Below are 115,343 nucleotides of genomic sequence, written 5' to 3'. Positions count from 1 at the left end.
GTGAGCCGGCTCGTTGCTATCACCGCTGCTGCACTCCTTTCGATCGCGGCGTCCCCGCCGCCGATCGGCCCGCTGCCCGACCGTGTCATGTTTCCGAGCGCCGACGGCCAGACCACGCTGGTCGGTTATGTGTTCAAGCCGGAAGGCCCGCATGCGGCACGGAGCCCGGCCGTGGTCATGATGCACGGCCGCGCCGGGCCCTATTCATCTCTTGCGGACGGCAGATACGATGCAACCACGCTTTCGCAGCGGCACCAGAAATGGGGACACCTGTGGGCGCAACAGGGTTATCTCGCCATTCTCGTGGACGGGTTCGGGCCGCGCGGTTTTCCGCAAGGCTTCTCGCATCAGGACTACAAGCAGCGCCCGGAAAGCGTGAACGAAGTGATCGTGCGGCCGTACGACGCCTATGGCGCACTCGCTTATCTGCACACGCGTAACGACGTGGCGGCGGACCGCATCGCGCTACAGGGTTGGTCGAACGGCGCAAGCGCCACGCTTGCCACAATGTCATCGGCCACGCCGGCGCTCAAATCGCCCTCGCCCAGCAGCGGCTTTCGCGGCGCGCTGGCTTTTTATCCTGGTTGTGGCCTGAAGGGACATTTCAAAGCCGGCCTGATCCCGTACGCGCCGCTGCGCGTGTATGTTGGGACGGCCGATGAAGAAATATCACCGCAGGAATGCAGCGAGCTCGTCGACGTGAGTCGGGCCCAGCAAGCCAACATCACACTCAAAATATATCCCGGCGCGACGCACGATTTCGATGATCCGGGTCCAAGCCGCCAGGACATTCCCGCCAACGCCGCAGCGACCCGGGATGCGACCGCGGAGGCGATCGCATTTTTCGCGTCGCTGTTGAAGAAGTAGGTCGGTCTTCATTGTAAAGAGGCAAAGTCGCACAGTGTCCTTGAGTGTGCACAGAATCACTGACCGTACGATCAACTTCAGTCAAAGTGCCCCCACGCCGCATGGTGCGGCCTCAACTCAGGAGCACGACAATGAAAGCCTCTCGTATCATTCTATCTACCTTCGCCGCTGCGATCGCGCTTGCCACGCTGACCGCGTCCTATTCCCCCGCATCCGCCGGCGCATTCGGTCCGGACTACGGTTGGATGGGCAACAAGCAGTATATGGCCTGCCTGAAATATGTGGGCGCCTTTGGCGCCGATTATCCGGGTAGGGACAAGAACATTCAATCCTGCAAGCGTAATTACCTCTAATGAATGCGACACCTGCATCGAAGAGGCGGCGCGGAAATGGGCAGCCTCTTCGATTGTGCTGAACGTCGTCGTTCACGGCTGCTTCAAGTGGCATAGTTTCGACGTCACTTCTATTCGGAGTTAAGAGATGCGATGGCCTCACTGGCACCCAACGCGCGCTGATATTCTGAGCATCCTGTTTGCTGTGGTGTTGGTCAGTCTCTGCGCTTTCATTGCGGTACGGCTTCCGTTTCTCCGTCAGCCGACCGGCTTCGGCCCCGATTGGAATTGCCAACCCATGCCCAAAGGCGATCCGGTGTGCACCAAGCGGCTGGATCGCTGAAGGCATTCCAAGCGCACTGCCTCTTCTTCTCGCATCAAGTTTGGTTGAGCATTTCGACATGGCGCAGGAAATCGTCCGCCTGAGCCAACGGCGTCCAGCCGCACGACAGCATCGGAGTATGAGCAAGCAAAAACGTCGGCTGGTTCTAAGCCGTCTCATTCCTTGGAGTGAGGCAACATCCGGATGAGAGTGCGGTCCTGGAATACCCAATGATGAATGAGCGCGGCGATCGCGTGGAACGCTGCGATAGCCACTAGCGCATGCGCTAGCAGCTCGTGCACTTCTTTCACGTTGTGGGCAAAGGCTGCATCCTTGAGCCACGGCGACGGAATGGCGACGAGACCCAGCAATGGCAATGCATTCCCCCGCGCGAATTGCAGCACAATCCCTGCGACAGGCACAGCGACAAGTAGCGCGTAAAGAGTATAGTGCGCGATCGCAGCAGCAGGATCACCCCACCTTGCGAGCCATGCGCCAAATTTGTTCGCTTCCGATACAGGTGGCGGATTGATCGATCGCCATATCAGGCGAGCCACGAGCAGAATGAGAATTGCGCTTCCGGCAGCAATGTGGATGGTAAGGCCGGTCTGGCGAGATTCGCCCTTCTGCAAGACGTCGCCAAAAATGCCCAGCATCCAAGCAAGAATGACCAGAACGACCGTCAGCCAGTGCAAGGTCTGCGCTATGGCGCCGTAGTCTTTGTCTGAATTGAGCAGCTGCATATCACAATAGACTAAACGCGAATCAATTCGTTGACGTGAATCAATCAGATCGAGCGCAGGCGATGTGCAGCTTCACCAATCGGCACACAAATAGCGCCGCCTGCTCGAATGACCGCAGGCGGCGGCTTCCCAGCCCTTGGGAGGATAATGCAGAATCCAGCAAACCAGATGCTGCACGACCGGGGCGGCAGCCACTTTGCTCTAGATCAAGACTCGTGCAACCATATGGCCGCAGTCTTAAACAATGCTGGTCGCTCCCCTCTGCAGCAGGGTTACGCGACATGGTCATCTTGATCTTGCGGATCAGACAAAGTCTACATGGAGGTCACAGATACCGCTCCGTCCTGCTGATGATCGTGACTTCCGGCTAGACGCTTGTCGCGGGTTGGCGCTGTGGTTTGTTTTCATCGACCACATCCCAGGCAATGTGTTCGACTGGCTGACCCTTCGCAACTACGGATTTAGCGACGCCTCCGAAGTATTCGTCTTCGTATCGGGCTATACGTGCATGGTCTCTTATGGTGGCGCACTGCGTAGCCAAGGCTGGCCAACCGTCATTGCTCGCAGCCTCAGGCGCAGCTTTGAGATCTACGCTGCTTTCCTGCTGCTCGTGATCGTCTATCTTGGGCTGGCCTGGCTAACGAGCTCCTACCTCGACGAGACCAATACGAGGCGGTTTTTCGACAATCCGGGGACGGCTCTCCTCCGTCTCCTGGCTCTTCAGTACGCCCCCGTCAACACGGACATATTGCCCACGTTCGTCTTACTGCATCTCGCATTTCCGATCGTGCTCTGGCTCATTGCCCGCAATGCGGCAATCGCGCTCGCTGCATCATTCATGCTCTATCTAATGGTGCAACTGTATAGCTGGCATTGGCCTGCCTGGCCTACCGGCGAACTCTATTTCAATCCATTTGCATGGCAGATACTTTTCGTCATCGGCGCTTGCTCCGCCGGTCCATGTGCCGAGAAGTTCGCGACTATCCTACAACGGCGCGTCACCATATCGCTTGCCGCAGCCTATGTATTGTTCAGCCTCGTAATTGCCTTGAGTTGGCGTCTAGATGCGTTCAAGTGGCTGATCCCGCAAATGATCGAGGACTGGCTCTATCCGATCTATAAGAGTCACTTGGACCCAGTTCGGATCATCCACTTCTTGGCAATCGTTGCGCTATTGACGCGCATCGTGCCCCCGGACGGCCGTCGCTCGCCGGGGCTTTGGACTACGGCACTGATCCGGTGTGGCGAAAACTCGCTACCGATCTTCTGCTTCAGCGTACTGGCTTCTTTTATGACATTCGTTATCCTGAACCGCGTGTCCGATGGGCTACCGATGCAAGCCGCGGTCACCGCGCTCGGCATCGCTCTCATGGTCGCGGTTGCCAACATTCTGACATGGGAAGCCAAGCTCGACCGGCGCGCGCCAGCGTTGTTCTAGGTGCCGGTAGTCAACCTCGATTGGCTGCAAACAGGCTTACACATACCTGCCTGGGCGGGCTCAATGTCGCTTGTTGGACCCGTTGCGTATTCAAGGGAGATGGCCCGATATCGGCAATTGACGAAACCAAGTCTCGCTCCGCTACCCGTTTGAGCCGTTGCTCCAAAAACGCGAGCGCCCGGTCGGAGGCTTTCTTAGTGCCTGCATATTCCGGATGAAAATCGAGGCCGTGCGGAGCACCGCGGTAGATCAGCTGTTGAGCCGGCCCGCCCAGCTCCGTCACCAGTCAGATGAGGTCGCCGGCGTTTATAGGGACACGGGCTGGTGCTCTGCGAGTAGGACTTTCCGTCATCCAACGTCACCTCGATGTCGATGCCACTCGTCCCCTGTCCCCGGTCACTGTTGTCGAGATTGAGACTAACAAGACCATGCCTTGATATCCGCTAGCGCGATCACACCCCAAACGGGTAGGTGTCCGGAAGCCCGACGATCTCGGCGGTATCAAGCGGAGTTATCGCCCGGGTGTCGTCAAACCAAATGTATTCGTCGAACTGTTGCGGCAGGCTGGCCCGGAAGTAGTGGCTCGCAAGTTCGGTTTCGGGTCTGTAGATCACGCCAATGGCTCGCTCGAGCCGTTCCTTGCCAAGCCCCCTTGCGCCACAGAGATCGCCGCAACCACGCAAGCCCAGCATGAAGCGCGGAAGCCCCACCGCGTGACATAGCCGTTCATAGCTGTTGGACAGCGACGCGCGAACGGTCTTGACCTCCATCGGACCGCCCCAATCGGACGCTGCGGCGACCGTGCCGCTGTGGGTGCCGAAGCCAACCAGATAGGCCTGGTCGCCAAACGCCGTGCGGCAGTGCTGCCCGATATTGTGCTCGCCGCGAGCCGCCATCTCAGTCGCCGCGGCATTACCGACATGCGAGTTGTGCGCCCAGATTACAGCCTTGCTGTCCGGCCCATGGAATGCCAACAGGTTCTTGAGGGTGTCGAACATATGACTGTCGCGCAGGTTCCATGACGCGCGAGAGCCGTAGTACATGATCCGGTAATAGCGTTCGGCGTTGGCTACTAGGCGCGCATTCTGCTCGGCATCGAGAAAGCGCTCGCCATCGTGCTCGGCATAGGCCCGGCGCTTTGCCAGCAGATCAGCGAGTGCGCGTGCTACGTCGGATTCGCAGGTCGGATAGGATCCGGTCAGCGCTGCATGGCCGTACGTGGCGGGATCGCGCTGCCACGGAGTCAGGCAACCATACCGCTCGCGGGCGACGCGCGCCGAGGTGGGATCGACTTCATCGAGGTAGTCGAGAACCGACCGAATTGAATCGTAGAGGCTGTAGAGATCGAGACCGCGAAACGCGACGCGCTCACTCTTCTCCACCGTGCCATTATGCTTGCGCAACCAGATGACGAAATCGCGCACCTCGGTGTTCCGCCACATCCATGTCGGAAACCGCGCGAACGCAGTCCACTCCGAGGGCGGATACTCGAAATGCCGCACGTAGTGATCGACCCTGGCGGCATCCGGCCAATCCGCCTCGATCGCCACGAGGCGAAAACCCTTCTTGACGATCAGATCGCGGGTGATGCGCTCGCGCATCCGGTAGAACTCGGAGGTACCATGGGTTGCCTCGCCGAGCAGCACGATGCGCGCCGACCCGATACGTTCCAGTAGTGGGCTGAGATCGGCCGCTTCGATGGATGGAAACGATTCTGCGGCGTCGGCGAGATTACGGACAAGCGTTTCCTCTTCCGGAGCGACCGGCCGAAGCGCTCGTCGTACGGGAACGCTAGTCTCGCCTTTTGCGGTCGCCCACCCCTCTTCTCCGATCAATGGAACGAAGCGGACATCGGCAATGTCTTCGCTTCGATACTCATCCTTCGAAACGCGGACGATGCATACCAATTCCTGAGCCTGCTGATCGGTGCCAACTGGCATTACCAGCCTGCCACCGACCTTCAACTGCTCCTTGAGCGCTTTTGGAACCTGCGGACCGCCGGCGGCCACCACGATGGCGTCGTAGGGCGCATGTTCGGGCCAGCCTTTGGTGCCGTCTCCATGCAGGACGTGGACGTTATCGTAACCGAATTCGGCAAGTGCGACCGCCGCCTTTTCGGCGAGGGGACCGAGGCGTTCGACCGTGTAGACATGGGCCGCAATCTCCGACAGCACCGCAGCGGCGTAACCTGAGCCGGCGCCGATCTCGAGCACCTTCTCGCCGCCCTTGAGCACGAGCGCTTCCGCCATGAAAGCGACGATGTAGGGCTGAGAAATGGTCTGCCCCCCGGCGATCGGAAGCGGCGAATCCTCATAGGCAAATTCACGAAGCTGCTCTGGCAAGAACAGCTCGCGCGGCACCTTTCCCATTGCCTCGAGAACCAGCTCGTCACGCACACCGCGCGCAGCGATATTGTGCCTGACCATCTCTGCCCGGAGCGCGGGAAACGACTTAAGCTTATCAGAGCGATCCGGATTTGGCGCTAACGATCCCATCACGATGGCTCCTGCATCTCGCTTGCGTTGAGTGCGCCTGCAAACGTCTCGCTATTTTGCAATAGTGCCGTCGACCGTCGCCCATATGTCCCGCTAACCGGTCGAACGAATGAAAACGAGCCAAACGCACGACTGCCACTGAACTCGGACTGGCGCCGCTCAACAAGGCGGCGGCAACGATCACAGTTGGAGTTGCAGCGCGCCTGCTAATCTCCAATGTTCAGTTTGGGACCATTGCTCATCCATCAATTTGATCGACATCAAACCGAGCAATGATGGACCCGTGAGAATTGTATGAATGAACGCCCCGGCCCCCCCCCAAGGTCAGGATGACGACATGTATGCAATGGTCCTATCCAAGCGCGGCGGGCCGCTAACGCTCCAACAACGACCGGACCCCACACCTGGTCCGGGCGAAGTCCGCGTCAAGGTCGGCGCCTGTGGTGTTTGCCGTACTGATCTGCACGTCGTCGACGGTGACCTTCCCGATCTTCGCTATCCAATTATCCCGGGCCACGAGGTCGTCGGCCGCGTCGACGCAATGGGAGAAGGCGTTACGGATCTGGTGCCGGGAATGCGTGTCGGCGTTGCCTGGCTTGGATACACCTGCGGTGATTGCTTCTACTGCCGCGCAGATAAGGAAAACCTCTGCGATCACCCAAGATTCACCGGCTACACGCGCGATGGCGGCTTTGCAAGCCACTTGGTCGCCGATGCCCGATATTGCTTTCCGCTCGACGAACACGGCGATGATGCTGCCATCGCGCCGCTGCTTTGCGCTGGCCTGATCGGCTGGCGGTCTCTGGTGATGGCCGGCGAGGGGAAAACATTGGGCATTTATGGCTTCGGAGCGGCTGGCCATATCGTGGCGCAGGTTGCGCGAGCCCAGGGGCGGTCGATTTACGCCTTCACCCGCAGCGGCGATCGAGACGCGCAGCAGCTCGCGCTTTCGCTTGGCGCGGCTTGGGCGGGCGCGTCCGAGGAAAGACCGCCGATCGAGCTGGATGCCGCCATTATATACGCGCCGGTCGGCAAATTGGTGCCGCTTGCGCTGCGTGCGGTGAGAAAGGGTGGTCGCGTCATTTGCGCCGGCATTCACATGTCCGACATTCCCGCCTTTCCCTACAGTATCCTTTGGGGCGAGCGGCAGGTCATATCGGTAACAAATCTCACGCGACAAGATGGCATCGATTTCCTCGCCGCGGCGGCGAACGCCGAGATTCACACACATACGACAGTGTTCCCGCTCACCAAAGCCAACGAAGCGCTCGCCTGCCTAAGAGACGGCAAGCTTATTGGTGCCGCCGTGTTGCGCCCATAATCGTAGCCGTAGGTTTCGGGCCACATCGCAGGCCGCCCAATCAGCTTGACCGGAATGCGCGGCCAGAAACTCCTTAATACGTCAGAGAGAACGGTCGTTCGCTGTATTCAAAGGTGGTCCTGACGACCTGGAGCGGGCAGCGAACGGAATCCCCGACGCGAACAGTTCGATTCCGGTTCTGCAGCAGACCGAATCCTGCGGCGATGGGGAGAACAGATCATCCGCTTTGTTCGCCCCGATATCCTATTCGGCGACGGGTACGCGATTGGCCTGTACCATCGGATCTACGCGCCGTATCGCAGGGGTGAAGGTACGGAAACGAAAGGAAAGTCGCACGGCAATCTGGCCCCAAACCTCCTCGACGTGAAAACGTCGCCCGAGACCCATTTTGTTCTCGGCAGCTCTTCCCGTTACTTATTGAAGAAGAATGCTTTTGAAATGGTGGGCGCACCAGGGCTCGAACCTGGGACCCGCTGATTAAGAGACAGCTTTGGCCTGAGAAAGCTCAATGACTTACTGATCGCACGACCGGGCTTAGCCGACCGCAAACGGGCATTCGTCGCACGATGGGCAGTCAGCAACCAACTGCGGCGCCGTCGCTGCGCGGGTCAGACCCTCCACTCAATATGCCACTTTGCGGATCGATGTTTATTCCGTGGGCGTGGCCGGCCATCTCGTTCCAAGGCCCCCAGCGGTTGATGATGTGCCCTCGTTGCGCAAGATCACGTACAGCCTCTTCGGAGAAGCGACCCTCCAGGTGCAGGGTATCGCGCGCTTCGCCCAGGCCAAAACGGCCCGACAGGAAGCGCGGCATTTCGATCGCCTCCTGAATATCGAGGCCATGATCGATCATCGCGGAATAGAGCTGCAACTGGATCTGGGGCTGTCCGTCCGCCCCCATGCAGCCGAGCACGCTCCACAGACTGCCATCCCGCTTGGCAATCGACGCGATCAAGGTGTGCAGGGGAATCTTGCCGGGCTCCAGGCGATTGGGATGATCGGGGTCCAGCGAGAAATAGGCGCTGCGGTTCTGAAGCACGATGCCGGTACGGCCCGCGACCAGACAGGAGCCGAACGCGCCATAGAGGCTCTGGATCAGCGAGACCGCGTTGCCCTCACTATCGACCGCGGCGACATAGACGGTGTCACCGGCCAGACTGCCGTAGGACGGAACCTGATCCCATCGCAGCGCCGAGCGGGTGTCGATCAATTCGGTGCGCTTGGCCGCATGGGCTTTGGAGATCAGCGTTTCGACCGGAACTTCCGCGAAGGCGGGATCGGCGAGCACGCGGTCGCGGTCGTGATAGGCGATCTGCTTTGCCTGCACCATCAGATGCATGCGGTCCGGGCCGAGCAGATCCTTCCTGTGTAGCTCATGGGGCTCGAGCAGGTTGAGCATCTCGAGGACGGAAAAGCCCTGGGTCGGCGGCGGCGTGTTGTAAATCTCGACGTCCCGATAACGACCAACCAATGGTGCGCCCCAGATTGCAGTCTGGCGCGCCAGGTCGTTCTCTCGAAAGAAGCCGCCAGCCTCACACGAGAAGCGCGCGAGCTCATCGGCAACCGCACCGCGATAGAAGCCAGCCCACCCCGCGTCCGCGATCGTCTGCAGGGTGCTCGCGAGATCAGGATTGATGAGCTTGGCTCCCGGCGCGGGAGCGACTCCATTGCGTAGAAACAACGCGGCCGCTTCGGCCTGTCCCGCAAGCTCGTTTCGCATGAGATCGATGAAACTCGCGAGGCGCGCGGTCACCGGAAATCCGTCCCGCGCGTAAGCGATCGCATTTTCGAGCACCTTCGCCAGCGGCAGGCGACCATGGTTCCGATGCGCTTCGGTCCAACTTGCGACAGCGCCAGGCACCGTGAGCGTCGCCGGCACGATCCCGCGCAGCGGGATCTCGCTCATGCCCCTCTCACGCAATGCCGACAGCGTCGCAGTACCGGCTGCCTTTCCGCCTCCGTTCAAAAATCTCACTGCGCCAGTCCGTCCCTCGTGGATCAGCCAAAACGCATCGCCGCCGAGCCCGGTCATGTGTGGATACACCACCGCCAGGACGGCGCTAGTGGCGATCGCGGCATCGATGGCGGAGCCACCGGCGCGCAAGACATCGACGCCGGCGCTCGAAGCCAGCGCGTGCGGTGACGTCACCATTCCGCGCGGCGCAAGCGTCACGGGGCGACCGGTGCGAATATCGATTGGCATGGCTTTGGCCGATCAGATGCCGGGCGGCCGGGCGAAACCGCCCAATGCCTGCTCGACCAGTTGGGCAAATCTGAGTGTGGTGCGATCGCCGAGATACGGTCCGACGACCTGCACGCCGGCGGGAAGGCCACCAACTCGGCGGCCCGTTGGAATGGCGGTGGCCGGAAGATTGGCGACTGTGACAAGACCGGGCCAAGCCAGATTGTCCATGTAGGGAATCGAGCCGCCGTTCACCTTGAGGCGCCGGTCAAATTGCGCCGCGAGATCGAGACGTTCGACGTCGTGCGGGAACGCGACCGTGGGCGTGATCGGGCATAACAGCACGTCGTAGTCGGCAAAGAAGCGGCGCCATGCACGATAGAGCTGATGCCGCTGCTCAGCCGCGGCAAAATGCTGGGACAATGACTGGCAGACGGCAGCGGCGATGCGGCGCGGATAGCCGCCGCTCTCCGACGCCTCCCCGGCAGCGACCAGCGCCTCGCGCGCCTGCGGCGGCAGGCCGCTGCCGATGATGCCGAACAGGGTTTGCAGATAGACGTCGTAGCTTGAAGCGGGATCGATGGGAGGTCGTGCTTGCCGATTCACCTTGGCGCCAAGGCGTACGAGATCGTCGACCAGACCCTCGATCGCGGCAGCGTAAGCATCATCCAGCGGATAAGCCTGCCCCTCGTTCCAGACGGCAATGCGGAACGATCGAAGATCCTCGTGGCGGGTGGGCGGCAGCTGCAACTGCGCGCCATCGACATCGGACGTGCCGAGAAGCACATCGAACAGCAGCTCAAGATCGAACGCGCTGCGCGCCAAGGGGCCGGCGACGCCCAACTCCACGGGGGCGACATGGCCGGGTGGCGGCGGAATGTGCCCCTCGGTGCTGACGAGACCATGGCTCGGCTTGTGGCCATAGACGCCGCAGAAATGCGCGGGCACGCGAATCGAGCCACCAATGTCGCTGCCGAGCTCAAGCGACGTCAGCCCCGCAGCCAATGCGGCAGCTGAGCCTCCGGAGGAACCGCCGACGGTGCGCTCACCATCCCACGGGTTGCGCGTCAGGCCGAACAGTGTGTTGCAGGATTGGTGGTCGGCGGCGCCCGCCGGCAGGTTGGTCTTGCCGAAAATCACGGCACCAGCAGCGCGGATTTTTGCGACCGGGACCGCGTCCTCATGCGGGCGATAGTCGCGCAACTCCTCCAACCCACAGGTCGCGGCCATGCCGGTGACAGCGAAGGAATCCTTGATCGTCATCGGCAAGCCATGCAGCGGCCCCGTCATCTCGCCGCGCGCGACCTTCTCATCGGCGGCGCCAGCCTGGCGGCGCGCCCCTTCTTCGTCGAGCGTAACCACGGCATTGCAGGACGGATTGACGCGCTTCACACGATCGAGATGCAGGTCGAGCAGCTCGCGCGCGCTGATGCGCCTCGCCTTCAACAATGACCTCTGCTCGGTAGCGGTGAGGAAACAGATCTCATCAGCAGACATTTTACTAGAGGACATGGCGTTTATCCCAATTGTCCGGCCTTCCCGGCCAGCGAGGCGAGATCTGGTGGCGAGGCCGGTGCCGTCCGGCCAACACCGAAAAGCTTGAGGCCGAAGCGATCGCGCAGCGGTGGCCAGAGGCCTCGCGGCGACCAGAGCATGACGATGACCGCGATGGCACCGAGCGCCACCAAGTACCAGCCGGCCGAAACGCCGAGCTGGTCGGTGATGAGCTCCCGCAAGCCGAAGAATATCACGGTGCCGATGATGGGACCTTCCAGCGTTCCGATGCCGCCGATCATCACGATGAACATCATATAGACGACCCAGTTCACGTCGAACGCCGCCGCGGGAGAGACGTAGAGATTGCCGAGGAAGGAGACCGCGCCGGCAAGCCCGCAGCCGGCCGCCGACAGCACGAAGACGATGAACCGGTTGCGTTGGACGTCGACACCGACGCTCATTGCCGCAAGATCGTTGTCGCGCACGCTCATCAGCCCGAGGCCGAAACCGGACCGCATCAGCAGGAACAGGCCGCCGATCGTCCCCAGCGCCAGCGAACCCGAGATCCAGAATAACACCGGCTCGAACCAGTCGAGGTCGAGCAACCGGCTCGATTTCAACGGCAGACCGGACGTGCCGCCGAGCCAGCTTGCCTTCATGACCAGGGCCACGACGATCTCGGAGAACACCCACATGGCGATCGAGAAATAGGCCTCGCGCAACCGGAACAGCGGGAGCGCAATGACGGAAGCCACTATCGCACCGGCAAGCGGCGCGATGGGCAACACCCAGTAAGGCGACAGTTCGAAGGTATCGGAAATCAGGAACAATCCGTAGGCACCGATCCCGACGAACACCTGGTGGCCGAAGGAGACAAGGCCAGCATAGCCCGCGAGCAGATTCCACATCTGCGCCATGGCCAGGATCAGCAGGCACTCGGTTGCAAAGCGCAAGGCACCCTCGCCGAGCAGCAACGGCCCCGCGACAAGCAGCAGGACGGCGAGGACGCACGAGATCGCAATTCCCTTCGACATGATCAGGCCCTGCTCGCGACGAGACCCGCCGGACGGATAAGGAGCATGACGAAGAACAGCAGGTGTGCGTAGAGCAACCCCGCGTTCGGGTCCCATTTCAGGCCGATAAGCTGCGCCATGCCGAGCACGATGCCACCGAGCAGGGCCCCCCAGAACGATCCGATGCCGCCGAGCACCACGACCTCGAAGGCGATCAGCAATCGCTCCACCCCGGAGAATGGCGTGAAGCTCGATCGCACCGCCAGCAGCACCCCGCCGATCGCGCCAAGCGCCAGCGACAGGCCCATGACGTAGTTGTAAACACGATCTGGCTTGACGCCGAACAAGCGCACGATGTCGCGCCGGTCGGCGGTCGCCCGCACGATACGACCGAAGGCTGTGCGCTTGAGCGCCCACTGCAGGAGCAGGAACAGCAGCACCGCCGCGATGAGCGTCAGCAATGGCATCACCCCGATGTTCAATCCGAACAATCTGACGCTCGCACGCGAGAGCTCGCCGAGCTGAAGGCTCCTGACGTCGGCGCCGAATACCTCGACCATCAGGTTGCGCAGCACAATGGAGACGCCGAAAGTCAGCAGCAGCGGTGCGAACGGATCGGGCGCCCGTGCCACCCGGTTCATGATCACAGCCTGGTAGAGGTAGCCGACTCCGAAGGCCGCCATCACGACCGGGATCAACACGAACAGCGGATGGGCTTGCGGAAACAAGCCAACCAGCATTACGGCGAGATAGGCGGCAAGCACCATGAACTCTCCGTGCGCGATATTGACCAGGCGCATCACGCCGAAGACGAGCGCAAGCCCGATGCCGAGCAAGCCGTAGAGACCGCCAAGCAGAGCTCCGTTCACCAGCGTCTCAATCCAGGCCATGTCCCCTCGCTCACATCCCGAAATAGGCTTGCGTCAGTTCGGCGACGCTGACGTCGCCTGCATTTGCCGTCAGCGACACACGCCCCTTCAGCAGGCAGTAGATGCGATCGCTGGCGCTTGTGGCGCGCTTGACGTCCTGCTCGACCAGCACCAGGGCCGTTCCTTCCCGGCGGATGTCGTTGAACGCGCCGTAGATCTGCTCGACCATGACAGGCGCGAGGCCCAACGATATCTCGTCGCAAAGCAGCAGGCGCGGGTTGCACATCAGCGCGCGTCCGATGGCGACCATCTGCTGCTGGCCGCCCGAAAGCTGCCGCGGCATATGGTTGCGCCGCTCCTCCAGGGCCGGAAACAGGTCGAACACCCGCCGCAACGTCCACGACCCCGGCCGCTTGCTCACCTGCCCCATCTGGAGATTCTCCTCCACGGTCAGGGTGTCGAACAGCATCCGTCCTTCCGGCACCATGCCGAGACCGAGCCGTGCGATGATCTCCGCCGGCGTATCCCGGATATCGCCACCGTCGAACCGGATGCTGCCGTGCTTGCTGTCGATCAGGCCGACCAGCGCGCGCAGGAACGTGGTTTTGCCGGCGCCGTTGGCGCCAACGAGCGCGACCGCTTCGCGCTCGGCGACCGAGAACCCAAGCCCGAAGATCGCCTGCAGATCGCCGTGAAAGACGTCGAGCTCCTGGACTTCAAGCAGCGTCATCGGCCGTCAATCCCATGTAGATTTCCTTGACCGTGCGGCTCTCCATCACCTCTCCCGGCACGCCGTCGAGCACCTTGCGGCCGAAATTCAGCACGAGGATGCGGTCGGCAACCACCCGCAAGGCATGTGGTATGTGTTCGATCCAGATCATGGCGTGATCGGCCTTCACGCCTGCGATGATCTCGATCAGACGCTCGACTTCAGGTTCGGTCAGCCCCGCCGCGATCTCGTCGAGCAGGATCAGGCGCGGCTTCGAGGCCAGCGCCTTGGCGAATTCGAGCCGCTTGCGGTCGATCAGCGGCAGAGCGCCGGCGACGCGGTCGGCCTTGCCGGCGAGCGAGGTCCGGCGCAGCACGTCCATCGCCCAGTCAGTGGCTGCCGAACCGTGCAGGCGGCCGCCATAGGTCGCCGCCACCAGCACGTTTTCATAAGCCGTCAGATGCGGAAACGGCTGCGGGATCTGGAAAGCCCGGCCAATCCCCAGACGAACGCGCCGATGCGCCGGCACATGCGTGATGTCCCGGCCGTCCAGGTTGATCGAACCGCCGTCCGGCTTGATGAGTCCGACGATCAGGTTCAGCACCGAGCTCTTGCCGGCCCCGTTGGGTCCGATCACACCAAGGCATTCGCCGAGCGCGAGCTCGAAATCGAGGTCATCGGCAACCTTAATGACCCCGAAACTCTTGCTCAGACCGGCAACGCGCAGGACTTCGACCATTTGCTTAAATATCCGCGTCGATCCACACGCTTCCGATCAAGCGAGTTTCGATAGGAGTGCGAGATCGGCCTGCTTCGGGATGAACGGCGCGGTGCCGTTGTGCACGATCAGGAGTTCGTAGGGCGACTTGCCGCCCTTGGTCTTGCGCCACTGGCCGCCCGCCAGCGAGGTGACGGCAACGTTCTTGATCGGGCTACCCTTGAACTTGACCGGACCGATGACGGTCTCGATGTCGAGGCCGGCGATGGCATCGCGTAGCGAGTTCTTGTCTTTGGGGTCGCTGTTACGCAGCGCTGCGAAGCCGACCTCCCAAAGCGCGTGGGCGTAGCCAATAGGCTGCGTCCATTGCTTGCCGGTGGTCTTTTCCCATTCGGCCGCAAGCTCTGCGGCGGTTTGCCCGGTGAGCGACGACTTGAAGGGATAGGCAGGCGTCCACCAGACTTCCGTCGTCATGCCGTCGCCGCGATCGCCGAGTGCGTTCAACGCGCTAGGGAACAGGAAGGCCGCGGCGACTGTGCAAATCTGCGGCTTGAATCCGGCCTGCGCCGCCTGATTCCACAGGGTGACCCAGTGGTTGCCGTAGGTGAAGCCGGACACGATATCGACGCCGTTGTTCTTGAACGCAGAGACCTGGTTAGAGAAATCGTCCGTTGCGATCTGGAAGAGGCCAGCCGACAGTTCCTGGAAGCCTGCTTGCTTGATCCCGGCCGGCAGTCCTCGCGCCTGATCAGAGAATGCCGTGCCAGCTGGGTTATCGATGTAGAGAGTTCCAACCTTCTTGTTGGTCTCGACCGACTGCCACATGCCGACAAAGTTCTTCACGACATCATCGGCGCCCCAGAAGAAATGGAACGTGTAAGGAAAGCCCTTGTCCGGCGTCGACTTGCGCGGGAACATCCAGCCCTGCCATGGCACCATGGTCGACAACGTCGGCACACCCCGTGCGTCCGCCAGCTCGCCGACTGGAATGGAGGCATCGCCGTCCTCCACCAGGAGGAGGTCGCATTTTTCCCGAAGCACCAGTTCGCTCGCCACGACCGACGAGCGGTTCGGATCGGACTGATTGTCCTTGATGACGAACTCGACGGCGTAGTTCTTGCCGCCGATCTTCAGCCCGTCCTTCACCAGGGCTTTCATCCGCTCGTGAATCCATGGGTCCGGTTCGGCGAAGGCAGCGCGGACGCCGGAGAGACAACCGGCCCAGCCGATCTTGATGGTGCTTGATGCTGCACCCGCGATGTTGACCAGCGGCACGTTGCTGGCGGCCGCGAGGCCTGCGCTGCCGGCCGCCTTGAGCAGACTGCGCCGGCTGATCTTTTCGCCACCGATCTTGGTCGTGAACTTACTGGTCTTACTCACGTTTATCTCCTGCAAATGATCCGTTGATTGAAAACTGGTCCATGTCACGCGGCCGGCCGCGTGATGTTCTCTCGACTGACCTCACCGAATCGCGACAGCGTGCGTTCGATTGCTTCCGCGGGAATGTCGCGGACGATGAAGACGAGGCGCGAACTGCGGTCGTTCGACGGCCAGGCATCCAGCGCAATCGGCGGATGCAGCACATGCTGCACTGCATGAACCACCAACGGCCCCTGCGGCCGGTCGGAGACGTTGACCAGCGCCTTGAAGCGCAAGAGGTCGTCGCCTTTGAGGGCTGCGACATAATCGAGCCAGCGCGAGAACGCCTCCCAGCGGATCGGCTCGTTCACGACGAGGCTGAAGGAGGAGATGTGCGAGCCGTGCGTGTGATGGTCGTGATGATGAGCGGCGGCGGTTGCAGCTGCGGCCGTCACGAACCAGCTTGCGACCTGCTCCGAACGGGCGTGGGGTGCGAACAGGCCAGCGTCGAAGACCGCGCCGGGCTCAATCGATCCGTGGTTCACATGGATGACGGAGACTGTCGGATTGATCGCGCGGATCCGCCGCTCCACCACTGCAATGGTGTCCGCATCGGCAAGGTCCGCCTTGGTCAGCAAAATGCGGTCGGCGACCGCGATCTGCTTGACGGCTTCGGCGTAGCTGCCGAGCGAGCGGAGCGCGTTAACCGTATCCACGGTCACGACAACGCCATCGATCCGATAGCGGGCAACCACACCAGGAGCCGTCATCAGGGTATGCAACACGGGCACGGGATCGGCGAGGCCAGTGGTCTCGATTAGGATGCGCCGGATCGTCGGCAACTTTCCGCCGGCTTCGCGAGACGACAAATCTTCGAGCAGGGCGACGAGGTCCTCGCGGACCGAGCAGCAGACGCAGCCATTGTCGAGCAGGGCGAAGCGCTCCTCGCTCGTCTCCGCCAGGAGGTGATCGAGCCCGACCTCGCCGAACTCGTTGATGATGGCAACCGTCCCGTCCATGCCTGGGTGGCGCAACAGTTGGTTCAGGACCGTGGTCTTGCCGCTGCCGAGAAAGCCGGTCAGCACGGTCACGGGAATGGGCGACACACGGGTCATTGGCGGCGCTCGTAGACTTTCCGGCCTTCGAAGAAGGTCATCTCGACATTGGTCGCCGCGATCTGATCGGCCGGGATATTGAACAGCGCCTGATCGAGCACGATCAGGTCGGCGGACTTGCCGACCTCGATCGATCCCGTGATGCCGCCGAGGCCCGCCGCGCGCGCAGCATTGATGGTGTAGATCTCAATGACCGTTTCGAGGTCGAGCGCCTGTTCCGGCCAGAGCGACACCCCGGGAAAGTCGCCAGCGGGATTGCGCCGCGTCACCATGCCCTCGATGCCGTGCCAGGGATCGGGGTTCGGGATGACCGGCCAATCGGACCCGCCGGCCATCAGCGCACCGACGATCTTGAGATCGCGGTTCGGCCAGAAACGCTGCGCCCGCTCCGCCCCCATAGCCGCCTTGTGCGCCTCGAGGAACACGGTCGGAAACCAAATGATCGGTGACAGATCGGCCGCGACGCCGAGATCGGCAAAGCGCGGGATGTCGTCGGGCGCAATGTAGCTCGCATGCGCGATGTGATGGATGAGTGCAGTCGGTCCGTTGAACGAGCGCACCACCTCGATGGCGTCGAGCGCCTGCGTGACTGCGGCATCACCTGCGCAATGGATCTTGGCGGCGAGCCCGAGCGTCTCACATTTGCCGAGCCAGCGGATCAACTCGGGTACCGTGAGCATGGTGGTGCCGCGGAAGCAACAACCGCGCACGGGATCCGCGACATAGGGCTCGTGAAACGCGGCCGTCTTGGCGCCGGGTACGCCGTCCAGGAACATCTTGGCGTAGTCGGGCTTCACATGCGCGGATCGATACTGATCGCGAAGCGCGAACAGCTCCTCGCCCGCCGTTCCGAACATGAAGCCGGGCTCGACGATCGGCATGGCGCAAACCGCCCAGGCCGACAGCTCGCCGCGATCGTCGAGACCCTTCAACGCCGCCAGGATCGGCTGCATGCTCGCTGCATCGACGAAACCGGTGACGCCAAACGAATTGAGAACACCGATGGATCGGGCGACCGCAGCGCGGTCCATCTCCGGCGTGTAGTGTCCCGCCTTTGCCAGCGCGCGCTCGATGATGCCGGAGGCCGCCTCCACCATCAGCCCGGTCAGACGGCCGCTGTCGAGGTCCCGGCCAATCTCGCCGTCGGTCGGATTCTGCGACTCCGCGGTGACACCTGCGATTCGCAACGCTTCCGCACTGGCCCAGCGATTGTGATAGCTGTCGTCACGCAGCAGCACGGGATGGCCGAGGCTCGCGGCGTTGAGCTCCGCCGCGACGACGTCGGTGTTGAGCTTTTGCAGGAGGTCGTTGCCGAACTGGCCGCCAACAATCCAGCTTCCGGGAGCAGCCTTTGTGGCGGCTTCCTTCACGGCTCCCGCGATCTGGCTGATCGAATGGCTCGACGGGAAGCGCAACTCGTAGAGGTCGGCCTGACCGCCCATCATGATGTGATTGTGGATGTCGATGATCCCGGGCATGGCGGTGCGGCCGCCGAGATCGATCACGTTGGTATCGCCGCCGACTAACGACCTCACGTCGGCTTCCTCGCCGATGGACACAAAACGCCCGGCCTTGACCGCTGCGCAACTCGCCCAGAGCTGGTTGCGATTGACGGTATAGATCCTGCCGTTCCGGAACAGCGTGTCGGCTTTGGTCTTGATCTCGCTCATTCCCCGATCCCGATTGTGTGAGCAGCTTGTTCCGCACGCGTGTTGGTCACAATCAGCCGTTCGGTTGATGAGACCGCCGCAAGACGCGTCAGCCCCATTGCCGTTCGACGGCAAAGCCGGTTTCGGGAAGCGTAGTCCCGCCGTCGACTACGATGCTTTGCCCCGTCACGTAGCTCGCCTGCTCAGAAGCGAGATAGAGCATCGCGTAGGCGACGTCGTCCGCTGTGCCGATGCGTCCCATCGGAACGTGCTTCGCGATCCGCGACAGGTTTTCCGTGGTGCTCAGCGACCCCCGCCCCGGCTTGGCGATAAAGCCAGGCTCGACCACATTGGCGGTGATCCCATCTCGTGCGAGTTCGAACGCAGCACCGCGAATGAATGCGTTGACGCCGGCCTTAGCCGCGGAATAGTGCGCGCCGCCGCCCATGGTCAGGCGCGAGGAGATCGACGATGTCACCAGAATGCGGCCATAACGCCTGATACGCATATGGGACACCGCAGCCTGGATGAGCCAGATCGCCGCGGTGAGGTTGATCGACAAGGCCTCTTCGAGCTTGTCCTCGTCAAGGTCATCCAGCGCCGCCCAGGGGCAGCCGCCGGCGTTGTGGACGAGGATATCGAGCCGGCCGAACTGGCCGGTCACGCCATCGACGAGCGCGCCCAGAGCGGACCGGTCCAGCCCGTCGAATGGTGCCGTGCTCGCCGCAAGATCACGGCGGCTCAAATCGGCCGCAAGTGCGTCGGCGACGTCCTGGGAGCGATTGGCGATGACGACCCGGGCGCCTGCTTCTGCGAGGCGCGTCACGATTGCGGCTCCAATGCCCCGCCCGCCGCCGGTGACCAGGGCGACACGTTCGGTCAGGTCGAACGGCGGTGCCATGGTCAGGCCACTCCCGCACCGTTCACCAGCGCAACAAAACGCTCGAAGACGTCGCCATGCCTTTCGACGTCGGCCGCCGATGTCGCCGGGCAGGTTAACAGCATGCCGTGGAATGGCGTGATCAAGATGCCTTCGTTCATATAGAAGGCGTGCATCAACGTCTCGAGATCGGGCCGTCGTCCGGCGATCACGTCGGCGCCGTTGCGTGGCGCCTTCGGCATGAACATGATTTCGATGCGAGCGCCGATCTGGGTCACATGCCAGGCCAGCTTGGCCCGTGCGATGACGCCGCCGACATGCGCGGCCAAGTGTTTGGCATGCCCGATCATGCCTGCATAGGCCGGTGCCGTCAGCACCTCCTCTAGCACCGCGCGCATTGCTGCCACAGCCAGGGCACCACCAGCGAGCGTGCCGCCAAAACCGAGATGCGCCGATTGCCGTTGCCGCGGATTGACCGGCGGAACGATCTGCCAGAGCCGCTCGGCGATCGCCTGGTCGAGGCCGAAGATGCCGGCCGGGATGCCGCCGGCGATGGCCTTGCCCGCGACTAGAATGTCGGGCGCGAGACCATGGAGCGCGGTATAGCCACCGGGCCCGCAGGACAGGGTGTGGGTTTCGTCGATGATCAGCACCGTGCGGGTACGCCGTGTCAGCTCCCGCAAGGCGCGATGAAATCCCTCCTCGACCGGGATCATGCCGAAGTTCGTCATCACGGGCTCGGTGAGTACGCAGGCGACGTCCTCGTGGGCCAGCGCCACCTCAAGTGCGGTGACATCGTTGAATTCGACGATCCTGGTCACGGCGTCATGATCCACGGCGTTCGGATGGATCATGTTGCGGAGACCGATCTGCCCGTCGCGGATCTCGACATGGGCTTCGTCGACGCCGCCGTGATAGCAGCCGGAGAAGACCAGGACCTTGGACCGTCCCGTGATCATGCGCGCGATGCGAATGGCCGCGCGATTGGCATCCGTTGCCGATGTTGTCAGTGTCCAGTAACGTGAGCCGAACCGCCGCGACAGCTCGGCGCCGACCCAAAGGCTGTCCTCGGTCGGGAGCATCATCGTGGCGCCACGCGCGATCTGCTGCGTGACGGCGCGTGTCACGGCCTCCGGCGCATGTCCGCACATCGCACCGGTGTCGCCAAGGCAGAAGTCGACGTAGTCAGAGCCGTCGATATCCCTGACATGGGCGCCTGCTGCCGCATCGACATAGACCGGGAAGCCACCCGCCCAGCGACGCATCCAGTGCGATGGCGCACCATAGAGGAAATGACACCGGCCTTCCCGCCATGCAGCCGCGGAACGTGGATGCAGGCGCAGGAAACGCGCCTGCTCGGCGTCGATCAACCGGTCGAGCGCTGCGGCCCGCGGCTCAATTGCTACCGTCACAGCACAATCCAGGCGGTTTTCCGATCGGTGTATTCGTCGAGCGCATGCAACGACTTGTCGCGGCCGAAGCCCGACTGCTTGAAGCCTCCGAGCGGCACCGTCACGTCGGTGCCGCCATACGTGTTGACGTGCACCACGCCGGCATTGATCGCGCGCACCATCCGGTGCGCCGTGCCCAGCGATCCCGTCCACACCGCAGCTGCCAGCCCGTAGGCACTCGCATTAGCGAGTCGCACCGCGTCCTCCTCGTCCTCAAACCGGGTCACCGCGAGCACCGGCCCAAACACCTCTTCACGCCAAAGGCTCATCCTGGAGCTCACACCGGCAAAGATCGCTGGCGCCATAGTAACCGCCGCTCTCCTCATGCAGCCTTACGCCGCCGCACAGCCGCTCACCTCCCTCTTCATCCGCTCGCCGTACGACATCCAGATTCTTGCGCAACTGCGCCTCGCTGTTCACAGCACCGACGTCGAAGGCGAGGTCGAGGGGATCGCCGATTTTCAGCTTGCCCGTGACGGCGAGCAGTTCGCTCATGAACCGGTCGTAGATTCCGGACTGCACAAGGAGCCGCGAGCCCGCGACGCAGACCTGTCCCGAATTGCGAAAGATGCCGTTCGCCGACACCTTCGCGGCCTGCTTAATGTCGGGAACGTCGGAGAATACGACATTGGGCGACTTGCCGCCGAGCTCGAGATAGACCCGCTTCAAGTTCGAGCGCGCTGAATATTCCAGAAGCCGCCGTCCCACTGGTCCGGATCCCGTAAACGCCAGCACGTCGACATCCATATGCAACGCCAGCGCTTCGCCGGCCGTGGCGCCTCGCCCGGTCACAACGTTCAAAACGCCGTCTGGCAATCCGGCCTCGCTCGCAAGGGCAGCCAAACGCAGCAGCGTCAGCGATGCGCTCTCCGGAGGCTTCACCACGACGGAATCGCCGGCGGCGAGCGCGGGCGCGATTTTCCACGCACCGATCATCATTGGGAAGTTCCAGGGGACAATCACCCCGACCACGCCCAGCGGCACGCGGTGAATAAGCCCGAGCACGTCCCGTCCGGTCGGCGCGATCTCACCATAGACCTTGTCGATCGCCTCGGCGTAATAGCGAATCGTAGCCACCGCCGACAGCGGCTCGGCCTTGTAGGCCATGCCGATCTCGGTGCCGTTCTCGCGTACACCAAGCACGGCGAGCTCCATCGCATGACGCTCGACGAGTTCCGCGAAGCGCAACAAGACCTTCTTGCGCTCGGCAGGCGCTGCTCGCGACCATGCTCCGCCGTCATAGACCTGCCGAGCCGCGCTTACCGCGCGATCGATGTCGCCGGCATTTCCGTCGGCGATCGTCGTCAGCCGCCTGCCGTCGATGGGAGATATCACATCGAGCCGTGCGCCGCTCGCACCCTCGACCGCGGCACCTGCGATGAAGTGCTGCTGTGGCGAGACGGCCGCGGTTCGTAACGCGTCGATTTCGGATTGCAACATGAACGAGCCCGGACGCAGAAAAATCGGATCGACGGCTGCGCAGGCCATCGCGATCGATAGGCGTCATTCAGCCCCGATGCGGCATGTTTCACAATCCACCGATAGGTGGATGTCACGCATCGCAGCAAGTTCCTAATTTCGCCGGCAACCAACACCCGCGCGCAGCCTGTGTCGCAGCGCGTCCCGTCACTCCAGCATCGGCATTCCGACGACATGACCAACAGACCTCGCCCGCGCATCCTGCTGATCGGCACCGGAGATACCAAGGCTGATGAGCTGCTCTTCATGCAGCGATGCATCGACGAGGTCGGCGGCGAGACCGTCATGATGGACATCAGCGTGCTCGGCGATCCCTCTTACAAGCCGGCGCACGACAAGCACGCAGTCGCAGCCGCAGCTGATACGACCATCGCGGCGGTGATCGCAAGCGGCGACGAGAACTCGTCGATGACGTTGATGGCGCGCGGCGCTGCGCGGCTAACGAGGCAACTGTGCGACGATGGCAGCATCGACGCCGTGATCGCGATCGGCGGCACCATGGGCACCGACCTTGCGCTCGACGTCGCGCTCGCGCTGCCGCTCGGCTTTCCCAAGCTGATCGTCTCGACGATTGCGTTCTCCCACCTGATTCCGCCCGAGCGCATCGCCGCCGATCTGATGATGATCCTGTGGGCCGGCGGCCTCTACGGCCTCAACGGCACCTGCACGGCCGTATTGTCGCAAGCTTGCGGCTCGATCGTCGGCGCGGCCCGCAGCGTGATCAGGCCGCGGCCCCAGCGACCGATCGTGGCCTTGACCTCGCTCGGCAAGAGCTGTCTCAGCTACATGGTCGAATTGAAGCCGGAGCTTGAGGCGCGCGGCTATGAGGTCGTGGTGTTTCACACCACGGGGATGGGCGGCCGCGCGATGGAATCGATCGCCGCGCAAGGCGGATTTGCCGCAGTACTCGATCTGAGCCTCCAGGAGGTCGCCAACCAGTTGATGGGCTCGGTGGTCAACTCCGGCTCCGACCGCCTGATGAATGCGGGCCGGAACGGCATCCCGCAGATCGTCGCGCCCGGCGCCATCGACATGGTGGATTTCCCCGCTTGGCTCCCGGTGCCGGCTGAACTCGCCGATCGTCCATTCCATGCGCATAATCGCCTGCTTGCGTCCGCGACCTCGGGTCCCGACGATCGCCGCCGGATCGCGCGCGCCATCGCCACGAAGCTTGCAGAGGCGACCGCGCCAATTGCCTTCGTGCTTCCGACCGGCGGCATCCAGCAATGGGACCAGGATGGCGAGCCACTGCACGATCCCGAGGGCCTTGGCGCCTTCGTCACGGAGATGCGCGCCGCGATCCGCCCGCCGGTGGAACTCCACGTGATCAAGGACCATATCAACCACCAGGGCTTCGTCGCGAAGGTGCTGGCGATCTTCGACCGCTGGGTGGCCGATGGCATCGTTGCCCGCGGGAAAGTGCCGGCGGAGCAGACATGATCGCATCGACGGCAAGCGCTCTGGTTCTGGATTTCGGTGGGGTAATTTCAAAAACCCTGTTCGAAACCCACGACGCGACGGAAGCCGCGCTCGGCCTTCCAAAGGGAACGCTGACCTGGCGTGGCCCTTTCGCTGTTCGCACCGATCCGCTTTGGTCAGCGATGCAGTGCGGAGAATTGTCTGAGCGCGACTACTGGCTGACTCGCAGCCGCGAGGTCGGCAGGCTCATCGGCGAGGACTGGAGGGACATGCAGACCTTCGTCCGCCGCGCGCGGGGCGCTGATCCGATGCTGGTCATCCGACCCGAAGCCGAGCGCGCCGTCCGGATCGCACGAGAAGCCGGCCGCAAGCTCGCCATTCTCTCAAACGAGCTCGACTTGTTTTATGGCGAGGAGTTCGGGCGCAGGCTGCCGCTGCTGGAGCACTTCGACGTCATAGTCGATGCCACCTATACTAAGATCCTGAAGCCCGACCCGCGCGCCTATAGCGCCGTGTGCGATGCCCTCGGACTTGCGCCTCAGGCTTGCGTCTTCGTCGACGACCAGGAACGCAACATCAAAGGCGCGATCGCCTGCGGATTGCCTACCGTCTGGTTCGACGTGCGACACCCCCGAGACTCTTACCGGCAAGCCCTGCAAATGCTCGGCCTGGCCTTCGACTGACGACACGGAGCATTCCATGCGCGAAATCAATTTCCTGGTCGAGAACAATGCCCGCCGCATCTGGCATCCGATGGCGCATCCCAAGGACATGCAGGACCATCCGCCGCGGATCATCATGAAGGGCGAAGGCATCCACGTCACAGACATCGAAGGCAACACCGTGCTCGACGCGGTTGGTGGCCTTTGGAATGTGACGCTCGGATATAGCTGCGATCCCATCAAGAAGGCGATCGCCGACCAGCTCAACGAGCTGCCCTATTATTCCGGTTTTCGCGGCGTCTCGACGGGGCCCGCGATCGAGCTCGCCTACGAGCTCACCGAATGGTTCAAGCCGGAGGGCATGGTGCGCACGTTCTTCACCTCGGGCGGATCCGATTCCGTCGAGACCGCACTGCGGCTCGCACGACAATATTGGAAAATCAAGGGCCAACGCGACCGCACCAAATTCCTGTCACTGAAGAAGGGTTATCACGGCACGCATTTCGGCGGCGCATCGGTGAACGGCAATGCAAACTTTCGCCGCAACTACGAGCCGCTGTTGCCGGGCGTCTACCACATCCCCGCGCCGTGGACCTATCGCAATCCCTTCAACGAGGCCGATCCGGCCAAGCTCGCGCAACTCTGTGCCAATGCGCTCGTCGACGAGATCGAGTTCCAGGGCGCCGATACCATCGCAGCCTTCATCATGGAGCCGGTGCTAGGCGCCGGTGGCGTCATCGTCCCGCACGAAAGTTTTATGAGCCTGGTGCGCGAGATCTGCGATCGTTACGGCATTCTCCTGATCTCGGATGAAGTCGTCACCGGCTTCGGCCGCACCGGCGCCTGGTCCGGCGCGCGGCTCTGGAACGTCAAGCCGGACATGATGACGATCGCGAAGGCCATCACATCGGGCTATTTCCCGCTGGGCGCCACCATGATCGGCGAGACGATCGCCGAGGCTTTCGAGAGCGACGAGACGAGTTTCGGCTCGATCGGCCACGGCTACACCTATTCCGGCCATCCTGTCGGCTGCGCGGCCGGTGTTGCTGCGCTCGCCGAAACGAAGCGATTGAAGCTCGACGCGAGGGCCGCTGCCTCCGGCGCGGTACTCAACGAGACACTTGCAGCGTTGAAGAAGAAGCACGACATCGTGGGCGACGTCCGCGGCAAGGGCCTGATGGTCGCGCTCGAGCTCGTCGCCGACCGCGACAGCAAGAAGGCGCTCGACAAGAAGCGCGTCGGAGCGATCGCCGATACGATCTACAATGCCGGTGTAATGGTGCGCGTATCCGGCAGCAACATCATCCTCTCGCCGCCGCTGATCATTACGGCAGATGACGCCAAATCGATCGCAAGCGCGATCGACCATGGACTCGCAACGGGCTGACGCAAGGAGGCGTGGCCGCTAGTTCGGCCGCGCCATCAGGGCCACCACGGCGGAGCGCGTCTCGACGCCGAGCTTCTCGAAAATGTGGATCAGGTGGGTCTTCACGGTAGCGTGCGCGATGTTGAGGCACTCCGCGATCTCGCGGTTCGTACGACCACAGCAAAGAAGCCGCACGACATCCATCTCGCGGCTGGTCAAGCCATAGCGTTGCCCGTCCTCAGGCGCAGCAGGGCGGCCGACCAGATTGAACTGAAGATACTGATGTATCTTCCCGGCGATGCTGACGGCGCCCTCCGGGATCCTCGCATCCCTATCCCATGCGACGCTCATACCGGCGACGATCTGATCGTCGCGCCGAAAGAAGAAGTCGACCATGTCGACGATGCCGCATTGATCGACGAAGGAGCGGTACAGCGCCGTCTCGCGCGCTTGCCGGTGGGCAATCGTGTTGCTCAACCGCGCGACCGCGAGGCCCCCCGCATGACGCGGATGCTGCGGGTCAAACTCGCTCATACCGTCGAGATACTGTCGGTGAAACGGCTCCGGAATGCCGGACAGCAGGAAGCGCCTGAGGTTATAGCCCTCATCGACCTCATAGAAAGCAGTCGCAGACCCCTCCAGTATGGACTGGGCAAAATGCACCGCTTCGCTCGTTGCAGGGTCCGAGCGGCCCATGAGCATCAGCATGGCCTACCCCTCCTCGATTCCGCTCCGTTCGGGACATCTGCCGTGTCCTCACGCAGGCGACGCTGGGACAGGCACTGCCCTTAGTCAAGCAATTTCCGGACCAGCGCCTCAACTTGCTGCCGAACGCAGGCGCCGCGTCACCCGGCCCTCCACCGATAGGTTGATTGACTGGGCAGTCTCACCGCCGGCTGGACGGGACTTCACCACCCGGTTGATTGCCGAACGGCCAAGCGGACCCGATCGTAACGCCCTGACATCAAGACGGGACAAGAATGAATTCCCAACGCATCATGGCCGCCTTCCCCCCGACGGAAGAGCAGGTGACACTTGCCAATTGGCGGCAGCATCCGTTCAGCACATGGTCATTCCGCAACGTCCGCGAATTTTTGCCAACAGCCAACATCGCGCGCTCGCCCGAGCCGGCTCCGCTGTTCTTCGGGCAGAGATATCTTGAGGACGTTAGCTTTGCGGGCCGCAACGGCGAGCCGACACACCTGAGCGAAGCCCTTCGTACGAGCCACACCGACGGAATCGTCGTGATGCGCCGCGGGCAGGTAGTGTCCGAGTGGTACGCCCACGGTCTTGCACCCGACACACCGCACTTGATCTTCTCCGTCGGCAAGTCGATCGCCGGCACGCTGGGCGGCATCCTGGTCGATTGCGGCTAGCTCGATCCGGACGCAAGGATCACGCGTTACATCCCCGAAATGGAGGGTTCGGTCTATGGCGGCGGCTGCACGATCAGGCATCTGCTTGACATGAGCGTCGGCATTCGCTTCGACGAGGACTACATGGCGCACGATGGCGATGTCATGAAATATCGACAGTCGACCGGGTGGGAGCCGCCGGAGGCAGGTATTCAACCGACCCATCTGCGGCAATATTTGCAAACGCTGCGGCCAGACGGCACACCACACGGACACACCTTTCACTATGTCTCGACCAACACCGTCGTGCTCGGCTGGGTCTACGAACGCGCCTGCGGCATGTCCTACGCGAAGATCCTGTCGCATTACCTTTGGCAACCGATGGGCGCACAGCACGACGCCTACATCACCGTCGATTCCCGCGGCCCTGCGCGCGTCGCCGGCGGCATCTGCGCCACATTGCGCGATCTCGCGCGCTTCGGCGAAATGATGCGCAACTACGGAATCAGCGGCGGTCGACAGGTTGTTCCGGCCTGGTGGATCGACGATATCAGGCGCAACGGCATTGCCGAGGCCTGGTCGCGGGGCGACCTCACGAAGGTGTTTCCGAACGGAAATTACCGCAGCAAGCGGTACACCATCGATCGCGGCCAAAGTCCCTTTGCTGCTGTCGGCATCCACGGCCAATGGATCTACGTCGATCGAGCGAACGAGACCCTCATAGCCCGCGTCTCCTCGCAGCCATTGCCGATGGATCTCGGTCTTGACGACATGTGGCCGCGCGGCTATCGCGCGATAGCAACCAAGCTGGATGAAGACGCCTGAGACTCGGAATCGCATCCCGCCCCATGCAGGTTTTGCATGGCGCCCCAAGCGCGACCATCACGGGGCGCCGTCTGCTGATGGTCGGTTAGGCCGCGCTCACACAACCAACTGCTGAGCTGTCGCGCGATGCGCACTTTGTTTGGTGCCGCCGGTCGCTGATTGAAAAAGACCGTTTGAAAAATCAGATGCTCAAACGGTTTTGCCGGATAAGCCATTGATTTGGTGGGCGCACCAGGGCTCGAACCTGGGACCCGCTGATTAAGAGTCTGATGTTTTCTGAATAACGACAAATACTTAGATGTAAAAGATGGCTATAGCAGAGCTATACAAATCAATGGGTTATAGCCGAATCGTAAATCACGAGCCGGCGACTTCATTGACCTGCGACCCGAGCGTCCCGAACGCAATCAGCGACCGACAAATCAACAAAAACAACAAAGCTCGATCCTGACTGACCAGCCTTCTTGCCCTACGCTATTCGGGATTTGCCCGGTCGGCCGGCACGACTACCAACCGTCGGTGACGGCACGCTGCCGTGCTTTCAAAAAAACGCCACGTGGCTTCAATCATCCGAGCAGACTGTCTGCTTTCACTTAGATTTATAGATTGAAAGGAGCTTGCTGGCGAACTCCTGAAGGTCGGGAGGAACGACGTTCGATTGATCGTCGCCGGTCGAGAGTGGCACGCTCAGGCTCCAATTCGTCTCAAACCTGAACGCACCATATGCTTCATCGAGAATACTCGTGACCGGGAACATGCCTGACTCTGTTGGGCAGGGATCAAACGGGGAGGTCATAGCGACTTCTCCCTGCACGCCCTGAAAAGTCGCTGTGTCGAAGCAAAAATCAAGTTGAGAGTAGACAAATACGCCATTCGTCGTTTGGGAGATCAACGGACGCTCGAGCATCTGACGCACCAGCTTTAGGTACGGAAAGCGTGGCGTACTGGCTCTTCCGGGCAGTCCTTTTGCGGCTAGATTGGTGCTGATCTCGCCGAGATCACAATTCAACTCAAAGGCTCCACCCGCCGACGCTATCCGGGCGAGGCGCTTGTTATAGCCATAGAGATTGACGCCAATCAAAACGGGCGCAAGCTCGTCAAGAAAAAGATGGGGCATATAGCTGAATGGACCGCCGCTCGGCCCATCAGCACTATTCCGTGCCACGTAGGGGACGAGTTCGATGATCTCGTGATATCTCAGACCGCCAATCGGGATAAAGCCTGGCCGAACGTTTCTTTGTCGACAGAAAAGCAGCACAACCGGGTGCTGGGGTTTCCCTGTTGGTCCCGTACGGGCAAGGCCGTGTGGACGATCGAGCGAAAGGCTTGGTGGCAACAATTTCTGTACTTCATCAGAATCGCGCCAAATTGTAACGCAGTAGCCTTCCATCGTTCCCAAGCCGCCGGCGGCACGTGTCTTTAACTGCTTGAGCAAATTGACAATTGGCAGCAGCGTGATGGGAACGGGAATCTTACGAAAATTGCCGTAGCCGGGAATGTTCATGCTAGCTCCTGTTATCGCTCGCGCTACTACGCGGCCGGACATCACCGCCGCTTCAACACATCCTGAATCCAATCCGGTGCGGGCCCAATCGCCAGCAAGAAACAGGTTTGAGATACCTGATTGATCCGGCCATAGGCGCCACCGAAGAGTACCCGGTGCTGAAAGCACATAACGCTCCCACGGATTTATGTTCGGACGAACATATTGAGAGTCGAGACGGGCCTCGCCCTGCTGCGGAGCCGACGCCGGAACGACCAGCACATCCCAGTCAAACTTTGGCGAATCGGGATCGCGGGCTTTTGGCCAGATCCCCGGTAAATCCTTGTTCATCCATTTGATGATCATCGACTTCGCCCGAGCGAGTTCGACGTCCGGGTAGTTTGGCCCGTTAGGCGACCCGTCTTGGGGAAAGACACCGACAAAGTAGCTTAACGATCGCGCCGCATCTCCGCCCTGCCCGGTTTCGTTGGCGAGCAACGGCGAGTTGTCCTGCCACGAATTCAGCGGTGCAGAACCCGGTCCTCCGCTGTCTGATTCAAAGCCGACCATGACAGTCCGTGGATCCGGCCAGCCAAGCTGCGCCGTATCTTTCTTCAACCATAGTTGCAGAGCCAATGTCGGGATCGTCTCGAGATTTGCGAGGCACTTGCCCCAGGTGTCCGGATGACCGGTCGAGAGATCGCACGCGATCTTCTTGAGTCCTCCAAAGCCGGTAGCAAGGATCGCAATGTCGAATGTTTCGTTGATCGGGGTGCCGTCAGCCGGACGCCGCCGCAACGTCAACGAGCCTGCATCTTGCCATTCTGTCCAGAACGATTCCAGATCGTGATGCTTTAACGCGCCATCGTCATCGATCTGTTCGTAGAGAGGGTGGCAAGGCCAACTCTCGAGACCAGTCTCCTGATTTTTGATTAACGGTCTGTAGCCGCACTCTGGATTTCGAAGCTTGACCTGGCAACCGAGCCCGATACTTTCTATCGCACTCAAGTCGGTCGATAATACGAGCTTGTCCAGTCTGTGAAAGAACTTGAATTTTACTCCCTTGTCTCGAAGGTAATTGTAGAGCGGCGCGAATAGAAAGTCGCCCATCGGCTCACGCAGTGTGTAGAAAATCGACCCCCGATAAGTAAGCAGCAGCCTGAGTAATCCCACCGTCCCGACACCGGCTCCCACCTTGCGTACGCCTTTGACGCTACCAAACACATAATCGTAGCATCCCCGAACGACGCCGGACTTTAAGCTCTCGTCCGCGCACCCGTTGCCCGCCATCCAGTCCGACCATTCCAAATAATCGATGGCGTCCAGTCCCTCCTGCAGCACCTCGTCTGACAACAGTCCGAGTATAAGCCCCGCCGCCAGGTCGAAGAGTATCTGAAGGCGGCGAACTTCGTCATCATCGGTCTGGCCCGAGGCCGCGTACTTTCTGTCCAGGGCGGCGCGCGCTTTCCCGACCTGCTTCCGGAATGCAGCCACAAGTTTCATCGCATCGAAACTGATGGTGTTGAACGCCGACGTTGGTCTATCGAGCAGCGCCGCTATGGCGGACAGCGGCGTTGGAAACACTTCTCGCGTGTCGAGCACCTTCATGGTTTCATGCTGGATTTGGAGGCGCATTTCAGGTTCTTCGGCGCATCCAAATACTGAACCAAGGAAACCCTGTTCAACCCAAGACAACAGGTTCTTTACGAGGACCGTCGGAGCCAGGTCCAGCAGATCGATCCCCGGATCGGACGTATTAGGACGCGCGTGCAGCAGCCAAGGCTTCCACAGAGGGTCGACGTATTCCATCACCGTGAAATGGTTCAAGCCCTCGAACTTGCTACGCCATTCCTGCGGCGGGAGATTCAGCCGAGCGTAGAGGCGTTGCACCAGGTCGAACGCATTGTCGTAGAATCCGGCCCAGACGTGAAGGCCATGCTCAAGCCCGCGCCAGTTTCGTGTTTCGTCGCGACCGACGCTGGCCTTGCCGCCGAGGCGCCACCCGAGTGTATAGATCGTGATGTCGAGGCGCTCATCCGAATTCTGCTCGGTCAGTTCGAAAGCGGCCGTGAGCGCGCCAATACCGCCGCCGAGAATAGCAATTTGTGTCTTCTCCGTCATCGAAGTCTCGTTCGTCGTTCGCGTGACCGCCCGTTCCACAATTGAAAGTCGACCTCGCCGACGTCGGACGCGGCACCGAGCCCGGCTTCCAGCAACGACGTTGCTCCATCGACGACCAGAGCAGCGAGCGAGGAAAGAACGTCTCCAAATCTCAGGAAATCCTCCCCAACAATTGCAATGCTCGCACCGGAGATAGCGCGCGCTGCCTGCATCCCTGACATCACCGCCGCCTCGATGCACTCGGTATTGAAGCCAGTGTCGATCCATGTGCCTGCGAGGTACAGATTGTCAAAACCGGACGCGTCGGCGGCCAATCGCCACTGCGTCGAGCCAGCCGCCGATACGACGCAACAGCTCGATGGATCAACATTCGCTCGATAGACCTGCTGCTTGATCCGATAATGGCCGCTGGTGGGAGTGCGACAGAAGAGGTAATCCCAATTGAAGCCTCCGTGGAAAATTGCGTCGGGCCAGAGATACAACGATTTGCTGCTCAACCAGCTGATCGCGTGGGTCTCAGCGAGCTTTTTCGCAACAGCAGGCACGTTGGTCCGCCACGCTGGCTCACGGAAGAGCTCGGTCTCAAGCACTCCACACAGGTAATGAAGCGACGTCGGCTGGTCCGCGTCGAGATGCCGGCGCTCATACTTCAGCACTTGAGACATGTCCGCCCAGATGTCGAGCGGATCCGGTCCGGTCGATATCACGGTCTTGGCCGGCGAATGTGAGGGAATTGCCTGCGAAGGCGGATAGCCCAACCCGGACGCGGTGGGCACAGTACACCACAACTGGACCGAAATGGTCGGCACCAAAATCGCAGTCTCCGTCATCGCGCGAAACTTGCTGCTGGCCGCGATGAGCTGATCGCACGGTCCCGGCCCAGCATTTAACTTCTTGAATGCACCAACGGGAATGGCGAGGACCACGGCATGAAAATGATTTCCCCACTCGAGCGTCTCTTGACCGACGTTGTGACAACACCAGTGCGATTCAAGATCAACTCCCTGCTCCTGAAGCGCTCGCCCATCGCAAATCTGGTTCCATAATGGCGTCTCCGGCCAGCATTCCAGATTTCCGTTACAGGGTTGAGGGCGGATGGTCGGACAATATGCTCCGTTTGTAAGATTCACCTGTCGATCAAATACGATTCGAGCAACAGAACCTTCTTGCGGATCCAGCTCCAGACGCTTGAGTTTCCGGAAGAATTCAAATTTCACCCCGCGTTGCTTCAAGACCCGATAAATCGGCACGACTACGACTTCACCCATCCCTGATTGCATTTCGAAGGCGAACGAATCCCGGTAGGTACCGTAAAGCCGAACGACAGCCTGAGCTGCGGTCCCAGCCCCGTAGCTCGGACGCCGCCGGTCTCCATCGCAGTATTGCAGCATGGAATCGTAAAGCGCCTGGACGATGGGTGAGCCATAGGTCGAATCGCGAGCCGCTCCACAGACGGAGAGCCACTCACGAAAATCCATCAGGTCCAGCTCGCGAATGGTTATTCCACCAAGCATCATGTCGATGATGATGCCTTTAATGGTTGCCGTTCCGACGTCTATGAGTTGCGCCATGAACATTCCAGCGCCACCCTTTCCGAAGGTTGGCGACAACACCGCCTTTGCAAAGCTTCTGATGAAATTTACAAAGCCGCGCAGTTGTACGTCACTAGGATCGGCAACCACGCTCGCAAGTGCATGCGACCAATCACGTGCAAGCGCAGCGCACCACTTGACGTCGATGGGGACTTTTGCATCGGGGCCGAACCGGAGTGAGTCCGGCTTTGGTGTTACGTACTTGCCGTAGTCGACGTTCGCCGCATCCAAAAGCGCTCTGGAGTCGTCGTCCAACTCCACCTCAGTCGGTATGGCGGGCGGCAAAAAAATCAGCTGGTCATAGAAGCATTGCACGACGTTAAGCATTTGCGCGAACGCTTTGAATGGCGAAAGGTCGGCCCTCCCGTCGCCAGGATCGCCCGCCGCGCCGGACGGCCAATTGAGACAAATCACGTCCGGAGCATCGCCACGGCCAATCGCCGAGTCGCACTGCGCCTTCAAAGCATCCGCAACCGACCGAATTGCCTGTCCGTTTTGTGAGTTCCACTCCTGGTAAGCCGTCCTCAACATACCGAATGCGTTCTCGTAGCAACCGAACCAGATATGGAGACCGTGCTCGACGACGCGGCTCTCATCGTCGCGGCCGGACGCCCCCTTTCCTCCAAGGCGCCAGCCCATCTGATAGATCGTAATATCGAAGCGATCTCGTATATGCTGACGCTGCGTCAGCTCGAATGCCGTTGCGAGTGCAGCCATTCCTCCACCTAGAATGGCAACCTTCTGTTTTGTCATACAAGAACTCCCCGAGTTGACCTTCTAAATCGACAACGCCTTGCGGACGGCTGCGAGATCCGGTTCAGCTCCTACGCTCAACAGTATATCTTGCGCTCGAATGAGGTTCGATGATCTCTCCGGATCCCCGAGAGGTCTTGTCTGGGCAATCTGGTAGAGCGCGAGCCCAAGCTCGCGAGGCATGTGCATCCGGGCCGCCGCCTGCGCAGCCGCTCCCCAGAGGCGCCGGGCCTTCGCCTGCCGGCCAGATAGAAGCGCGGCCCGGCCTCGCAGCAGCAGGGCCTGCGGCCGGCAAACGGGTGACATTCGAGTAACCCGAGCCGCGTGTTTGCACACGAGCAGCGCCTGTGGCATCGCATTCGAACCGGCGCCCTCTTCTCCCCACTTTGCCAGGAAGACCTCAGCTACCCCTACCACCCCATAAACATAACTACCCCAAACGACATCGACCTCCTGGAGAACGGCAAGAGCGCGTTCGGCGACTTTGAAAGCCGCTTCGGCCTCGCCGCGCTGTTGAAGCGCAGAAGCCAGAATACCAAGACAAAGTAATCGATCCGCGCGGATCAAGCGCTTCTCAGTGAGCTCATCTAGACGCCGCAATTGACTTGGGTCCGTCTTGTTGCGCATCAAACTAGAAAGTACGGTTGCCGCCGCAAGCCATGCGCCTGCCTGATGTGTAGACTCGGACGACACCATCGTCTCCAAATCCGACAACAGTGCTTCAGCGTTTGCTAGATCGCCGCGCAAAATCGCCGAGAACGCCAAAATAGTGACCGGAGCGTGCCAGCGAGAGCGATCGCCGAGTTGGCGGTAAAGTTCGAGCGCGTGCTGTGCGCAGCGTTCCGTCAAATCCCACTCGCCTGTGCCATAACCGAACACCGCGGCAAGAAGATGCGCTCGAGCTGCTGCCGGGAGACTTCCCGCCTCACCCGCAAACCGCAAAGCGCGCGAGCGATAGTAGCGGCCAACCCCGCGCAATCCTGACATTCCCAGTCCCAATCCCAAAGCACTGTAGCCGCTGATCGCTTCGTCGGCAGCGCCGCAGCGTTCCGCTAAGTTAAGCGCCGACAAGGTTTCATCGAGCACCGCCAGCGACTCGTTGAGAAAGAAGTGCCGCTCGGCCAGCCGTTCCCGAATATGCGCGGTCCGCTCGAATTTCCTCCTATCGATCGTCGAGTAATGTTCCGATGATGGCGACCATAGCCGCAATCGAACTTGCCGCAGCACGTTTACTAAGACGCGGGCCAGCCGGCCAACCCTCCCCCTAGGGGACGTCTGCTTCATGAGCACCATCGCCTTGCCGAAGTGAGAGAACGCTTCCTCGTAGTCGGCCAGTTCGTTATTCGCGTCACCAAGGATCCACTCCCATTCGGACCGGAGTACGTCACCGCTGACGACCGGAGCTGAGTCGATCAGTGTGAACGCCCTTTGCACGTAGCGTATGGCGTCGCGATTGGCGTAGCTCCTCAGCGCCTGCTTGGCAGAAAGCTCGAGATATCGTATCGCACGATCGCTTTCGTTTGCGAGCTCCCAATGCTGGGCAAGTCGCGAGTAATAGGGCTCGAGCCATTCAGAATTCTTGCGCTCGATAACGTCTGCGATCGTCTTGTGAAGCGCGACCCTTTGAGCAAACGACAGCAGCCTGTAAGTAACTTCTTGGCTGATGGCATGGCGAAACGAATAGCGCGCAGAAACTCCTGCTCCGCCCTCGACAACGAGGAAGTCTTGCGCGGTCAGCTCATCGAGCATCCCACCAACGTCAATCAACGCCATCTGTGCGGGATAGATCGCTTGAGCAGTTTCGACGGTAAAGTCCTCGTCGATCACGCTGGCAACTTTCAGCAGAAGCTGCGCTTCGACACCAAGCTCATCGATGCGACTGATGATCACACCCTCAAGATTGGCAGGAAGAGTCCGCCTCGCCGGATCACGAAGATCGGCCAACACTTCGCAAACGCCTCGATTGACGTTGATCGCACCGGTATCACGAAGCGCTAGTGCCAGCTCTTCACAATGAAACGGATTACCTTCACCCCGCCGATAGACGAAATCCACCAGGGCTTCGGGAAGTTTATTCGCGCGGAGTCGCCTGCAAACCAGCTGCTCAATTGTTTGCTTACTCATTGCGGCGAGATTGATCTCGGTGGCGAACTCAATTTCCTCCTGGCGTGCCGGCACAATCGTTGGAGGGCGGCAGCTTGCGACCAGGAGAAGATCGGGCAGTTGCCTTGCGACGGCCGTCAAGAGGTGCATTGATGCGCTGTCAAACCAATGAAGATCTTCGAATATTAGGGCACGTGGGCTACGTTCACCATCCGAGAGCAGCGCCACAACGAGGGCTTCGATGCATGCGGCGCGGGCCGAGCCGACTATCTGGCGCGTGAGAGCGGTTTCGGAGCGATTGATGTTGACGATGTCACGGAGCAGCGGCAGCCATGACAGCAGCGTCCGATCATGGCTCAGCTTTTCATGCGCAATGCGACCGATGTGTTCCGGCGAGTCGCCTCCGAGCAGGTCGTAGATGACGTTCCGCCAGGCAAAGTATGGCGTGAACCTCTCGATCGACGTTGCAAAGCCTCGCAAGGTCCAGGCGTCATGTGACCTGGCGAAGATCGCCAGGTCATCTAGAAGAACGGACTTCCCAATGCCGGGCTCGCCTCGAACGACGATTGCGCCCCCTACACGATTGAGAAGCGCATCGTACAACTGGCGACGTTCACTCGCTCGACCGACCATCACGACGTCATGATGGTCGCGATGGGCTCGTGAGACCGCTATCGGGCGATACGCTGTGACCAGGGCGTCGTTGCCCTTGACGTGTTGCGGAGGCAATACCGAGAAGCTGACAGTCTCCCTAACAGCCTCCGCCGTCGTGGCATCGCAGAGAATCTTCCCCGCGGCCAACTCCATCAGCCGCGACGCCATGTTGATTGCGGGTCCCATAAGGCAGTATTCACGGCGCTCGCGGCCGCCATAATCGCCGCAGAACAGCTTTCCCGATGCAATGCCGATCGAAACCCGCACTCCCGTGGATTCGAGCTCCTTGAAAATTTCAAGGGCCGCCTCGATGCCCCGTTGCGGATCGTCCTCATGGGCTAGTCGGGGAAGGCCAAAGGCAAGCGACATGCAGAAGCCTTTGTCGTCCATGATGATCTTGTGAATCTCGCTGTGAAATCTATGAGCGGTGCGTTGAACCTGCTTGACCGCAACCTGAAGCTTTTCCGCGAAAGGCCGATCAAACGAGAGTTCGAACAAGCTGACGTAGACGACGGTAATGTTCCTGAATTCCGCTAACCATCGCTGTTCGCCAAATCGAAGATGATCAACGACGATGTCGGGGACGAGTGCTTGGAGCTGCAGGGAACTCGCATTGATGCGAAACCGACGCGTCGGCGTCGTGCGGTCGCCCGACATTCCGATGAGCGTAAAGAGTTCTGGCGAGAGAGCTCCCTCGCAATAATCTTGTATCGAGTTGTGCAACTCGCGGGACAACACGACATCGCCAATTTGGGCTTTGCGATAGGCATCTCCCAAGCGCCCGAATAGGGATCCAACGATTACGAAATGCCAGCGATCATGAAGGCCACCGAGTTTGCAGCAGTGAACCTGGCCGATGTCGATTGAAATTCGTGGCTGGAGCTGATGTTGACCCGCCTGCACTTGCCTATTCATTTCGGCTTTCAGCGCAAGCCCGCAGCGCGCGGCAAGGAGAGACGCCTGCCCCAGGGCTACTGCGTCATCCCACATGGCGAGGATGCCATCGCCAACGAATGCGATGATGTCTCCTCCGTGCTCCCCGATGATTTCGGTAAGAGGTCCGAAGCATGAGCTCAGCAGATCGGAAACGTCCTCGGCGCCGCTGGGTCCTCTGCGGGCCAGCTGGTTCGTTGTCTCGACAAAGCCGGCTATGTCGAACAAAAGGATAATGGCGAGTCCGGATTCGAGAACCGAGTCGTCTGGGCCGTGGCGACTCTCGGCGAGAGCGGTCCTAACCCATCCCGGAACGTATGCGCTGACGTCCACGCTGAGTCGGTCCATAGACATGACCCCAGGTGATCAATAGCAATACCCTGCCGATGGAAAGGCTCGATTGGACTACCCCTCCACGACGTTTCCGTTCACAGACTTATCGGGATCTATTAAATAGACTTTCGTCCGAGGCTTCAACAGTGGTGGAACAGGGAAACCTTTCCACAGAACGGCATCAAGGCCTTCACTCGGATCAACTTGTTTGTGAAAGCCTCAGGCCAAATGACGTCAAGTGCTTCGATCACGCGGCCAAATGGAGAGTGGAAGAATGCACGATGCGGGTCGACCGAGAAAAGGGGGCGGCTCCTCGGCATGTCGCCTGATGTCGTGAATGATGGCCAGAGCCGCCACTATCCAGACTATTCGCATGGCGCAGCGACTGGCAATAATCGCAATACATTTCGCAGTTAAGGCCGATGGTTGACGCCGATGAGAATAAAAGTCTTCGAAAACTGATCGGAGCGGCAGGATTTGCGCTTGCGGCCCCTGCGTCCCGAACGCAGTGCAAAAGTTCTAAGCTGTTGATTTTTATGGAAATGGCGTTCGCTTCCGCCACGTGCCTATTTCGGGGCGTTTCGTTGGGGCGTTGCTCCTTCGATCGATGGCCCGGCCAGTGACCGCGTGCTGGAATCTCCGAGCAATTTGATCGCTCAGTCCAGCGCCAGTACAGGCTTGATCAGCTCGCCTTTAGCGAAAAGATCTTCCGGGATACTGGGCATCCGCTGTACTCCAAAAAATCGCTGTCTGAAATGTGGAGAGTGTCGTTCGGCAAGGCGGTTGTCGCCATTGGCGAGCACCATCGCAAACAGGAAGTAGTTCCACGAGAAGACGAAGGCGAGGATTGCCGAGACCGCAACGCCCGAAGCAACCAGCAGCATCGCGATACGCCAGAGAATGGATTGCGCGATCCTCAGCCGCGCCGCGAATCGACAACCTCCAGGCCATCCGGTCCCCCTGTACTGCTCGCGCTCAGGGCCGTTCTTTTGACCGGCTCAAAATTTCGGTTGCTGGGTGTGACCAACCAAATACTATTGCCTGGCGCAAATGGGCCCCCCAAGGCTTTGCGTCCAATGCCGCCGGCCCTTCCACCAATCCCTTAAGACCCCAGGGCCGGCGGCTAGGACGATGATCTGGTCGCGGACATTCGACGAGCCGATCCCGCTGCCAGATGGCCGCAACCTTGTGACACTGCGCGACGACCGACGAATAGATCGCTGCGCTGCCGAAACGCGATCACGATCGGCCGGAATGGCAGGCTGCCTAGAAGCCCTGCTTCTGGTCGTCGACTAAAGCGGCCCGACCATGTTCGCGCGTATCGGAATCATGCGCGAGCTGAACCACGGAAACCCTCTCCAGAAATCGAGGCCGGTGGACGAGCCGTCCACAGCATCAAAAGCTGACGGTAGGTCAGCTCAGTAAGGTCAGGGCCAACTCCGGCAGTCGCTCTATTCGATAACTTTGTGGGCGCGCGTCGTGAGGAAGGTCCGGATCGAACTGCTGGGCCGGTTACGCGCATCGGCTAGAAAGTGATGTGGCGAGCTGCCTTGACCGACGTCGGCTTGGAACCCGAAATGCTTCATCACGGCCAGTTGATCGCGTGATTGACGCGGATGATCAAACGCGATGGAGTTCCCCGAAATTGCGCCAAGAGCTGCCGGCCTGGGCCTTCGTCCAGGTTGCCTCGTCCAAAAAGGCGGCCTGCGAGTGGTTCTTATGGCGCGCCGTATTATGCGCGTCGCCACTCACAACGGCCTTCGCCCCTACAAAGATCGCAGAAGAAGGAGTCCAGCATTCAATTTGGCGCCCTCGATAGCCAGCGCGACTCAAATCCGCATGATCTTTTCGTTCCCGGGCATGCGCCTCGACATCGTCGCGGTCCCGACGCGAGTTACAACAACCACTTTCCACGAACGTCTGGCTAGACAGCCTTTGTGAGCGCCCCATCGATGATGAGGTTCGTGCCCGAGATGCGGCTCGCGACCGGGCTCGCGAGGAAGACGACGCCGGCAGCAACTTCCTGCGCCGTACCCATGCGTCCTGTCGGGTTGAGCGACATCGCCGTCTTATAGAGATCAGGCATGCCGCGCTCGATATTCTGCCAGATGCCGCCTTCGAAATAGGTGTTGCCCGGCGACACGGCGTTGACGCGGATGCCCTTGGCGATCAGCTGATTGCTGAGACCCTTGGCATAGTGGATCAGGGCCGCCTTGAAGGCGCCGTACGAGCCGGCGGCGAAATCGACCTCGAAACCCGATACGCTCGAGACGATGATGATCGAAGCCGATTTCGACTTTTCCAGATAAGGCACCGCGGCCGCGACCGAATTAACGGTATGCATCATGTCGGTGCGGAATGACTTCTCCCAGGTCTCTGGCGTGTCGCCGACCGCCAGCGCGCTGACGTTGCAGACCATGGTATCAATGCCGCCGAGCTCGGCCGCGGCTCCGTCAATCCAGCCCTTCAACGCGACCGGATCGGCGACATCGATCGCCTTGCCCCACGATTTGACGCCTCCCGCCGAGAGGCTCTTCACGACGTTGCCAACCTCGTCGGCATTGCGCGCGCAGATCGCGACGTTGGCACCCTCGGCCGCAAACAGCTCGGCGATCGCAAGCCCGATGCCCTTGCTGCCGCCGGTGACGAGCGCGCTCTTCCCCTTCAATCCCAGATCCATTTTTACCTCCGTTGCTGGTGCAGCGGCCTGCTCGCATACCGGCAGGCCGCCTCGGTTCGCTTACATTGTCTTCCAGTCTCCGGCGCCTTCGAACGCGGCGGCGGCGCGATAAATCGTCGGCTCGTCAAAATACTTGCCGATCAGCATCAGCCCGATCGGCAGACCGTTGCTCATGCCGCAGGGAAGGCTCATCGCCGGATGTCCGCTGGCGTTGAACGGCGCAGTATTGGGAACCATCTCGAACGCGCGCTGGATGTAGAGCTCGCGCGGCGCGTCCGCCGGGGGTATTGGCGTTGCCGTCATCGGCAGGGTCGGCATCAGCAACAGGTCGTATTTGGCCAAAGCCTCGTCATAGGCTGCGCGCAGCTTGCGGTTCAAATTCTGAGCCTTCGCATAGAAGTGCCCGCGATAGTGCTTGGTGAAATATTGACCGAGCAGCATCGTGATCTTGAGGCTATCGGACAATTCGTCCGCGCGATGCTTCCAGGCGGAGTGGGCGTCGAGCAGCGTGGTGTTGTAGAGACCACGCCAGTTCGTTCCCATGCCGTTGCCCTTCATCATGAACTCGGTGGCGCCTTCGGCGGCGATCGGCAGCCAGATCGCCGGCGCGGCGAGGTGCATCGGAACCGAGACGTCCTCGACAGTGGCGCCGAGCTTGCGGAACAGGTCGGCAGCAGCCTTGACCTTCGCGTCGACGTCCGGCTCCGAGCTCGGATGCCCAAACCCCTCCCTCACGATGCCGATGCGCAATCCCCTGACGCCGCCGTCGATCTCGTCGCTGTACTTTCCGACCTTGAGCGCGCCCTGCCTCGGATCGAGTCCGTCGGGCCCTGCCAACACCTCCAGCAGCAGCGCATTGTCGCGCACATTGGCTGTCATCGGGCCGGTGTGGTCGATCGTGAGCTCGATCGGCATCACGCCGGTATAGGGCACGAGGCCATAGGTCGCCTTCATGCCGTAGATGCCGCTGAAAGCGGCCGGAATACGGATCGAGCCGCCCTGATCGCCACCGATCGCCATATCGGCCTCACCGGTCGCCACCACCACGGCGCTGCCTGAGGACGAGCCGCCAGCGGAGTATCCCATCCTGTGCGGATTGTGGACGGGCCCCGCCGCGCAGGTATGGCTGCCGCCGGAGAAGCAGAAATATTCGCAATGCACCTTGCCGACGATGGTGCCGCCGGCGTCGAGCATGCGGGTGACGATGGTGGCATCCGTATCGGGGATATAACCCTCCAGTGTCGATGCGCCGTTCATCATCGGAACGCCGGCGAGGGAGATGTTGTCCTTGAGCGCGATCTTCTTGCCGGCAAGCTTGCCGTTCGGGGCGCCCTTGATCTCGGTCTTGACGTACCAGGCGTTGAACTTGTTTTCCTCGCCCTCGGGACGATAGCCGGGTGTGCGCGGATACTTCACTGCCGGCACATAGTCCGGCATGGCATCGACCGCATCGTAGGCGGCGTAGTTCGCCTGCATCAGCGCGTCGTAGGATTTGAGCTCTGCATCGCCCATGTGCATGCCGAGGTCTTCGGCCACGCTGCGCAGCTGATCGAGTGTGGGTCTCCTGACGGCCATGGCTTGGGTCTCCCTCTGATCATGCCCGCGTGCGGCGGGCCTACGTTGCGATACCGACGAATTCTCCGACGAGGCTTGCGTCGCCGAGCTCGCCCGGCGCCACTTCCCGAGTAATCGCGCCCTTCTGGATAATCAGAATCCGCTGCGACAGCGAAGCAATGAAGTCCAAATTCTGCTCGACCAGGATCATGGTGAGCCCGCTCCTGGCCCGCAGCCGCTGCAGGGTGTCGACGATCTCGTCAATGATCGAGGGCTGGATACCTTCCGTCGGCTCATCGAGCAGGATCAATCGCGGGTCGCCGCAAAGACAGCGCGCGATCGCCAGCAATTGCTGCTCGCCGCCCGACAGCGCGCCGCCGGGGCGATCGAGCAACGCCTTCAGGCGGGGAAACTCCTCCAGCACGGTTGCGATGATATCGCCTTCCACGCCGTCCTGCGTGCTGCAACCCATGCGCAGGTTCTCATAGACGGTGAGCCCTGGGAATATCTCGCGGCCCTGTGGCACGTAGCCGAGGCCGAGCCGCGCGCGCCGGTAGGGCTCGATCGCCGTGACATCGTCATGGCCGAACATCACACGGCCGCTGGTCGCCGGCAAAAACCCCATCAGCGCCTTCAGCAGCGTGGTCTTGCCCATGCCGTTGTGGCCGAGAATGCCGATGAACTCGCCCTTATTGACGGAGAAGCTCACCCCGTTGAGGATCGGAATCCGGCCATATCCCGTTCGCAATCCCTGCACATCGAGCATCATGCGGCCGCCTGTTTGCCCAGATAGATGTCGCGCACCTGCGGATTGCGCATGATGTTGTCCACGGTGTCCTCGACCAGCACGCTCCCCTGGTTGAAGACGGTGACCTGCTTGGCGATCATGCGGATGAACTGCATGTCGTGCTCGACGACGATCAGCGCCTTGGTACGGTTGATCTCGCGCACCAGCTCGGCCGTCTTGTTGACCTCCTCGTGGGTCATGCCCGCGGCGGGCTCATCGAGCAAAATCAATTCGGGATCGGTCGCCAGCACGAGCCCCAGCTCGACCCATTGCCGCTGTCCGTGGGCAAGCTGCCCCACAAGACGATCGGCGGCTTCCGTCAGGCCGACCCGCTCCAGCATCTCGTCGACGACGCGCCTCGTCTTGTCGCCGGAATGAAGGCGGTTCGCCGCGAGCCAGATATTTTCGCGCACCGAAAGCCCGTCGAAGACGCTCGGCACCTGGGTCTTGATGCCGATGCCGAGCCGGGCGATGTCGTGGGCGTGCGCGTGCGAAATGTCCCGGCCGCGGAACAGCACCTGGCCATGGGTCGGCTCCAATTGCCCGGTCAGCATCTTGAAGAAGGTGCTCTTGCCTGCACCGTTGGGACCGATCAGGCAACGCAGCTCGCCTTCGGCCAGCGAGAAATTGACATGGCGCACGGCGCGAACGCCGCCGAAATGCATGCTGAGATCCTGGGTCTGAAGCAGCGGTGCGGCCATCAGCCCTCCTCAGCCCGTTTGGGCTGGAGCCGCTTGGCTCCCTTGCCACGCGAGACGAGCAGCGACTGGCCGATATCGCCAAGCGTCGGCACCAGCCCCTTGGGCACCAGAAGCACGAAAGCAATAAGGATGATGCCGAAGATCAACGGCGCATTGGCGAAGATCTTGGCCCACAGGTCCGAGCCGCCGCTCGGTTGGTTGGCGCCGAGCGCGGTGGTGAGCCATTGAATGCCGATGCAGCCGACGATCGGCCCGATCAGCGTGCCGCGCCCGCCGACGATGACCCAGATGATGATTTGCGCGGATTGGGCGAGACCGAAAATCGTAGGGCTGACGAAGTTGCCCCAATTGGCGAACAGGCAACCGGCAAAGCCGGCCAGCGCACCGCCGATGGTGAACGTCGCAAGCTTGTAGGCGCGCGGATCATAGCCGAGCAGCTCGGCGCGCCGTTCGTTTTCCCGAATGCCGACGATGATGCGGCCGAACCGGCTCGCCAGCAGCAGGCGCAATCCGAAATAGGTCGCGAGAAGCGCTGATGTCGCCAGATAGAACATGCCTTCGAGATCGATCGGCGCGGCCTTGTTGCCCGGCAAATTCAACGGCGGGATACCGGGAATGCCGTTGAAGCCGCCGAGCCGTGCCGAGCCGATATGGAATTCCGGTCCGGCCGTCGAATTGATGGAATTGAACAGGATCAGCGTCACCGTCAGCGTGATGACGCCGAGATACACATCGCTGATGCGACCGTAGAACATGAAATAGCCGAGCAGCGCCGCAAAGGCCGCCGGCACGATGACAGCGAGCAGAAGCGGGACCGTGCTTTCGCCGATGTTGAACATCGCGATTGCGTAGGTATACGCGCCGAGCCCGAAGAACGCCGACTGGCCGAAACACAATATGCCGCCATAGCCCCAGATCAGAGCGAGGCTCAGCGCCAGGATCGCCATGATCATATAGACCGTGAGCTCGAGCACGACGTCGAGCTCGAAGAGGCGCGGCACCAGCACCAGGAACGCCACGCCGACCGCGCCGACGAGGCCGAGGCCGACAAGATTGAGCAGGCGGGCGTTCACAGGCCTCTCCGGAAGAAGCGGCCGGTGATGCCTTGCGGTAGCAGGCGGATCAGGATGATGGCGGCCGCGAGCAGCGCCACTTCACCGAACACCGGCGTGGTGACGAAGGTCGCGATCTGGTTGATGGTCCCGAACAGCGCCGAGGCCGACACCGTCCCGCTGAGGATCGCGGCGCCGCCCCCGATCACCGTGATGAAGGACTTGGCGACATAGGCGACCCCGATGGTGGGAAACACGCCGGAGACCGGCGCCAGCACCGCACCGGCGAGGCCCGACAACGCTGCGCCGACGCCGAACGTGACGGCGTAGACGCGCGGCGGATTGACGCCAAGCGCCGCGGCCATGTTGGCATTCTGCATTGTGCCGCGGGCGATCAGCCCAAGCCGCGTCCAGCGCATCACCGCGAAGATCACGGCTAATACGACCGCCGCGACCGCGATCACGAACAGCGTGTAGACGCTGGTGCGATAGGCGCCGATCTGGAAGCTGCCGAGCGGCGCCGAAATGCCGACCGTGGTATTGCCGAAGATCGCCGTGGTCAGCCCAACCAGGAACAGGCTGAGACCCCAGGTCGCCAGCATCGTGTCGATCATGCGGCCATAGAGAAAGCGGATGATGGTCCGCTCGACGATGACGCCGATGAGGCCGACCACGATGGGTGCCACCACCAGCATCGCGATCCAGATGCTGATTCCGTGGCTGGTCGCGACGATGGCCGCATAGCCCCCGAGCATCAGGAACTCACCATGCGCGAGGTTGATGACGCGCATCATGCCGAAGATGATCGCCAGCCCGACGCTGATCAGCGCCAGGCTGGCAATCGCATACAGGACCTGGATGGCCAGGAGAGCGACGAGATCCACGTTCACCTTTCCCAAGCAAGAATTGAGGGTCGGCCCGCTCTCAAATCTTGATCACATATTGCTGGTTGTCGGTCGGGTTTTTGATGAGATCGCAGACAGCGGCGGTATCGGCCGGCTTCTGCTGGGCGAAATCCTCCAGCACCTTGAGCTTCTTGTCGGCGACCTCGGCGATGTGGACGTCGAGCACGCAATGATGCGTCGGCGGATCGATCGTGACCTTGCCGGACGGCGCGTCGATGCTGATGCCGGTTTCGAGGGCTTCGATAACCTTCATCCGGTCGACACTCCCGGCTTTCTTCACCGCTTCCGCCCACAGCCGGAACCCCTGATAGGTTCCCATCGCGAGCTCGGTGATGTTGGGATAGTCGGCGCCGAAGCGCTTGAGGAAGCTCGCGACGAACTTCTCGTTGACCGGATTCTTCAGGTCCTGGAAGTAATTGTAGCAGATCAGCATGCCGTTACACTCATCGGGCGACAGCACGATGTGCTCATTGCCGACCGCAAACGTGGTCGACGCCATTGGAATGCTCTTGCGCATGCCGGCAGCCGCCCATTGGCGATAGAAAGAGATATGCGCGCCGCCGACCAGCGCCGACCAAACGAAATCCGGCTTGGCCGCCTGAATCTTGGAGATGGTCGGGCCGAAATTGGTGACGTCGAGCGGGAAGAAGTCGATCGCGGGGACCTCGCCACCGTTCTCGGTGACGTATTTCTTCACCCATTGCGAGGTGATCTGGCCGTAATTGTAGTCGGCCGCGATCACGTAAACTTTCTTGCCCCATTTCTTCATGGCATAGGGCACCAGCTTTTCCACCGTCTGTGCGGGGGTCACGCCGGTATCGAATTGATTGCGATCGCAGACGCCGCCTTCATACTGGGTGTTGTAGAAATAGAGCGTCTTGAATTTGTCGAGCACGGGACGGATTACCTCGCGCGAAGCCGAGGTGATGCCGCCATGGACCACCGCGACCTTGTCCTTCAGGGCCGCCTGCTGCGCGAACTGGGTGTAGAGCTGCATGTTCGACTGGGTGTCGTAGTTGATCAGCTTGAGCTGCCGGCCCAAGAGACCACCCGCCGCATTGGCCTCCTCGATGGCAAGGGTCATCGCGTCGACCATCGGCTTGCCGTAGATGTCGAGGCCGCCGGAGAGATCGTGAATGCTGGCGACGTTGATTGGCTCTTCCGCCCAGGCGCTGGAGGAAAACATCCCGGCGGCAGCGGTAGCCGCCGTACCCTGCATGAACGTTCTGCGATTGACCCTCATAGCCCTACTCCTCCTCGCGGTTGCCGATGTTTCATGAAGTCAGGTATTTCTTCAGAATTGACGCGCCCATCGTGTATTTCGGGTCGACCATGTTGCCGAGCCGCATCCGCCCGGCCTGGCTGAGCAGCATGTAGGCATCGATCTCGTCGAATCCGTAATCCGCACTCATCCAGCGAACCAGCTCGCGATACGCGATCCGCGCCGCATCCTCGAGCGGCCGGGCGCTGCCGATCGTCATGACAAATTCCCTGGTCTCGAGCCGCGGCCACGCAAAGCTCCAGTCCTTGATGACGTCGATCTGCATCGTCACGGTCGCGCGCTGCTCGATCGCGACGCCCGACAATTCGCCGTCACCCTGGGCGGCATGGCAGTCGCCGAGATAGAGAAAGCCGTCATTGACATGTACGGGAAAGTACAGGATCGCGCCCGGCGCTACGTCGGGCAGGTCCATATTGCCGCCGTGATAATCCGGCTGCAGCGACGAGATCGCCTCGATCTCGGGCGAGACACCGATCGTGCCGATGAATGGCTGGTACGGCAGCGTGATCTTGTCGCTCCAGCGCACGCCGTCCTTGTCGACATGCATGACCCTCACCCGCTCCGGCAATGGCGGATTGAGCAATGCGGTCGACGCGGTTCCGACAAGGCCGCCAAATTCCGGAATGATGCAGGTCTTTCCGGCCGGTTGCGCGCCGCGGGTCTCGACGGCAAGAATATGCACCGCCAGACAATGGCCCTTCCCGATGCCGTTGACGGCAATCGGACCGCATTGCGGGTTGAGGAAGGGAAACTTCAGCTTTGCGGTCGGACTGTCCTTCTCGCTGGTAATGACGCCGCCAAAGGCATCTTCAGTCTCGACGACGACGACGTCGCCCGGATCGATGGTGAGAGCCGGCTTTGCGTAAGGACCGTAGACGTAATGGAAGGAACCCTGCTTTTCGATCGTGAGCTCATGGCGTCGTCCCGCGTGGCCCTTGGCGAGGCCGCGCTTTGCCATGATCGAGCTCTTCAGCCAGCTATCGTCGGTCATTGCGAAATCCTCTGAGGCAATCGGCGCTGCAAGCACGCCGACGCCGGATGCACCTTGGTCAGTTTGATTTCCAGTCTCCGGCAGCCTCGATCGCCCGCGCCAGCCGCATCAGCGTGGTTTCCTCGAAGTGGCGCCCGACCAGCATCAGGCCGACCGGCAAACCATTGACGCGGCCGCATGGCACGGTGAAGGCAGGATGCCCGGAAACGTCGAACGAGCAGGTGTTGGCCTGCATATTGAGCGCGACGTCGATCACGGTGTTGAGCGGCGCATCGGGCGGCGGGATCGGCGTCGCCGTGAATGGAATCGTCGGCATCACCAGCGCGTCGAATTTCTGCAGCGCATCATCGTAGGCCCGACGCAGCAAGAGCCGGAGATTTTGCGCCTTTGAATGATAGCGCCCGTGATAGTGGCGGTGCATGTACTCGCCGAGCATCAGCACCAGCTTCACCGTAGGCGACACGTCGTTGATCCGTGTCCCCATGCCGCGCGCAAGCGCCTCCTGCATCGAGACCGGATAATAGCCCTGGACGTTGTTGCCGACACCGTAGCCTTTCAGCATCATCTCGGCGGCGCCCTCCAGGATGACGCCGCTCCAGACGTGCGGTCCATCGAGATGCCAGGGCACGGAGACGTCCTCGCTTGCGATGCCGGCTTTGCCCAGCGCCGCAATGGTTTGCCGCACCTTCTCGTTGACCGCCGGATCGCTCTCGGGATGACCAAACCCCTCGCGCAGGACGCCGACGCGCAATCCCCTCGCCGGTTGGCCGAGCGCCGCCATATAGTCGCCGGTGCGCGCTGCAATTGTCCTCGTATCCCAGCCGTCGTGACCGGCGATGACCGTCAGCAGGCGTGCGACGTCTTCGACCGAAGCGCACATCGGTCCGCAATGATCGACCGAATAGCTGATCGGCATCGAGCCGGTGGTCGGCACTAGGCCCCAGGTCGGCTTCAAGCCGTAAACGCCGCACCAGCTCGACGGCGTCCTGATCGAGCCGCCCTGGTCGCCGCCGAGCGCCATCGGCACTTCACCCGATGCGACCAGCGCAGCGCTGCCGCCGGAGGAGCCGCCGGCGCTGTGGGCCGGATTGTGCGGATTGCGGATCACGCCGCCGGCGCAGGTATGGCTTGCGCCTGAAAAGCAGAGATCCTCACACGCGGCTTTGCCGGCGATGGTGCCACCGGCGTCGAGAATGCGCGTCACGACGGTAGCGTCGAGCTCGGGGACATAACCTTCGAGCAGCGCCGAGCCGTTCATCATCGGCACGCCGGCGACGCAGATATTGTCCTTGATCGCGATCTTCTTGCCGCTCAACAGCCCCTCTGCGCCGGTGCGGATATTCGTCTTCCAGTACCAGGCGCCGTAAGGATTTTCGGACGCCGCAGGCCGGTAGCCCGGCGAGCGCGGCGCGACCGGCGCCAGCGCCGGCGGCACCAGCTCGTCCAGACGGCCGTAGGACGTCAATGGTCCCTTGAAGGCCTGCTGAAATGCAGCGATCTCCTCATTGGTGAGGACCAGACCAAAGTCCGCACCGAGATCCTCGATCTGCTCCAGCGTCGGAAGGCGAACCGCCATGCTCCACCCTTCATGTCAGGGAGACAAAACGAAAAAAGCCACCCGCGGCCCGAGAAGGCCCCGAATGGCAACAATGCCGATGCTATCAGTGGTCGCGTAGGTTACGGTGCAGATCGAAACTTGGAAGTCGTCGCTCAGACGTCATCGGCTGTGCGAGAACTCTTTCGCCATGCACGCGTTCACGTGGCCATTATTGTGTCTTAGCGCCGCCAGCCTTGTCAATGCGAGGTCCGCACCTTTTTTATGCGGGTCGCATCAATGACATGCAGTGCCGATTGACGATGCAAGCAAGCAAGGCCTAGCTTTCAGCGACGAGACTATCGCCGAACAGCGCGCCCGGGTTTCTTCATGAGCAAGCCGTCCATCCCTCTCGGCCTCGTATTTTCGCAGTCGGGACCCTACGCCATGATGGCCGGCGAAATGCGCAAGAGCGCATTAATGGCGGTCGACGAAATCAACGAGAGCGACGCGTTCGATTTCTCGTTCGCACCTCATCTCCGCGATCCCGGCGGCGTCGTCGCCGAGTATCACACCGCGTGCGCCGATCTCATTCGCGAGGAGCATGTCGGCCACATCGTCGGCTGTTACACGTCGGCCTCGCGCAAGCAGGTCATTCCGATCGTCGAACGGACCGAGCGACTGCTCTGGCATCCGGCGCGCTACGAAGGTTTCGAAAGCAGCGACAACGTCATCTATGTCGGCGCCGCACCAAACCAGCATGTCGTGCCGCTGGTGCGTCATATGCTCGACCACATCTCCGCCGACGTATTCTGTATCGGGTCCAATTATATCTGGACCTGGGAAATGAACCGCGTCATCCGCGAAATCGTGACCAGCGCCGGCGGCCGTGTTCTTGCCGAACGCTTGCTCGAACTCGGCGAGACCGCGGTGGACCACATCGTCACCGAGATCATCGATCGGCGGCCGCCGGTCGTGTTTAATACGCTGGTCGGTGAATCCAGCTACGCGTTCATGCGTGCCCTCCATGCGGCGGCGACGCGCGCCGGTCTCTCGATCCCGATGCTGAGCTGCAGCCTGTGCGAGCCCGAACTCAAGCTGATCGGATCTGCGGCCTCGGTTGGATGCATCACCTCGTCCGCCTATTTCGAGAGCATCGAGGGCGCCGACAATCGCAGCTTTGTGGCGCGATGGAAGGCGCGTCATGGCAGAGACAGCAGCCTCTCGGTGGACGGGCAGTCTACTTATGTCTGCGTGATGCTGCTTGCCCGCGCCATCCGCCGCGCGGGTTCGGCGGAGGTCGGCGCCGTGCGGCGCGCTGCGGCAAATCATCGCTACGATTCTCCGCAAGGTCCGGTTTGGGTGGATCCCGACAACAATCACTGCTTCCTTACGCCGCGGCTCGCGCGCTCGATGCCTGGGTGTCAGTTCAGCATCTTCTGGGAAGCGGATGCCCCAGAACGTCCCGACCCCTATCTTTCGAACCTCGACCTGACGGCGATTGGCACGAGGGCGGAAAAGAGCAATGATACGATGGCGAAGCGCTCGAACCATTTGCGTATCGTGAAATGACCAGACCATCCCCTTTTTCCGTCCGTGGCCGTCGCGCTCTCATGGTGATGAGGGATGAGCGCGAAATCCCGATTGTACGCCGCCAGCTCAGTCGCCTCGGCATGACGATCTCCGAGCATGATCCGGCCGAGCCGCCGCGTGACCAGTCTTCCGACGTCATCCTGTTGGATGCAGACAGCATTCCCATCAAGTCCGACCATGCCATCTTGTGGAAAGGCAGCATCCCGATTATTGCGCTGATCGGAACTGAAACGCCCAGTCGATTGAAGTGGCTACTGGACCTGCAACCCGCGTCATTTCTCGTCAAGCCGCTCCGTTCTGCCGGGCTCTATACCGCACTTGTGGTCGCGTTCGATTCAGCGCAACAAAGATTGGAGCAAGCCGCGCACATTGAAAAGCTGGAGGATCGCATCCGGTCCCGGCGGGTCGTGTTCGCCGCCGTACTGCAGATCATGCGCGGTCACGACCTGTCAGAAAAGGACGCGTTCGCGCTCATTCGGCAAACGTCAATGCGGCATCGCACGACCATCGAGGTCTTGAGCGCGGAGATCGTGGCAGCCGGCGGAATGCCGAACCGGACGACGCGAACGGCATAGCAATTGGAGTCGCGCGGGGCCCTCGATCTAGATTCTGAACCGATCAGCTCTCAGCTATTACCTCATCGGTCCGCCAACTGACCATTTCGCATGAAGCTTATGAGAGGAGCCACCGCAGCGGCGAAGGTCTGCTCTGCTCCAAATCGCCGACCGCAGCTGCAATGTCGGAATCTCTGACAATGAGATGGCCTCATCGAGCCACTAGCGGCACGTAGTCTTCGAGCTCAGGATCTGGAAACTGTACCGCGCGGCCGAGTTCAGCCGAACGATACAGGCCCATGAGCATTTCCATGACTCCAACTCCGTCATCGAAGGTCTCGGCAGGGCTTCTACCAAGCCTGAACGCTTCGACCATATGACGGTTTTCGTCTGTGTAACCATAGGCACCAGCCTCGTCCTCCACCACCGGCATCAGGCCCTGTTCGGCATTCTGTTTCTCGACGAGATCCTCGCCTTCCGACCCGGTGAGCGTCCGCGACAGGAAGACCTTGAGCCCGGTCGAAAGCGACGAAAACTCCATCGAGTATTCGGGACCGAGCAACTCGAGCTGAATACGCAGCCCGGCGCCAACATAGGCCCATGATGTCGTTGCCTCGATCATCAGTTGATGTCCGTCGGCGTCCTCCATCGTGACGATGCCGCGCGCGAAATCTTCGACGGGGCGCTTTGCAAAATCGATACCCATTCGCGCCTTGAGATCGGCGGCATAGCGGGGCCGTGTCCATTTGAGATTGGCCGTCGTGGCGCTGGCACTGACCAGCCGCAGGGACTCGCGCTTCGCGCCCGGCGCGGTCAGCATGAAGCGTGCGACCTCGACCGAATGGCACATCATGTCGGAAAGCACTCCGCCACCCTGCTTGTCGCCTTGCCAGAACCACGGCTCGTGCGGTCCGGAATGCTCCTCTGCCGCACGAGCAAGATAAGGTCGACCGCTGCCGGGTACGGCGCGCCGCCAGATGATGTCTTTGCCGCGCATCACCGCAGTCGAGAAGATCTGGTTTTCCAGATAGCCGTGGAGCAGGCCTGCATCTTCGGCCAGCCTGAGCATTTCGCGTGCCTCAGCAAGTGTACGTGCCAACGGCTTTTCGCAGGCGACGGCGCGCAGAGGGGCTCCGGCCTTGGTCACACGATGAATCTCGCGCATGATGTCGAGGCGCGTGTCGTTCGGTGTCAACAGCCAGAGCGCATCCACCTCGCCGGACATGGCCATCGCCTCGATGCTATCGAACACCTGCGTCTGTCCAAGTCTAAGACTTCGCGCCTTGTCCGCAATACGCGCACGACGCTCCGCGGAACGGCTGTACACACCGCCAACGCTAACGTTGCGTACGCCGAGCATCGACTGCAAATGGAATGCAGCGATAAAGCCACTACCGATGAGCCCGACACGCAGTATCGGAAGTTCGTTGAGCTTCTGCATATCAGGCCTCCTTCAATGATGGCTGGGCTTGGATCAGTTCGGCGCTTTGCGTTGCCGCCCCGGAATCGCAGCCAGCAATTGCTGCGTATAGGGATGCTCCGGCCGATTAAGCAGGTCTGCTGTCGGCCTGATCTCGACGATTTCGCCAAGCCGCATCACGGCGATCCGGTCGCAGACCTGGGCTGCAACGTTGAGATCGTGGGTAATGAACAGCACCGCCAGCCGCAGCTTCTCCTTCAGCGTCTCGAGCAAAGCCAGCACCTGCGCCTGAACCGAGACGTCGAGCGCCGACACGGGCTCGTCTGCGACCAGGACCTCGGGGTCGAGCGCCAGTGCGCGCGCAATGCCGACCCGCTGGCGCTGCCCACCGGAAAATTCATGCGGAAAGCGTCGCGCAGCGGCCGGATCGAGACCAACGAGCGCCAAAAGCTCGTCGGCGCGGGCGAAAGCCTGTGCCGCAGGGACCCCGTGTGCGATGGGGCCATCAGCAATAATCCGTCCGACGCGACGGCGTGGATTGAGCGAGGCGAACGGATCCTGGAAGACCATTTGGATGTGCTTGCGGGCGGTCCGCAGGCTCGCTCCGCGCGCCTCGGAAAAATCGAGTTCGCCGATGCGGACCACACCTGCATCGGCGTCGGTGAGGCGCATGACCAATCGCCCAATCGTGCTCTTGCCCGAGCCAGATTCTCCGACCAGGCCGAGCGTCTCGCCACGCCGAATCTCGAAGCTCACGTCCTTGACAGCTGCGACTCCGGTCTGCGCTCCAAACCATCCGTTCCCGCGATAAGTCTTTGCGAGCCCGATCGTGGCACAAGCGATCGGTTCATCCTCGACGTGCGGGCGCTCTGGCGGAACTCCACCGGGCACGGCGGCGAGCAATCGGCGCGTATAATGATGTTGCGGTCGCCCGAGAACATCATCGACCGGCCCCCGTTCAACCAGCCGCCCCTTCTCCATGACCGCGACGCGGTCTGCGATGTCGGCGACGACGCCGAAATCGTGGGTGATGAAAAGCACCGCCATGCCACGTCGCTGCTGGATGTCGCGGATGAGCCGAAGGATTTGCGCTTGCGTGGTGACGTCAAGCGCCGTGGTCGGCTCGTCTGCCACCAGAACCGACGGCTCGAGCGCCAGTGCCATTGCGATCATGGCCCGCTGACGTTGTCCGCCCGACAATTGATGCGGATAACTGCGAATGATCCGCTCCAGATCACGCAAACCCACTTCATCTAGGAGCGCGCGCATGCGCACCTGCCGTTCAGGCGGCGTGAGCTGCTCATGCGCCTCGAACGCTTCCAGGATTTGATCGCCGATCCTGATAACGGGATTGAGCGCCGTCATCGGCTCCTGGAAGACCATTGCGATGCGCCGCCCGCGCAATGTCCGCCATTCTGTGGGCGGCAACCCCAACAGGTCGCGCCCTTCGAACCGAATAGTACCTGCGACGGGGCGAATGACTTGCGGCAGCAGTCCCATCGCCGCATAGGCGCAGACCGATTTGCCGGAGCCGGATTCGCCGACAACACAGAGAATCTCCCGCGCACGCAAGTCAAGCGAGACGTCTTCGACCGCGAAGGCTCGATCGGCGCCGGCGGGTAGCGCCAACGTCAGGTGCTCAATCGACAGGATCGGTTCGACGATGTGGTTCATTCTGCCCGATCCAACATCGCGCTTCTCCCTCGTCCCGATCACGCCGCCAGCGCGATGCCATCCTTGCGATGATCCGACGCGCCGAACATGACACCCCGAGACGTATCGACGTGCACGGCCTGGTAGCCTCCTAACGGTTCGTCGGCCCAGACGACGCGATGGCCGCGACCGATCAAATCGTCAGCTACGGCGCCGGGAATCGTAGGTTCGAGCGTCACTGCGCCATCGAATGCAAAGCTGCGCGGCGCATCCGAGGACTGTTGAATGTCCATCCCGCGGTCGAGCATGCCACTCAGGATCTGCAAATGCCCCGTCGCCTGATATTGTCCGCCCATCACACCAAAAGCCATGACCGGCCTGTCATGCTTGGCGAGCAAACCCGGAATGATCGTGTGGAATGGACGCTTTCCTGGCGCAATGACGTTGGGATGCCTGTCAATGAGCGAGAACCCCGAACCCCGATTCTGCAGCAACACGCCCGAGCGAGGAGCGTAGATGCCGCTTCCGAAGGCGAAGAACAGCGAATTGATGAGAGACACCATGTTGCCGTCGCGATCCGCGACCGCAACGTAGGCGGTATCACGATGAACAGGCATGTCGAAGTCTGTCGGTGCGCTCGCACGCTCGCGGCTGATGCGAGAGCGCAAAGTCGCGACTGATCTCTCGGAGAGCAGTGCATCGATATCGAATGGGCGGAACGAGGGATCCGCGAGGAGCGCGTCGCGCTGCCGGTAAGCGGCCTTGGTCGCCTCGGCAAGCAGATGGATGCGGTCCGCCTCGCCGAGCGTGGTGTCGGTCATGTCGTAGCCGGCCAGGATTCGCGCGATCAACAGCGCTGCCACGCCCTGCCCGTTCGGCGGGCATTGCCAGATTTGATGATCACGGTAGTCGGCGCTGATCGGCGTCACGTAGTCCGACCGCGCGGTCGCTAGATCGTCGGCCTCCATCAGGCCGCCGAGCGCCTTCAAGATCGAGACGATTTCATCGGCGACGGCACCTTCGTAAAACGCGGCTCGGCCCTCACGTGCGATCCGACGCAGCGTGGCGCCGAGCGCCGGATGGCTGAGCTTGCCGCCGACGACGGGCGCAGTGCCGCCGGGAAGATATACGGGAGCCCCAGTCTGATGCCGTTCGATGCGATTGGCATAGCGTGCCCAGTCGAGGGCAGCGCGCGGCGTGACTACGAAGCCGCTCTCAGCCGCTTTGATCGCTGGTGCAAAAACCTCGTCCAGACCCTTCGATCCATGATCGGCAGAGAGCCGGCACCAGGCATCGACCGCCCCCGGAATCGTAACAGCATGTGGCGAGTCATCCGGGATCGACATCAATCCCAGCTGCCGGAACCAGCCTGGCTCTGCCTTCGCCGGCGCTCGACCCGAGCCATTGATGGCGACCGGTTTGCCCGAGGCAGGAGCATAAATCGCAAAGCAGTCGCCACCGATGCCGGTCATGTGCGGATCAATAACGCCTTGAAGAGCGATTGCGGCAATCGCGGCATCGACGGCGTTGCCGCCGCTGCGCAGGATGTCGACCGCAGCTAACGTGACGGCGGGATGGGAGGCAGCGACCATGCCCCGATCGCCGACCGCCAAGGAGCGGCCTGGCACCATGAAATCGCGCTGTCCCCAGCTCATGCCCTTCTCCGATCGTTGATGTGAGGCCGCTGGACTTTCATGCCGCAACATCTGTCGCCATGGCGGGAAGGGCCAGCGGACCCGCGTCCCTACCGATGCCGAACAGAGAGCGATGCACGAGGTCTATCGCGCTGCCGACCGCGCCGATCAGCGTGGCGCGATTGCCGAGCGCGCTGAGCTCGATGCGAACCGGCTGTCGCATACATCGCCCGAGATACTCTTCGATCCGCAGCTTCAGCTCGGGCCGTACACCGATGCTGCCACCCATGATGATGATCTCTGAATCGAGGATGCAGTGCACGGCCAGAATCGCACTCGCGAGAATCCGGCTGACTTCGTCGATTGCAACACGTGCCGCCTCATCGCTATCGAGCCTATCGAAGACATCACGCACCGTACCGCCCGGAACGCCACCAAGTCCGAGATAGCGCTCGACAATGCCAACGCTGCCGACTGCGGTTTCCAGGGTACCCAAGCGAAGACCGCGCGTATCGTAGGGATCGCCTCCGAGCGGCAAGTAGGCGATTTCGCCGGCTGCGCCACGCGCGCCGCGCACAAGATAACCGTCCGAAAAGATGCCCATGCCGATACCGGTGCCGACAGCGATAAAGGCGAAGCTACGGGCCTTGCGGCTGTTGCCGCGCCAATGCTCGCCGATCGCAGCAAGATTGACGTCGTTCTCGATCGCGACGTCGATCCCGAGTCGCTCGCGCAGTGCGGCCCGCACATCCAGGCTGTCCAATCCGGGAATATTCGGCGCGATGACGATGCTGCCCGACGCCGGATCGATGATACCAGGACTTCCCATCACTCCGCCGCGCAAACGTTGTGCCGGTACAGACGCTTGCTGAAGCAAAGACTCCTGCATGCGTCCGATCTGCGCAACCACGGCAGCACCACCGTCGCCGGACGTCGGTTCGATGCTCTCGGCAACGATCTCTCCCTGCAGGTCGGCAAGCGCGACGTGCAGTTTCGTGCCACCCAAATCGACCCCGAGCACGAAAGCGGCGTCCGGTCGCAACGCGTAGGTGACTGCACTCCTGCCCACGCTGCCCTGGACTTGTCCGTCCTCGCGGACCCAGCCGTCACGTTCGAGGTCGCGCATGACTTCGGAAATCGTCTGCTTGGACAGACCCGTGCTGCGAGCGAGCTCCGCGCGCGAGACCGCTCGATCTCGCAACAGCCGCTCGACGACGAGGCGCACGGATTGCTGCCGCGCAATGGGCAACGAGGGGGCGTCGGACATACAGGCCGAATCCAATTTGTCAGGACAGCGAACTAATGCTGACTCATGGCCGCCGTCAAGAGCCACAACTCGGGATTTTTCTCCTAGATATAGGTATTATATTACGTATATTTTCTACGCCACAAGTCGATTTGTTCTAGACATTTACAAACTCGACCGAGCGTGCTTGTCTTGCCCTTCGGCAGTGGAGCCTCGGCAGAGAAGCCCTGGGATGAAAGGAATTCGCATGAAGCGGATCGGCACAGCGTTGGCGGCCATTCTGATGATCGGATCCGGCCTCGTGTCGGCCGGTGCAGCGACATTGCGGGTCGGTATTCAGGACGATCCCGATGCGCTCGATCCCGCACTCAGCGGCACCTATTCCGGCCGATTCGTGTTTGCCGCGCTGTGCGACAAGCTCGTCGATATTTCCCCCGACCTCAAGATCGTGCCTCAGCTGGCAGAGGCCTGGGATTGGGCTGCGGATGGCAAGTCGGTCACCTTCACTCTGCGCAAGAACGTCACGTTCCACGACGGCACCGCGTTTGATGCTGCGGCGGTCAAGTTCAACATCGAACGCATGAAGACGATGCCGGATTCGAAGCGCAAGGCCGAACTCGCGCCGATCGTCAGCGTCGAAGCCCTCGCAGCGGACAAGGTCAAGTTCAACCTCTCTGAACCGTTCGTGCCGTTGCTTGCCAATCTCAGCGATCGTGCCGGCATGATGGTATCGCCGAAGGCCGCTACGGAGAGAGCGGGCGAATTTGCAGCTGCACCGGTTTGTGCCGGCCCGTATCAATTTGTCGAGCGCAAGTCGCGCGACCTCATTCGCCTCAAGAAATATCCTGGCTACTGGAACGCCGGGGCCGTCGGCTACGACGAGGTCGTCTATTACTACGTACCCGACTCGACCGTACGCTTGTCGCGGGTACGAGCGGGCGATCTCGAGCTCGCGGAACGCGTAGCGCCAACCGATCTCAAGACCGTGCGCGACGATCCCAACCTCACACTCCATGCCGGCCAGGGACTCGCAGTCTCACATCTGATGTTCAATGTCGGCGCAGGCGCGAAGGCCGACACGCCACTCGGCAAGAACCCGACGCTTCGACAGGCCTTTGAGCTCGCGATCGATCGCAATGTGATCAATCGCGTTGCCTTCAACGGCGAGTTCCTGGCGGACAATCAGATGATTCCGCCGTCGTCTCCGTTCTACGATTCTGCTCACAAGGCGCCGGCTCGCGACGTTGCCAAAGCCAAGGCCTTGATCGCAGCAGCCGGAATGACCCGCGTTCCGGTCGAGATCTCATACGAGAATGCGGCTGGCGACTCACGTGTCGCACAGATCATGCAGTCGATGGCGGCCGAGGCCGGCTTCGACGTGAAACTATTGCCTATGGAAACGACCACCGCGATCGAGCGCTACCTGAACGGCAATTTCGAAGCCTACATCGGCAACTGGAGCGGCCGTCCCGACCCGGACCCGACGCTGGTCGCCTTCTTCAGCTGCAGCGGCTCGCAGAACGTCAACAAATACTGCAACAAGGATCTCGATGCGATCCTGACCCAAGCGAGGGGCGAGGCCGATGACGCCAAGCGCAAGGCGCTCTACGCGAAAGCGACCGATATTTACTTAACGGCACTCTCGTCGATCCCGCTCTATCATCCCAACTGGTTCTTTGCTGCCCGCAAATCGGTCGGCGGCATCGTCATGGTGCCTGATGGGCTCCTACGCCTTGTGGGCGTCAAGCCAACGAACTGACGCACGACACTTTCTCCAGATGACGACTCGTCTGTTCCAATGAAGACCCTGCTTCTGCGCCGTCTTGCCGTCCTGCTGCCGACCCTGTTGCTGGTGTCGATGATGGTGTTCGGTCTGCAGAAGCTACTGCCTGGGGATCCGGCGCTGGCGCTCGCCGGGGAGGAGCGCAATCCCGAGGTCATCGAATTTCTTCGGCAGAAATATCGCTTCAATGAGCCGATTCCGGTGCAATACGGCATCTGGCTAAAGGCCTTGGTGCATGGCGATTTCGGCACCTCGGTTCGCACGCGACTGCCGATCGGCACCATGCTCGTAGAAAAGCTGCCGGTGACGATCGAACTTGCGGTCTTGTCGATGCTGGTCGCGCTGCTCGTCGGGTTGCCGATCGGAATCATCGCGGCACTGGGGCGTGGGACACCACTCGACTATGGTGCCAGTCTTTTTGGCCTCGCCGGACTTTCCATTCCGCATTTCTGGCTAGGGATCATGTTGATCCTTCTCTTCTCGGTAAACCTCGGTTGGCTACCAGCCGGAGGCTTCGTGCCACCAACCGAAAGTGTCGGCCGGAATCTGATTTCGATGCTTATGCCTGCTTTGGTCCTGGGGACCGGCACAGCTGCGATCATGATGCGCCATGTTCGCGGCGCGATGATCGAGGCTATGAAGCAGGACTATGTCCGTACCGCCCGCGCGAAGGGCGTCCGCGAACATACCATCGTGCTGCGCCATGCTCTGCCGAATGCGCTGATCCCGGTGGTCACGCTGGGCACGTTGCAATTTGGCGAGCTACTGGCGGGCGCGGTCTTGACTGAGCAGGTCTTTTCGATTCCCGGCTTCGGCAAGATGGTTGTCGATGGCGTGTTCAGCCGCGATTATGCCGTGGTTCAGGCGGTCGTGCTTTGCACGGCGGCGGTATTTCTGCTGATGAGCCTCGTTGCCGACGTCGCCTATGTGCTCCTCAATCCGAGGCTGAGGTCATGAGCACGATTGAGGCCGCACCGGTCCCTGCCCAGATGCGAGCAGCCGGGCGCTCTGAAATTCGTCGCTTGCTACGCGAGCCGTCAGCTCTGATCGGTGGCGCGATCATCTTGTTCTTCGTCATCTTAGCAGTATTCGCAGCATGGATTGCGCCCTACGATCCGAATGCACCGGACTGGATAGCGATCCGCGCCGCTCCCAACGCCGCGCATTGGTTCGGCACGGATGATCTCGGCCGCGACGTGCTGTCCCGCGTCATCTTCGGAACACAGGCATCGCTTGCAGCCGGCCTGGTTTCTGTGACCGTTGCGGTGCTGATCGGGCTGCCGTTCGGTCTGGTAGCCGGCTATTTCGGCGGCGTTACCGACATGGTGATCTCGCGCGTTGCGGATGCGCTTCTCGCCTGCCCATTTCTCGTCCTGGCAATTGCACTGGCAGCATTCCTGGGTCCCAGCCTCCAGAATGCAATGATCGCAATCGGCATTTCCGCGATTCCGGTATTCGTACGAGTTGCGCGTGCCGAGACGCTGGTTGTCTGTACCGAGGACTACATTGCGGCAGCGCGCGCTCAAGGGCTCGGTCATGTTGCTATCCTGACCGGCCAAGTCCTACCGAACGTGCTTGCACCGACCATCGTCCAAGCGACTCTCACCATGGCGATTGCAGTTCTCGCCGAGGCGAGCCTCGCCTTTCTTGGTCTTGGTCAATTGCCTCCGGCTCCCTCCTGGGGCGCTATGCTCGATGTGGCTCGGCAATTTCTCGGCGAGGCGCCGTGGATGGCGCTATTCCCAGGTCTCGCAATCATCGCTCTCGTCATCGGCTTCAACCTAATCGGCGACGGCCTCAATAGTGCGCTGAATCCCAGGCACTAGACCCGAATGGATATGCAGGCGAGTTCCAGAACCACTCCTCTCAGGATGAAGCCGCCGTCATTTGTGAAATGAGCGATCCTGAACGCCTTGTTGTGGCGATAGCCGACCTATCCTACTCCGCGGTCAGCCTGTTGGGGCACCACCCGGGTAGAAGGGCGGGATCAACCGCGAACGGTTGCTTCATCTCCGGCGCGGCGATTTATCGGCGTCGATACTCTTGAGTATATCGCCCGCTCTATCCCGGAACGGGCGCTTCTGCGTCCAGCAAGCGCGCCGCTTTGAGGTCGCCCCAGAGTGCGGTTGGCACTGAGGCGGTCAGCGCAGCTACATTACGCTCGACCTCCTGTGCATCATGCGCCCCAAGCACCACGCTAGCAACAGCCGGATGACCAAGGGCGAAGTGCAGTGCGGCCGTCGGCAACGGTACTCCATGAGCTGTGCAGATACGCTGGATTTCGACGACCTTCGAAAGGATGTGCGGCGGCGCATCCTGATAATTGTACTTGGCGCCCTTGGTGGCGCCCGTCGCCAGAATCCCCGAATTGAACACACCACCAAGGAGCACCGCGATGCCCTGCTTCAGTGCCAGTGGCATGAACTCCTCGAGTGCCGGCTGCTCCAGCAGGGAATAGCGTCCGGCGAGTAGCATCACCTCGAAGGAGCCGGCCCGCGCAAAACGCACGCACATGTCCGCCTCATTGACGCCGATCCCGATGCCCGCGACCACGCCTTCGGAACGAAGCTTGTCGAGCGCTACATAGGCTCCGGACATCGCCTCCCGAAAGCGGTCTTCGATCGCGTTTTGGCCGTGGGTCCACACATCGACATCATGGATCAGCAACAGGTCGATACGGTCGGTGCCAAGCCGCAACAGCGATTGCTCGACCGAGCGCATGGTGCCGTCGTAGGAATAGTCGACAACGGCCCGGTGCGGCTGTCCACCGACGAACCCGGACCGGGTCTCGGGCTGGTGAAAAGGATCCATCCAGCGACCGGTCTTTGTGCAAAGCACCACATCCTTGCGTGGCACGCGCCGGATCGCCGTTCCGCAGCGATGTTCCGACAGGCCATTGCCATAGTGGGGCGATGTATCAAGCAAATTGATGCCGAGCTCGAAGGCGCGGCTTACGGCAGCAATCGCAGTCTGGTCGTCGAGCTCAAGAAAGAGATCGCCCAGTGGCGCGGTTCCGAAGCCGAGACTGGTAACTTCAAGCCCGGTCCGGCCAAGTTTGCGACGCGGCAACGCTGATTGCGAAACCATGGTGGATTCCTCTCCCCTTCTCCGCGCCTCGCTCGCGCGCTGGTCTCATTGGCAACGACGCGCAGGGTATGAATCTGCCGTCACATGTCAACGCGAAGAATGGGCGGCCCTCGCAAGGGATTGTGCAACGGCGAAGCTGGCCATGGCTGGCCTTTCGTGGTCGCATCCAAGCGAGTAACGAAAAAAATGACACTCAGGGGAAAGTGTGAACGCTGTGCGAGGCTGACCGACCCCCGCTTGCTAAAGGTGACTTCGCCGTCATGATGACTGTAGAAAACGTCGCTATCGCCTGCAGCTGCTCGCTCAGCAGCTCCAAAGCGCGATCGGGTATCGCACTGCGATGGCGGCTGGCGAACGTGCCACTTGCTTGACACGTTCTGGAGCGCCAGTCTCTAATCTGCCTCAAGGTCCTGCGGTTGGACAGGCAATACTTTGCTACCCAACAAGAACAGGATCGACGGCCCACTCGGCGACTGTCGGGTCATGGGTGCGGAAGCCAAGATAATTTCCTGGGAGGGAACAATGGACAGACGCCAGACGCTCAAGCTGATCGGTGGCACGGCCGCGTTGGCCAGTGCCGGTTTTCCGGGCTTTGCCTTTGGGCAAGCCCAGAAGGAAATGGTCACGGTCGTGAAGATCGCGGGAATTCCGTGGTTCAACGCACTTGAAAAGGGAATCCAGAAGGGTGCGAAGGATTTCAGCATCAATGCCACTATGGTTGGACCGGCGAACGTCGATCCGGCGCAGCAAGTAAAACTCCTGGAAGATCTGATTGCCAAAAAGGTCAACGTGATCGGCTTGGTGCCGCTTGATGTAAAAGTCTGCGAGCCCGTACTGAAGCGCGCCCAGGCAGCCGGAATCAAGGTCATCACGCATGAGGGTCCGGAACAGGAAGGCCGCGACTGGAATGTGGAATTGATCGACTCCGTTCGCTTCGGCGAGGTGCAGATGGAACGTCTCGCCAAGGACATGGGCGGCGAAGGCGACTATGTCGTCTATGTTGGGACTCTCACGACACCGCTCCACAACAAATGGGCCGACGCCGCGATTGCCTACCAGCAGAAGAATTTTCCGAAAATGAAGCTTGTCGCCGACCGCTTCCCGGGCGCCGATGAGATCGACACCAGCCAACGTACGACCCTCGATGTGATCAAGGCCTATCCGAATCTGCGTGGTATTCTCGGCTTCGGTTCGAACGGACCAATTGGGGCCGGCAATGCCGTGCGTCAGCAACGCCTTGGCAAGAAAATCGCCGTGGTCGGCACCGTTCTGCCGAGCCAAGCGAAGTCTCTTATCGCTGATGATACGATCCGCGAGGGCTTTCTGTGGAATCCGACCGATGCAGGTTACGCCATGGTCGCGGTGGCCAAACTCGTGCTCGATGGCAAGCCGATCACGGATGGCGTCGATGTACCCGGCCTTGGCAAGGCCGCGGTCGATGTTGCCGCAAAGCAGATCAAAGTCGACAAGATCATGCGCATCAACAAGGAAACGATCGATGGGCTGATCGCCGGGGGGCTCTAGGCCGAGACCGGTTTAGCCACCTCAAGGCACTGCATTCCCGGCTGTTCCGGTCGGGAATGCAGTATCACCAGAGCGATCGCGAGATCCATTGCAGGCGAAACTTTGACGACTTTCCTGGAGATGTCTGGCATATCGAAGCGCTTCGGTGGCGTGCACGCGCTCCGCGACGTCGATCTCACTCTGGAAGTCGGCGAGGTGCATTGCCTGGTCGGTGAAAACGGCTCCGGCAAGTCCACCCTGATCAAGATCATCTCGGGCGTAGAAGCAGCGGAGCCCGGCGGCCGGATCACAATTTCCGGCAAGGAATATCCCAGACTGAACCCGGTCTACTCCACGCAATGCGGCATTCAGGTCATCTACCAGGACCTATCGCTATTCCCCAACCTCACCGTCGCTGAGAATATCGCGATGGCGCACCATCTTGGCGGCCTTCATTCGGTGAACTGGGCTTCAATGCGCGCCACCGCGAAGGCCACCATGGCAAGGGTGGGCGTCGAGTTTGACCCAGACGCGAAAGTCTCAGAACTCAGCATTGCCGGACGCCAGCTCGTGGCGATCTGCCGGGCCTTGGCAGCGGATGCCAAACTCCTGATCATGGATGAGCCGACGGCATCGTTGACCCGCCACGAGGTGAACGCCCTGATCGCGCTCGTGAGCGAGCTGAAGCGCGCTGGCATCTGCGTCGTCTTCGTCAGCCACCGCCTCGACGAGGTACTTGAAATCGCAGAGCGCGTAACGGTTCTGCGGGATGGCGCCAAAGTTGGTACTTTTGCTGCAGACACAATTGACGGGCGCAAACTTAGCCACCTGATGACCGGCAAGTCCTTTGAGTATCAGGTACAGGCGCCTGAGCTTGCCGCTGGTCCGGTCGTGCTGGAAGTAAAGGACCTGGGCCGCCAGGGTGAGTATGAGGACGTAAGCTTGCAGTTGCGCGCAGGGGAAGTGGTCGGTCTCACCGGTCTGCTCGGCTCGGGTCGAACCGAACTCGCGTTATCGCTGTTCGGCATGAAGCCGCCCGATCGCGGCACCATTTTGCTTGACGGGCAACCGATCGAGCTCCGAACGAACGCAGAGGCGATCCATCGAGGGATCGCCTATGTATCCGAAGACAGGCTTACGCTTGGTCTCATCCTAAATCAGTCCGTCACCGCAAACATCACGCTCACGGTGCTGGAACATCTGGTTGGCGCATTGGGGCTGATTGCCGCACGCGCGCGACAGAGCCATGTAGCACGCTGGGTTGCTGAACTCGGGATCAAGGTCTCCAACCCGGCCAACGCGGTGAAGACCCTTTCCGGGGGCAATCAGCAGCGGGTCGTGCTCGCCAAATGGATGGCGACCGGCCCGCGGGTACTTATTCTCGATAGTCCCACGGTAGGCGTCGACATCAGCGCCAAAGACGGAATTTATGAAATCATCCGACGGTTGGCCCGCGACGGGGTCGCGGTGCTGATGATATCAGACGAAATTCCCGAGGTCCTTTATCACAGTCATCGCGTGCTGGTGATGCGCGAAGGGCGCTTGACAACCGACGTGGCTGCTGCAGCCACTTCCGAAGATGCACTGCGGCAGGCCGTCAATGCCTGAAGTGCGCGTTGCATCATTCGACAGGTTTCGTCGCAGCCATGAGTTCTGGCTGTTGATGGTTATCCTCGGACTCTGCGCCAGCCTGGGCTTCGCGAATGCGCAATTCCTGACCATGCAGAATCTGTTTGATCTGCTGACCTCCTACGCCTTCGTCGGCATTTTGGCGCTCGGACTACTGGTCGTGCTGATCGCTGGGGGAATCGACATCTCATTCACCGCGACGGCGTCGGTCGCACAATATGTTACACTCTCGCTTGCCAATGCTTACGGAGCGAACTGGATCAGCGTCTTCGCCATCGCGATTGGGATTGGCGGTGCGCTGGGCGCCCTCAACGCGATCTTCATCCAGAAGCTTCGGATACCATCGATCATTGTTTCGGTCGCAACGCTGAACATTTTCTATGGGCTTCTGATCTTCTTCACCGGCGGCAAATACATCTATTCGTTACCCGACTGGTTTGCGACCGGAATATTCTGGTTCGAATTCGAATGGGGCAAGGATAGCTCATACGGTGTCAACCTGCAGATCCTCGCACTCGCGCTGGCATTTCTCGTCACTTGGCTCCTGCTTAACCGAACCAATATCGGCCGGCAAATCTATGCCATGGGAGGCAATGCAGATGCCGCGCAGCGACTTGGCTTCCACGTTTTCGGCCTCAACATACTGGTCTATTGCTACATGGGCGTCATGGCGGGAATCGCTTCGCTGATCCAGGCACAACTCGCCCAGTCCGTTGCCCCGACAGTGCTGGTCGGCAAGGAACTGGACGTGGTCGCGGCCGTCGTGCTCGGCGGCGCCAGCTTGATGGGCGGCGTCGGCACGGTTTTCGGCACGTTTTTGGGCCTGACGCTGCTCGCGGTGCTCCAAAATGGAATTGTTCTGCTGGGTGTCTCGTCCTACTGGTCGCCGTTCTTCGTCGGTTTAGTAATTCTCATTTCGGTGTCGGCGACTGCCTGGTCGCAGCGAGAGCGGCGAACCCGGAGCGCGCGCCAATGAGCAACGCGCCCGGGCTCTCACTTCGCCGGCGTATGGTCGGCTTCGCCGGTAGCGGCACGGTCGCCACCCTCACCCTGCTGTTGTTCGCGCTCTGGGTGGTGTTCGCGATCACGATCGGCGACCGTTTCTTCTCGGTCAACACGCTACAATCTATGGCCTTCCAGATGCCAGAGCTCGGCATCCTTTCACTTGCGATGATGCTGGCGCTGCTATCCGGCGGACTCAATCTTTCCATCATCGCGACCGCCAATCTGTCCGGACTGACCATCGCTTTCCTGCTGACGCATTACATCCCGGGGAGTCAGGGCCTTGCCTGGGTCGGCATTCAGGTGCTGGCAATCGCGGCAGGATTTGCCGTCGCCGCGTTGGTCGGCCTTGTCAACGGATTTGTCATCGCCTACCTCGGCGTTTCGCCGATCCTGGCAACCCTCGGCACCATGACACTCTGCAAGGGGCTTGCGATCGGCCTGACACGCGGCAACGTCATCTCCGGATTTCCTGAGCCCATTGTTTTCATCGGCAATGGAACGGTTTTCGGGGTACCTTTTGCGCTGATCGTGCTAGCGCTCTGCGCCTTGCCCGTCGCGCTCATGCTAAATGCAACGCCCTTCGGAGCGAGGGTTTACATGATCGGCTCTAACGAGAAGGCAACCCGCTACTCCGGCGTCGATACCCGCGCCGTCCTGCTCAAGCTCTATGTTCTCTCGAGTCTGCTCGCCGGTGTGGCAGCGGTAGTCATGCTGGCCCGCTTCAATTCGGCCAACGCGGCCTACGGCGAAAGCTACTTGCTGGTCACCATTCTCGCGGCCGTCCTCGGCGGCATCGATCCGTTTGGCGGCTTCGGCAAAGTCGGCGGGCTATTGCTTGCGCTGATCATCCTTCAGGTGATCTCCTCGGCATTCAACCTTCTGAACCTCAGCCAATTCCTCACGCTGGCGATCTGGGGTGGAATCTTGATTGCCGTCGCGGCGGTTCCTCATTTCGCCGGCAAAGCGCCACGGTAGCCAGCGATGATACGCTCGCCACTTATCGCGGTTCTCGATATTGGCAAGACCAATCTCAAATTGCTGGTGGCGAGCGAGGATGGCTGGCCGCTCGAGACGCATTCGATCCCGAATGTGCCGAACACGGCAGGACCATACCTTGCATATGACCTTGCTGGCCTGGAAGAGTGGTTCCTCGACACCTTGGCCGTGGTGACGCAACGCCATACCATCGGCGCGGTGATCACGACCGCGCATGGGTGTGGCGCTGTTCTTGTCGATGGTGAAGAGCCGGTTCTGCCGATGATGGACTATGATGCCATCCCTCCGCCGGCAATCGATGAAGCCTATGCCCAGATCGCGCCCGGCTACGATGAGGCATTCTGTGGAATTGCAGGCGCGATGCGGCTCGGAAAGCAGCTGCTGTGGCAGGAACACGCATATCCCGTCGAGTTCGCCCGCGCAAAAACCTATCTGACGACCGCTCAGTTTTTTGCCTTGCGGCTTGGCGGACGTGCGGCCAGCGAAATTTCGCAACTCGCGGCTCAGAGCCACATCTGGGACCTCATCCATCATCGGCCCTCTTCTCTCATGTGTCACCGCGGCTGGAGCCATCTACTGCCCGACCGCGTACCAGCCGGTGCAGTGCTAGGGACGGTTTCGGAGTCCGTAGCCCGGCGTACCGGCCTGGCGCGTTCGACCGAAATCCTCTGCGGCGTACACGATTCAAACGCCAACCTGTTTCGCTACAAGGCCGCCGGCATGGCCGATGCCTCGATCCTATCGACCGGCACCTGGATGATTGGCTTTCAGCGCGGCCTCCCCCTGGACAAACTCAATTGTGCGCGCGCGATGGTTCTCAATATCGATGTCGATGGTGAGAATGCACCTTCGACATTGATCGCGACCGGCCGCGAATACGACCTGATCCGCGGGCGGAATTGTGCGACTGATGCAGCCGTCCTCGCCGCATTGCCCACCCTGCTATCGAGGCGGACCCTGGCGCTCCCCTCGTTCGTCGACGATGATGGACTATTTCCGGGCGCCGCTCGCCGCGGTCGGGTGATCGGGCCGCCCCCCGAAACGCCTGCCGAAATGCAGGCATTGGCCGTGCTCTATGCAGCGTTCAGCGCAAACCGCTGCCTTGATGCGCTTGAGAGCTCAAAACGCATCATCATCGATGGTGGCTTCGCCGCAAACTTGCCCTTCGCGCGCTGTCTTGCGAGCCTGCGACCCTCGCAGAGCGTCTGGGTCAGTCAATCTCCGGACGGAACGGCGCTTGGCGCTGCGCTGCTGTGGCGGCGATTCTCGCGTACGCTTCCGGTTTCAAGTGTGGCACTTGAAGCCGTCACATCACTCGGCAACGATGGGTTCGAACTGCGCGACCTTTCCGCTGCCTACCAGTCCTGGATCGCTTTCTCGGAGCCCGCCTTATGACAGACCACAATCATGCCGATCTTCGCCAAGGCATTGTCGATACCTGCAGGCAGATGAATCGAAACGGCCTCAATCAGGGCACATCCGGCAATCTTTCGCACCGGATTCCAAACGGCATGCTGATCACGCCTACGAGTCTGCCCTATGATCGAATGCAGCCAGAGGACATTGTTGCGATGGATTTTGCCGCGAACTACCGAGGCAACCATCGGCCTTCATCCGAATGGCGCTTTCACCGCGATATTCTGCGAGCACGCGAGGACGTCAACGTCGTGCTCCATACGCATTCTACCTTCAGCACAACTCTCGCCGTTCACGAGCGTAGTATTCCCTGTTTTCACTATATGGTCGCAGTTGCGGGCGGCAACGATGTCCGTTGTGCGCCCTATGCTTGTTTCGGCACGCAGGCACTATCAAACTACGTCCTCAAGGCACTCGAAGATCGCAACGCTTGTCTGCTTGGCCATCACGGCTTGATCGTGACGGCCCAGACTTTTGAAAAGGCCCTTTGGCTCGCCGTGGAGGTGGAGACGCTAGCGAAGATGTATGTCCATGCGTTGGCGATCGGTGAGCCGCCGCGCCTCAGCGACGCTGACATGGCGCAGGTACACGAGCAGATGAAACGCATGGGATACGGCCAGGCGCCTGACCTTGACGATGTCGGCGATGTTCCACGTGCCTTACCTGGGTCACAGGGGGCAGCACATTGACCGTGGATTTGATGGACAGCCGTGACCGAGTTCACTTAGAAGCAGCCCACGCAGAACGAAAGACGTGGCTGGATGTGCGGGTTAGACCAACTGTCGCAGTTCCTGGACAGAAGACGTGAACGAAAATCGCCTTCGTAGAAATCTCGACCTATCCAACCCAATGGACAAACGACTATCATTACCAGCGTTTCGATTTAGTAGTAGCCCGCGCACAGATCGCCATTCGCGACCAAAAGCTCATCAGCCTTGCGTCCATCCGTGGCCGCCTTGCTGCTTTCCAAGTTATACATTCAAGTAAAACTCGATCGCGCGGTCAGCTGCTCTTGTAGCATTCACAACGAGTTGCAGGCGGCGCTTTACAGGAGTTTACGCCTATCTCGGCGCTCAAATCTACTCATGGCGGCTCGACCTGGACTGGCGCTGGCACCAGGCAGCCCTCGACTTCGGTTGCATGCTGAGCATCAATCCGGACGCCCACTCGATCTCCGAACTCGACCACATGCACTGGGGCGTCCAGATAGCCCGCAAGGGCGGCGTCCCTGCCGACCGGGTGCTGAATGCGATGACGCTCCCGGAGATCACGCGCTACCTTCGCCAGAAGCGGCGCCCGCTCGCCCGCGCCGCCTGATGTCGCAGGGGCACGATCTGGCGCTCGAGGGCAGGGTCGTGGCGGTCGCCGCCGATCGCGGCCATCACTTCAGCAAACCAACTCGGGAGCGCATAATCCTGGTGGAAGGCCACGGCGTCGAAGGCGACGCTCACGCCGGCCCGTTCGTCCGGCACCGCTATTTGGCACGCCGCCGGCCCCGTCTGCCCAATCTCCGGCAGGTCCATCTTATCCCATCCGAACTCTTCCCGTCTCTCCTCGAAGCTGGCTTCGAGGTTGGCGCTGGCGACCTCGGCGAGAACGTCACCACCGCCGGATTGGGGCTCGAACGAATGCCGCTCGGGACCCTAATCGAGCTCGGGCCGTCCGCGGTCGTCGAGCTGACGGGCCTCCGGACGCCCTGCGTCCTGATCGACCGCTTTCGAGCCGGTCTCAAGCGGCAGGTGCTCTCGTCGGCGGAAACGGGCCCTCCGTTCAAGTCCGGGGTGCTGGGCGTGGTCCGGGCCGGCGGGACGGTCGTGGCCGGCGACAGCGCGCGGGTTCGCCTTCCATCCTTCTCGTTTCGGCCTTTGCCGGCGCTATAGGGAGCCCCTGCCATGGCCCGAAAATCGACCCTGCCTCTTCGCCTGCGGCCCATGCTGGCCACGCTGACGGATGCACCGTTCGACGATTCCAACTGGGTCTTCGAGGACAAATTCGATGGTTTCCGCATGGTTGCGGAGATCCGGGGTGGTCGGGTCGCGCTCTACAGCCGCAACGGTAAAATCATCAGCCACTCGTATGTCGAGGTCGCGAAAGCGCTGGAGGGCGTGAAGGCGGACGCTGTGATCGATGGCGAGCTCGTAGCGATCGGCAAAGACGGCGCATCCCATTTCCAGTTGCTTCAGAACGCCCTGCGCCATGAGGCCAAGCTCTTGTACTGCGCGTTCGATCTCATGTTCGCGGACGACGAGGATCTGCGCGCACTGCCGCTCTTGCAGCGCAAGAAGCGGCTCAAGACCATCCTGCCGCGCCACAAGCTGATCGCGTTCAGCAACCACCGCAAAGGCAAGGGAACGAAGTTCTTCGCGGAAGCCGAGCGAAGGCATCTCGAAGGCATCATGGCCAAGCGCGCCGACAGCCCGTACGCGTCCGGACGCCGGACCGCTGACTGGCTGAAGGTGAAGACCGCCCAGCGGCAGGAGGTCGTGATCGCCGGCTTCACGGCGCCTAGGCGAACCCGGCCCTTTTTCGGCGCGCTCGTCCTGGCAGTGCGCGAAGATGATGGATGGCGGTACATCGGCCACGTCGGCACCGGCTTCAGTCACCAGGTTCTCGAAGAGCTCCACGGAAAGCTCATGAGCCTTAAGACGGCGAGGTCGCCCTTTCCTGCCAAGGTAAAGGATGAGCGGGTCACGACTTGGGTACGCCCTTCGCTGGTTGCAGAAGTGAGATTTGCGGAGTGGACCAGCAAGGGCGAGCTGCGTCAGCCGGTCTATCTAGGCCTGCGGTCCGACAAAAAAGCCAAGGAAGTCGTTCGCGAAAAGAGTTGGTCGCGGAAATAACTCCGAGCCGACGACCCGGAATTCAGACGGTTTCGCGCTCGGATGCCGAAGGCCACGGCGGTAGCGACGGCAACCGCCGCCGCCCGGCGGCCGTGATTCTGACCAAGGCTCTGGCCCTGAAATGGGTCTTGGAAGACATCCGCGTCAACGCGGTTGTGCCCGGCTATATCGAAACGGCGATCAACGCCGCCGGCCGGACTGATCTCGCGCATTATCAGCGCATCGCTGACCGCACCGCCTTCAAACGCTGGGGACAGCCGGAGGATATCGCGGGCGCGGTTGCGTTCCTCTGCATGCCGGCGTCGCGATATGCGACCGGCACTGTCGTTACCGTCGACGGCGGATTTCTCGCGGGCTAGCCTGGAGCCTTGGGGGAGCACGACCTCGTCTCCCTACGGTAGCGCTCAGGCAAAACGGAGTATTGGTCGGCTTCGTCTTGGAACTCACCAAGCAAGTCGCCGAGACCTCGACCGAAGAGATCCCGACTATACCCGCCGCAATTATTTGGGTCTCGAATTCCCAGGAAACTTTCTCGGCGAAGTCGCTTCTTCAGCAACTATCGAGGTCAATCGAGTGATCGGCTGGGATCGAGCCGCTGTATTGTGGCTGCGAAGGTCTTAAGTTGATACCATCAGCGATCGCTCGATCCCTACATGGATCGAGGTGGAAATCGCCTAGTCTTTCGTTCTGGAGAGCGCCGGTACGCGCGAGCTGCTGATCTTTTGATGCCCACCAGAACAGCGATATCTCCTACGGTACGGAGACCTGCGACGAGCGTCGCATCAGTGGTTTGTTTCCGGCAAACTGATCGGCAGCTCGAAAGCAAACCTGGCACCGCCCAGCGTCGATTGATTGTCGGCCCAGATCCGTCCGCCAAGTGACTCAATGATCGACTGGGCGATAGGCAGATCAAGGCCCATGCCGGACTCCTTGGTCGTGAAAAAGCTGTCGAACAGATGTGGCAAGTGCTCCGGGTCGATACCCGGTCCGCTATCTTCAATAATGCAGCTTACCACTTTGTCGTCGACTAACTCGATACGAATGCCAATCCTCTTCTGAATTATTCCGCTGCTCGTAAGCTCCTGCAAAGCGTTCGTCAAAAGATTCACCAGCACTTGCTGCAGCTGAGTGCGATCGCCGGCAACCATTGGAAGACCGTTGTCCAGGTCCAACGATACGTTCACATCCTGCACATCGAACTCGTGCTGCAGGAAGGCCATGGACTCTTTGACGATGTCGGCGAGCTCGAACTCCGATTGCCTGACCGTACCGCGAGTTGCCATAGCGCGGATCCGGTCGACGATTTCAGCCGCCCTTTCGCGCGTCGGTGACGACACGCCTGACGAACACTTGCGCCTTCTCCACATTCGGGTCGAAGCGGTCTCCTCTTTGGCTTTGGCCGACTGTCAGCCAATACCGTCAGCGATGGCCCGCAACCCATTGATAGTCCGGTTTGCCATTTGTCGATGTCCAGTCTAGCTGATCCGGAAGTTCGGTGACGCGGCGGGCGATCTCGGCGATCTTGCGCGCACCGCGGTCGGCGCATCGCAAAGTCTAACTTTGTCGCAAAAGCGCATCGCTGATCTTCTCGGCCGCCATGATCACGGGGATGTTGGTATTCGCGGTCGGCAGCCGCGGCATGATCGAGGCGTCCGCCACGAAGATATTGTCGCTGCCGATCACTCTGCCCTCGGGATCGACCACGACCATGGGGTCAGCCGGATCGCCCATGCGGCAGGTGCCTACGGGGTGCCAGACTCCGAACACGCTCTGCCGCACGAAGGCCTCCAGGGCGCGCTCGTCCGCAAGCGTCGTCTGGAAGGCAGTGCCGTTGAGCAGCACGAGCCGGATCAGGAGCTGCCTGAGGCCCGCGGGCACGTCGAGCATCGGGCCGAGGATCGAGGCGACGATGCGGTTGGCCGTGCTGTACCGGCTCAAACGCTTGATCCGCGGGGAATAGGAGGCCGGGAAGAAATCACCCCCCTCCGGGTTGAGCGAGGGATGGACGACGAGCTTCGCGAGCAGCCGAACGGACGCGATCATGCGCTCGACATCGCGCGGGTCGGACAGCAGGTTGAGATCGGCCACCGGATAGGTTTTGGGATCAGGCGCCGCCAAGGTGAGCGAGCCGCTCGAATACGGCCGGTTGCACCAGAGGAAATAGAGACCGAGCCGCGTGCCCAGCGCGTGCCAGCCGCCACGGGCCGAGGCCGTGATGTACATGTCCGAGGCGTCACAGCCCGGATTGTCCGACGAGTAGCGCATCGCCGCAAAATTAGGACGCCGCCGGGCCAGCGGGAGCCGAAGGCCGCGTGGCAGATATTGACAGAAGGTCAGCGCGGGATGATCGCGCAGATTGTTGCCGACGCCGGGGAGATCGATGACCGTGGGAATGCCGAGCGCCTGAAGCGCCGCACCCGGACCGATACCCGCCCGCATCAGGATCGCCGGCGATTGCAACGCGCCCGCGCTGAGGACCACGCGGCCGGCGCCGACCGTGAGCTTCTGCCCGCTAAGCGAGACCACCACACCCGTCGCGCGGCGGCGGTTGAGCTGAAGCTGCTCGACCACACTGTCAGCCCAAATGGTGAGGTTCGGCCGCGAGCGCGTCGCTGCATCGAGATAGCCAGCGGCCGTGGGCACGCGCCGATCGTTGCTGTTGGAGAACGCCGGCGGAAAGATGCCGTTCTCGAACTCCGCGTTCTGATCCTTACGGAACGGCAGCCCGGTTGCCGATAACGCCTCGCCCACGGCGCGGCCGAACTCGGGCATCTCCTCGCGGGCGATGCGGCGGATCGGGATCGGGCCGTGCTTGCCGTGCAGCGGCCCGTCGAAATCGAGATCGGTCTCGAGCTTGAGGAAATACGGCAGCACGTCCGCCCACCCCCAGCCCCGCGCGCCGAGATCGCGCCATTCGTCATAGTCGCGCGGCAGGCCGCGATTGGCCGATTGCACATTGATGCTTGAGCCGCCGCCCATCACCCGCGCCTGCTCGTAGGCGCGGACGACCGGCCTGCCCCCGGCATTGCGGCCGGCTGCCGCCGACAGACCCGGCCAGATGTACTTGTCGCCGAAGAACAGCGTCATCGGATAGCTGTCGAGGATTTCCGGCGGCGTCGCGTCCGGCGGGGTGTCCATGCCAGCTTCGATCAGAAGCACGCGGCGGCTCCCATCCGCAGAAAGCCGATTGGCGAGCACGCAGCCTGCCGACCCGCCGCCGACTATCACATCGTCGAAATGCAGCTCATCCATTCCCGTCTCATTGCGCAATTCGATGGACCGGCGCGGCCGCAGTTGCAGCCGCGCCGGTAGAGCTCAGCGGAAGTTGCCCTTGGTCTCTGGGATCACGATCGCGCCGATCAGGTAGATCACGAACACGCCGACCGCGAAGTAGGCCAGCGACATCGGGATTTCCGCCGGGCTGCCGCTCACCAGCGAGACGAAGGTCGGCATCATGCCGCCCAGCGCGAAGCCGATGTTCCAGGACAGACCGGTGCCGCTCGCGCGCAGCGCGGTCGGAAAACGCTCGTTCAGGAAGATCAGCACCGGCGCGTAGCCGGCATTGCCGATGAAGGCGATGGCGAGGGCATAGAGCGTGATCTGCGTTGTGTCCTTGGTCGCCGCGAGGTTGAGATAGCACAGCGGCAAGAGCACGGCTGCGAGGACGCCGATCATCAGGAACGTCTTCTTGCGCCCGATGCGGTCGCTCAGCGCGCCGACCAGCACGGCCGAAAAGAACGCCGAGACGCTCGCGCCCATCAGGATCAGCGAGGAGGTCTGGTTCGGGACCGCGTTGATGACCTTCAGGAAGCTCGGCAGATAGCCCGATGTCAGGTAATAGCCCGCGCCACCACCGAAGGTGATCAGCAAATTGATCAGCAGCACGCCGCGATATTCGCCGGAGAACACGTCCTTGACCGGCGCCTTCGAGACTTTTGCCTGCTTGTTGCTCTGCTGGCGCTTGAGTTCCTTGAAGTACGGGGACTCCTCGAGGTTCCGGAAGATGAACCAGCCGAGCAGCGAGCTCAGCAGACCCGAGAAGAACATGAAGCGCCAGCCCCACACCGCGAACGCATCGCCGGGGAAGACCGAAGACGTGATCAGGAAGATGAACGATGCCAGCAGCGCGCCGATGCCGGCGCCGCCGCCGCCGACCAGACCGGACATCGCACCGCGCCATTGCGGCGGCACCGATTCCGTGCCGATCGTGTGGGTGGAGGCCACGACACCGCCGACGAACACGCCCTGCACCAGACGCAGCGCCAGGAAGATGACAGGCGCGATCACACCGACCTGAGCAATGGTCGGCAACAGGCCGAACGCCGCCGTGCTGATGCCCACCCCGATGATGGCGACCAGCATTGCCTGCTTGCGGCCGTGCACGTCGGCGAAGTGACCGAACACCGCCGAGCCGATCGGCCGCATCAGAAGCGTCACGGCGAACGAGCCGTACACCGCGGCCAGCGACAGCGCCGCATTGCTGGCCGGGAAGAACAGCGCGCCGACGACCGGCGCCACGTAGAGCAGAATGAACAGATCGAACAGATCGAGTGCCCATCCGAGCACCGATGCGATGATCGCGTTGACCATCTGTTTGTTGTCCGCTGATGCCTCTGCACCCGCGACCGGCATATCCATCTCAGCCATTTTGTTATTCCTCCCCCGTTTGAATGGCGCCGCGGTTCGCGTCATTGCGAACCGCGGCCGTTTCAAGTGCGTGCGTCAGCGGCCGGCGAATTTCGGCGGGCGCTTGGCGTTGAAGGCCTCGACGCCTTCCCTAAAGTCGTCCGACTGCCGCAGGCGGCTGTAGCAATGGCCTTCGAGCTCGATGGCAATCGCGAGCGTGGAATCCTCGGTGTCGTTGAGCAGCTTCTTGGCGGTTCGCTGCGCCAGCGGCGAGAAGGTGCGGAGCTCGTCGACGAGCTTGTCGGTCGCCTTCTCCAGTTCGGCATCGGGCACGCATTCGGTGGCGATGCCCCAGTCATAGGCCTGCTTGGCCGAGATGCGCTTGGAGCGCATCACGATGTCCTTGGTGCGGGTGATGCCGACCATCTTCTGCAGGCGGGCCGATCCGCCGGAACCCGGGATCTGGCCGAGCTTCTGCTCCGGCAGCGCGTATTGCGTGGTCTCCGAGGCAATGCGGAAGTCGCAGGCGAGCGACAGCTCGAAGCCGACGCCGAAGCAATAGCCGCGGTTGGCGACGATCACCGGCTTGGCACAGCGCGCGGGCGCCGCGATGTTCCAGGCAAGCTTGGAGACGTGCTCGGGGCTCGCCTCCATGAAGCCGCCGATATTGCCGCCGCTGGAGAAGTGCTCGCCCTCGCCGCGCACCACGATGACGCGAACGCGCGGATCCTCGTCCAGCGTCTCGAAGGTCAGACGCAGCTGGTCGCGCTGCGGCATCGCCACGACGTTGTAGGGCGGACGTCCCAGGATGATGTCGGCGCGCTCATGCGCCTCGTCGATCTCGACCTTGAACCCGTCGACTTTTGCAAGCCGAGGATCGGCGAACGTATAGGATGACGGCATTTTGGCTTCCTTCTGTTGATCGTTGATGGGTGATGATCAGGCCGCGTCCGACGGCGGCAGGCGCTCGGCCTCGTATTCTCCGGCGACGAGCAGTCGCCGCAGCAGCTTGCCGACCGGCGATTTCGGGATCGCGTCGACGAAGACGTAGCGGCGCGGCCGCTTGAAATTGGCAAGGCCCGAGGTGCGGCAGAACTGCTCCAGCTCGACGTCGGAGACGGCGCGATTGCGCTTGACGAAGGCGGCGACGATCTTGCCCCATTTCTCGTCGGCAACGCCGACCACCGCAACCTCGTCCACGGCGGGATGCAGCGACAGGCAGCTTTCGATCTCGACCGGCGAGACGTTCTCACCGCCGGTGATGATCATGTCGTCGACGCGGCCGGTGACGAACAGATCGCCGTCGGGATCAACGAAGCCGGTGTCGCCCGTAAAATACCAGCCTTCGCGCAGCGACTTGGCGTCGGCCTCGGGACGGCGCCAATAGCCCTCAAAGGCCTCGTCGCCTCTCAGCGTCGCGATGATCTCGCCCTCCTCGCCGACCGCGGCAAGCTCTGCGATCGACTTCGCGCCGATGCGCACCACCTTGACGTGCTGGTTCAGACCGGCCTTGCCGGCCGAGCCGGGCTTTGCCGTCGCGTTCTGGTCGATCGTAAAGGTGTAGATCTCGGAGCTGCCGTAATGGTTGACGAACAGGTCGGGCTCGAACGCCTCGTTCAGCTTCTTCAGCAGGCCATCGGTCATCGACGCGCCGGCAAAGCCGAGCTTGCGCACGCTGGAAACGTCGGTCCTGGCAAAGGCCTCGTGATGAACGAGGTCGTGATAGAGGGTCGGCACCAGGTAGAGGTTGGTGATCGCCTCCTTCACGATCAGCGCCAGCGCCTGGCGGCTGTCATAGCGCGGCAGACAGACGAAGCTGCCGCCGATCAGCGACATCGCCAGCAGCGAGCGGACCCCCATGGTGTGATAGAGCGGCATCACGCCGAGCGTGCGCTCGCCGCGGCCGTAGAGATTCTGCGCGACATGGGCGATCGCCGCGGCCCGCTCGGCACGATGCCGGCGCGGCACGCCTTTCGGACGTGAGGTCGTCCCCGACGTGTAGAGCATGATCGACCAAGCATCGGCGCCGACGCGCGGCTCGGCATCCGGCGCGCCATCCTTGATCAGATCGTCAAAGCTCGTTGCATCGCCGATCCCGGGATCGACCGATACCCGCAGCCGCCTGCCTGATAGCGCCGAGCCCTGCACCGCTTCGGCGGAAATATCCTGATAGAACACCGCGCAGGCTTCGGCGTTCTCGATGCAATAATCGAGCTCGTCCGCCTTGGCGCGCCAGTTGATCGGCGTGATGACGAGGCCGGCAAACTGGCAGGCCCAATGCAGCGTCGCTGCCTCCCAGCGGTTCTGCAGCAGCGTGACGACGTGGTCGCCGGGCTTGAGACCGAGGCGATCGAACGAGGCCACCAGCGCGGAGATCTTGTCGTACCATTGCCGGTAGGTCAGGCGAAGGTCGCCGTCGACCAGGGCAATCGCGTTCGGATCGCGCGCGGCGCTGGCCGTGAAGCTGCTGGCGAGATCAAGCATCTGACGTCTCTTTTGTGGATGAAGCGAGCTGGGCGGCGGCTTCCAGCGCCGCCTGGATGATCGGGGTGTAACCGGTGCAGCGGCAGATATGGCCGCTGAGGAGGTCACGGATGTCAGCTTCGGTCGGCGCCGGATGCGTCGCGAGATAATGGTCGAGCGACATCAAGATGCCGGCGGTGCAGAAGCCGCATTGGAGCGCGTGGTTGCGGCGGAACGCCTGCTGCAGCACGCCGAGCCGGTCAGCTGAGGGCGCGAGCCCTTCGACCGTTTTGAGCTCGCAGCCGTCGACCTGCGCGGCGAGCGTCAGGCACGACCGCGTCAGCATGCCGTCGACGACGATGGTGCAGGCGCCACAGACGCCGTGCTCGCAGCCGACATGGGTCCCGGTCGCGCCCAACTGATGCCGTAGAAAATCAGACAGCAGCATGCGCGGCTCGGCTTCTCCCTCGACGGGCCTGCCGTTGAGCGTGAAGCGCACGGAGTGGCGCTGATCGGCCTTGAGACGGGTCATCGCAGCACCTCGCCGATCAGATCGCGGCCGATCAGGCGGACCAGGTCGCGGCGGTAGCGCGCGGTGGCGTGGACGTCGTCACGCGCACCGAGCTCGTAGGCGAAGGCATTGAGGGCGTCGTCGAGCGCGCTGCCGTCGAGAACAGGCCAATCGCGCGCGGTCGGGACGTCGGCGACGCCCCCGACGGCGAGACGCACGCCGGTCGGCGTCCTCATCGCGGCGCAGGCGACGATGGCGAAATCGCCGTGACGGCGCGCGACCTCGCGAAAGGCGACGCGTGATCCCTTGACGAGAGGCAACGAGATGCCTTCGATCAACTCGTCATCGGCGCGCGCGGTCAGCATCATGCCGGCGAAGAAGTCCTTGGCGCTAACGCGGCGGCGGCGCTTGGCGCTGCGCAAAAGCACTTCGCCGCCGAGCGCAACCAGCGTCAGCGGCATCTCGGCGCTGGGATCGGCATGGGCGAGCGAGCCGCAAATGGTCCCGCGGCTCCGCGTCTGCATGTGCCCGACCCAGGGCAACGCCTGCGCGACCAGCGGCAGCGTTTCGGCAAGCTGAGGCCAGGCCAAGAGATCGGCCTGGCGCACGCCGGCGCCGATGACGATTGCATCACCCTTGCGTTCGATCTGGCGGAGCTCCTTCAGCCGCATGATGTCGATCAGCAGTTTGGGCTTGGCGAGGCGCATGTTGAGCATCGCCATCAGCGATTGCCCGCCCGCGAGCACGCGGGCATCGCCGCCTTGCTGCGCGAGGCCGTCGAGGACGTCGCCTGTGGTTTCAGCGCGGAGATAGTCGAATGCGGGCGGCTTCATCGGCGCCCCCCGAACAAGCTGGCCAGCTTCGCCAGCACGGCAAACAGCGAGAAGCCGCTCTCTGCACTGCCGCCGCCGGCCTTGCGGGCGAGCGCGGTGAAAAACTGGCCGATGATGACGCGCGTCGCGCCGTCGAGCAGGCGGCCGCCGATGCTGGCGACCTTGCCGCCGACCGCGGCGTCATAGCTGTAGGTCAGCTTCGTGCCGCCGTTGCCGTCAGGTGCGAGCGTGATCCGTCCCTCGGCGTTACCAAACCCGAGCGCGCCGGTGGCGCCCCCGCGCAGCCTCACCGCGCGCGGCGGATCGAGATCGAACAGCTCGACGTCGGCGCGATAGCGCCCGCTGACGGGACCGACGCCGAGCGTGACGTCGGCGCGAAAATGCGTGTCGGTGATCTTGTCGACGCGCTGGCAGCCGGGAATGACCGATTGCAGTGTGGCGGGATCGAGCAGCATGGCCCAGACCTGCTCGGGCGCACCCTTCACCGAAGCCTGCCCCTCGCCGCGCAGCCGCCGATCGCCTCCGCGCGCGGGCGCGGCAGTCGCGCCGCCCGCAGGTGGCGGCGGCTCAGCGCCGCGCACCAATCCTGCCAGCCGCGCCGGCACCAGCGGCAGCGTGACGTCGGCGACGCCGAGCGCATCCGCGACCGCATTGGCAAGGCACACCGGCGTCGACATGCAATTGCCTTCGCCAACGCCTTTCGCCCCGAGCGGCGTGAACGGCGACGGCGTCTCCATGTGGAAGATCTCGGGCTCCGGTACCTCTGTGGTGGTCGGCAGCAGGTAGTCGGCAAGCGTTCCCGTCAGAAAACTACCATCCTCGGCATAGGCATATTCCTCAAGAAGTGCGGCCCCGAGCGCCTGGGTAAAGCCGCCGCGGATCTGGCCGTTGACCATGCCGGGATGCAAAATGGTGCCGCAATCGTGCATGGTGACGTAGCGGTCGATCCGCGTCTCCAGCGTGGTCGGATCGATCTCCACGCCGCAGAAGTCGAAGATGAAGCCGTGGCAGAGCGAGGAGTTGATGCGGTCATCCTCGTCGGGCGGCGTCAGCTCCGGCGGCGTCCAGAACACGGTCTCGCGGATGGTCTGGCCGGCATCGTCGGGCAGCGAGCCCGGCGACCAATGGCTGAGCGCAGCGACGCGCGAGAACGCGATCCGGTTCTCCGGATTGTGCCTGGAGGCGACGAAGCCCCTTGCGAACACGATGTCGGTCGCTTCGACGTTGAGCTGACTGGCGGCGATGCGCGCAAGGCGGCCGGCGACGCGCTCGGCAGCGATCTTGGCGGTGCCCGCGACCGCCGCGGCAAAACGGCTGGCGTAGTTACCCGATGCGATCGACCAGGCATCCTTGGCGGTGTCGATCTCGGTGTTGACGCGGATATCCTTCAGATGAAGGCCAAAGACGTCCGCAACAACCTGCGCCAGTACGGTGCGATGCCCCTGCCCCTGCGGCACCGAGGCGACGTGAACCGTGACGCTGCCGACCGGATCGAGCCCGACGGTCGCGGTCGCCTGCGCTCCGTTCTTGGGACCTGCCTTGCGGCGCTCGGCGGCGGTCAGCACGGTAGTGATGTAGCCCATGTTGGAGACGCTGGGCTCGACCACCGCGGTGAAGCCGATGCCGTAGAGACGCCCCTGTGCGCGCGCCTCATCGCGCTTCGCCCTGAGTGCAGCGAGCCTGCCCTGCTCGACTGCGAGCGCAACGGCTTCCTGGTAATTGCCGGAATCGAGCAACGCACCCGTCGCGGTCCGATAGGGAAACGCGCCGGCATCGATCAGATTGCGCTTGATGACATCGAGCGGATCGAGGCCGAGGCCGATCGCGATGCGCTGCACCAGTCGTTCCAGCGCGAAATAGACCTGCGGTCCGCCAAAGCCGCGGTTGAGACCGGTCGGCGTTTTGTTGGTGACGACGACGCGGTTGCGGATTTTGACGTTGTGGATGTCATAGGCGCCGGTCAGATTGCCGTGCATGCGGTAGAGCGTCGCTGGCTCGGGCGCGCGCAGATGCGCGCCGCAATCCTCGACCTGATCCCAGTCGAGCGCGAGGATCTTGCCATCGGCGGCTACCGCCGCCGCCAAGGTCGTCGCACGGTTGGTCGCCGACACCGATGCGGTGAGATGCTCGAGCCGGTCCTCGATCCATTTGACAGGCCGCCCGGTGATGCGCGCAGCGGCGGCGATCAGCACGATGTAGGGAAACACCCCCTGCTTGACGCCAAAGCTGCCACCGGAATCCGGCGGCGTGCGCAGCCGCAAGCGATTGCCCGGCACCTTCAGCGCACGCGCAATCACGGTGTGGATGCTGAACGGTCCCTGGAAATTGGCGAGAACTTCATAGGCATCTTCGCCGGCATCGTGCGAGGCGATGACGCCGTAGGTCTCGATCGGCGTACAGGAATTGCGGGGGTAGCGGATATCGATGCAGAACCGATGCGGCGCGTCCGCAAAGGCTGTGTCGGGGTCGCCATAGCGGAACGCACGGTCGCTGGCGAGATTGCCGGGAAAGCCGTCATGCAGCACCGGCGCGCCCGTCGAGATCGCGCCCAGCGGATCGACGACGGCCCCACGCGGACGATAGTCGACATTGATCAGCTCAGCCGCGTCTTCCGCGCACGCGCGATCTGTCGCCACGACCACAGCGACAGGCTCGCCGACATAGCGCACGCGATCCATCGCAATCGGCCAGCACTCGACCGGCGCCTTCACGCCGACGACGAGACTGGTGGTGACGGCCTTGACGTCGCTGCCGGTCAGAACCGCGGCAACGCCCGGCCAGCGCTTTGCCGCTTCAACGTCGATGGAGAGAATGTCGGCATGGGCGTGCGGCGAGCGCAGGATGGTCGCATGCAGCGAGCCGGGCTGGACGCCGAGATCGTCGATGAAGCGGCCGCGGCCGGACAGCAGCGCAGCGTCCTCGACGCGCTCGATCGAACGCCCGACCCACGGTTCGTCGCCACTCCCCGGATTTGCGGATGTGACCGCCTGCAACATGTCCCGGCATACCTCCCGACGCGCTCTTTGACGCGACGGTGACAGTTGTCAGGACAGGGCGTGCGGGAGCCATACCGCGCACTCTCACGACTTACCAAATCGTCTCATTCGAGAGAGTGCAGCGCAGCATCGATCCGCGAGCATCGCCCCGCGAGACGCGAGACGTTGCGGAATTCGCGCGGGCTGACGCCGGCATGATCGCGGAAAAAACGCGTGAAATGCGCCGGCTCTGGAAAACCAAAACGCTCGCTGAGCTCGCCGAGCGGCGTCTCCTCGCGCATCACCGCCTCCAGCGCGCGCTCCATGCGCACGACGTTGAGATAGATCTTCGGCGAGACGCCGAGCGAAGCGTCGAACAGGCGGAAGAACTGCGCGCGCGAGAGGCCCGCGCCCTTCACGAACTGATCGACATTGGAAAAGGAATCGTGGACGCGCATCGCGTCCATGGCGCGGCGGATGCGCCAGTCGCAGCCCACCGCGCTCATGCCGCGGATCGAGGTCGGAAAGCTGCGCCAGGGCGTGAAACGCTCGATCACCGCGATCATCAGATCAGACAGGGTCTGCTCATGGGTGCGCACCGCATCCGGATTCGCCATCATTTCAGCGGCCAGATGCAGCGTGAGTTGGCGGATGCGCGGCGATACCTCGCCCGAAGGACGCTCGAAAAAACCCGGCGCGCCGCTGGCGGCCCAACCGGGGCGAAACTCCTTCAGCCATTCCGGCTCGATATAGAGGGCCATGATCAGCGTGCGCGGACGATTGACGTCGTGCACGTAAGCATGCGACTTCCAGCCGTCGACGAGCACGGCCGCGGCATCGGTAAGCGGCGTGACTTGGTCGCCGACCAGGAACTGCGTGTCGGCGCCCTCAACCTTGAGCAGGACGTGACAGTGATGATGAGCGTGACGGACCAGCGAACGGTCCATGTCGAGCAGCGCGACCCTGCCGAAAGCGCCGTGAGCGATGCGCAGGGCCGTCGACATCAGTTCCTTCCTCCCGACAGCATTGCGCTGCAACACGGTTGGCTCATTCGCGCGGCACTATAAGCGGCACCCGCTTCATATTCCAACCGCGCAAACCGACGCAAGTTTCTCGCACGCGTTGATCGGATCACGTTCGTGCCTCCGCAAGAAGCCGCACGATGGCGGCGCTGGGGTCGGCCTGCAACGCGGTGACGAGATCGACATCCTCCTCGCCCTTGACGCGGATGCGCTTGAAGGCGAGCTCGGGCGCGCTGACCGGTGCGGTCGCATCTAGGCCCATCTTGGCGCTGATGCCGTTGTCGGTGGTCGGATCAAGCTTAGAGCCGAGCGCGCCTGAGACGACCATGAGATCGCGATCAGCCTGGAAGCGCGTCGCCACCGCCCATTCGATCTCGTCCGACGAGGAGATGTCGACGTCCTTGTCCACGACGACCACCTGCTTGATGTCGTAATGCGCGCCGAAGGAGCACATCATTATGTTCTTGGGCTCGCCGTCATTGGCCTTGTCGATCTTGATCGCGAGATGATAGCGGCAGGTACCGCCGCGCGTCAGTCGAACGTCGAGCACGTTGGGGAAGCTGCGTCGCAGATGCTGGAGCAGCGTCGCCTCGCGCGGCACGCCGCCGAGGACCAGGTGCTCGAAGCCGCCGCCGACGATGGTGTGGAAGATCGGCTTCTTGCGATGCGTGATTGCGTCGACCTCGATCACCTCGCGATTGGCGCGCGGGCCGTAATATTGGGGGAATTCGCCGAACGGCCCCTCCGGCTCGCGCACGTCTTGCAGAATGCGCCCCTCGATCACGATCTCCGCATGGGCGGGAACCCGGACCGAATTGGTCCGGCACTTCACGACGTCGACGGGCGCGCCTAACAGCGCACCGGCAATTGCCATCTCGTCCTCGTCCAGTGCCGCGATCGCCTGCGAGGCCAGCATCAAGGCCGGATGCGCGCCGATAACGATCGCAATCTCCAGCGCCTGGCCCAGCTGCTCGGCGAGGCGATAATAGGAGAAAGTGTGCCGCGGCAGCAGCAGTACACCGATGCGGTTCTTGCCGGAGATCTGGCAACGATGGATCGAGACGTTCTGGACGCCGGTCTTCGGGTTGCGAGCGATCAGCAGGCCGGCTGTGATATAGGGGCCGCTGTCGCGCTCATTGTGCTTGGGGACCGGAAGCTGGCGCAGCAGGTCGACGTCGTCATGGACGACCTCCTGCACTGGACCGCTCGCGACCTCGTGCGTCGGCAACGGATGGCTGGCAGCCGCCAGGAACCGCGGCAGCAACTGGTCCTCGGTCACACCGATGGAATCGGCGACCCAGTCGCGGCCGGCAAAGAGGTTCGCGACCACGGGGATCGCGTGCCCGTCAGGGCGCGGAAACAGCACCGCGCTGTCGCGCTCCAGCCGCTTGGCGATGGCGGCGAGCTCGTCCACCAGCGCAACGCCCTCGCGCGCGATCGCGAGCTTGCCGCGCTCGGCAAGATAAGCGAGCCAGGCGCGCAGATCGGCGGGCGCGTTCCTCGCAACATTGTCCATTGCCATACGGGTCTATCCTCAAGGTCTCAAATCAGGGCGCGATCTTGCGCAGCGTCGGCGAGCGGCGCTTTAGGGCCTCGTCCTCGCCCCAGCGGCGCACCACGCCGATGTCGATATCGAACAAGTCGAGCACGCGGCCGACGGTGTGCTCGACCATGTCTTCAAGATTTTCCGGCTTGACGTAGAAGGCCGGCACGGGCGGCGCGACGATCGCGCCCATCTCCGATAGCGCCGTCATGGTCCTGAGGTGCCCGGTGTGCAGCGGAGTCTCGCGCACCATCAGCACTAGACGGCGGCGCTCCTTAAGCACGACGTCGGCAGCACGGGTCAGCAGCGTCGTTGTCACGCCCGAGGCGATCTCGGACATCGAGCGCATCGAGCACGGTGCCACGATCATGCCGGCGGTGCGGAACGAGCCGCTCGCGATGGCTGAGGCCATGTCGTCGATAGCATGGTTGACGTTGGCGAGCGCCCTCACCTCCGCGATCTTCAGGTCGGTCTCGTAGGCAAAGGTCTGCTCGGCGGTCTTCGACATCACGAGATGCGTCTCGACGCCGGCATTGCGCAGAAGCTGCAGCAGGCGCACGCCATAGGTGACGCCCGAGGCGCCGGAAATGCCGATAATCATCCGCTTGGGGCTGGCGTCCTGCATAGGTCTGGTTTCGCTCCCTGGAACTTCACCCGAGGTTACCCGGTCTGTGGCCAGACTAGGTGGTTGCATCCATCATCACAAATAATGATTGATTATGCAGACGATCATTTGTGATGATAACAGGAGATCAGCGACCGAAGGACAGGCCAGTGGAACTCAGGCAGATGCAATATTTCCTGTGCCTAGCCGAGGAAAAGAACGTCACAAGGGCCGCGCGCCAGCTCAACATCGTGCAGCCGGCACTAAGCATGCAGATCGCCAAACTCGAGGCCGAGCTTGGTCAAAAGCTGTTCGACCGTAGCGTCCAGGGCATGACGCTGACCAGCGCCGGCGAAGCGCTGGTGCGGCTGACGGCGCCGATCCTGCGCGACGCCGAATATGCCCGACAGGAGATGGCCCAACTCGGCGGGCGCATCTCGGGCCGCGTCTCGGTCGGCCTCATCACCTCGGTGGCGCAGAGCACGATGGCGAGGTCGTCGGCGACCGTCGCCAGCCGCTATCCAGAGATCATGCTGTCGGTCTGCGAGGGCTATACCGAAACGCTGATCGACTGGGTCAGCACCGGCCAGCTCGATTTCGCGCTGATCAACGTGCCGCGCCGCAAGACGCCGTTAGCCGCGCAACATGTCATGGACGAAGAGATGGTGTTCGCCTGCCGGAAGGACGGGCCGATCAGGCCGCCTGCAAAACTACGCTTCGACCACATCGCCAAGGTCGATCTCGTGCTGCCGTCGAAGCGCCACGGCCTGCGCCTGATCCTCGACGAGCATGCCGCCGCAATCGGAATCGACCTGCGGCCACGCCTTGAGCTCGACACCCTGCCCGCGCTCTGCGACGTGATCGCGACAACCGATTTCGCGACGGTGCTGCCGACCATTGCGCTCCGGCAATCGCTCGCCAGCGGCAGCATCCGGGCGCATCGCTTCGACGAGCAGAGGATCGTGCGCTCGATTGCCTGGGTGCATCACCCCAGGCGCGCCGTGTCGGTCGCGGCCAAGGCCGTGCTCGACGTCATCAGCCAGGATCTTGCGCAGGCCGCCGCCATGGCGAGCGGGTTCGTGGAGCCCGCCTCGCGCAACGCAACTTCGCCTTCGCGCAACGCGCGCAGGAAACCGATCTCCTGAATGCAGAATTCCGCACGGACAAGATGTCGCGCCCGCTGCAAAATGAGACGCGTTGGTAAGTTTTGAGACCAGCCGGCATCACGGCCGCAATGGCCTGCTAAATACGGTCCAGGCGCAGAAACTCGCGAACCTGGCGCTCATCACCGACGACTCCTGTCCCGGACGATTCCAGGTCTTGCAGAACAAGACACAGTCGGGAGGTCCAGTCCGAGATGACACCATTCGGTCGCGGCAAGATCACGGACAGCACGGCGCCGTGCGCCAACGGCTTTCACCTCAACCGCAGGTCCTTGCTGTCGTTCGGCGCGGGCGCTGTGCTCGCCGCCACAGGACTTAGTCCTGCACGAGCACAGGACTATCCCGCCCGGCCGGTGCAAGTGCTCGTTCCCTTTGCCGGCGGGAGCGCCAGCGACGTCGTCACGCGCATCCTGCTCAACCGTATGTCCACATCTCTCGGGCAGGCCTTCGTGGTCGACAACCGCCCCGGCGCCGGCGGCAATATCGGCACTGCCGCCGCAGCACACGCAGCCTCCGACGGTTACACGCTGCTGATGAGCACCTCCGGGCCGCTGGCCGCTAACAAGTCGCTCTACAAGGACCTCCCCTACGATCCGCTGAAGGATCTAGCCCCAATCGGCCTGTTCGCGACGCTGCCGAATGTCATCGTGATCAACTCAAAATTGCCGCCGAAATCGCTGGCCGAGCTGATCGACTACGCCAAGGCGCATCCGCGCGAGCTGAACTACGGGACGGTCGGCGTGGGCTCCTCGCAGCACCTGGCAGCCGCCTACTTCGAGCAACTCACCGGCGCCGAACTGACCCACGTGCCCTACCGCAACATCGCCGCCTACACGCCGGACTTCATCGCCGGACAGGTCCCGCTCGGCTTCCAACTCCTGCCGAATGTCCTCGGTCTGATCAAAAGCGGTGATGCACGTCCGCTCGCGGTTGCCAACGACAAGCGCATGACGGCACTGCCGGATGTGCCGACCGCGGCCGAGGCCGGCCTTAAAAATTACGAGAGCGCGGCCTGGCTCGCGCTGCTTGCGCCGGCGAACACCGAGAAAGCTGTGGTCGAAAAGCTATATAAGGCGATGGTCGCAGCGGTGAACGATCCGAAAGTGCGCGCCCTCTTCGTCGAACAGGGCGCCGAGCCGCTGGTGATGGACCCGCAAGGCCTGAAGGACTTTATGACCTCGGAAGCCGCGAAATGGGCGAGGATCATCAAGAAGATTGGCATCGAGCCGATGTGACTCCGAGGCCTTGCTTCTCGTGGCTCTGGCTGTTCTGCACGCTATGATGCGCTACAATACTCTGCCCGCGGAAGCACGTGGAATTCACGCACCGATCGGGGTTCAATGGGGTCAACGCTCGAATATGAGAGGAAGTGAGAACATCCCCACCAAACCACGCCAAATTACGTGACAGCCGCCTTCCCTACTACTCCCACTCGATTATTCGGGAAGGTACTTTCGCGTTGATTTCCAAACACAAATCCTAGGAGCTGACGGACAAATGCCGGCGGTACGGCCGTTCCAATTCTTTGGTCTTGAATTCACAGAAAAATTCGAGCTCCTCGCGATCCTCATCATTTCGCTACCTATTGGAGTCAATCGACTGATCGGCGCTGCCTGCCTAGGCAGGGCCGCAATTACCGCGCTTCTTCGGCGAAGGTTCAAATACCGTCAAAGAGCGGGAGCGCGCTGGTCCGGCCGTTCGATTTCTTTCACCTAGTCGTTAGGACGCCGTCGACATGGCTCCGTGGCGGCTTTGAGCTAGCGCAAGGGTCGGCCGCCGGACTCAGCGAACTTGATCCGCATGAACCAGCCAGACGACCAGAACCAGCTGAGCGCGCCGTCGGAATCCAAGCCCTCGCGTTTGGAGCAGGCGCGTCGGATCGCAGAGTAATATGCCGCAGATCTTCGTGAGATCGTGGGAAAACTTCGCTAGCGCCTTCTTCACTCACCCCACGCGCGGCGCAGAAACCGGTCGACCGCGGCGGAGCCACCGCGCTTGAGGCCTACCGGCGCGATGCCAGCGTCGGGCTCGGAGATCTCGCCGGGTCCGGACCGCTCTCCAGCGCCGCACGTCTGTCTGCAAGGGCATGATCGAACAGTTCGAGGACGAGGCTGAACGCTACCATGTCCTCCTGTTCGATCGTTCCGTCGTCGTAGCACTTCAACGTTTCGGCGATGATCGCATCGACTTCTCGTCGCGATGCCAACAGATCCTGTTCGGACCCCGCTTCACGAAGCTCCGACGCCAACGCCAAGATGCGGTTGCGGCGGCTGGTGTCGTCGTCCCGGTCGTCCCTGTTCAAATAGCGGCGCAGCCAGGCGGCGGCCGACCCGATGCCGGAGAGAAGAAGCAGGGCGAACCAGAAGTAGTCGCTGTACTTATCCAGGAAGGTACGCTCCGTCCCGTTGATGACGGCTGCGGCGCCGCGGTGCACGGAGGGCTCGGTTTCCTTCTCCGTGTCGGGTTTGGTGATGTGAGCGGCGCCGGCGACGCGTCGCGTGATCGCGTCGCGGACCGCAAACAGCTGGCGATAGAAGGCCGCCGCTTTGGTCTCCGATAGCGCCCGTCTGGCTACAATGAGATGGCTGACGCTGATGGTGTCGACTTTGTCCTCCGGCCAGGCCGGATTCGCGTTGAAGACGCTGCCCGGGATTTCATCGGCTTCGTAGCGCGGTTGCCTCAATGCGATGGCCTCGGATGCATCGACCGGAAGAAACTTCGGAGCACCGCGCGATCGCGAGGTCGCGGTGATCGCGTCGGCCGTGATCCTGCTGTCGAGCGGACCGACCGCGAGATAGGCGTCGAGGGAGGTATCTTGCGCAAGCTTTTCGATCTGATCGGTCCCGAATTGAACCGTCGTCACCTTGTCCGGCTCTACGCCGGAGCCGACCAGAACGGTGCGCAGGAGCGCCAGATTGGCGCCGGTCCTTCCGATGATGCCGACCTTGTGGCCGGCGAGATCGGCGATCTCTCCGATCGTCCCCTTCGGCTTCTTCCGGGATTCCTTGCCCGGCCGTCCGGATGGCGTCCACAGGACGATGTAGTTCTTCCGCAGCACGGCCAACGTCTGCGCGTCCGACGGCATGCTCAGGTCGCCGCGACCGACCGCGAGGTCGGCCTTACCGGCGCCCAGCAGTGCGAGCGACTCGGCCGCGCCTTCGGTTGTGATCGGAGATAGCCTGACCGACCTGCTCTCATCGGCGAAGGCCTCGGCCATCGCCTCAACCACTTGATGGTCGTCGCTGCCGGCGGGGCCGACCGCGATCCGGAGGGTCTCGGGCTGCAGGATATAGTAGAGAGCGGCGGCGGCAGCAGCGAAGACGATGAATCCCAGCGCCAGCACCACCAGCAGCCTTCGTTGGCGTCCATTGTGCGCGATCTGGCCGGGGTCAGACGGGGTCATCGGCAGAGCCTCCGCCACCAAACGAGTGGCTCAGGGATCGGTTCACGCGCCGCTTTTATTTTCCTGCCGAGCTTCCCTCATTGCATCGGTTATATCGAGAAGCTGCCTCTCATGGATTGGGCGGACGGGTCACAACCGAGATCCCACGCCTGGATCGGAGAGCGAGCGCTTCGATCGCATTCGCTCTCCGCGATGGTCCAGTTACTTCTTTTCCGGCACCCAGGTGGTGCTGGCTCGATCGTACTTGAAGCCCGGGGCGCCCTTCAGGTCGTCCTTGGTTTCGTCGAGGGTCAGCCACCACTTGTCGTTCTTCTTGGCGGTCTTGACCGCGCTGAACGGCACGATGACGTCCTTCTCGCCCGCGCCGAGGAACCCGCCCACCCCGATGACGAGTCCCGTGATCTTGCCCGATTTGTCGACGAGGACATCATCGATGTCGCCGATCTTGCTCTCCTTCGGATCGTACACAGCCTGCTTGTAGTAGTTCGTCACAGTCCAGCTTTCCGTCGGGGCCGCGGTCAGCACGGTGGTGGCAGCGAAGGCCCCGGTCGCCGTCGTCGCGGCCAGCAGACATCCGATCGCAAGATTCTTCTTCATATCCGAACTCCTCGTTTCGTAATGGACCCATCCAACGGGATAAAATGGCAAATGTTCCGATGCTGGAACGGGCTGAGCGCCGTGCAGCAGGGCGTGGGGTTTGCGCGAAGCGAGCGCTGTCGGCCTCACCCTCAGTGCAGGTCGATCTCAACCGCCACCCTGACGAGGTCCGAGTGGCTCTTGGCGCCCAGCTTCGTCTTGAGCGCCGAAGTGACGTTCGCGACGGTTTTGTAGGAGATGCCGAGTTCGGATGCCACTTCCGCTATCCGGTCTCCCCTTCCCAGCAGCCTGAGTATTTCGAGTTCGCGTGCGCTCATCTGTGTCAACGGGCTGGCTTTGATCTCGGCGCCGGCGAAGGTCGTCGCTTCGGCCAAGCGAGGCGATACGAAGCGCCCACCCGCTGCAACTTTCCGTATGGCCTCGGCCAGGATCTTTGGATCGTCGCTCTTTGAGACGTATCCTTGGATGCCCATGTCGACGGCGCGCACCACGAAGGCCGGATCATCGCTCACGCTGAGCATGACGATCCGCGCGGCGGGATCGTCCTTACGGATCCGGCGCGTCAGTTCGAAACCCGTCAGGTCTGGAAGTCTCAGGTCCACGACGGTTACGTCCGGATGCTGCTGCAAGTACGCCTGATGGCCCGTCTTCGCGTCGAAGGCTTCCTCGATTTCGACGGAATGGTCCGATGCGAACAGCGCGCGGCATCCCGTCACGACGACAGGATGGTCGTCGACGACCAGCACCCGCACCACCGATTTTGTCTTATCCTGCACCAACGATCCTCGATTCACGCGACAGGAACGCCGGGCACGCGCCATTGGTTCGATATCATCCCAACGGAAAACGAGCGAAGCGCTCGAAGAGCGCAAGTTGCCGAAGCATCCAGATCGCTTCTTCCTCGGCGGCCGCAGCACGCCGAGGCTGCAAGCAAATGCACTAGCCGGGAAAAACAGGCAATCGGCCTCTCACAAAACCGGAACCTTGCCACCATCCGCGTGTTCTCGCAGGCCGCATGTTGCGGAGAGGGAGATATTCATGAAGAAGCTGATGCTGACGTGCGCGGTTGCCGCGCTGATCTCGACGGGCGCGATGGCACAGTCCACGGTCGTCACCACCACCGGCACGGGTCACACCGCCGCGGTCCAGATCGAGCCGGAATACCGCACGAAGATCCGCACCTTCGTGACCGAACACAAAATCCGCCCGGTGGAGACCCGCGAGAGGATCGTCGTCGGTCAGCCGGTGCCGCGCGAGGTGGAGCTCGAGGCCGTGCCCGCCGACTGGGGTCCATCTCTCACCAGGTATCGCTACGTCTACTCCGGGGAACGCGTGATGCTGGTCGACCCGTCGACCCGCACGGTCGTTCAGGAGATCGACTAAGTCCTTCGGGGTGGGTCGCCGAACAGTGGCCCGCCCCGACATCAATCCGGCGCCCGCCGAGTGTTGATTCCTTCCCCGCGAGCGGCCGTCCATGCCCATCATCCGGTACTTCGTTTTCGTCGGCGCGCTGCTGCTGGCGTTGCTCTTCGCGGCCAGCCGATACCTGCCGGCTCCCGTCGAACGCGCAGCGGCGGCCGAGCCGGACAGAACCATCATCCGGATCACCTCGGCGAGAAGACTTCCCGACCGGATCGTCTTCGATACGCGTCCGCGGTCCGACCTTCCAGCCATCGCGCAGGCCGATTCGGTGGCTGAACGGCCGCAGCAGCTTGGACGCGAAGCCATGGCCGCCGCGCCCGCAGCGCCTCTTCCGGAGTCCAAGAACGATCAGCCGATGCGCTTCTCCACAGCGCCTCGTCCGCGTCCCAAGCGCGTTGCCAAGCCATCGAAAAGAGTACCCGAGCCGCAGCTTGCCTTCGACCGACACGACCGGTTTTCAGCTGAATGGAGGTAGAGAAAAGGAAGAGGCAGCGCCTTGCGGAGCGCGGCCTCTTCTGCGTCGGACCGACAGGTTTACCAGTGGTGACGATGCCATCGATGTCGAACCACCGGATAGGATCCGCCATAGTAGGCGTAGGCGGGTCGCACGACGCGCCGATAGCGGTAGCCGTAGGAGACAGGGGCGCTGTAGTAGGTGCTCGTGTAGCCGCCGCCCCAGCCATAGGGTTCGTCGTACCCGTAGTCGTAGGCGTACGGGCCGCCATAGTAGCCGGCGCCGTAGTAACCGGGGCCGCCGTAATATCCGTAGCCGGGGCCCCAACCGTACGCCGAGGACGCAAGCCCGCCGATCACGGCACCTGCGACGAGGCCGCCGGCGATGCCCGGGCCCCAGCCACCACCCCGCCAGCGAGCTTCGGCGGGAGATGTCGTGGCCACCGAAGCCAAACCGAGGGCGCCGACCATGAGCGCCGACATTGCAATCTTCTTCATCGGAATTCCTTTCTCATTGCGTGCCCCGGCCGTTAACGGGAAAAATAGGCAATGGTTGCTACTGCGGCGGCATTCGGCAAAGCAGGATACGGCGTGAACTTCCAGGTCACGGTGCTCAAGATCCTCGTCAGCTATCCCGACGGGTTCGCCGTCATGGCGGATCTCAAGCGGGACATGGCTATCCTGGCCACCAGCGGCCGGGAGTGGGCGGACAGAACTCGTCGCCTTGCCGCCCGCGTCCCCGATCTCGACCTTTTCTCGCAGGGACTGGTCGAGCGCCTGAACGGCGGATGGCGGATCACCGATAAGGGGCGCGCGGTGCTCGACTTCATGGAAGGAAGGCCTGTCGAGGCGCAAGCGAAGCCAGGCGCTTCCGCTGCAATCCCCGCCTCCGAGAAGGCCACTCCAAGGCTCCTCGCCCGGACAAGGAGCGCCCGAAGCAGGCGCCTGCAACGCCGCCGGGCGGCACGCGAGAAAGCAAGTGCCAAGGCGTAGACGCCTCCGCGTACAGATCGGGAAAAACTGGAAACTTTTATGCGCGCGTTGAGTTTGCGTCGGATGCAAATGCCGGCGGCCGGAGCGCGACGATGTTCGACGATGTAGTGTTGAAGACTGCCGCGGAGACGGCATGGACGGTGTACCGGTCGCGGCACCCCGGCATCGACGCTCGAGATGACCGGCGTTGCCTGCTGCAGCGTCATCTGCGGAGGAGATGGGAAGAACGACGAAGCGATACCGAAGGACTCGCGAGCTTCGGAATAGCTTATCTCGACCGGCTCCCTAGAGAGGAATGCTAGGACGGCTAAGAGCATTCGTTGCGCGGGCGGCTCGCGGAAGCACCAGGCCCTACTGGACTTTGCTCGCGATCTCCTGTCTCGCCTCCGCCGCGATCGTCATGGCGCTGCGCTTTGTGGTCGAGGGCTGAAAAGCAGACGCGTCCATCAAAAGAAAACGGCCCGCCGGGTTTTTCCCGGACGGGCCGCTCCGTCGTCAACCGGTTCAGTGCATGTGAATCAGGAAGTATCCGGCACCGCCGACGAAGATCACTGCGGGGACAGCCCACAACAAGATGACGGGCATGACGTTCTCCTCCATTCCGATTCTATCGGAAGGACCTGGCGGCCCTTCAGTTACTCGGTGCAGACCTTCGTGGTCTTCACGGCGGATTCCGCCTCGACCTTGGTCTTGTACACGCCGTCGCCAACGACCGTGGTGGTGGTCGTGGTCGGCTTGCTGTCGACGACCGTGCACTTCTTCGTGGTCGCGTCGCGCACGATGTAGAACTCCGCGGCGCTCGCGGCCTGGGTGCCAAGGGCGAAAGCGGCGAGAGCGCTGCACAAGATCAGTTTCTTCATGATGTCCTCTCCTCCAGTAGCGTTTCAAGTATCACGCAAACGAGAGCGCGGACCTAAAGTTCCTCTTTTTCCCAATTCCGATGCAGCAGTGGAAAGGCCTCATCGTAACGGCTTTCGAGAAAGAGAGCGAAAAAAAATTGCCGTTAATTCCCGATTGGAACTGAAGGTGACGTTGCATGTTGATCGGCACCATGTTTCAGGAGGTTCAGATGAACAAACGTCTTTTGTTGGCAACCACCGCCTTCGTCGCGATTGCGACTTCGGCCTTCGCCCAGTCTTCGCCGAGCACCTCGACGACCGCGCCGTCGGCGCAGCGTCAGCAGGATTCCACGTCGACTTCGACACCTTCGACAACGAGCTCGCCGGCGGCTTCGACCACCAGCCCGTCGACGTCGAGCGCCGCGCCCAGCAACTCCGCGCAGACCTCGAATCCTTCGTCGACAAATTCGGCCCAGACGCAGCCGCCTTCGTCCCCGAGCCAGAGCGCAGCTGGCCAGGCGCCCAACTCTGGCAACAACACCAGCACCTCGCAGGCCCCGGCATCCTCGAATTCGCCGAGCCAGGCGCAGACGAACACGACCACTCCGCAGTCGAACCAGGCCCAGACTAGCCAGCCTTCCGGCAACTCGACCCAGTCGGCCAACCCGCCGGCGTCGAGCAGCAACCAGGCGCAGCAGAATCAGACCGGTTCGAACTCCACAAACGCCGCGCAGCGGACCAACGATAGGCAGAACAATGCCGACCGGTCTTCGATCAACGTGAACGCGTCGATCAACATCAACGATCAGCAGCGCACCCGCGTCAGCCAGTCGATTGCGCGTCTCGACGTGAGGCCGCTCACCAGCGTGAACTTCTCGGTGTCCGTCGGCACGGTCGTTCCGCGCGACGTGCGCCTGCAGCAGCTGCCGGCCGACGTGGTCGAGATCGTTCCGCAGTACCGCGGCTACGACTTCGTGATCGTAAAGGACGAGATCGTCATCGTGGAGCCGTCCAGCTACAAGATCGTCGCCACGCTGCCGTATTCCGGCAGGTCGACGGCTTCCGCGCCGGCCCGCAGCGAGGAGCGCAAGACCACCTTCAGCGATCGCGACCGCGAGGTGATCCGGAAGCACGCGAGGGCACGGCCGGTCGAGCGTGAGAAGCACGTAACCACCGGTAGTACCGTCCGCACCGAGATCCGGACCGGCGAGCGCGTGCCCGAGGGCGTCGAGGTCGAGACTTTCCCGGAGGAGGTCTATCGCGACGCGCCGACGCTGCGCGAGTATCGGTACATCAACCGCGACAGCCACACCTACATCGTCGAGCCGCGCGAACGCCGCGTCATCGAAGAGATCGACTGATGTCGCTACGCTGACTTCGATGGCCCCCGGTCGTTGCTACCAGGATTGGGGGCCATTGCAGCGGCAGCCCAAGCAACGGTTTGGCTTCGGCGCTAAAACTGGCAAGCAAGACAAGGGCCGCTTTCCGAGCGGCCCTTTCGTTGACAATCTGGGATGAACCGTATGTCCACTCTCGCAAGGCTGACGGCACAGAAAAAACAATTGCTGGCGCGGCTCGGAGCCGATCCGGCCCCGAATGAGCGCGCCGAAATCCAGGCGCTGCTCGCCAAGATCGAAACCGCTCTCAAGCTGCTGGACCCGCAAGGCGCTTCTCTGCCGGACAGGGGTTGACGAGACCCATTAGGCCTATTTTTAAGGTGATGACGACGATGCGCTTGGTTGCCAGCTTGACGGAGGTCTGCCTGGTTCTCGGCAATTTCGGTTCCGCCGAGGCACGTTCCTATCGGAGCGACGCCTTCGACGGCTCGTGGCATCTAATCTTCGAGACGCGATCCGGATCTTGCGACCCAAGCTATAGTTTCGACGTCAACGTCTCGAATGGCAACATTTCTCATCCGAACCTTGTCAGGTTTCGGGGCCGCGTATCGAGGAGCGGCGCGGTGCGGGCCTCCGTGACAGTTCAGGACAAGCATGCCGAGGGCACCGGGAGACTAGACGCGACAAGCGGATCGGGCACGTGGAGCGGATACTCGGGCACCGCCAAGTGCGGGGGGATCTGGAGGGCGACTAAAGCCTAGAAAGCTTCTGAACTATGGAAAAGGGTGGACGCGTCCCGCTCGATAGAAGACTGGGGAATCTGGTTGGCCCCGACTGGCAGACGGCGGCCGAGATTCAAAGAATTTCCGGCGGAGAAACGCTTGAAGTCGCGAAGACACTCGATCGGCTGTGGGAGGCCGGGCTGATCGAGCGGGAGACCCTGGACATAGGCATTGGTGTTCGGCGCAAAGGTGGAGGAGCCCAATTGCGTCGCATCAGATACAGGCGCAAATCCTCGAAGCTGTAGCGATCGGTTTGAGCGTCGTGGGCGGATCTCTACTTCCCTACGAAACGGCTACCGCTCCTGAAGCGCGATGTCTCTATCGATGGAGACACCTTGTTGCTATTGACTCCGTCCCCGGGACGACGGCGTTAAGACGATTTTCAAGCAGCTCGCTTGGAATAAGGCTACCGGAGCGGGAGCGGCTTTTTTGGGAGAGGCGGATTCGAGTCAGCAATCTCAAGTTCGGCGACGCTCAGACACCGACACTTCGTCGCATTCATTTCGCGCGTGTCCAAACAACGTCGACGACCTCTCCGCTCAGCGGACGGATGGTGAGCGTGAGCCGATCTCCTGTGATCGCCACAAAGCGCTTCTGGTCCGTGCCGTTCCAATTCGGGAACGAGCTCCCTGCGACATGAATCGCGATGCTGTGGTCCGCCTCGTTCACCGAGTATGTTCCGAAGTAGGTCTGGGTCCCGTTCGCCGTAACCGTGTTCTCTTCGGCAGTGCCCTGCCAAAGCGCGCTGCTGGCGTTTTTCGCGCGATCCGACCGCATGACCGTGATGACGTACCGCCCGCCAGCGTCGAAGACGGCCATGCCCGCCGGGCTCGCTCCGAACTGCTGCAATGTGGTGCCATCGTTCTTCTTCTGCTCCCAAGAGACCGCCATCCATGTTCCGACGAGTTCGTCCTTCAGGGTTGATTGCTGCCCCCAGGCTCCGTCCGCTGGAAGAGACAATCCCAGCGCCGCGATGACGCAAAAGCTAAGGATCCAACGGTGTTTCATATCGCGTTCTCCGTTTCTGCCTCGGAAATGCTGCCCGCAAATCCGGGCCGACGGTAGCGCGTCGCCGCACTGTGTTGTGATCGCGCGGCTTGAGCGGCGATCAACCGGGCACGGGACCTGCGGCGGATCGGCTTGTCGGCGCGAGGTCGGCAGGGCGTGCTCGGCCCGCATCTCTCGCCCGTCGGCGTTCCGAAAGAAACCGCGTCAGCCACCCGAGAAGGTCGGCGGTCCGGCGATGCTGCGCGTCGTGGATAATGCGGTCGAGATCCTGAAATAGATTGGTTTGGTCCTGCATTGCCTACTGCGTTCGGAGGGAAGCGTCTCAGGGATTCGATACAAGACGAGAGACGGGCTTTTTCGGATGGTCAGTCAGCGACCCATCACGGCCCGGATCGCGACGCCGATCACGAACGCGGACAGGACGGTCGACGCGATGGGATATTTCGTGTTGTCCACGGCTAGTGCGACGCTTCGAGCTTCCGCATCTCTTGCAGGCGGGCGAGGCAATAGTCGCGATAAAGAACTTCGATGAATGTCCACATGACCAAATCCCCATCCGATCTAATGCGAACAGGGTGCTCCCGTTCGGTTTCAGCAGTGTGTCGCGACCGCGGGAAATGGTTTCCCCGTTCGGCTGGCCGGCGGCTATCGACCCGACCCCGCGCGAACCCTCGAGCTACTGAAGTCCGAGCCGCACGCTGCTGCACCTCCGGCGGAACCGTTAGGCCCAGGCGGCGCGCAGCGCGCATGTCCACGACAAGGCTCGGGCAACACAGGGACTCGATCGGCAACTCGTTTGCGGAACGGCCCTCGAGGAGACGGCAGGCTTGCCCCGCCATGCGGTGGGCAGCTTGCCCAAGCGATGTTCCGTAGCTCAGAAGGCCTCCGGCGCCGGCCTGTTCCAGCGCAACCAAGGCCGGCAGGTTCTGCGCCAGAGCACGCTCCGCGATCTGGACGGCATGAACGCCGATGATCGGGTTTTCCAGCGCCACGAGAGCTTGCGTGCCATCTTGGCCCATCCTGGCGAAGGCCGTCTGCAGATCGGGTTCAGGCCCGACGACACGCAGGTCGATTGCGTGCAGACCGGCTTCCCGCGCGGCGCGCGTGCCGGCATTGCGAAGGCAATCGGAGACGGCTGCGTCGGACAGATAGGCGATCCTTGTCAGGTCAGGCTTGATCGCGCGGAGCAGCGCGATCTGGGCCGCCGCATGGCCGTCGTCAAAGGTCGTAACGCCTGTCATGTTTGCCAAAGGGTCGCCCGAAGGACGCGCGAGCTCGTCCCCGGCCGGCTGTACGACCACCGCAAAGACGATCGGAATCGCGGCCGTGGCAGCTCTCTCTGCGCGCGCGGTCACTGCGCCGACCGCTGCAATCAGATCGACGCGGAGCCGCACCATGTCCTGCGCGTATCCGGCGAGTTTCGTCGAGTCCCCGTATGCGATCCGTTCATGGAATACGACGTTTTCGCCCTCGACCAAACCGTGCTCGCGCATGCCTTCCTTGAGCCAATGGCTCGGCGAACTCCGCGGACAGTTCGATCACTTCCCGACCTGGCGCACCAGCCAGCAGTCGGTGTGGGATATCCGCAAGCGCTTCCAGTGGTGCCAAGTCGCCATCTGGGCTGACGATCTGCCCCCCGACGCTCCCGAATATGGCGACCTCGAGCTCTATCTCGCGAGCCAGAACGCGGGACAAAAACTTAGCGTTCCCGGCATCCGCCACTAGCCGCACAGAATCGCTTGTACAAGCTTGGTTTCCGAGGAGTTCAATTTGGCAACGCGACGCGAAATCCTTCAGGTCGGCGTAGCAGCCGCAACGCTGGCCGCTGCGAACGGCCTCGGACAACTGGGCCGCGTTACTGCCCAGCAACGGCTGACTGAAGCCGAACTCCTCAGGTTCGAACCGATGGGCAACATTACCCTACTGCACATCGCCGATCTGCATGGTCAGTTGATGCCAGCTTACTTGCGCGAGCCTTCGATCAACGTCGGCGCAGGCAGCGTCATGGGCTTGCCGGAAGGGGCGAAAGCAAAGGACCTTCTGTCTCATTTCGGCATCCCGGCCGGCTCAGGTGCCGCCCACGCGTTGACTTCGGAAGATTTTGAGCAACTGGCAAATGCCTACGGCCGGATCGGCGGCCTCGACCGCACGGCGACCGTGGTCAAGTCCGCTCGTGCCGAGCGCGGCGCCGAGCGGGTTCTGCTGCTTGACGGCGGCGACACTTGGCAGGGCTCGCTGACCTCCTACAGGACGCGCGGGCAGGACATGGTCGAATACCTCAAGCTGCTCAAGCCCGACGCCATGACCGGCCACTGGGAATTCACGCATGGCGAGGCCCGAGTCAAGGAATTGGTCGAAGCGCTGGGCTGTCCGTTCCTTGCCCAGAATATGCGCGACAATGAGTGGCAGGATCCGGTGTTCGAGGCCTATTCCGTGATCGAACGTGGCGGCATCAGAATTGCCGTCATCGGTCAGGCGTTTCCGTTCACCGGGCTCGGCATTCCGCGCAGGCTGATTCCCAACTGGAGTTTCGGCATTCGCGAGGAAGACCTGCAGGCCACCGTCCTCAAGACCAGGCAGCAAGGGGCCGCGCTGGTCGTCCTGCTCTCGCATAACGGGTTTGGCATCGACCGTAAGCTCGCTAGACGGGTCGAGGGTATCGACGTGATCCTGACTGCCCATACGCATGATCCGTGGCCGCAGGTCGTCCGGGTCGGCAAAACGCTGCTAGTGGCTGGCGGCAGCCACGGCAAATTCCTCGCCCGCCTCGATCTCGATGTGCGCGGCGGCCGCGTAGAGGGTTATCTGTTCAAGCTGATCCCGCTGTTCTCGGACGTGATCCGTCCCGACCTCGAGGTGCAAGCGCAGATTGCGAAGGTTCGCGCGCCGTTCGCGGCGGAGCTTGCCCGCGTGGTAGGCCGCTCGGATAGCCTTCTCTACCGGCGTGGTCGCTTCGACTGCAGCGCCGACGACATGATCTGTGCCGCACTGCTCGAGGAGCGCGACGCCGAGATCGCGCTTTTCGCCAGGCTTCTGGTGGGGGACGAGCCTCTTGCCCGGCGCGCCGATCACTGTTGAGGACATCCACAACATGACTTCGATCGCCTATCCCGAAGTCTGCCGCGCGCCGCTGACTGGCGAACGCTTGAAGAATATCATGGAGGACGTTGCCGACAACCTGTTCCATCCTGATCCCTACTACCAGCAGGGCGGCGACATGATCCGCTGTGGCGGCGTCGGGTATTCCATTGATCGGCGCAAGCCGATCGGACAGCGGATCTCGGACATGGTGATCTTGAAGACCGGTAAGCCGATCGAATCCTCCCGCGACTACATGGTTGCAAGCTGGGGCTGCACGGGCGACGCGGTCGAGGGACCCCCTATCTGGGATCTGGTTGAGCGATATGTCGCGCGCAAGAGGGTCGTCACCGCATCGTCTGTTTCAGCGATATCAGTTGTCGACAGATAGGCGGCAAGCCTCTCCCTTTGCCGACCCGGACCGAGTTGATAACCTCACTTGGGCGCGCCGAGCTTTTTGAGCCGACGCAAGTCGCTTGCGGCCTCCGAGAGCAGCCACTCGCGGAACGTCACGATCTTCGGCAGGTTCGCGGTCGCCTTGGGGCAGAGAATCCAGTAGGTCTTCGACAGCGGAAGCGACAACGGAAACGGCCGCACCAGATGGCGGTTGACGAGGTCCCATGCCGCCAGAGCGGTACGCGCCAGCGCGATGCCTTGTCCGTTGATTGCGGCGTCGATCACCATGCTAGCGCGGTTGAGGACTGGGCCGTGAGTCGCGGCGGCATCATCAAGTCCGGCTTCCTGAAGCCAATTCTTCCAGTCGGCGCGACTGTCCATGTGGATCAGTGGAAACTTCAGGATGTCGGCGGGTTTGCTCAAGCGTCGTTTGCCGGACAGCAGCTTCGGGCTGCAGACGGCAAAAAGCTGTTCAGGGCTCAGCCGCACCGCGTCCAGCCCTGGCCAGTTGCCGTCGCCATGGCGGACCGCAAGGTCGACCTCCTCCCGCGCGAAGTCCACGTGATGCAGCGTGGCGGAAACCCGCAGGTCGATGCCGCTGTGCGCCTCCGCAAAATGGCCGAGCCGGTGCACCAGCCATTTGGCGGCGAAGTCTGGTGAGGTCGAGACGGTGAGCACGCCTGCATTCTGCCGCTGCAAGAGCCGCTCGGTGCCGATGGCGATGCGGTCGAGCGCGTCGCGCACCACCGTGAGATAATCGCGACCGGCCTCGGTGATGATCAACCGCTGCCGCTCGCGGTTGAACAGCTTGAGCGCAAGCTCCGTCTCCAGCGCTTTCACTTGATGGCTTACCGCGCCTTGGGTCACACAAAGCTCTTCGGCCGCGCGCGTAAAACTCTCGTGGCGCGCAGCGGCCTCGAAAGCCTTCAGGGCATTGAGCGGCGGCAGGCGTGGGCGCATCGAACCGACTTCATGAGAAAAACTAAGGCAGGCAGGAGAAACGATGCTTTGCGGGGAAGCATCCCGCAGCATTATTGAACAGCTCCAGCGCAGCGTTTCAAGCCATTTGGAGCTATCTATGTCCATCCTGCTGACCGTCCCCCGGTCGATCCCTCCCGTGCCGGCGACGAACCCGGCCACCCCGCTTCATCAATTCAGCTCAGGAATCAAGCCAGCCGTTCGGCGGCAGGGATGGTGGAGCTGGCTCGACCGGCAGCACGAACGCAGAGGCCTGCGCGAGATTGCCGATAACCCGCATCTGCTCAAGGATCTGGGACTAACTCGCGAACAGGCGCTGTGTGAGGCTACCAAGCCGTTCTGGCTCTGGTTCATGCTCTAACCCAGAGGAGAAAAACGGATGTCTGACCCGATCGTCTACGGTTTTCCACGCAGCACTTTTGTGAACATCGTTCGCCTAATCCTGACTCACAAGGGCGTAGCCTACCAATTCCATGACCTCGAGCCGGTGATGGGGAAGCCCGATCACCTGGCGCTACACCCGTTCAATCGCGTACCGATCCTCAGGCATGACGATCTCACCGTCTATGAAACGAGTGCAATCGCCGCCTATGTCGACGAGGCCTTTGGCGGCGTGTCACTGACGCCGAAAGACATCAAAGCGCGGGCGCGTATGAACCAGTGGATCAGCGCGGTCAATAACTACTACTACCCCTATATGATCTACCACGTGACGCATGAGCGTCTGGTTTTCCCGGAGCTGGGAATTGCCTCTGACGAGAAAGTCGTCGCGCATGCGCTGCCAAAAGTCGAGACGGCGCTTTCGGTCGCCGAGCGCCAGCTTGCGCACGGCAAGGACTTCTTGCTCGGCGACGAGCTCTCGATCGCGGATTTCTACCTGCTGCCGAGCACGTTTGCCTTCAGCCTCACGGCCGAGGGGCAGTCGATGTATCCCAAGTTCCCGGCCTTCTGCCGCTGGCGGGAGCGCATGGACCATTTGCCGGAGACACAAAGGCTGCGCGCGTCCGTGCAACGCTTGCCGATCGAACACGCACGCGAATGGGCCACTTCGCACCGGCCGAAATACTGACCATTTCGGCTGGCGCGCGGCGCTAACGATAGAAGCCGCTTCGTCAACCAGAGCCGTCGCCGGCTATGGAGGCCGGCCAGAAAGCCCCGAGTACGGCGGCGCTGGTCCCGCCATGCTAAACGCGACCAGCACCAAGCGGAGGTGAACGCTACGCGACCCTCGGCAGAGGCAGTTGGGCGACGCCCGGCACCACTTCCTTGATGCGAATATTGCGGAATTGCACCTTCGAACCATCATGATGGTTTTGCAGTGCGATATGGCCGCGAAGCGAGCGCGGGTTCGGGTCCGTGTAGTCGTTCACAAGCACATCATTCAGCGTCACTTTGATGCGGTTGCCGATGGCTTCGATCACGAACGTGTTCCACTGCCACGGGCCCTTCGCAACATCTGTGCGGGTCGGGGCGCTGATGTTGTAGATTGCGCCGGTGCTCCGTAAGGGATCATTCTCCTTCTGCGCCTCGGAATTAAATCCGCGCGGATCGATCTGGATTTCGTAGCTCTGGTCGATGGCCGCCATCCAATCGTTCGGATTCGAACTGTTCAGGTTCGGCACGCGGATGAAAACACCGGAGTTGTCGGTGCGGCTCGCGTTCTGCCATTCGAGCTCGAGCACGAAGTCCGAGAAGCTTTCACGCGTGTACCACAGCAGCCCGGATCCGCCGACGGACTCGAGAATGTCGAACACCTGAAGGAAGCTTCCGACGCCCGACATCTGCCAATCGGCCAAACTTCCGGTGTAGAGCGATTTGAACTGCACCGACGGGGCCGGCGTCAGTGCGGCAACGACGGCCGCGCTGGTCTCACGCGCGAGCGCCAGGCCCGTCAGGGACGGGTTGGCCGAGCCGAGGGTGGGGAACAAGGCAGGACCGGCAACGTAGGTGTTCGAGATGTGATGGAAGCGTCCGACGGGGTCCGTAATCGACATCGCCGGATCATCGCCCATCCACAGCGTGCCCCCTTCATGATGGGTGTTGCCCAACTGATCCTTCGTGACGGCAAACGGATCGGGGGGCGGAACGCCTTGCCAGCCGCCGTTGTACAAATACTGGACGTCGCCGGCGCTCTTGCCGAGGCGACCAGCCAACTCGACAGCCGCTGCGGCGAGCTTTCTCCAAGCGGCGTAGTCGTTCGGCGTGGGCGTGAAATTGACCCAAGCGCGGGCGCTCAAACCATCGCTCTGAAGCGGATCGGCTCCGTTCGTTAGGTTCACGAAGCTGGTCGTGCTGCCTGGTCCGCTGCGCTTGTCCCCGTCCATTTCTCCGAGGCCTCGGAAGACGATTGCCACCCAATCGGGGTCCTCGTTCGAAAGCAGGTTCCGCAAGAGGTCGATGTCGGGCACCATCGTCCACATCGTCGCTTCCGGGTTCTGTCCCCTCTCCGCCGATGCGAGCACCTGAAAATGATAGCGGCGCTTGCTTCCGTCAGGGTTTGTGATCTCGCCACGAACGATCGCGCCGGCCTGTTCGAGCGTTGTGAGCGCGCCGAGCCCGAGGGCGCTACGCTTGACGCGCACCGTGAGATTGGTGCGCAGATGGGCCATGAAATTGGCGCCCATGCTGAACGGGCCGCGAGTGACCGGAAACGACTCAAGGGCCAACCGCGTCGACTCGATGGTGCCCACCGCTAGGACCACCTGACAATCGGTACTGAGATTGTTCGGAGCGGAAAGCGACCGGAATTGACCATTATAGGTCAGATCGATCCCGCTGACCCTGCCTCCGGCGGTCTGCAAGCGTATGACGTGACACCGGGGAACGAGGAAGAAGCGGCGCCGCGAATTGTCATTCAGCGTCCAGCGCTTGGCGATGTCGTCGCGGATGCTTTCGAGCAGCATGGGTCCGCTGCTGAACTTGTCGAACGAAAAGAGCCCGGGGCCCGGCGCGTTCGCCTGCACCGCGATCGGAGCTTCTTCGACTAGATCCAAGCTCAGGTCAGGCAGAATCACGTTCGTACCTGCAGCAACGGCTCCCAACTGGGCATTGACCGCCGTGTTGAGGGGACCGGATAGGTAATCTGCCTTGTCCTGTACGCCGATCTCTCGCTCCACATCCGGGTAGTTCGCGTTCAGAAAATCGCGCGCGCCTTTCGGCCACGCATTGAGGTCGGCCGGCATCAGCCGCGGCGACCAACCTCCCCAGAATAGTGAGCGGCCACCCGGGCAGTAAGCCAGTCCGGTGAACGGCTCGTTGCTATGCCAAGGAATGCCCCATACGCCATTGCGCGCGCCTGGATCCTGATTGTTGGCCGTGACCAGCGCGCTATCAGGCGGATTCAGGCCGAGATGCGGCATGTTCTGCACGTGCGTCGGCGCAAGATAGCCGCCCGCGTCCAGGAGCAGCACCCGCAAATTCTGGTCCGCGCCGGCGCGGTAGATTTTGCTGGCAGCGTAAGCGCCGAACATTCCGGCGCCGATGACGACGACATCAAATGGCCGGCCGCCATTGTTCACGGCTTCGTCGTACGTGCTGCACACATACCTGCCGAGCAGATCACGCGTGAATTCTGTGTCCTGGATATCGACTGGAGTCGAGGGGTCATTTCGCAGAAAGGTCAGCATCGGAGAGCTCCTTTCGAGGCGTTGTTGAAGCAGCCATGAGGCGCATGGCCTGGATAGCCGCAAAGACCTGGCCCGCAAGCGCGGCCAAGAACAAGAATATGAGAAGCTGGCGGCCGGTTATATGAGCCGGTTCACACGCACAGCGCGAATTGGCTCGGCTCGACGGAGGCCGGACGGCCCTTCGGAACTGCAGGTAGTGCAGAAAACTATCTGACCTCGCCATAGGCCAGATCATCGAACAGAGTCACGCTGTCCGCCTTGGTCCACAAGCCAATCATGCCAGCGTCAGCGATCGTAGTGTCCTCCACCTCGAAGATCGGCTTTCCGTCATAGGTTACCTTGAACCGACTTCCCGTGAAGTCGCAACGCAGCACGTGCCATTGCCCGGACGCCACCGGCGTACTGACGCCATAGCCGCCCTTGCGCCCGACAATATCCAGCGAGGTACGAACGCCTTTGATGGTCTTATAGAGCACCACGTTGTCCTCCAGCGCGTTGGCTCGCACGACATAGTAGTTGTCGGCATCTTTCGCGCGCCAGATGATTCCCGCTGCGCGATCCTCTGAGCCGGCGATGGCCTTGAATTTGACCTCCACGAAGCCGTCACGGAAACTGGAATCATTCTTGATGGCTACCGGGAAGGTCGCCCGCCCGGATTGCTTGAGCACGTTCGGCTTGCTCGGCGCCGTGGCGTCGGCCTCAACCGTCCATTTCGGTTGCCCCCGGCCGGTCTTTGTCAAAGTCCATCCTTCCAGCGGCATTCCGACAGGAGTGCTGTCAAAGTTCAGGGTGTTGGCCACGGCGTTACCTCCCAGCAAGAAAACCAGCATGGCCGTCAAGGCAAACTTCGCCCGCGCAAAGAATCTGCGCGGAGGGACATATGGGCAGATCATCGATTTGCGCATCATTACATCCTGTCTTTAAGCCCATTCTTTACGAACCAAGCCCATCCCGGCGAGTTGATGCAGACCTCCAGTGAGGAAGGGAGACCATCATGAGAAATTCAGCAGCGGCAGCCCTGTTGTCCTCTGTCGTACTGGCGTTCGCATTCAGTGAAGGCGCGGCACAAGCGCAGTCCACCCCTGTCCAGCAACCTCAGTCGCCCCAGCAGTCGGAACAATCCCGCGAGCAGGATCGCAGCCACGCGGAAGACGTCACGATCGGACGCGACTGGAAGGCTCAGGGCGGCGAAGCCGATCACACCGGCCAAGTCGCGCCGAACGAGGACCATCAGACGGTCGGCCGCGATTGGCGCGCTCGTCCGGACGACAAGGATCGGCAATAGGCGACCTGGCCAGACTTGCGATGTCGAGCGTGCGGCCGAAGAAACGATCGCCGCACGTCGCTCCACCGCCTGACCATTCTCAAGCGCCACACGCATGGTCACTCCTCACTTAAGCCCGGTGAGCACCCAATCCGGCTGAAGGATCGGATAGGCGATCAGCCCGACCACGGCCGTGACCGCAATCATCATGGGATTGCTGACCTTCCAGCGGAACAGCACGGCCAGCGACACGATCCCGATGAGCGCGGTCAACCAGTCGCCGATCGCGATCTTGCCGAGCAGGAAGCTCGCACCCAGAATGGTCCCTATTGCTGCCGCATAGGCGCCCTTCACAAACCCCTGCACGTTCGGATTCTTGCGATGGCGCGCCAGCAATGGCGCCACGATCAGGACAAGCAGGAAAGACGGAAGGAAGATGCCGACCGTCGAGATCAGCGATCCCCAGAAGCCCGCCACCAGATAGCCGACGAAGGTCGCCGTGATCACGACCGGCCCAGGGCTCATCATGCCGATCGCGACGGCCACCAGGAATTCGCGCTCGTTGAGCCAGCCATATTGCTGCACCAGCCCCTGCTCGAGGAAGGGAACGATGACCAGGCCACTGCCGAAGGTGAGCGAACCCGCCTTGAGGAAGAACAGCAGCAGCTTGCCCAACGTGGAGCCGGTCGCGGCTGGCACGGCCGCGGGTGCCGCTGCGGGGATCAGTGCAAGCTGCATTGCGACGGCCGGACGCCTGATGTGGCCGTAGTAGACGATACCCACGATGCCGGCCCCTATGAACAGCAGGGCGACCTCCGCCTTCAGAATGACTGTGACGGCCAGACAGACCGCGGCGATTACCCACTGCAGCCAGTCTTCCATGCCGAGCTTCGCGAGGCGGTAGCAGGAATGCAGGATCAGGGCGATCACGGCAGGGCTGACGCCATAGAAGATACCCGTGACAGCCCTGAGATCTCCAAGGTGGACGAAGAGCGCGCCGAGGGCCGCAACGATGACGAAATTCGGCAGGATGAACGCCCAGCCCCCGGCCCACGCCCCCCAAAAGCCGCAGCGCAAATAGGCGATAAAGATGCCGACCTGAATGGCGAGCGGCCCAGGAAGCGATTGGCAAATGGCGATGGTCTCGCGCATCTGCTCCTTGGTGAGCCACTTCTTGTCGTCGACGAGCTCGCGCTCCATCTGGCCGACCAACGCCACCGGTCCACCGAAACCAAGAAAGCCCAGTCGCAGGAAATAGCGCACCATCTCACCCATCCTTCTGCGCTCGGTGCTTGTCGTTGTCGTCGTCATCACTTCTCCCCGTCCCCGTGATATGCGGGCTGCAAAATTCCATCGAGCGAGCCGCCGAGCCCCATCGGCGTCAATTCGATCCGGTCACCGACCCTCGTCACTTGGAAGCAACCATCGTCCATTTCTCCGAGGTAAAGACAAAGTTCGTCCTTCTCGACGATCCATTTGCCGACCTTCTTCACGCCCATCGAGAAGCTCCGAAGCGTACCGTCCGGCTCATAAACAAAACGATAGTGACCTCGTCCGTGAGTTGCTTCCCCGGAAAAGCCGGCTCGAATCTGTGTACCGGTCAGCTTCCGAGCGCCTTCGGCGGCGACAAAGCCGGCATCGAGGGTGCCAGTCCCCCGATGCCGGTAGCGAGTGCCGCGATGAGACACCTCGCAAGTTGGCCTTTCGAAGCCGGCATCCTCACTTCTTGCAGGCCTTCAAACACATCTGGTACTCGGTCTTGCAGGCCGGGCCGGCGTAGTTCTTCATACAAGCCGCGCGCTGTTCGGCGCAGACCTTGCAGGATTGCGCGCGAGCCGCCTCTGAGGCAGCAAGCAGACCGGCCAGCGCGAAAACGGCGACAGCAAAGTTTCTCATCTCGCTCACCTCGACTCTCCTCAGCCTTCCCTAGCGTATTGATCATAGAGCGCGGCAGCGTTGTCCCAGCGAATAGCCTCCATGTAGATGTCGACGTAGCGGGCAGCCGCCGCACCGAAGTCCATGTGATAGGCATGCTCGTACATGTCGAGAACCAGCACGGGACGGCCGCCGGCGAGCGTCGTCGTATGATCGGCCGCCCACTGGTTGACGAGCCGCTTGTTCCGGGGGGAATAGGAAAGGATGACCCAACCCGAACCACCACCCTCCGCCTTGCCCATCGCCGCGAACTCCGTGCGCCATCGCTCGATACTGCCGAAGTCGCGTGCAATCGCATCGGCGAGAGCGCCGCCCGGCTTGCTCGCGCCACCGAGACCGTCAAAGTAGATCTCATGCAAGATCATCGAATTGGCCGCGATCAGCTCTTCGCGTTTCAGGCCGTTGATGACGAAGTTCGGCGCCTTGGCGAAGTCCAACTCGGCGAGTTGGGCGCCGATCGCGTTTAGCCGCTTCACCGCGCCGCCGTAGTTGTTCTCATAGTGGCTGACGAGCACCTTTTCAGAGATGCCGCCGATCGATTTCGGATCGAACGGCAGCGGCTTAATTTCGTAGGGCATTATAGGCAACTCCTTCGCTCAATCTGTGGCTCAACTCTTCGTACTAGCGGTCTTGTCGAGCGCGGCGCGCAGGCCCTCGGCGAGCTTCAAGGCGTCGTCGTTCGCCCAGAAGTGCATGAAGAACAGCCGCGGCTGCTCATCCAGCATGTGGCTGTGCAGCGCGGTCACCTCGATGCCGTGGGTCCGCAGCGCCAGGATGACCGGATTGACCTCCTCGCCGGTCAACACGAAGTCGCCCGTGATGGCGGCCTTCCCGCCGCCCGTCGGCTGGAAGTTGATGCCAATCGCGACACCCATCGGGCCGACGGGGGTCAACGGCATGCCGTCCTGCGTGATCGGGTCTCGCCGCTTGACGTTGAACTGATAGACGCCGCCGTTGGCCTGACCCTTTACGCCGATGATCTGGTCGAGCTTCGCGGTGTCGAGATCGACGGCGGGCGGCGGGCTCGCCGGCGCAGCGACCGTCAGCGGCGTTTTGCTCTCGGCCAGCGCGTCGTGGATGGCCGAGGCCAGCTTGACGGGGTCGCCATGGCCGGCGACGTGCATGTAGAAGGTTGCAGGGCTCGCCCGCAGCAGATGATTGTGCACGGCCGTGATCTCGAGACCGCTGGCAATCATCTTCGCCATTACGGGGTTGATCTCGGTCTCAAGCAACACAAGGTCGCCCATGACCATCGCGCCGCCGTGGCCTGGTTTGAACGCGACCCAGCCGCCGAGCGCCAGCGCCGGTTTTATCGACACGCCATCCAGCGTCACGGAAAGATCGGTACGAGGGAAGCCATAGCGGTGGACATCGTCCGAGACGGCGGGTTTGCGCCCCAGCGTCTCGTCGACCTTCTGCCAGTCGACGCTCTGCGCACGTGCCGCCGAAACAAAGGAGCCGGGACCAGATGCGAGGATGCATGCGCCGAGCGCGATCAAAGCGTGAATTGTTCGTTTCATCGTACTGCTCCTCGAACTCAGTTTCGCTCTTTGATCTGGCCGCGGCTGTCGACGACAAGCGTTACCGGCTTGCCGTCTTTCACCGCCTTGGCGGTGGTGCCTTCGGCCGTCGATTTGACGTCTTTCACCTGCGAGTAGCCGGCCGCCTGGATCTTGGCGATCAGCTCCTCTTGGGTCAGGGCATGAGCGGGCGAGAGGGCCGCCGCAAGCGCCACGAAAAGCACTGCCCGATAGATCATCGATGTTCGCATAACTGATCTCCTGGTTTGTCCCTGCCCCAGAAGTCATCAGGCCTTCGGCCTTACCTGCCCTTGTTGGTCGGCTAGTTTTGCAATTGCTTGGTCGCGTCGCGGCACCATCGGTGGAACGCGTCGTCGAACTGGAGATCCGCGTTCAACTTGCAACAGAGCTTGGCCGCGGTGCTTTCGCTGAGCTTCTTGCTCTTTTTGACAGACCACGACGGCGGATTGGCCCGTCACGCGAGAGGCCCACTCCTGGACGTCGAGATGCGAGCGCCGCCCGGCGTCCGGAATCAGGCGCGGGTCGGCTGAAAAATCCTGGTCGATGGGCACATCGACGAGCGTCCGCGCGGCCGACGGACCTACCAATCGGGACACCTTATCGGGTGAAATGGAGGAGTACGATGCTGACATGCTGCGCCCTTGGTGATCAGGACGCGATTCTTGGGCATGACGCCTCGCGGGGAGATCGCAAATCCCCGTCACGCAAATAGAACCCCTGATCCTCGAGCTGTCAACCCGCGTCCGCTCGGTGCTCCCCGAAACCATCGATGGACCGTCACGAAGATTTCATCGTCCGATTGGAACGGATCCGATATCGCCTCTGAGGCAACCTCCCCATCGGAAAACCGCAGCTTGAAGTATCCACGCGGTCTCACGTAGACTGTCGGTCCGGGACCAAGCAGACTCCCGGCGAGACTTCGGTCCAAGTTCTGCGCAGCACGCAACACGTGGAGCTTGCGCATGGATATCGAAAGACACCCCTCTCCTCGTCGTACCGTCGCCATCCTCTCGCGAGGAGATGCCGCCGCGCGCCGAGATGCCACCTCGAAGAACGGCCGCTTCGTGGACGTCTTCGACGCCCTCGCAACCGTTGGCGTCGAAGGGCGTCCTGCGATCTACGACGAAAGCTTCGCCGATGCAGTCCGCGAGCAACTGCTCGCGGTGGACGGCGTGCTGGTCTGGGTCAACCCGATTCAAGACGGCCGGAACCGCGCCGGCCTCGACGCCCTGTTGCGCGACGTCGCCGCGCAGGGCGTGTGGGTGAGCGCTCATCCGGACGTCATCCTCAAGATGGGCACCAAGGAGGTCCTCTATCGCACTCGCTCGATGGGCTGGGGATCGGACACGGCGCTCTATCAGACCGCCGCCGCGATGCGCGCCGAGCTGCCTGCACGGCTCGCCGCCGGTCCGCGCGTGATCAAACGCAACCGGGGCAACGGCGGCCAAGGCGTCTGGAAGGTCGAGAAGCTGCCGGCCTCCTCCATGATCAAGGTCCTGGACGCCACCAAGGACACGCCCGAGGACCTCACGCTCGATGATTTCCTTCGTCGCTGCGCGGAGTATTTCGAAAGCGGCAGCGTGATCGACCAGGCGTTCCAGCCTCGCCTGAGCGAGGGTGTGGTGCGCTGCTACATGGCTGGTGACCGCTGCGCCGGCTTCGGCCATCACAAGGTTAAAGCCCTTGTCGACTCGCCTGCCGCGCGTTCAGAGGCCGGACCGCGGCTCTACTGCTCGAACGCGGACCCGCGCTTTCAGCGGCTGCGGCGGCTGATGGAAGACGAGTGGACGCCGCAGCTAATTTCGCTGCTGGAGATCGCAGGCGGTGACCTGCCCGCGATCTGGGACGCCGACTTCATGCTCGGGCCGGTCCAGGCCGATGGGACGGACAGCTACGTGCTTGGCGAGATCAATGTCAGCTCGGTGCATCCCTATCCGAGCGAGGCCCCGATGGAGATCGCCCGGCGGGTTGCCGACCGGCTGCAGCTCAAGCTCTGACGCATGTTGACGGTCAGAGGGCTCAAGCGCCTGCACCTCTCCGTATCATTTGACCTGCCGGACGGCGAATGCGTCGCCCTGCAGGGGCCGTCCGGAGTCGGGAAGACCTTGCTGCTCCGCTCCATCGCGGATCTCGATCCCAACGAAGGAACGGTCAAGCTGGACGGCATGCTCAGAGAGGCGATGCCCGCCCCGGCATGGCGAAGGCGGGTGACCTACCTCGCCGCCGAGCCGGGCTGGTGGTCCGACACCGTGCAGGATCACTTCGCCGCCTGGGAGGATGCCCTTCCGCTGGTCGCGCGACTGGGCTTGCCGGACGACTGCGGAGCGTGGTCGATCCAAAGACTTTCGACCGGCGAGAGATTGCGGTTGGGACTTGCGCGGGCGCTCATGCTGCGATCACGGGTGCTTCTGCTGGACGAGCCGACCTCGGCCCTCGACCCGGCAGCCGCTGCGGCCGTGGAAGGTGTGATTGCCGAACGCATCTCGGATGGAACGAGTGTCCTCTGGACGACTCACGACGGCGCCCAAGCCCGCCGGGTCGGGGCCAGGATTTTTGTGATGAGAGCCGACGGCGGGATCGAGGAAAACCGGCCGTGACCTACATCCAGCTTTCGTACGGCGACCTGCTCCTACCCGCGCTCCTTGTCGTCATGGACGGCGTCTTCTCGCTTGTTCTCCGCCTCAAGCTTGAGAAGCAATTGGCTGTTGCGACCGTGCGCATGGTGGTCCAGCTCGTCCTCGTCGGATACGTGCTGACGTTCCTGTTTGCTGCGGTGTCCCCGCTCTGGACCGCTCTCGCCGCCCTGATCATGGTCCTGTTCGCCTCGTGGGAGATCGTCGCGCGGCAGAAGCGGCGCCTTCAGGGCGTTTGGAAGTACGGCCTGGGCGCGGGATGCACGCTGCTCGCCGCGGGGACGGTCACGATGTTCGCACTCCTGACCGAGCTACGACCCGATCCCTGGTATCATCCGCGCTATGCGCTGCCATTGCTGGGCATGATGCTGGGCAACACCATGACCGGAACAAGCCTGGGCCTGGACGTGCTGACGAACAGCCTGGTGCGCGAACGAGCCGGCGTGGAAGCTTGTCTTGCGCTGGGTGGCACCCGACACCAAGCCCTGCTGCCGGTCATACGGGACGCCTTGAGAAGCGGCTTCATGCCGATCATGAACAGTATGGCGGCGATCGGCCTCGTTTCCTTGCCAGGGATGATGACCGGCCAGATCCTTGCCGGCGTCGAGCCTGTGGATGCGGTCAAATATCAATTGCTGATTATGTTCCTGATCGCCGGTGGGACTGGACTCGGAACGTTGGCTGCTGTCCTGGGCGGCGCACGCCTGCTCACTGACCATAGACATCGGTTGCGTCTGGATCGCCTCGCCGCGGAAAAGTCCGCTTGAACCCGCTGGACGTTCAACTCTTGAACGCGGGCTCGCGGCAGACGCGATCCGCGTGAGGCTCAGCGATCCGTGCCCGCTTCGGTTCTCCTCATAAAAGATGAAGCCCTTATCCGAATGATGTTGGTCGAGATGATCAAAGAGGCTGGGCATTCGGTCGTTACGGAAGCAGGCGACGTCAAGAAGGGCGCTGCCCCTTGCAACTCACGCGGACTTTGATCTCGCCATATTGGATATAAACTTAGGCGGCGGCGCCGACTGGCTCTCAGGAGAAGCACAAAAAGCATGAGATGTACGCACAGTAAGAAGGGCACGTAAACAGTCGGAATGTAAAACGTGGCGCCGAGTGCCGAGGGAAAAAAGTTCGCATCAAAGAGGCCTTTGTAGAAGGCGAACAGAAGGTCTGCGGCCCCCCACAGGTTAAAGATCCAAAGCGCGGCGTATCCCGCGCGCTTACGCAAGAGCATTAAGGCCACCCAAGCGAGTATGACTGCAAAAAGGTCACCGAACGCACTGGCCACTGCGAAGGATCGGGGCAGCGATCCCGCAACGCCAGGAACAAGGAACGATGCACCGACGAAGCGAAATACATTAGGGTCTGTACCTAATTAGCGAACTTTGATTCCCTCGCACCGAATTGATTCGGTGCGGGGGAGTTGGATGCGCAAAGG

General features: G+C 61.9%; 96 protein-coding genes and 4 pseudogenes. 39 read left to right on the top strand and 61 right to left on the bottom strand.

What is annotated here, in order from left to right; all coding sequences use genetic code 11:
- The first annotated feature begins 87 nt into the window (after positions 1 to 87).
- Both XI06_RS31320 and XI06_RS31315 read left to right on the top strand, forming a co-directional pair.
- Positions 88 to 867 carry a dienelactone hydrolase family protein gene (locus tag XI06_RS31320; protein WP_237864818.1) on the top strand — a complete coding sequence of 260 codons (780 nt, stop codon included), beginning with the start codon at positions 88 to 90 and terminating at the stop codon, positions 865 to 867.
- Positions 868 to 998: 131 nt separating this feature from the next.
- Positions 999 to 1,220, top strand: a complete 222-nt coding sequence (locus XI06_RS31315; protein ID WP_237864819.1) for a hypothetical protein — start codon at positions 999 to 1,001, stop codon at positions 1,218 to 1,220.
- Positions 1,221 to 1,697: 477 nt separating this feature from the next.
- Here XI06_RS31315 and XI06_RS31310 read toward each other — a convergent pair whose 3' ends face one another.
- Entirely contained in the window at positions 1,698 to 2,264 is a 567-nt protein-coding gene (locus tag XI06_RS31310; RefSeq protein WP_237889999.1) for a cytochrome b, read from the bottom strand.
- Positions 2,265 to 2,595: 331 nt separating this feature from the next.
- On the opposite strand from XI06_RS31310, the gene XI06_RS31305 reads away from it, so the two are divergent.
- Positions 2,596 to 3,702: an OpgC domain-containing protein gene (locus XI06_RS31305; protein ID WP_271607233.1), complete on the top strand. Its 1,107-nt coding sequence runs from the start codon at positions 2,596 to 2,598 to the stop codon at positions 3,700 to 3,702.
- A gap of 452 nt (positions 3,703 to 4,154) precedes the next feature.
- Here XI06_RS31305 and XI06_RS31300 read toward each other — a convergent pair whose 3' ends face one another.
- Complete coding sequence (locus XI06_RS31300; RefSeq protein ID WP_237890000.1) at positions 4,155 to 6,197, bottom strand: protein-L-isoaspartate(D-aspartate) O-methyltransferase; 2,043 nt, start codon at positions 6,195 to 6,197, stop codon at positions 4,155 to 4,157.
- A 337-nt stretch (positions 6,198 to 6,534) separates the two neighbouring features.
- Here XI06_RS31300 and XI06_RS31295 point away from each other — a divergent pair, with 337 nt between their 5' ends.
- Positions 6,535 to 7,518, top strand: a complete 984-nt coding sequence (locus XI06_RS31295) for a zinc-dependent alcohol dehydrogenase family protein (protein WP_237890001.1) — start codon at positions 6,535 to 6,537, stop codon at positions 7,516 to 7,518.
- Positions 7,519 to 8,092: 574 nt separating this feature from the next.
- Here XI06_RS31295 and ggt (XI06_RS31290) read toward each other — a convergent pair.
- From ggt (XI06_RS31290) to XI06_RS31235, 12 genes and pseudogenes are all read right to left on the bottom strand, one after another.
- Positions 8,093 to 9,721 carry a gamma-glutamyltransferase gene (gene ggt / locus XI06_RS31290; RefSeq protein ID WP_237890002.1) on the bottom strand — a complete coding sequence of 543 codons (1,629 nt, stop codon included), beginning with the start codon at positions 9,719 to 9,721 and terminating at the stop codon, positions 8,093 to 8,095.
- A 12-nt stretch (positions 9,722 to 9,733) separates the two neighbouring features.
- On the bottom strand, positions 9,734 to 11,212 hold the full coding sequence (locus XI06_RS31285; RefSeq protein WP_237890003.1) for an amidase: 1,479 nt from the start codon (positions 11,210 to 11,212) through the stop codon (positions 9,734 to 9,736).
- Between the two features lie 5 nt (positions 11,213 to 11,217).
- Complete coding sequence (locus XI06_RS31280; RefSeq protein ID WP_237890004.1) at positions 11,218 to 12,231, bottom strand: branched-chain amino acid ABC transporter permease; 1,014 nt, start codon at positions 12,229 to 12,231, stop codon at positions 11,218 to 11,220.
- 2 nt (positions 12,232 to 12,233) lie between these two features.
- A complete protein-coding gene (locus XI06_RS31275; RefSeq protein ID WP_237890005.1) occupies positions 12,234 to 13,100 on the bottom strand; it encodes a branched-chain amino acid ABC transporter permease in 867 nt (288 codons plus the stop codon).
- Positions 13,101 to 13,110: 10 nt separating this feature from the next.
- Entirely contained in the window at positions 13,111 to 13,809 is a 699-nt protein-coding gene (locus XI06_RS31270; protein ID WP_237890006.1) for an ABC transporter ATP-binding protein, read from the bottom strand.
- Complete coding sequence (locus tag XI06_RS31265; RefSeq protein ID WP_237890007.1) at positions 13,796 to 14,527, bottom strand: ABC transporter ATP-binding protein; 732 nt, start codon at positions 14,525 to 14,527, stop codon at positions 13,796 to 13,798. The genes XI06_RS31270 and XI06_RS31265 overlap by 14 nt, the downstream gene beginning before the upstream one ends.
- A gap of 36 nt (positions 14,528 to 14,563) precedes the next feature.
- On the bottom strand, positions 14,564 to 15,886 hold the full coding sequence (locus XI06_RS31260) for an ABC transporter substrate-binding protein (RefSeq protein WP_237890008.1): 1,323 nt from the start codon (positions 15,884 to 15,886) through the stop codon (positions 14,564 to 14,566).
- Positions 15,887 to 15,930: 44 nt separating this feature from the next.
- Positions 15,931 to 16,980, bottom strand: a complete 1,050-nt coding sequence (locus XI06_RS31255) for a CobW family GTP-binding protein (protein WP_237890009.1) — start codon at positions 16,978 to 16,980, stop codon at positions 15,931 to 15,933.
- Positions 16,977 to 18,650: an amidohydrolase gene (locus XI06_RS31250; RefSeq protein ID WP_237890010.1), complete on the bottom strand. Its 1,674-nt coding sequence runs from the start codon at positions 18,648 to 18,650 to the stop codon at positions 16,977 to 16,979. The genes XI06_RS31255 and XI06_RS31250 overlap by 4 nt, the downstream gene beginning before the upstream one ends.
- Before the next feature lie 88 nt (positions 18,651 to 18,738).
- The gene (locus XI06_RS31245) at positions 18,739 to 19,530 is read right to left on the bottom strand and encodes an SDR family oxidoreductase (protein WP_237890011.1); all 792 of its coding nucleotides are present in this window, start codon (positions 19,528 to 19,530) and stop codon (positions 18,739 to 18,741) included.
- Between the two features lie 2 nt (positions 19,531 to 19,532).
- On the bottom strand, positions 19,533 to 20,921 hold the full coding sequence (locus XI06_RS31240) for a transaminase (RefSeq protein WP_237890012.1): 1,389 nt from the start codon (positions 20,919 to 20,921) through the stop codon (positions 19,533 to 19,535).
- Positions 20,918 to 22,397, bottom strand: a pseudogene (locus tag XI06_RS31235) (aldehyde dehydrogenase family protein). The gene XI06_RS31240 and the pseudogene XI06_RS31235 overlap by 4 nt, the downstream one beginning before the upstream one ends.
- Positions 22,398 to 22,613: 216 nt before the next feature.
- Between XI06_RS31235 and XI06_RS31230 the strand changes: the two are divergent.
- From XI06_RS31230 to XI06_RS31220, 3 genes are read left to right on the top strand one after another with little or no spacing between them, the layout of a single operon-like run.
- Positions 22,614 to 23,879 (top strand): Tm-1-like ATP-binding domain-containing protein, encoded by a 1,266-nt coding sequence (locus tag XI06_RS31230; RefSeq protein ID WP_237890013.1) that lies wholly within the window; start codon positions 22,614 to 22,616, stop codon positions 23,877 to 23,879.
- Positions 23,876 to 24,541, top strand: a complete 666-nt coding sequence (locus XI06_RS31225) for an HAD family hydrolase (protein WP_237890014.1) — start codon at positions 23,876 to 23,878, stop codon at positions 24,539 to 24,541. The genes XI06_RS31230 and XI06_RS31225 overlap by 4 nt, the downstream gene beginning before the upstream one ends.
- 16 nt (positions 24,542 to 24,557) lie before the next feature.
- Positions 24,558 to 25,907: an aspartate aminotransferase family protein gene (locus tag XI06_RS31220; protein WP_237890015.1), complete on the top strand. Its 1,350-nt coding sequence runs from the start codon at positions 24,558 to 24,560 to the stop codon at positions 25,905 to 25,907.
- A gap of 18 nt (positions 25,908 to 25,925) precedes the next feature.
- On the opposite strand, the gene XI06_RS44015 is transcribed toward XI06_RS31220, so the two are convergent.
- Entirely contained in the window at positions 25,926 to 26,105 is a 180-nt protein-coding gene (locus tag XI06_RS44015) for a response regulator transcription factor (protein ID WP_377807307.1), read from the bottom strand.
- Positions 26,106 to 26,866: 761 nt separating this feature from the next.
- Here XI06_RS44015 and XI06_RS43605 point away from each other — a divergent pair.
- Together XI06_RS43605 and XI06_RS31210 are read left to right on the top strand one after the other, a co-directional pair.
- Entirely contained in the window at positions 26,867 to 27,262 is a 396-nt protein-coding gene (locus XI06_RS43605; protein WP_333909379.1) for a hypothetical protein, read from the top strand.
- A gap of 12 nt (positions 27,263 to 27,274) precedes the next feature.
- Positions 27,275 to 28,066 (top strand): annotated as a pseudogene (locus XI06_RS31210) (serine hydrolase domain-containing protein); the annotation flags it as partial.
- Between the two features lie 589 nt (positions 28,067 to 28,655).
- Here the strand turns inward: XI06_RS31210 and XI06_RS31205 are convergent.
- From XI06_RS31205 to XI06_RS31145, 13 genes are all read right to left on the bottom strand, one after another.
- Positions 28,656 to 31,670: an NAD(P)-binding protein gene (locus tag XI06_RS31205; RefSeq protein WP_237871066.1), complete on the bottom strand. Its 3,015-nt coding sequence runs from the start codon at positions 31,668 to 31,670 to the stop codon at positions 28,656 to 28,658.
- Positions 31,667 to 34,015: an NAD(P)-binding protein gene (locus XI06_RS31200; RefSeq protein WP_237871068.1), complete on the bottom strand. Its 2,349-nt coding sequence runs from the start codon at positions 34,013 to 34,015 to the stop codon at positions 31,667 to 31,669. The genes XI06_RS31205 and XI06_RS31200 overlap by 4 nt, the downstream gene beginning before the upstream one ends.
- A gap of 24 nt (positions 34,016 to 34,039) precedes the next feature.
- The gene (locus XI06_RS31195) at positions 34,040 to 38,053 is read right to left on the bottom strand and encodes an AAA family ATPase (RefSeq protein WP_271607147.1); all 4,014 of its coding nucleotides are present in this window, start codon (positions 38,051 to 38,053) and stop codon (positions 34,040 to 34,042) included.
- 641 nt (positions 38,054 to 38,694) lie between these two features.
- On the bottom strand, positions 38,695 to 38,922 hold the full coding sequence (locus XI06_RS31190; protein WP_271607146.1) for a hypothetical protein: 228 nt from the start codon (positions 38,920 to 38,922) through the stop codon (positions 38,695 to 38,697).
- A gap of 1,040 nt (positions 38,923 to 39,962) precedes the next feature.
- On the bottom strand, positions 39,963 to 40,718 hold the full coding sequence (locus XI06_RS31185) for an SDR family NAD(P)-dependent oxidoreductase (RefSeq protein WP_237866416.1): 756 nt from the start codon (positions 40,716 to 40,718) through the stop codon (positions 39,963 to 39,965).
- Between the two features lie 60 nt (positions 40,719 to 40,778).
- The gene (locus XI06_RS31180; protein ID WP_237866415.1) at positions 40,779 to 42,293 is read right to left on the bottom strand and encodes an amidase; all 1,515 of its coding nucleotides are present in this window, start codon (positions 42,291 to 42,293) and stop codon (positions 40,779 to 40,781) included.
- 40 nt (positions 42,294 to 42,333) lie between these two features.
- Entirely contained in the window at positions 42,334 to 43,041 is a 708-nt protein-coding gene (locus tag XI06_RS31175) for an ABC transporter ATP-binding protein (RefSeq protein ID WP_237866414.1), read from the bottom strand.
- Complete coding sequence (locus tag XI06_RS31170; protein ID WP_237866413.1) at positions 43,038 to 43,760, bottom strand: ATP-binding cassette domain-containing protein; 723 nt, start codon at positions 43,758 to 43,760, stop codon at positions 43,038 to 43,040. The genes XI06_RS31175 and XI06_RS31170 overlap by 4 nt, the downstream gene beginning before the upstream one ends.
- Entirely contained in the window at positions 43,760 to 44,833 is a 1,074-nt protein-coding gene (locus tag XI06_RS31165; protein WP_237866412.1) for an ABC transporter permease subunit, read from the bottom strand. The genes XI06_RS31170 and XI06_RS31165 overlap by 1 nt, the downstream gene beginning before the upstream one ends.
- Positions 44,830 to 45,696, bottom strand: coding sequence for a branched-chain amino acid ABC transporter permease (locus tag XI06_RS31160; RefSeq protein WP_237866411.1), 867 nt, complete (start codon positions 45,694 to 45,696; stop codon positions 44,830 to 44,832). The genes XI06_RS31165 and XI06_RS31160 overlap by 4 nt, the downstream gene beginning before the upstream one ends.
- A gap of 40 nt (positions 45,697 to 45,736) precedes the next feature.
- A complete protein-coding gene (locus XI06_RS31155) occupies positions 45,737 to 46,960 on the bottom strand; it encodes an urea ABC transporter substrate-binding protein (RefSeq protein WP_237866410.1) in 1,224 nt (407 codons plus the stop codon).
- A gap of 31 nt (positions 46,961 to 46,991) precedes the next feature.
- Positions 46,992 to 47,990: an acetamidase/formamidase family protein gene (locus tag XI06_RS31150; RefSeq protein ID WP_237871074.1), complete on the bottom strand. Its 999-nt coding sequence runs from the start codon at positions 47,988 to 47,990 to the stop codon at positions 46,992 to 46,994.
- A gap of 58 nt (positions 47,991 to 48,048) precedes the next feature.
- Entirely contained in the window at positions 48,049 to 49,566 is a 1,518-nt protein-coding gene (locus XI06_RS31145; protein ID WP_237866408.1) for an amidase, read from the bottom strand.
- A 348-nt stretch (positions 49,567 to 49,914) separates the two neighbouring features.
- On the opposite strand from XI06_RS31145, the gene XI06_RS31140 reads away from it, so the two are divergent.
- Positions 49,915 to 51,096 carry a transporter substrate-binding domain-containing protein gene (locus XI06_RS31140; RefSeq protein WP_237866407.1) on the top strand — a complete coding sequence of 394 codons (1,182 nt, stop codon included), beginning with the start codon at positions 49,915 to 49,917 and terminating at the stop codon, positions 51,094 to 51,096.
- A gap of 41 nt (positions 51,097 to 51,137) precedes the next feature.
- A complete protein-coding gene (locus XI06_RS31135; protein ID WP_237866406.1) occupies positions 51,138 to 51,692 on the top strand; it encodes an ANTAR domain-containing response regulator in 555 nt (184 codons plus the stop codon).
- A 190-nt stretch (positions 51,693 to 51,882) separates the two neighbouring features.
- Here XI06_RS31135 and XI06_RS31130 read toward each other — a convergent pair whose 3' ends face one another.
- From XI06_RS31130 to XI06_RS31115, 4 genes are read right to left on the bottom strand one after another with little or no spacing between them, the layout of a single operon-like run.
- Positions 51,883 to 53,112, bottom strand: coding sequence for a Gfo/Idh/MocA family protein (locus XI06_RS31130; RefSeq protein ID WP_237866405.1), 1,230 nt, complete (start codon positions 53,110 to 53,112; stop codon positions 51,883 to 51,885).
- Between the two features lie 33 nt (positions 53,113 to 53,145).
- Positions 53,146 to 54,756: an ABC transporter ATP-binding protein gene (locus XI06_RS31125; RefSeq protein ID WP_442869483.1), complete on the bottom strand. Its 1,611-nt coding sequence runs from the start codon at positions 54,754 to 54,756 to the stop codon at positions 53,146 to 53,148.
- A gap of 47 nt (positions 54,757 to 54,803) precedes the next feature.
- Positions 54,804 to 56,399: a gamma-glutamyltransferase gene (ggt, locus tag XI06_RS31120; RefSeq protein WP_271607144.1), complete on the bottom strand. Its 1,596-nt coding sequence runs from the start codon at positions 56,397 to 56,399 to the stop codon at positions 54,804 to 54,806.
- 37 nt (positions 56,400 to 56,436) lie between these two features.
- Positions 56,437 to 57,603, bottom strand: a complete 1,167-nt coding sequence (locus tag XI06_RS31115; protein ID WP_237866402.1) for an ROK family protein — start codon at positions 57,601 to 57,603, stop codon at positions 56,437 to 56,439.
- A gap of 16 nt (positions 57,604 to 57,619) precedes the next feature.
- Here XI06_RS31115 and XI06_RS31110 point away from each other — a divergent pair, with 16 nt between their 5' ends.
- The 3 genes from XI06_RS31110 to XI06_RS31100 are packed head-to-tail and all read left to right on the top strand — an operon-like array spanning position 57,620 to position 61,233.
- On the top strand, positions 57,620 to 59,383 hold the full coding sequence (locus XI06_RS31110; RefSeq protein ID WP_237871078.1) for an ABC transporter substrate-binding protein: 1,764 nt from the start codon (positions 57,620 to 57,622) through the stop codon (positions 59,381 to 59,383).
- Between the two features lie 39 nt (positions 59,384 to 59,422).
- Entirely contained in the window at positions 59,423 to 60,364 is a 942-nt protein-coding gene (locus tag XI06_RS31105; RefSeq protein WP_237866400.1) for an ABC transporter permease, read from the top strand.
- Complete coding sequence (locus tag XI06_RS31100; RefSeq protein ID WP_377802940.1) at positions 60,361 to 61,233, top strand: ABC transporter permease; 873 nt, start codon at positions 60,361 to 60,363, stop codon at positions 61,231 to 61,233. The genes XI06_RS31105 and XI06_RS31100 overlap by 4 nt, the downstream gene beginning before the upstream one ends.
- Positions 61,234 to 61,468: 235 nt before the next feature.
- On the opposite strand, the gene XI06_RS31095 is transcribed toward XI06_RS31100, so the two are convergent.
- Positions 61,469 to 62,494 carry an aldo/keto reductase gene (locus tag XI06_RS31095; protein ID WP_237866399.1) on the bottom strand — a complete coding sequence of 342 codons (1,026 nt, stop codon included), beginning with the start codon at positions 62,492 to 62,494 and terminating at the stop codon, positions 61,469 to 61,471.
- Between the two features lie 522 nt (positions 62,495 to 63,016).
- On the opposite strand from XI06_RS31095, the gene XI06_RS31090 reads away from it, so the two are divergent.
- From XI06_RS31090 to XI06_RS43600, 10 genes and pseudogenes are all read left to right on the top strand, one after another.
- The gene (locus XI06_RS31090; protein WP_237866398.1) at positions 63,017 to 64,018 is read left to right on the top strand and encodes an autoinducer 2 ABC transporter substrate-binding protein; all 1,002 of its coding nucleotides are present in this window, start codon (positions 63,017 to 63,019) and stop codon (positions 64,016 to 64,018) included.
- Between the two features lie 102 nt (positions 64,019 to 64,120).
- Entirely contained in the window at positions 64,121 to 65,605 is a 1,485-nt protein-coding gene (locus tag XI06_RS31085; RefSeq protein ID WP_237866397.1) for a sugar ABC transporter ATP-binding protein, read from the top strand.
- Positions 65,598 to 66,602 carry an ABC transporter permease gene (locus XI06_RS31080; RefSeq protein WP_237866396.1) on the top strand — a complete coding sequence of 335 codons (1,005 nt, stop codon included), beginning with the start codon at positions 65,598 to 65,600 and terminating at the stop codon, positions 66,600 to 66,602. Before XI06_RS31085 ends, XI06_RS31080 begins: the two co-directional genes overlap by 8 nt.
- Positions 66,599 to 67,606: an ABC transporter permease gene (locus XI06_RS31075; protein ID WP_237866395.1), complete on the top strand. Its 1,008-nt coding sequence runs from the start codon at positions 66,599 to 66,601 to the stop codon at positions 67,604 to 67,606. Before XI06_RS31080 ends, XI06_RS31075 begins: the two co-directional genes overlap by 4 nt.
- Positions 67,607 to 67,612: 6 nt before the next feature.
- On the top strand, positions 67,613 to 69,022 hold the full coding sequence (locus XI06_RS31070) for an FGGY-family carbohydrate kinase (RefSeq protein ID WP_237866394.1): 1,410 nt from the start codon (positions 67,613 to 67,615) through the stop codon (positions 69,020 to 69,022).
- Positions 69,019 to 69,732, top strand: a complete 714-nt coding sequence (locus XI06_RS31065; protein ID WP_237866393.1) for a class II aldolase/adducin family protein — start codon at positions 69,019 to 69,021, stop codon at positions 69,730 to 69,732. The genes XI06_RS31070 and XI06_RS31065 overlap by 4 nt, the downstream gene beginning before the upstream one ends.
- Before the next feature lie 391 nt (positions 69,733 to 70,123).
- A pseudogene (locus XI06_RS31060) lies at positions 70,124 to 70,360 on the top strand (DNA polymerase/3'-5' exonuclease PolX); the annotation flags it as partial.
- Positions 70,360 to 70,923: an MOSC domain-containing protein gene (locus XI06_RS31055; RefSeq protein WP_237866392.1), complete on the top strand. Its 564-nt coding sequence runs from the start codon at positions 70,360 to 70,362 to the stop codon at positions 70,921 to 70,923. The pseudogene XI06_RS31060 and the gene XI06_RS31055, both read left to right, overlap by 1 nt.
- Before the next feature lie 12 nt (positions 70,924 to 70,935).
- The gene (gene ligD / locus XI06_RS31050; protein WP_237871082.1) at positions 70,936 to 71,883 is read left to right on the top strand and encodes a non-homologous end-joining DNA ligase; all 948 of its coding nucleotides are present in this window, start codon (positions 70,936 to 70,938) and stop codon (positions 71,881 to 71,883) included.
- Positions 71,781 to 72,242, top strand: a complete 462-nt coding sequence (locus XI06_RS43600) for an SDR family NAD(P)-dependent oxidoreductase (RefSeq protein ID WP_333909378.1) — start codon at positions 71,781 to 71,783, stop codon at positions 72,240 to 72,242. Before ligD ends, XI06_RS43600 begins: the two co-directional genes overlap by 103 nt.
- 423 nt (positions 72,243 to 72,665) lie before the next feature.
- Here XI06_RS43600 and XI06_RS31040 read toward each other — a convergent pair whose 3' ends face one another.
- The 11 genes from XI06_RS31040 to XI06_RS30990 form a co-directional block, all read right to left on the bottom strand.
- On the bottom strand, positions 72,666 to 73,220 hold the full coding sequence (locus tag XI06_RS31040) for a sensor histidine kinase (protein WP_237871084.1): 555 nt from the start codon (positions 73,218 to 73,220) through the stop codon (positions 72,666 to 72,668).
- Positions 73,221 to 73,437: 217 nt separating this feature from the next.
- Entirely contained in the window at positions 73,438 to 75,135 is a 1,698-nt protein-coding gene (locus XI06_RS31035) for a GMC family oxidoreductase (protein ID WP_271607142.1), read from the bottom strand.
- 63 nt (positions 75,136 to 75,198) lie between these two features.
- Positions 75,199 to 76,530 (bottom strand): MFS transporter, encoded by a 1,332-nt coding sequence (locus tag XI06_RS31030; RefSeq protein ID WP_237866387.1) that lies wholly within the window; start codon positions 76,528 to 76,530, stop codon positions 75,199 to 75,201.
- Positions 76,531 to 76,605: 75 nt separating this feature from the next.
- The gene (locus XI06_RS31025) at positions 76,606 to 77,412 is read right to left on the bottom strand and encodes an enoyl-CoA hydratase/isomerase family protein (protein WP_237866386.1); all 807 of its coding nucleotides are present in this window, start codon (positions 77,410 to 77,412) and stop codon (positions 76,606 to 76,608) included.
- A gap of 36 nt (positions 77,413 to 77,448) precedes the next feature.
- On the bottom strand, positions 77,449 to 78,993 hold the full coding sequence (locus tag XI06_RS31020) for an AMP-binding protein (protein WP_237866385.1): 1,545 nt from the start codon (positions 78,991 to 78,993) through the stop codon (positions 77,449 to 77,451).
- Positions 78,986 to 79,504, bottom strand: coding sequence for a (2Fe-2S)-binding protein (locus tag XI06_RS31015; RefSeq protein WP_237866384.1), 519 nt, complete (start codon positions 79,502 to 79,504; stop codon positions 78,986 to 78,988). The genes XI06_RS31020 and XI06_RS31015 overlap by 8 nt, the downstream gene beginning before the upstream one ends.
- Positions 79,501 to 80,316: an FAD binding domain-containing protein gene (locus XI06_RS31010; protein ID WP_271607141.1), complete on the bottom strand. Its 816-nt coding sequence runs from the start codon at positions 80,314 to 80,316 to the stop codon at positions 79,501 to 79,503. The genes XI06_RS31015 and XI06_RS31010 overlap by 4 nt, the downstream gene beginning before the upstream one ends.
- Entirely contained in the window at positions 80,313 to 83,312 is a 3,000-nt protein-coding gene (locus tag XI06_RS31005) for a xanthine dehydrogenase family protein molybdopterin-binding subunit (protein WP_271607140.1), read from the bottom strand. Before XI06_RS31005 ends, XI06_RS31010 begins: the two co-directional genes overlap by 4 nt.
- A 104-nt stretch (positions 83,313 to 83,416) precedes the next feature.
- A complete protein-coding gene (locus XI06_RS31000; protein ID WP_237866381.1) occupies positions 83,417 to 84,295 on the bottom strand; it encodes a helix-turn-helix transcriptional regulator in 879 nt (292 codons plus the stop codon).
- A gap of 127 nt (positions 84,296 to 84,422) precedes the next feature.
- Positions 84,423 to 85,835 (bottom strand): UbiD family decarboxylase, encoded by a 1,413-nt coding sequence (locus XI06_RS30995; RefSeq protein WP_237866380.1) that lies wholly within the window; start codon positions 85,833 to 85,835, stop codon positions 84,423 to 84,425.
- Between the two features lie 25 nt (positions 85,836 to 85,860).
- The gene (locus XI06_RS30990; RefSeq protein WP_237866379.1) at positions 85,861 to 86,481 is read right to left on the bottom strand and encodes a UbiX family flavin prenyltransferase; all 621 of its coding nucleotides are present in this window, start codon (positions 86,479 to 86,481) and stop codon (positions 85,861 to 85,863) included.
- A 164-nt stretch (positions 86,482 to 86,645) separates the two neighbouring features.
- Here XI06_RS30990 and XI06_RS30985 point away from each other — a divergent pair, with 164 nt between their 5' ends.
- Both XI06_RS30985 and XI06_RS30980 read left to right on the top strand, forming a co-directional pair.
- Positions 86,646 to 87,605: a LysR family transcriptional regulator gene (locus XI06_RS30985; RefSeq protein ID WP_237871477.1), complete on the top strand. Its 960-nt coding sequence runs from the start codon at positions 86,646 to 86,648 to the stop codon at positions 87,603 to 87,605.
- A 212-nt stretch (positions 87,606 to 87,817) separates the two neighbouring features.
- On the top strand, positions 87,818 to 88,858 hold the full coding sequence (locus XI06_RS30980) for a Bug family tripartite tricarboxylate transporter substrate binding protein (protein WP_237866378.1): 1,041 nt from the start codon (positions 87,818 to 87,820) through the stop codon (positions 88,856 to 88,858).
- Positions 88,859 to 89,625: 767 nt separating this feature from the next.
- On the opposite strand, the gene XI06_RS30975 is transcribed toward XI06_RS30980, so the two are convergent.
- The 3 genes from XI06_RS30975 to XI06_RS30965 form a co-directional block, all read right to left on the bottom strand.
- Positions 89,626 to 91,026, bottom strand: a complete 1,401-nt coding sequence (locus XI06_RS30975) for a TAXI family TRAP transporter solute-binding subunit (protein WP_271607139.1) — start codon at positions 91,024 to 91,026, stop codon at positions 89,626 to 89,628.
- 201 nt (positions 91,027 to 91,227) lie between these two features.
- Positions 91,228 to 91,623: a PRC-barrel domain-containing protein gene (locus tag XI06_RS30970; RefSeq protein WP_237866376.1), complete on the bottom strand. Its 396-nt coding sequence runs from the start codon at positions 91,621 to 91,623 to the stop codon at positions 91,228 to 91,230.
- Positions 91,624 to 91,754: 131 nt separating this feature from the next.
- Positions 91,755 to 92,399, bottom strand: coding sequence for a response regulator transcription factor (locus XI06_RS30965; protein WP_377802876.1), 645 nt, complete (start codon positions 92,397 to 92,399; stop codon positions 91,755 to 91,757).
- Between the two features lie 262 nt (positions 92,400 to 92,661).
- On the opposite strand from XI06_RS30965, the gene XI06_RS30960 reads away from it, so the two are divergent.
- Positions 92,662 to 93,006: a DUF1236 domain-containing protein gene (locus XI06_RS30960; protein WP_237866375.1), complete on the top strand. Its 345-nt coding sequence runs from the start codon at positions 92,662 to 92,664 to the stop codon at positions 93,004 to 93,006.
- 91 nt (positions 93,007 to 93,097) lie between these two features.
- Positions 93,098 to 93,520: a hypothetical protein gene (locus tag XI06_RS30955; protein ID WP_237866374.1), complete on the top strand. Its 423-nt coding sequence runs from the start codon at positions 93,098 to 93,100 to the stop codon at positions 93,518 to 93,520.
- 59 nt (positions 93,521 to 93,579) lie between these two features.
- On the opposite strand, the gene XI06_RS30950 is transcribed toward XI06_RS30955, so the two are convergent.
- Positions 93,580 to 93,996, bottom strand: a complete 417-nt coding sequence (locus tag XI06_RS30950; RefSeq protein WP_237866373.1) for a hypothetical protein — start codon at positions 93,994 to 93,996, stop codon at positions 93,580 to 93,582.
- A gap of 93 nt (positions 93,997 to 94,089) precedes the next feature.
- Here XI06_RS30950 and XI06_RS30945 point away from each other — a divergent pair, with 93 nt between their 5' ends.
- Positions 94,090 to 94,491, top strand: coding sequence for a hypothetical protein (locus XI06_RS30945; RefSeq protein WP_237866372.1), 402 nt, complete (start codon positions 94,090 to 94,092; stop codon positions 94,489 to 94,491).
- A gap of 635 nt (positions 94,492 to 95,126) precedes the next feature.
- Here XI06_RS30945 and XI06_RS30940 read toward each other — a convergent pair.
- A complete protein-coding gene (locus XI06_RS30940; protein ID WP_237866371.1) occupies positions 95,127 to 95,351 on the bottom strand; it encodes a hypothetical protein in 225 nt (74 codons plus the stop codon).
- 316 nt (positions 95,352 to 95,667) lie between these two features.
- Positions 95,668 to 96,015: a hypothetical protein gene (locus XI06_RS43595; RefSeq protein ID WP_333909377.1), complete on the bottom strand. Its 348-nt coding sequence runs from the start codon at positions 96,013 to 96,015 to the stop codon at positions 95,668 to 95,670.
- A gap of 94 nt (positions 96,016 to 96,109) precedes the next feature.
- On the opposite strand from XI06_RS43595, the gene XI06_RS43590 reads away from it, so the two are divergent.
- Together XI06_RS43590 and XI06_RS30930 are read left to right on the top strand one after the other, a co-directional pair.
- Positions 96,110 to 96,691, top strand: a complete 582-nt coding sequence (locus XI06_RS43590; RefSeq protein ID WP_333909376.1) for a DUF1236 domain-containing protein — start codon at positions 96,110 to 96,112, stop codon at positions 96,689 to 96,691.
- Positions 96,692 to 96,853: 162 nt separating this feature from the next.
- The gene (locus tag XI06_RS30930) at positions 96,854 to 97,021 is read left to right on the top strand and encodes a hypothetical protein (protein ID WP_237866369.1); all 168 of its coding nucleotides are present in this window, start codon (positions 96,854 to 96,856) and stop codon (positions 97,019 to 97,021) included.
- A gap of 926 nt (positions 97,022 to 97,947) precedes the next feature.
- Here XI06_RS30930 and XI06_RS30925 read toward each other — a convergent pair.
- A complete protein-coding gene (locus XI06_RS30925; protein WP_237871096.1) occupies positions 97,948 to 98,457 on the bottom strand; it encodes a lipocalin-like domain-containing protein in 510 nt (169 codons plus the stop codon).
- Between the two features lie 458 nt (positions 98,458 to 98,915).
- Positions 98,916 to 99,950, bottom strand: a complete 1,035-nt coding sequence (locus tag XI06_RS30920; RefSeq protein WP_237866367.1) for an ABC transporter substrate-binding protein — start codon at positions 99,948 to 99,950, stop codon at positions 98,916 to 98,918.
- On the opposite strand from XI06_RS30920, the gene XI06_RS30915 reads away from it, so the two are divergent.
- Both XI06_RS30915 and soxB read left to right on the top strand, forming a co-directional pair.
- Positions 99,949 to 100,182 carry a hypothetical protein gene (locus XI06_RS30915; RefSeq protein ID WP_237866366.1) on the top strand — a complete coding sequence of 78 codons (234 nt, stop codon included), beginning with the start codon at positions 99,949 to 99,951 and terminating at the stop codon, positions 100,180 to 100,182. The two genes, XI06_RS30920 and XI06_RS30915, sit on opposite strands and share 2 nt — an antisense overlap.
- A gap of 45 nt (positions 100,183 to 100,227) precedes the next feature.
- Positions 100,228 to 101,926 (top strand): annotated as a pseudogene (soxB, locus tag XI06_RS30910) (thiosulfohydrolase SoxB).
- Between the two features lie 44 nt (positions 101,927 to 101,970).
- On the opposite strand, the gene XI06_RS30905 reads toward soxB, so the two are convergent.
- Positions 101,971 to 102,891 (bottom strand): transcriptional regulator GcvA, encoded by a 921-nt coding sequence (locus XI06_RS30905; protein WP_249798501.1) that lies wholly within the window; start codon positions 102,889 to 102,891, stop codon positions 101,971 to 101,973.
- Between the two features lie 157 nt (positions 102,892 to 103,048).
- Between XI06_RS30905 and XI06_RS30900 the strand changes: the two genes are divergently transcribed.
- Together XI06_RS30900 and XI06_RS30895 are read left to right on the top strand one after the other, a co-directional pair.
- Positions 103,049 to 103,270, top strand: a complete 222-nt coding sequence (locus XI06_RS30900) for a DUF1127 domain-containing protein (protein WP_237866364.1) — start codon at positions 103,049 to 103,051, stop codon at positions 103,268 to 103,270.
- 18 nt (positions 103,271 to 103,288) lie between these two features.
- A complete protein-coding gene (locus XI06_RS30895) occupies positions 103,289 to 103,978 on the top strand; it encodes a glutathione S-transferase family protein (RefSeq protein WP_271607137.1) in 690 nt (229 codons plus the stop codon).
- A 148-nt stretch (positions 103,979 to 104,126) separates the two neighbouring features.
- Here XI06_RS30895 and XI06_RS30890 read toward each other — a convergent pair whose 3' ends face one another.
- Positions 104,127 to 106,535, bottom strand: coding sequence for a family 16 glycoside hydrolase (locus XI06_RS30890; protein WP_271607136.1), 2,409 nt, complete (start codon positions 106,533 to 106,535; stop codon positions 104,127 to 104,129).
- 206 nt (positions 106,536 to 106,741) lie between these two features.
- Complete coding sequence (locus XI06_RS30885; RefSeq protein ID WP_237871100.1) at positions 106,742 to 107,443, bottom strand: family 16 glycoside hydrolase; 702 nt, start codon at positions 107,441 to 107,443, stop codon at positions 106,742 to 106,744.
- Positions 107,444 to 107,529: 86 nt separating this feature from the next.
- Here XI06_RS30885 and XI06_RS30880 point away from each other — a divergent pair, with 86 nt between their 5' ends.
- A complete protein-coding gene (locus XI06_RS30880; protein ID WP_237866360.1) occupies positions 107,530 to 107,820 on the top strand; it encodes a hypothetical protein in 291 nt (96 codons plus the stop codon).
- Between the two features lie 105 nt (positions 107,821 to 107,925).
- On the opposite strand, the gene chrA is transcribed toward XI06_RS30880, so the two are convergent.
- The 6 genes from chrA to XI06_RS30850 form a co-directional block, all read right to left on the bottom strand.
- Entirely contained in the window at positions 107,926 to 109,110 is a 1,185-nt protein-coding gene (gene chrA, locus XI06_RS30875) for a chromate efflux transporter (protein ID WP_237866359.1), read from the bottom strand.
- Positions 109,110 to 109,298, bottom strand: coding sequence for a hypothetical protein (locus XI06_RS30870; protein WP_237871102.1), 189 nt, complete (start codon positions 109,296 to 109,298; stop codon positions 109,110 to 109,112). Before XI06_RS30870 ends, chrA begins: the two co-directional genes overlap by 1 nt.
- A gap of 220 nt (positions 109,299 to 109,518) precedes the next feature.
- The gene (locus tag XI06_RS30865) at positions 109,519 to 109,704 is read right to left on the bottom strand and encodes a hypothetical protein (RefSeq protein WP_237866428.1); all 186 of its coding nucleotides are present in this window, start codon (positions 109,702 to 109,704) and stop codon (positions 109,519 to 109,521) included.
- An 11-nt stretch (positions 109,705 to 109,715) separates the two neighbouring features.
- Positions 109,716 to 110,312, bottom strand: coding sequence for a superoxide dismutase (locus tag XI06_RS30860; protein WP_237866357.1), 597 nt, complete (start codon positions 110,310 to 110,312; stop codon positions 109,716 to 109,718).
- 30 nt (positions 110,313 to 110,342) lie between these two features.
- Positions 110,343 to 111,254: a DUF1259 domain-containing protein gene (locus XI06_RS30855; protein WP_237866356.1), complete on the bottom strand. Its 912-nt coding sequence runs from the start codon at positions 111,252 to 111,254 to the stop codon at positions 110,343 to 110,345.
- 17 nt (positions 111,255 to 111,271) lie between these two features.
- Positions 111,272 to 111,505: a PepSY domain-containing protein gene (locus XI06_RS30850; protein WP_237866355.1), complete on the bottom strand. Its 234-nt coding sequence runs from the start codon at positions 111,503 to 111,505 to the stop codon at positions 111,272 to 111,274.
- 732 nt (positions 111,506 to 112,237) lie between these two features.
- On the opposite strand from XI06_RS30850, the gene XI06_RS30845 reads away from it, so the two are divergent.
- From XI06_RS30845 to XI06_RS30835, 3 genes are read left to right on the top strand one after another with little or no spacing between them, the layout of a single operon-like run.
- Complete coding sequence (locus XI06_RS30845) at positions 112,238 to 113,272, top strand: Cj0069 family protein (protein ID WP_237866424.1); 1,035 nt, start codon at positions 112,238 to 112,240, stop codon at positions 113,270 to 113,272.
- A 3-nt stretch (positions 113,273 to 113,275) separates the two neighbouring features.
- Entirely contained in the window at positions 113,276 to 113,872 is a 597-nt protein-coding gene (locus XI06_RS30840; RefSeq protein WP_237866354.1) for an ABC transporter ATP-binding protein, read from the top strand.
- Positions 113,869 to 114,675, top strand: coding sequence for an ABC transporter permease (locus tag XI06_RS30835; protein WP_237866353.1), 807 nt, complete (start codon positions 113,869 to 113,871; stop codon positions 114,673 to 114,675). The genes XI06_RS30840 and XI06_RS30835 overlap by 4 nt, the downstream gene beginning before the upstream one ends.
- The last annotated feature ends 668 nt before the right edge of the window (positions 114,676 to 115,343 follow it).

This window comes from Bradyrhizobium sp. CCBAU 11434, assembly GCF_028128895.1.
In the GTDB taxonomy this organism is placed as follows: Bacteria; Pseudomonadota; Alphaproteobacteria; order Rhizobiales; family Xanthobacteraceae; genus Bradyrhizobium; species Bradyrhizobium zhengyangense.
Note: the sequence above shows the minus strand (reverse complement) of the source record. Positions and strands in the feature narration are given on the sequence as shown.

Bases quoted from the DNA above. Each gene is read 5' to 3' on its own strand.
- XI06_RS30845 (WP_237866424.1), top strand. From the start codon at position 112,238: ATGGATATCGAAAGACACCCCTCTCCTCGTCGTACCGTCGCCATCCTC.
- XI06_RS31280 (WP_237890004.1), bottom strand. From the start codon at position 12,231: ATGTCGAAGGGAATTGCGATCTCGTGCGTCCTCGCCGTCCTGCTGCTT.
- XI06_RS31070 (WP_237866394.1), top strand. From the start codon at position 67,613: ATGATACGCTCGCCACTTATCGCGGTTCTCGATATTGGCAAGACCAAT.
- XI06_RS31110 (WP_237871078.1), top strand. From the start codon at position 57,620: ATGGGCAACGAGGGGGCGTCGGACATACAGGCCGAATCCAATTTGTCA.
- XI06_RS31105 (WP_237866400.1), top strand. From the start codon at position 59,423: ATGAAGACCCTGCTTCTGCGCCGTCTTGCCGTCCTGCTGCCGACCCTG.
- XI06_RS31030 (WP_237866387.1), bottom strand. From the start codon at position 76,530: ATGGCTGAGATGGATATGCCGGTCGCGGGTGCAGAGGCATCAGCGGAC.
- XI06_RS31100 (WP_377802940.1), top strand. From the start codon at position 60,361: ATGAGCACGATTGAGGCCGCACCGGTCCCTGCCCAGATGCGAGCAGCC.
- XI06_RS31285 (WP_237890003.1), bottom strand. From the start codon at position 11,212: ATGTCCTCTAGTAAAATGTCTGCTGATGAGATCTGTTTCCTCACCGCT.
- XI06_RS31000 (WP_237866381.1), bottom strand. From the start codon at position 84,295: ATGTCGACGGCCCTGCGCATCGCTCACGGCGCTTTCGGCAGGGTCGCG.
- XI06_RS30990 (WP_237866379.1), bottom strand. From the start codon at position 86,481: ATGCAGGACGCCAGCCCCAAGCGGATGATTATCGGCATTTCCGGCGCC.
- XI06_RS30860 (WP_237866357.1), bottom strand. From the start codon at position 110,312: ATGCCCTACGAAATTAAGCCGCTGCCGTTCGATCCGAAATCGATCGGC.
- XI06_RS30995 (WP_237866380.1), bottom strand. From the start codon at position 85,835: ATGGCAATGGACAATGTTGCGAGGAACGCGCCCGCCGATCTGCGCGCC.
- XI06_RS31255 (WP_237890009.1), bottom strand. From the start codon at position 16,980: ATGACCCGTGTGTCGCCCATTCCCGTGACCGTGCTGACCGGCTTTCTC.
- XI06_RS31190 (WP_271607146.1), bottom strand. From the start codon at position 38,922: ATGCTGCTGGTTGCTTCGGGCGTTGCGGTCTCGGCAATCCTCGCCTTC.
- XI06_RS30850 (WP_237866355.1), bottom strand. From the start codon at position 111,505: ATGCGAACATCGATGATCTATCGGGCAGTGCTTTTCGTGGCGCTTGCG.
- XI06_RS31065 (WP_237866393.1), top strand. From the start codon at position 69,019: ATGACAGACCACAATCATGCCGATCTTCGCCAAGGCATTGTCGATACC.
- XI06_RS31250 (WP_237890010.1), bottom strand. From the start codon at position 18,650: ATGAGCGAGATCAAGACCAAAGCCGACACGCTGTTCCGGAACGGCAGG.
- XI06_RS30960 (WP_237866375.1), top strand. From the start codon at position 92,662: ATGAAGAAGCTGATGCTGACGTGCGCGGTTGCCGCGCTGATCTCGACG.
- XI06_RS31265 (WP_237890007.1), bottom strand. From the start codon at position 14,527: ATGGTCGAAGTCCTGCGCGTTGCCGGTCTGAGCAAGAGTTTCGGGGTC.
- XI06_RS31310 (WP_237889999.1), bottom strand. From the start codon at position 2,264: ATGCAGCTGCTCAATTCAGACAAAGACTACGGCGCCATAGCGCAGACC.
- XI06_RS30975 (WP_271607139.1), bottom strand. From the start codon at position 91,026: ATGACCCCGTCTGACCCCGGCCAGATCGCGCACAATGGACGCCAACGA.
- XI06_RS31225 (WP_237890014.1), top strand. From the start codon at position 23,876: ATGATCGCATCGACGGCAAGCGCTCTGGTTCTGGATTTCGGTGGGGTA.
- XI06_RS31295 (WP_237890001.1), top strand. From the start codon at position 6,535: ATGTATGCAATGGTCCTATCCAAGCGCGGCGGGCCGCTAACGCTCCAA.
- XI06_RS30985 (WP_237871477.1), top strand. From the start codon at position 86,646: ATGCAATATTTCCTGTGCCTAGCCGAGGAAAAGAACGTCACAAGGGCC.
- XI06_RS31035 (WP_271607142.1), bottom strand. From the start codon at position 75,135: ATGGATGAGCTGCATTTCGACGATGTGATAGTCGGCGGCGGGTCGGCA.
- XI06_RS31025 (WP_237866386.1), bottom strand. From the start codon at position 77,412: ATGCCGTCATCCTATACGTTCGCCGATCCTCGGCTTGCAAAAGTCGAC.
- XI06_RS30870 (WP_237871102.1), bottom strand. From the start codon at position 109,298: ATGGGCGTGAAGAAGGTCGGCAAATGGATCGTCGAGAAGGACGAACTT.
- XI06_RS30920 (WP_237866367.1), bottom strand. From the start codon at position 99,950: ATGCGCGAGCACGGTTTGGTCGAGGGCGAAAACGTCGTATTCCATGAA.
- XI06_RS30930 (WP_237866369.1), top strand. From the start codon at position 96,854: ATGTCCACTCTCGCAAGGCTGACGGCACAGAAAAAACAATTGCTGGCG.
- ligD (WP_237871082.1), top strand. From the start codon at position 70,936: ATGGCCCGAAAATCGACCCTGCCTCTTCGCCTGCGGCCCATGCTGGCC.
- XI06_RS30950 (WP_237866373.1), bottom strand. From the start codon at position 93,996: ATGAAGAAGATTGCAATGTCGGCGCTCATGGTCGGCGCCCTCGGTTTG.
- XI06_RS31140 (WP_237866407.1), top strand. From the start codon at position 49,915: ATGAGCAAGCCGTCCATCCCTCTCGGCCTCGTATTTTCGCAGTCGGGA.
- XI06_RS31075 (WP_237866395.1), top strand. From the start codon at position 66,599: ATGAGCAACGCGCCCGGGCTCTCACTTCGCCGGCGTATGGTCGGCTTC.
- XI06_RS31230 (WP_237890013.1), top strand. From the start codon at position 22,614: ATGACCAACAGACCTCGCCCGCGCATCCTGCTGATCGGCACCGGAGAT.
- XI06_RS31010 (WP_271607141.1), bottom strand. From the start codon at position 80,316: ATGAAGCCGCCCGCATTCGACTATCTCCGCGCTGAAACCACAGGCGAC.
- XI06_RS31090 (WP_237866398.1), top strand. From the start codon at position 63,017: ATGGACAGACGCCAGACGCTCAAGCTGATCGGTGGCACGGCCGCGTTG.
- XI06_RS31095 (WP_237866399.1), bottom strand. From the start codon at position 62,494: ATGGTTTCGCAATCAGCGTTGCCGCGTCGCAAACTTGGCCGGACCGGG.
- XI06_RS31005 (WP_271607140.1), bottom strand. From the start codon at position 83,312: ATGTTGCAGGCGGTCACATCCGCAAATCCGGGGAGTGGCGACGAACCG.
- XI06_RS31020 (WP_237866385.1), bottom strand. From the start codon at position 78,993: ATGCTTGATCTCGCCAGCAGCTTCACGGCCAGCGCCGCGCGCGATCCG.
- XI06_RS31145 (WP_237866408.1), bottom strand. From the start codon at position 49,566: ATGGCGGTTCGCCTTCCGACGCTGGAGCAGATCGAGGATCTCGGTGCG.
- XI06_RS31135 (WP_237866406.1), top strand. From the start codon at position 51,138: ATGGTGATGAGGGATGAGCGCGAAATCCCGATTGTACGCCGCCAGCTC.
- XI06_RS31300 (WP_237890000.1), bottom strand. From the start codon at position 6,197: ATGGGATCGTTAGCGCCAAATCCGGATCGCTCTGATAAGCTTAAGTCG.
- XI06_RS31205 (WP_237871066.1), bottom strand. From the start codon at position 31,670: ATGACGGAGAAGACACAAATTGCTATTCTCGGCGGCGGTATTGGCGCG.
- chrA (WP_237866359.1), bottom strand. From the start codon at position 109,110: ATGACGACGACAACGACAAGCACCGAGCGCAGAAGGATGGGTGAGATG.
- XI06_RS31220 (WP_237890015.1), top strand. From the start codon at position 24,558: ATGCGCGAAATCAATTTCCTGGTCGAGAACAATGCCCGCCGCATCTGG.
- XI06_RS31155 (WP_237866410.1), bottom strand. From the start codon at position 46,960: ATGAGGGTCAATCGCAGAACGTTCATGCAGGGTACGGCGGCTACCGCT.
- XI06_RS30895 (WP_271607137.1), top strand. From the start codon at position 103,289: ATGTCTGACCCGATCGTCTACGGTTTTCCACGCAGCACTTTTGTGAAC.
- XI06_RS31180 (WP_237866415.1), bottom strand. From the start codon at position 42,293: ATGGCCGTCAGGAGACCCACACTCGATCAGCTGCGCAGCGTGGCCGAA.
- XI06_RS31245 (WP_237890011.1), bottom strand. From the start codon at position 19,530: ATGGCACCGCCGTTCGACCTGACCGAACGTGTCGCCCTGGTCACCGGC.
- XI06_RS31320 (WP_237864818.1), top strand. From the start codon at position 88: ATGTTTCCGAGCGCCGACGGCCAGACCACGCTGGTCGGTTATGTGTTC.
- XI06_RS31170 (WP_237866413.1), bottom strand. From the start codon at position 43,760: ATGGCCGCACCGCTGCTTCAGACCCAGGATCTCAGCATGCATTTCGGC.
- XI06_RS31315 (WP_237864819.1), top strand. From the start codon at position 999: ATGAAAGCCTCTCGTATCATTCTATCTACCTTCGCCGCTGCGATCGCG.
- XI06_RS31175 (WP_237866414.1), bottom strand. From the start codon at position 43,041: ATGATGCTCGATGTGCAGGGATTGCGAACGGGATATGGCCGGATTCCG.
- XI06_RS31055 (WP_237866392.1), top strand. From the start codon at position 70,360: ATGTCGCAGGGGCACGATCTGGCGCTCGAGGGCAGGGTCGTGGCGGTC.
- XI06_RS30890 (WP_271607136.1), bottom strand. From the start codon at position 106,535: ATGCTGACCTTTCTGCGAAATGACCCCTCGACTCCAGTCGATATCCAG.
- XI06_RS30970 (WP_237866376.1), bottom strand. From the start codon at position 91,623: ATGAAGAAGAATCTTGCGATCGGATGTCTGCTGGCCGCGACGACGGCG.
- ggt (WP_237890002.1), bottom strand. From the start codon at position 9,721: ATGCCAATCGATATTCGCACCGGTCGCCCCGTGACGCTTGCGCCGCGC.
- XI06_RS30855 (WP_237866356.1), bottom strand. From the start codon at position 111,254: ATGAAACGAACAATTCACGCTTTGATCGCGCTCGGCGCATGCATCCTC.
- XI06_RS31080 (WP_237866396.1), top strand. From the start codon at position 65,598: ATGCCTGAAGTGCGCGTTGCATCATTCGACAGGTTTCGTCGCAGCCAT.
- XI06_RS30840 (WP_237866354.1), top strand. From the start codon at position 113,276: ATGTTGACGGTCAGAGGGCTCAAGCGCCTGCACCTCTCCGTATCATTT.
- XI06_RS30885 (WP_237871100.1), bottom strand. From the start codon at position 107,443: ATGATGCGCAAATCGATGATCTGCCCATATGTCCCTCCGCGCAGATTC.
- XI06_RS31200 (WP_237871068.1), bottom strand. From the start codon at position 34,015: ATGACAAAACAGAAGGTTGCCATTCTAGGTGGAGGAATGGCTGCACTC.
- XI06_RS31185 (WP_237866416.1), bottom strand. From the start codon at position 40,718: ATGGATCTGGGATTGAAGGGGAAGAGCGCGCTCGTCACCGGCGGCAGC.
- XI06_RS31275 (WP_237890005.1), bottom strand. From the start codon at position 13,100: ATGGCCTGGATTGAGACGCTGGTGAACGGAGCTCTGCTTGGCGGTCTC.
- XI06_RS43605 (WP_333909379.1), top strand. From the start codon at position 26,867: ATGAATTCCCAACGCATCATGGCCGCCTTCCCCCCGACGGAAGAGCAG.
- XI06_RS31150 (WP_237871074.1), bottom strand. From the start codon at position 47,990: ATGACCGACGATAGCTGGCTGAAGAGCTCGATCATGGCAAAGCGCGGC.
- XI06_RS30980 (WP_237866378.1), top strand. From the start codon at position 87,818: ATGACACCATTCGGTCGCGGCAAGATCACGGACAGCACGGCGCCGTGC.
- XI06_RS30940 (WP_237866371.1), bottom strand. From the start codon at position 95,351: ATGAAGAAACTGATCTTGTGCAGCGCTCTCGCCGCTTTCGCCCTTGGC.
- XI06_RS30915 (WP_237866366.1), top strand. From the start codon at position 99,949: ATGCCTTCCTTGAGCCAATGGCTCGGCGAACTCCGCGGACAGTTCGAT.
- XI06_RS30955 (WP_237866374.1), top strand. From the start codon at position 93,098: ATGCCCATCATCCGGTACTTCGTTTTCGTCGGCGCGCTGCTGCTGGCG.
- XI06_RS31270 (WP_237890006.1), bottom strand. From the start codon at position 13,809: ATGACGCTGCTTGAAGTCCAGGAGCTCGACGTCTTTCACGGCGATCTG.
- XI06_RS31195 (WP_271607147.1), bottom strand. From the start codon at position 38,053: ATGGACCGACTCAGCGTGGACGTCAGCGCATACGTTCCGGGATGGGTT.
- XI06_RS31015 (WP_237866384.1), bottom strand. From the start codon at position 79,504: ATGACCCGTCTCAAGGCCGATCAGCGCCACTCCGTGCGCTTCACGCTC.
- XI06_RS31130 (WP_237866405.1), bottom strand. From the start codon at position 53,112: ATGCAGAAGCTCAACGAACTTCCGATACTGCGTGTCGGGCTCATCGGT.
- ggt (WP_271607144.1), bottom strand. From the start codon at position 56,399: ATGAGCTGGGGACAGCGCGATTTCATGGTGCCAGGCCGCTCCTTGGCG.
- XI06_RS30925 (WP_237871096.1), bottom strand. From the start codon at position 98,457: ATGAAACACCGTTGGATCCTTAGCTTTTGCGTCATCGCGGCGCTGGGA.
- XI06_RS30880 (WP_237866360.1), top strand. From the start codon at position 107,530: ATGAGAAATTCAGCAGCGGCAGCCCTGTTGTCCTCTGTCGTACTGGCG.
- XI06_RS30905 (WP_249798501.1), bottom strand. From the start codon at position 102,891: ATGCGCCCACGCCTGCCGCCGCTCAATGCCCTGAAGGCTTTCGAGGCC.